The 110,015-nt window shown below is 62.5% G+C and carries 125 protein-coding genes, 2 tRNA genes and 2 riboswitches (2 of these 129 running past the window's edge); of the genes, 74 read left to right on the top strand and 53 right to left on the bottom strand.

Going from position 1 to position 110,015, the window contains the following annotated elements; translation table 11 throughout:
• The 4 genes from ABIB56_RS04550 to ABIB56_RS04535 form a co-directional block, all read right to left on the bottom strand.
• Nucleotides 1-303 carry the 5' end (the start) of a dipeptide ABC transporter ATP-binding protein gene (locus ABIB56_RS04550; protein ID WP_354567786.1) on the bottom strand. 1,422 nt of this gene lie to the left of the window's left edge, so the window shows 303 of its 1,725 coding nt (coding positions 1-303); it begins with the start codon at nt 301-303; the stop codon falls past the left edge of the window.
• Nucleotides 300-1,256, bottom strand: coding sequence for an ABC transporter permease (locus ABIB56_RS04545; protein ID WP_354567785.1), 957 nt, complete (start codon nt 1,254-1,256; stop codon nt 300-302). The genes ABIB56_RS04550 and ABIB56_RS04545 overlap by 4 nt, the downstream gene beginning before the upstream one ends.
• Nucleotides 1,246-2,175 carry an ABC transporter permease gene (locus ABIB56_RS04540; RefSeq protein WP_354567784.1) on the bottom strand — a complete coding sequence of 310 codons (930 nt, stop codon included), beginning with the start codon at nt 2,173-2,175 and terminating at the stop codon, nt 1,246-1,248. The genes ABIB56_RS04545 and ABIB56_RS04540 overlap by 11 nt, the downstream gene beginning before the upstream one ends.
• A gap of 151 nt (nt 2,176-2,326) precedes the next feature.
• Nucleotides 2,327-3,937: a peptide ABC transporter substrate-binding protein gene (locus ABIB56_RS04535; RefSeq protein WP_354567783.1), complete on the bottom strand. Its 1,611-nt coding sequence runs from the start codon at nt 3,935-3,937 to the stop codon at nt 2,327-2,329.
• 379 nt (nt 3,938-4,316) lie between these two features.
• On the opposite strand from ABIB56_RS04535, the gene ABIB56_RS04530 reads away from it, so the two are divergent.
• Nucleotides 4,317-5,123 carry a CPBP family intramembrane glutamic endopeptidase gene (locus tag ABIB56_RS04530; protein ID WP_354567782.1) on the top strand — a complete coding sequence of 269 codons (807 nt, stop codon included), beginning with the start codon at nt 4,317-4,319 and terminating at the stop codon, nt 5,121-5,123.
• A 7-nt stretch (nt 5,124-5,130) separates the two neighbouring features.
• Here the strand turns inward: ABIB56_RS04530 and gcvP are convergent, their stop codons facing one another.
• The 4 genes from gcvP to ABIB56_RS04510 form a co-directional block, all read right to left on the bottom strand.
• Entirely contained in the window at nt 5,131-8,064 is a 2,934-nt protein-coding gene (gene gcvP, locus ABIB56_RS04525; RefSeq protein WP_354567780.1) for an aminomethyl-transferring glycine dehydrogenase, read from the bottom strand.
• The gene (gene gcvH, locus ABIB56_RS04520) at nt 8,064-8,435 is read right to left on the bottom strand and encodes a glycine cleavage system protein GcvH (protein ID WP_354567779.1); all 372 of its coding nucleotides are present in this window, start codon (nt 8,433-8,435) and stop codon (nt 8,064-8,066) included. The genes gcvP and gcvH overlap by 1 nt, the downstream gene beginning before the upstream one ends.
• Nucleotides 8,428-9,564: a glycine cleavage system aminomethyltransferase GcvT gene (gene gcvT / locus ABIB56_RS04515; RefSeq protein WP_354567778.1), complete on the bottom strand. Its 1,137-nt coding sequence runs from the start codon at nt 9,562-9,564 to the stop codon at nt 8,428-8,430. Before gcvT ends, gcvH begins: the two co-directional genes overlap by 8 nt.
• A gap of 36 nt (nt 9,565-9,600) precedes the next feature.
• Nucleotides 9,601-9,696, bottom strand: a riboswitch (glycine riboswitch).
• Between the two features lies 1 nt (nt 9,697).
• Nucleotides 9,698-9,791, bottom strand: a riboswitch (glycine riboswitch).
• A 169-nt stretch (nt 9,792-9,960) separates the two neighbouring features.
• Nucleotides 9,961-10,569 carry an LON peptidase substrate-binding domain-containing protein gene (locus ABIB56_RS04510; RefSeq protein WP_354567777.1) on the bottom strand — a complete coding sequence of 203 codons (609 nt, stop codon included), beginning with the start codon at nt 10,567-10,569 and terminating at the stop codon, nt 9,961-9,963.
• Nucleotides 10,570-10,781: 212 nt separating this feature from the next.
• On the opposite strand from ABIB56_RS04510, the gene ABIB56_RS04505 reads away from it, so the two are divergent.
• On the top strand, nt 10,782-11,123 hold the full coding sequence (locus tag ABIB56_RS04505) for a helix-turn-helix domain-containing protein (protein ID WP_354567775.1): 342 nt from the start codon (nt 10,782-10,784) through the stop codon (nt 11,121-11,123).
• 59 nt (nt 11,124-11,182) lie between these two features.
• Complete coding sequence (locus tag ABIB56_RS04500; protein ID WP_354567774.1) at nt 11,183-11,878, top strand: J domain-containing protein; 696 nt, start codon at nt 11,183-11,185, stop codon at nt 11,876-11,878.
• Between the two features lie 57 nt (nt 11,879-11,935).
• On the opposite strand, the gene ABIB56_RS04495 is transcribed toward ABIB56_RS04500, so the two are convergent.
• The 5 genes from ABIB56_RS04495 to ABIB56_RS04475 all read right to left on the bottom strand — a co-directional run bounded on the left by ABIB56_RS04495 (nt 11,936) and on the right by ABIB56_RS04475 (nt 17,723).
• Entirely contained in the window at nt 11,936-13,858 is a 1,923-nt protein-coding gene (locus tag ABIB56_RS04495) for a potassium transporter Kup (RefSeq protein ID WP_354567772.1), read from the bottom strand.
• A gap of 294 nt (nt 13,859-14,152) precedes the next feature.
• The gene (locus ABIB56_RS04490; protein WP_354567771.1) at nt 14,153-14,743 is read right to left on the bottom strand and encodes a DoxX family protein; all 591 of its coding nucleotides are present in this window, start codon (nt 14,741-14,743) and stop codon (nt 14,153-14,155) included.
• Between the two features lie 66 nt (nt 14,744-14,809).
• Nucleotides 14,810-16,228: an NAD(P)(+) transhydrogenase (Re/Si-specific) subunit beta gene (locus ABIB56_RS04485; protein ID WP_354567770.1), complete on the bottom strand. Its 1,419-nt coding sequence runs from the start codon at nt 16,226-16,228 to the stop codon at nt 14,810-14,812.
• The gene (locus tag ABIB56_RS04480; RefSeq protein WP_354567768.1) at nt 16,225-16,539 is read right to left on the bottom strand and encodes an NAD(P) transhydrogenase subunit alpha part 2; all 315 of its coding nucleotides are present in this window, start codon (nt 16,537-16,539) and stop codon (nt 16,225-16,227) included. The genes ABIB56_RS04485 and ABIB56_RS04480 overlap by 4 nt, the downstream gene beginning before the upstream one ends.
• Nucleotides 16,536-17,723 (bottom strand): NAD(P) transhydrogenase subunit alpha, encoded by a 1,188-nt coding sequence (locus ABIB56_RS04475; protein WP_354567766.1) that lies wholly within the window; start codon nt 17,721-17,723, stop codon nt 16,536-16,538. The genes ABIB56_RS04480 and ABIB56_RS04475 overlap by 4 nt, the downstream gene beginning before the upstream one ends.
• Before the next feature lie 137 nt (nt 17,724-17,860).
• On the opposite strand from ABIB56_RS04475, the gene ABIB56_RS04470 reads away from it, so the two are divergent.
• Entirely contained in the window at nt 17,861-18,370 is a 510-nt protein-coding gene (locus tag ABIB56_RS04470; RefSeq protein WP_354567765.1) for a pyridoxamine 5'-phosphate oxidase family protein, read from the top strand.
• A 62-nt stretch (nt 18,371-18,432) separates the two neighbouring features.
• Nucleotides 18,433-20,841: a phosphoketolase family protein gene (locus ABIB56_RS04465; protein WP_354567837.1), complete on the top strand. Its 2,409-nt coding sequence runs from the start codon at nt 18,433-18,435 to the stop codon at nt 20,839-20,841.
• Nucleotides 20,842-20,962: 121 nt separating this feature from the next.
• Here ABIB56_RS04465 and ABIB56_RS04460 read toward each other — a convergent pair whose 3' ends face one another.
• Complete coding sequence (locus ABIB56_RS04460) at nt 20,963-21,811, bottom strand: universal stress protein (protein ID WP_354567764.1); 849 nt, start codon at nt 21,809-21,811, stop codon at nt 20,963-20,965.
• 164 nt (nt 21,812-21,975) lie between these two features.
• Here ABIB56_RS04460 and ABIB56_RS04455 point away from each other — a divergent pair, with 164 nt between their 5' ends.
• From ABIB56_RS04455 to ABIB56_RS04445, 3 genes are read left to right on the top strand one after another with little or no spacing between them, the layout of a single operon-like run.
• Complete coding sequence (locus ABIB56_RS04455) at nt 21,976-23,688, top strand: GAF domain-containing sensor histidine kinase (RefSeq protein ID WP_354567762.1); 1,713 nt, start codon at nt 21,976-21,978, stop codon at nt 23,686-23,688.
• Nucleotides 23,685-24,326 carry a response regulator gene (locus tag ABIB56_RS04450; RefSeq protein ID WP_354567760.1) on the top strand — a complete coding sequence of 214 codons (642 nt, stop codon included), beginning with the start codon at nt 23,685-23,687 and terminating at the stop codon, nt 24,324-24,326. The genes ABIB56_RS04455 and ABIB56_RS04450 overlap by 4 nt, the downstream gene beginning before the upstream one ends.
• 59 nt (nt 24,327-24,385) lie before the next feature.
• Entirely contained in the window at nt 24,386-24,718 is a 333-nt protein-coding gene (locus ABIB56_RS04445) for a cupin domain-containing protein (RefSeq protein WP_354567759.1), read from the top strand.
• A gap of 9 nt (nt 24,719-24,727) precedes the next feature.
• On the opposite strand, the gene ABIB56_RS04440 is transcribed toward ABIB56_RS04445, so the two are convergent.
• A complete protein-coding gene (locus ABIB56_RS04440) occupies nt 24,728-26,350 on the bottom strand; it encodes a molybdopterin-dependent oxidoreductase (RefSeq protein WP_354567757.1) in 1,623 nt (540 codons plus the stop codon).
• Between the two features lie 243 nt (nt 26,351-26,593).
• On the opposite strand from ABIB56_RS04440, the gene ABIB56_RS04435 reads away from it, so the two are divergent.
• The 4 genes from ABIB56_RS04435 to ABIB56_RS04420 all read left to right on the top strand — a co-directional run bounded on the left by ABIB56_RS04435 (nt 26,594) and on the right by ABIB56_RS04420 (nt 29,874).
• Nucleotides 26,594-27,010: a cytochrome c oxidase subunit 4 gene (locus tag ABIB56_RS04435; RefSeq protein ID WP_354567756.1), complete on the top strand. Its 417-nt coding sequence runs from the start codon at nt 26,594-26,596 to the stop codon at nt 27,008-27,010.
• A 62-nt stretch (nt 27,011-27,072) separates the two neighbouring features.
• Complete coding sequence (locus ABIB56_RS04430; protein WP_354567835.1) at nt 27,073-27,468, top strand: ArsR/SmtB family transcription factor; 396 nt, start codon at nt 27,073-27,075, stop codon at nt 27,466-27,468.
• Nucleotides 27,465-29,117 (top strand): SulP family inorganic anion transporter, encoded by a 1,653-nt coding sequence (locus tag ABIB56_RS04425; RefSeq protein WP_354567755.1) that lies wholly within the window; start codon nt 27,465-27,467, stop codon nt 29,115-29,117. The genes ABIB56_RS04430 and ABIB56_RS04425 overlap by 4 nt, the downstream gene beginning before the upstream one ends.
• Before the next feature lie 343 nt (nt 29,118-29,460).
• Nucleotides 29,461-29,874: a VOC family protein gene (locus ABIB56_RS04420; protein ID WP_354567754.1), complete on the top strand. Its 414-nt coding sequence runs from the start codon at nt 29,461-29,463 to the stop codon at nt 29,872-29,874.
• Between the two features lie 36 nt (nt 29,875-29,910).
• On the opposite strand, the gene ABIB56_RS04415 is transcribed toward ABIB56_RS04420, so the two are convergent.
• The 10 genes from ABIB56_RS04415 to ABIB56_RS04370 form a co-directional block, all read right to left on the bottom strand.
• The gene (locus ABIB56_RS04415) at nt 29,911-30,381 is read right to left on the bottom strand and encodes a pyridoxal-dependent decarboxylase (RefSeq protein ID WP_354567753.1); all 471 of its coding nucleotides are present in this window, start codon (nt 30,379-30,381) and stop codon (nt 29,911-29,913) included.
• An 81-nt stretch (nt 30,382-30,462) separates the two neighbouring features.
• Nucleotides 30,463-30,993 carry a universal stress protein gene (locus tag ABIB56_RS04410; RefSeq protein WP_354567751.1) on the bottom strand — a complete coding sequence of 177 codons (531 nt, stop codon included), beginning with the start codon at nt 30,991-30,993 and terminating at the stop codon, nt 30,463-30,465.
• Nucleotides 30,994-31,185: 192 nt separating this feature from the next.
• Nucleotides 31,186-31,953, bottom strand: coding sequence for an FAD:protein FMN transferase (locus ABIB56_RS04405; protein ID WP_354567749.1), 768 nt, complete (start codon nt 31,951-31,953; stop codon nt 31,186-31,188).
• Nucleotides 31,950-32,468, bottom strand: a complete 519-nt coding sequence (locus ABIB56_RS04400; protein WP_354567748.1) for an FMN-binding protein — start codon at nt 32,466-32,468, stop codon at nt 31,950-31,952. Before ABIB56_RS04400 ends, ABIB56_RS04405 begins: the two co-directional genes overlap by 4 nt.
• Complete coding sequence (locus tag ABIB56_RS04395) at nt 32,465-33,796, bottom strand: ferredoxin reductase family protein (protein WP_354567746.1); 1,332 nt, start codon at nt 33,794-33,796, stop codon at nt 32,465-32,467. Before ABIB56_RS04395 ends, ABIB56_RS04400 begins: the two co-directional genes overlap by 4 nt.
• 185 nt (nt 33,797-33,981) lie before the next feature.
• Nucleotides 33,982-35,334, bottom strand: coding sequence for a sensor histidine kinase (locus tag ABIB56_RS04390; protein ID WP_354567745.1), 1,353 nt, complete (start codon nt 35,332-35,334; stop codon nt 33,982-33,984).
• Nucleotides 35,335-35,337: 3 nt separating this feature from the next.
• The gene (locus tag ABIB56_RS04385) at nt 35,338-36,027 is read right to left on the bottom strand and encodes a response regulator transcription factor (RefSeq protein WP_354567743.1); all 690 of its coding nucleotides are present in this window, start codon (nt 36,025-36,027) and stop codon (nt 35,338-35,340) included.
• A 23-nt stretch (nt 36,028-36,050) separates the two neighbouring features.
• Nucleotides 36,051-37,124: a redox-regulated ATPase YchF gene (gene ychF / locus ABIB56_RS04380; protein ID WP_354567742.1), complete on the bottom strand. Its 1,074-nt coding sequence runs from the start codon at nt 37,122-37,124 to the stop codon at nt 36,051-36,053.
• Nucleotides 37,125-37,130: 6 nt separating this feature from the next.
• Nucleotides 37,131-37,886 (bottom strand): class I SAM-dependent methyltransferase, encoded by a 756-nt coding sequence (locus ABIB56_RS04375; protein ID WP_354567740.1) that lies wholly within the window; start codon nt 37,884-37,886, stop codon nt 37,131-37,133.
• A 27-nt stretch (nt 37,887-37,913) separates the two neighbouring features.
• Nucleotides 37,914-38,297: an SseB family protein gene (locus ABIB56_RS04370; RefSeq protein WP_354567739.1), complete on the bottom strand. Its 384-nt coding sequence runs from the start codon at nt 38,295-38,297 to the stop codon at nt 37,914-37,916.
• Between the two features lie 67 nt (nt 38,298-38,364).
• Here ABIB56_RS04370 and ABIB56_RS04365 point away from each other — a divergent pair, with 67 nt between their 5' ends.
• Nucleotides 38,365-38,979 (top strand): exonuclease domain-containing protein, encoded by a 615-nt coding sequence (locus ABIB56_RS04365; RefSeq protein ID WP_354567737.1) that lies wholly within the window; start codon nt 38,365-38,367, stop codon nt 38,977-38,979.
• A 147-nt stretch (nt 38,980-39,126) separates the two neighbouring features.
• On the opposite strand, the gene ABIB56_RS04360 is transcribed toward ABIB56_RS04365, so the two are convergent.
• Nucleotides 39,127-40,617: a CoA-acylating methylmalonate-semialdehyde dehydrogenase gene (locus ABIB56_RS04360; RefSeq protein ID WP_354567736.1), complete on the bottom strand. Its 1,491-nt coding sequence runs from the start codon at nt 40,615-40,617 to the stop codon at nt 39,127-39,129.
• 138 nt (nt 40,618-40,755) lie between these two features.
• Here ABIB56_RS04360 and ABIB56_RS04355 point away from each other — a divergent pair, with 138 nt between their 5' ends.
• Both ABIB56_RS04355 and ABIB56_RS04350 read left to right on the top strand, forming a co-directional pair.
• Nucleotides 40,756-41,511 carry an MOSC domain-containing protein gene (locus ABIB56_RS04355; RefSeq protein ID WP_354567735.1) on the top strand — a complete coding sequence of 252 codons (756 nt, stop codon included), beginning with the start codon at nt 40,756-40,758 and terminating at the stop codon, nt 41,509-41,511.
• Between the two features lie 48 nt (nt 41,512-41,559).
• Nucleotides 41,560-42,891 (top strand): DNA recombination protein RmuC, encoded by a 1,332-nt coding sequence (locus ABIB56_RS04350; RefSeq protein ID WP_354567733.1) that lies wholly within the window; start codon nt 41,560-41,562, stop codon nt 42,889-42,891.
• Between the two features lie 30 nt (nt 42,892-42,921).
• Here ABIB56_RS04350 and glpX read toward each other — a convergent pair whose 3' ends face one another.
• Nucleotides 42,922-43,854 carry a class II fructose-bisphosphatase gene (gene glpX, locus ABIB56_RS04345; protein ID WP_354567834.1) on the bottom strand — a complete coding sequence of 311 codons (933 nt, stop codon included), beginning with the start codon at nt 43,852-43,854 and terminating at the stop codon, nt 42,922-42,924.
• Between the two features lie 251 nt (nt 43,855-44,105).
• Between glpX and fbaA the strand changes: the two genes are divergently transcribed.
• Nucleotides 44,106-45,131, top strand: coding sequence for a class II fructose-bisphosphate aldolase (gene fbaA / locus ABIB56_RS04340; protein WP_354567731.1), 1,026 nt, complete (start codon nt 44,106-44,108; stop codon nt 45,129-45,131).
• Nucleotides 45,132-45,266: 135 nt separating this feature from the next.
• Here the strand turns inward: fbaA and ABIB56_RS04335 are convergent, their stop codons facing one another.
• The gene (locus tag ABIB56_RS04335; protein WP_354567730.1) at nt 45,267-45,839 is read right to left on the bottom strand and encodes a DUF6264 family protein; all 573 of its coding nucleotides are present in this window, start codon (nt 45,837-45,839) and stop codon (nt 45,267-45,269) included.
• Nucleotides 45,836-46,888, bottom strand: a complete 1,053-nt coding sequence (locus ABIB56_RS04330) for a 4-hydroxy-3-methylbut-2-enyl diphosphate reductase (RefSeq protein ID WP_354567833.1) — start codon at nt 46,886-46,888, stop codon at nt 45,836-45,838. Before ABIB56_RS04330 ends, ABIB56_RS04335 begins: the two co-directional genes overlap by 4 nt.
• Before the next feature lie 86 nt (nt 46,889-46,974).
• Between ABIB56_RS04330 and ABIB56_RS04325 the strand changes: the two genes are divergently transcribed.
• From ABIB56_RS04325 to ABIB56_RS04300, 6 genes are read left to right on the top strand one after another with little or no spacing between them, the layout of a single operon-like run.
• Entirely contained in the window at nt 46,975-47,292 is a 318-nt protein-coding gene (locus ABIB56_RS04325) for a hypothetical protein (RefSeq protein WP_354567729.1), read from the top strand.
• 25 nt (nt 47,293-47,317) lie between these two features.
• Nucleotides 47,318-48,556, top strand: a complete 1,239-nt coding sequence (xseA, locus tag ABIB56_RS04320; protein ID WP_354567728.1) for an exodeoxyribonuclease VII large subunit — start codon at nt 47,318-47,320, stop codon at nt 48,554-48,556.
• Nucleotides 48,557-48,565: 9 nt separating this feature from the next.
• Nucleotides 48,566-48,832: an exodeoxyribonuclease VII small subunit gene (locus ABIB56_RS04315; protein ID WP_354567727.1), complete on the top strand. Its 267-nt coding sequence runs from the start codon at nt 48,566-48,568 to the stop codon at nt 48,830-48,832.
• 5 nt (nt 48,833-48,837) lie between these two features.
• Nucleotides 48,838-49,494 (top strand): DUF4245 domain-containing protein, encoded by a 657-nt coding sequence (locus ABIB56_RS04310; RefSeq protein WP_354567726.1) that lies wholly within the window; start codon nt 48,838-48,840, stop codon nt 49,492-49,494.
• 38 nt (nt 49,495-49,532) lie between these two features.
• Nucleotides 49,533-50,177: a carbonic anhydrase gene (locus tag ABIB56_RS04305; RefSeq protein ID WP_354567832.1), complete on the top strand. Its 645-nt coding sequence runs from the start codon at nt 49,533-49,535 to the stop codon at nt 50,175-50,177.
• On the top strand, nt 50,174-51,592 hold the full coding sequence (locus tag ABIB56_RS04300; protein ID WP_354567725.1) for a class II fumarate hydratase: 1,419 nt from the start codon (nt 50,174-50,176) through the stop codon (nt 51,590-51,592). The genes ABIB56_RS04305 and ABIB56_RS04300 overlap by 4 nt, the downstream gene beginning before the upstream one ends.
• 11 nt (nt 51,593-51,603) lie before the next feature.
• Here the strand turns inward: ABIB56_RS04300 and ABIB56_RS04295 are convergent, their stop codons facing one another.
• The 4 genes from ABIB56_RS04295 to ABIB56_RS04280 form a co-directional block, all read right to left on the bottom strand.
• On the bottom strand, nt 51,604-52,395 hold the full coding sequence (locus ABIB56_RS04295) for a DUF6199 family natural product biosynthesis protein (RefSeq protein ID WP_354567723.1): 792 nt from the start codon (nt 52,393-52,395) through the stop codon (nt 51,604-51,606).
• A 75-nt stretch (nt 52,396-52,470) separates the two neighbouring features.
• Nucleotides 52,471-53,829 carry an RNA 5'-3' helicase PhoH2 gene (phoH2, locus tag ABIB56_RS04290; protein ID WP_502917547.1) on the bottom strand — a complete coding sequence of 453 codons (1,359 nt, stop codon included), beginning with the start codon at nt 53,827-53,829 and terminating at the stop codon, nt 52,471-52,473.
• A 192-nt stretch (nt 53,830-54,021) separates the two neighbouring features.
• The gene (locus ABIB56_RS04285; protein WP_354567722.1) at nt 54,022-55,140 is read right to left on the bottom strand and encodes an aminotransferase class V-fold PLP-dependent enzyme; all 1,119 of its coding nucleotides are present in this window, start codon (nt 55,138-55,140) and stop codon (nt 54,022-54,024) included.
• A gap of 4 nt (nt 55,141-55,144) precedes the next feature.
• Nucleotides 55,145-55,930 carry an isoprenyl transferase gene (locus ABIB56_RS04280; protein WP_354567721.1) on the bottom strand — a complete coding sequence of 262 codons (786 nt, stop codon included), beginning with the start codon at nt 55,928-55,930 and terminating at the stop codon, nt 55,145-55,147.
• A 71-nt stretch (nt 55,931-56,001) separates the two neighbouring features.
• On the opposite strand from ABIB56_RS04280, the gene trhA reads away from it, so the two are divergent.
• A complete protein-coding gene (trhA, locus tag ABIB56_RS04275) occupies nt 56,002-56,742 on the top strand; it encodes a PAQR family membrane homeostasis protein TrhA (protein ID WP_354567719.1) in 741 nt (246 codons plus the stop codon).
• Between the two features lie 15 nt (nt 56,743-56,757).
• On the opposite strand, the gene ABIB56_RS04270 is transcribed toward trhA, so the two are convergent.
• Together ABIB56_RS04270 and mca are read right to left on the bottom strand one after the other, a co-directional pair.
• The gene (locus ABIB56_RS04270) at nt 56,758-57,009 is read right to left on the bottom strand and encodes a hypothetical protein (protein WP_354567717.1); all 252 of its coding nucleotides are present in this window, start codon (nt 57,007-57,009) and stop codon (nt 56,758-56,760) included.
• Nucleotides 57,006-57,884, bottom strand: coding sequence for a mycothiol conjugate amidase Mca (gene mca, locus ABIB56_RS04265; RefSeq protein ID WP_354567716.1), 879 nt, complete (start codon nt 57,882-57,884; stop codon nt 57,006-57,008). Before mca ends, ABIB56_RS04270 begins: the two co-directional genes overlap by 4 nt.
• Nucleotides 57,885-57,944: 60 nt before the next feature.
• On the opposite strand from mca, the gene ABIB56_RS04260 reads away from it, so the two are divergent.
• On the top strand, nt 57,945-58,370 hold the full coding sequence (locus ABIB56_RS04260) for a DUF4307 domain-containing protein (RefSeq protein WP_354567715.1): 426 nt from the start codon (nt 57,945-57,947) through the stop codon (nt 58,368-58,370).
• A 185-nt stretch (nt 58,371-58,555) separates the two neighbouring features.
• On the top strand, nt 58,556-59,050 hold the full coding sequence (greA, locus tag ABIB56_RS04255; RefSeq protein ID WP_354567714.1) for a transcription elongation factor GreA: 495 nt from the start codon (nt 58,556-58,558) through the stop codon (nt 59,048-59,050).
• Nucleotides 59,051-59,053: 3 nt separating this feature from the next.
• Here the strand turns inward: greA and ilvA are convergent, their stop codons facing one another.
• From ilvA to ABIB56_RS04220, 7 genes are all read right to left on the bottom strand, one after another.
• Complete coding sequence (ilvA, locus tag ABIB56_RS04250) at nt 59,054-60,292, bottom strand: threonine ammonia-lyase (protein ID WP_354567712.1); 1,239 nt, start codon at nt 60,290-60,292, stop codon at nt 59,054-59,056.
• The gene (locus tag ABIB56_RS04245; RefSeq protein ID WP_354567711.1) at nt 60,285-61,460 is read right to left on the bottom strand and encodes an AI-2E family transporter; all 1,176 of its coding nucleotides are present in this window, start codon (nt 61,458-61,460) and stop codon (nt 60,285-60,287) included. The genes ilvA and ABIB56_RS04245 overlap by 8 nt, the downstream gene beginning before the upstream one ends.
• A gap of 43 nt (nt 61,461-61,503) precedes the next feature.
• On the bottom strand, nt 61,504-62,583 hold the full coding sequence (locus tag ABIB56_RS04240) for an ABC transporter ATP-binding protein (protein WP_354567710.1): 1,080 nt from the start codon (nt 62,581-62,583) through the stop codon (nt 61,504-61,506).
• Nucleotides 62,580-63,485, bottom strand: a complete 906-nt coding sequence (locus ABIB56_RS04235) for an ABC transporter permease (RefSeq protein WP_354567709.1) — start codon at nt 63,483-63,485, stop codon at nt 62,580-62,582. Before ABIB56_RS04235 ends, ABIB56_RS04240 begins: the two co-directional genes overlap by 4 nt.
• Entirely contained in the window at nt 63,482-64,405 is a 924-nt protein-coding gene (locus tag ABIB56_RS04230) for an ABC transporter permease (protein ID WP_354567708.1), read from the bottom strand. Before ABIB56_RS04230 ends, ABIB56_RS04235 begins: the two co-directional genes overlap by 4 nt.
• Nucleotides 64,406-64,412: 7 nt before the next feature.
• A complete protein-coding gene (locus ABIB56_RS04225; RefSeq protein ID WP_354567707.1) occupies nt 64,413-65,567 on the bottom strand; it encodes an ABC transporter substrate-binding protein in 1,155 nt (384 codons plus the stop codon).
• A gap of 168 nt (nt 65,568-65,735) precedes the next feature.
• On the bottom strand, nt 65,736-66,869 hold the full coding sequence (locus ABIB56_RS04220; RefSeq protein WP_354567706.1) for a TIGR03364 family FAD-dependent oxidoreductase: 1,134 nt from the start codon (nt 66,867-66,869) through the stop codon (nt 65,736-65,738).
• A 146-nt stretch (nt 66,870-67,015) separates the two neighbouring features.
• Between ABIB56_RS04220 and ABIB56_RS04215 the strand changes: the two genes are divergently transcribed.
• Complete coding sequence (locus ABIB56_RS04215) at nt 67,016-67,708, top strand: phosphonatase-like hydrolase (RefSeq protein WP_354567705.1); 693 nt, start codon at nt 67,016-67,018, stop codon at nt 67,706-67,708.
• Nucleotides 67,709-67,763: 55 nt separating this feature from the next.
• On the top strand, nt 67,764-69,011 hold the full coding sequence (locus ABIB56_RS04210; RefSeq protein WP_354567704.1) for a winged helix-turn-helix domain-containing protein: 1,248 nt from the start codon (nt 67,764-67,766) through the stop codon (nt 69,009-69,011).
• A gap of 81 nt (nt 69,012-69,092) precedes the next feature.
• Here the strand turns inward: ABIB56_RS04210 and ABIB56_RS04205 are convergent, their stop codons facing one another.
• Both ABIB56_RS04205 and ABIB56_RS04200 read right to left on the bottom strand, forming a co-directional pair.
• A complete protein-coding gene (locus tag ABIB56_RS04205) occupies nt 69,093-69,986 on the bottom strand; it encodes a M48 family metallopeptidase (protein ID WP_354567703.1) in 894 nt (297 codons plus the stop codon).
• Nucleotides 69,987-70,042: 56 nt separating this feature from the next.
• On the bottom strand, nt 70,043-70,609 hold the full coding sequence (locus tag ABIB56_RS04200; protein WP_354567702.1) for a LemA family protein: 567 nt from the start codon (nt 70,607-70,609) through the stop codon (nt 70,043-70,045).
• Between the two features lie 257 nt (nt 70,610-70,866).
• On the opposite strand from ABIB56_RS04200, the gene ABIB56_RS04195 reads away from it, so the two are divergent.
• Complete coding sequence (locus ABIB56_RS04195; RefSeq protein ID WP_354567700.1) at nt 70,867-71,397, top strand: adenine phosphoribosyltransferase; 531 nt, start codon at nt 70,867-70,869, stop codon at nt 71,395-71,397.
• Nucleotides 71,398-71,416: 19 nt separating this feature from the next.
• Here the strand turns inward: ABIB56_RS04195 and ABIB56_RS04190 are convergent, their stop codons facing one another.
• The 4 genes from ABIB56_RS04190 to ABIB56_RS04175 are packed head-to-tail and all read right to left on the bottom strand — an operon-like array spanning nt 71,417 to nt 75,970.
• A complete protein-coding gene (locus ABIB56_RS04190; RefSeq protein WP_502917550.1) occupies nt 71,417-72,730 on the bottom strand; it encodes a D-arabinono-1,4-lactone oxidase in 1,314 nt (437 codons plus the stop codon).
• Between the two features lie 20 nt (nt 72,731-72,750).
• Complete coding sequence (locus tag ABIB56_RS04185; RefSeq protein ID WP_354567696.1) at nt 72,751-74,028, bottom strand: type III PLP-dependent enzyme domain-containing protein; 1,278 nt, start codon at nt 74,026-74,028, stop codon at nt 72,751-72,753.
• Entirely contained in the window at nt 74,028-75,296 is a 1,269-nt protein-coding gene (locus ABIB56_RS04180; protein WP_354567695.1) for an MFS transporter, read from the bottom strand. Before ABIB56_RS04180 ends, ABIB56_RS04185 begins: the two co-directional genes overlap by 1 nt.
• Nucleotides 75,293-75,970, bottom strand: a complete 678-nt coding sequence (locus ABIB56_RS04175) for a TetR/AcrR family transcriptional regulator (protein WP_354567694.1) — start codon at nt 75,968-75,970, stop codon at nt 75,293-75,295. The genes ABIB56_RS04180 and ABIB56_RS04175 overlap by 4 nt, the downstream gene beginning before the upstream one ends.
• 158 nt (nt 75,971-76,128) lie before the next feature.
• Between ABIB56_RS04175 and ABIB56_RS04170 the strand changes: the two genes are divergently transcribed.
• Both ABIB56_RS04170 and ABIB56_RS04165 read left to right on the top strand, forming a co-directional pair.
• On the top strand, nt 76,129-78,183 hold the full coding sequence (locus ABIB56_RS04170; RefSeq protein ID WP_354567693.1) for a hypothetical protein: 2,055 nt from the start codon (nt 76,129-76,131) through the stop codon (nt 78,181-78,183).
• Between the two features lie 125 nt (nt 78,184-78,308).
• Nucleotides 78,309-78,509 carry a hypothetical protein gene (locus tag ABIB56_RS04165; protein WP_354567692.1) on the top strand — a complete coding sequence of 67 codons (201 nt, stop codon included), beginning with the start codon at nt 78,309-78,311 and terminating at the stop codon, nt 78,507-78,509.
• Between the two features lie 50 nt (nt 78,510-78,559).
• Here the strand turns inward: ABIB56_RS04165 and ABIB56_RS04160 are convergent.
• A tRNA-Leu gene (locus ABIB56_RS04160) sits at nt 78,560-78,629 on the bottom strand.
• 200 nt (nt 78,630-78,829) lie between these two features.
• Here ABIB56_RS04160 and ABIB56_RS04155 point away from each other — a divergent pair.
• Together ABIB56_RS04155 and ABIB56_RS04150 are read left to right on the top strand one after the other, a co-directional pair.
• Nucleotides 78,830-79,099 carry a hypothetical protein gene (locus ABIB56_RS04155; protein ID WP_354567691.1) on the top strand — a complete coding sequence of 90 codons (270 nt, stop codon included), beginning with the start codon at nt 78,830-78,832 and terminating at the stop codon, nt 79,097-79,099.
• Between the two features lie 2 nt (nt 79,100-79,101).
• A complete protein-coding gene (locus ABIB56_RS04150) occupies nt 79,102-80,310 on the top strand; it encodes a tyrosine-type recombinase/integrase (protein WP_354567690.1) in 1,209 nt (402 codons plus the stop codon).
• Here the strand turns inward: ABIB56_RS04150 and ABIB56_RS04145 are convergent.
• Both ABIB56_RS04145 and ABIB56_RS04140 read right to left on the bottom strand, forming a co-directional pair.
• The gene (locus ABIB56_RS04145) at nt 80,258-80,620 is read right to left on the bottom strand and encodes an ImmA/IrrE family metallo-endopeptidase (RefSeq protein WP_354567689.1); all 363 of its coding nucleotides are present in this window, start codon (nt 80,618-80,620) and stop codon (nt 80,258-80,260) included. The genes ABIB56_RS04150 and ABIB56_RS04145 overlap by 53 nt on opposite strands.
• A gap of 20 nt (nt 80,621-80,640) precedes the next feature.
• Nucleotides 80,641-81,009, bottom strand: a complete 369-nt coding sequence (locus ABIB56_RS04140) for a hypothetical protein (protein ID WP_354567687.1) — start codon at nt 81,007-81,009, stop codon at nt 80,641-80,643.
• Nucleotides 81,010-81,102: 93 nt separating this feature from the next.
• Between ABIB56_RS04140 and ABIB56_RS04135 the strand changes: the two genes are divergently transcribed.
• The 24 genes from ABIB56_RS04135 to ABIB56_RS04015 all read left to right on the top strand — a co-directional run bounded on the left by ABIB56_RS04135 (nt 81,103) and on the right by ABIB56_RS04015 (nt 94,993).
• Nucleotides 81,103-81,327, top strand: a complete 225-nt coding sequence (locus tag ABIB56_RS04135; protein ID WP_354567686.1) for a hypothetical protein — start codon at nt 81,103-81,105, stop codon at nt 81,325-81,327.
• Nucleotides 81,324-81,521 (top strand): hypothetical protein, encoded by a 198-nt coding sequence (locus ABIB56_RS04130; RefSeq protein ID WP_354567685.1) that lies wholly within the window; start codon nt 81,324-81,326, stop codon nt 81,519-81,521. Before ABIB56_RS04135 ends, ABIB56_RS04130 begins: the two co-directional genes overlap by 4 nt.
• A gap of 308 nt (nt 81,522-81,829) precedes the next feature.
• Nucleotides 81,830-82,300, top strand: a complete 471-nt coding sequence (locus ABIB56_RS04125) for a hypothetical protein (protein ID WP_354567684.1) — start codon at nt 81,830-81,832, stop codon at nt 82,298-82,300.
• Nucleotides 82,301-82,311: 11 nt separating this feature from the next.
• The gene (locus tag ABIB56_RS04120; protein ID WP_354567683.1) at nt 82,312-82,581 is read left to right on the top strand and encodes a hypothetical protein; all 270 of its coding nucleotides are present in this window, start codon (nt 82,312-82,314) and stop codon (nt 82,579-82,581) included.
• A gap of 376 nt (nt 82,582-82,957) precedes the next feature.
• Nucleotides 82,958-83,470 (top strand): hypothetical protein, encoded by a 513-nt coding sequence (locus tag ABIB56_RS04115; protein ID WP_354567682.1) that lies wholly within the window; start codon nt 82,958-82,960, stop codon nt 83,468-83,470.
• Nucleotides 83,471-83,537: 67 nt separating this feature from the next.
• Nucleotides 83,538-84,011: an HNH endonuclease gene (locus ABIB56_RS04110; protein WP_354567681.1), complete on the top strand. Its 474-nt coding sequence runs from the start codon at nt 83,538-83,540 to the stop codon at nt 84,009-84,011.
• Nucleotides 84,012-84,399: 388 nt separating this feature from the next.
• A complete protein-coding gene (locus ABIB56_RS04105) occupies nt 84,400-84,885 on the top strand; it encodes a hypothetical protein (RefSeq protein ID WP_354567680.1) in 486 nt (161 codons plus the stop codon).
• A 62-nt stretch (nt 84,886-84,947) separates the two neighbouring features.
• Nucleotides 84,948-85,238 carry a hypothetical protein gene (locus tag ABIB56_RS04100; RefSeq protein ID WP_354567679.1) on the top strand — a complete coding sequence of 97 codons (291 nt, stop codon included), beginning with the start codon at nt 84,948-84,950 and terminating at the stop codon, nt 85,236-85,238.
• Entirely contained in the window at nt 85,235-85,570 is a 336-nt protein-coding gene (locus ABIB56_RS04095; protein WP_354567678.1) for a hypothetical protein, read from the top strand. The genes ABIB56_RS04100 and ABIB56_RS04095 overlap by 4 nt, the downstream gene beginning before the upstream one ends.
• A 225-nt stretch (nt 85,571-85,795) precedes the next feature.
• Nucleotides 85,796-86,056, top strand: coding sequence for a hypothetical protein (locus ABIB56_RS04090; protein ID WP_354567677.1), 261 nt, complete (start codon nt 85,796-85,798; stop codon nt 86,054-86,056).
• Nucleotides 86,053-86,850 (top strand): DNA-methyltransferase, encoded by a 798-nt coding sequence (locus tag ABIB56_RS04085; protein WP_354567676.1) that lies wholly within the window; start codon nt 86,053-86,055, stop codon nt 86,848-86,850. The genes ABIB56_RS04090 and ABIB56_RS04085 overlap by 4 nt, the downstream gene beginning before the upstream one ends.
• A complete protein-coding gene (locus ABIB56_RS04080; protein ID WP_354567675.1) occupies nt 86,847-87,170 on the top strand; it encodes a DUF4406 domain-containing protein in 324 nt (107 codons plus the stop codon). The genes ABIB56_RS04085 and ABIB56_RS04080 overlap by 4 nt, the downstream gene beginning before the upstream one ends.
• The gene (locus tag ABIB56_RS04075; protein ID WP_354567674.1) at nt 87,167-87,334 is read left to right on the top strand and encodes a hypothetical protein; all 168 of its coding nucleotides are present in this window, start codon (nt 87,167-87,169) and stop codon (nt 87,332-87,334) included. The genes ABIB56_RS04080 and ABIB56_RS04075 overlap by 4 nt, the downstream gene beginning before the upstream one ends.
• Nucleotides 87,335-87,348: 14 nt before the next feature.
• Entirely contained in the window at nt 87,349-87,648 is a 300-nt protein-coding gene (locus ABIB56_RS04070; protein ID WP_354567673.1) for a hypothetical protein, read from the top strand.
• Nucleotides 87,645-88,070: a RusA family crossover junction endodeoxyribonuclease gene (locus ABIB56_RS04065; RefSeq protein ID WP_354567672.1), complete on the top strand. Its 426-nt coding sequence runs from the start codon at nt 87,645-87,647 to the stop codon at nt 88,068-88,070. Before ABIB56_RS04070 ends, ABIB56_RS04065 begins: the two co-directional genes overlap by 4 nt.
• Nucleotides 88,067-88,933: a PD-(D/E)XK nuclease-like domain-containing protein gene (locus ABIB56_RS04060; protein ID WP_354567671.1), complete on the top strand. Its 867-nt coding sequence runs from the start codon at nt 88,067-88,069 to the stop codon at nt 88,931-88,933. The genes ABIB56_RS04065 and ABIB56_RS04060 overlap by 4 nt, the downstream gene beginning before the upstream one ends.
• Nucleotides 88,926-89,768 (top strand): hypothetical protein, encoded by an 843-nt coding sequence (locus ABIB56_RS04055; protein ID WP_354567670.1) that lies wholly within the window; start codon nt 88,926-88,928, stop codon nt 89,766-89,768. The genes ABIB56_RS04060 and ABIB56_RS04055 overlap by 8 nt, the downstream gene beginning before the upstream one ends.
• Nucleotides 89,765-91,192, top strand: a complete 1,428-nt coding sequence (locus tag ABIB56_RS04050; protein WP_354567669.1) for a DNA cytosine methyltransferase — start codon at nt 89,765-89,767, stop codon at nt 91,190-91,192. The genes ABIB56_RS04055 and ABIB56_RS04050 overlap by 4 nt, the downstream gene beginning before the upstream one ends.
• 1,056 nt (nt 91,193-92,248) lie before the next feature.
• On the top strand, nt 92,249-92,536 hold the full coding sequence (locus ABIB56_RS04045; protein ID WP_354567668.1) for a hypothetical protein: 288 nt from the start codon (nt 92,249-92,251) through the stop codon (nt 92,534-92,536).
• Nucleotides 92,533-92,730, top strand: a complete 198-nt coding sequence (locus tag ABIB56_RS04040) for a hypothetical protein (RefSeq protein WP_354567667.1) — start codon at nt 92,533-92,535, stop codon at nt 92,728-92,730. The genes ABIB56_RS04045 and ABIB56_RS04040 overlap by 4 nt, the downstream gene beginning before the upstream one ends.
• Complete coding sequence (locus ABIB56_RS04035) at nt 92,727-93,161, top strand: hypothetical protein (RefSeq protein WP_354567666.1); 435 nt, start codon at nt 92,727-92,729, stop codon at nt 93,159-93,161. The genes ABIB56_RS04040 and ABIB56_RS04035 overlap by 4 nt, the downstream gene beginning before the upstream one ends.
• A 201-nt stretch (nt 93,162-93,362) precedes the next feature.
• On the top strand, nt 93,363-93,587 hold the full coding sequence (locus ABIB56_RS04030) for a hypothetical protein (protein ID WP_354567665.1): 225 nt from the start codon (nt 93,363-93,365) through the stop codon (nt 93,585-93,587).
• 282 nt (nt 93,588-93,869) lie between these two features.
• Nucleotides 93,870-94,568, top strand: a complete 699-nt coding sequence (locus tag ABIB56_RS04020) for a DUF7341 domain-containing protein (RefSeq protein ID WP_354567662.1) — start codon at nt 93,870-93,872, stop codon at nt 94,566-94,568.
• 354 nt (nt 94,569-94,922) lie between these two features.
• Nucleotides 94,923-94,993, top strand: a tRNA-Trp gene (locus ABIB56_RS04015).
• Between the two features lie 374 nt (nt 94,994-95,367).
• On the opposite strand, the gene ABIB56_RS04010 is transcribed toward ABIB56_RS04015, so the two are convergent.
• Complete coding sequence (locus ABIB56_RS04010) at nt 95,368-95,616, bottom strand: hypothetical protein (protein ID WP_354567661.1); 249 nt, start codon at nt 95,614-95,616, stop codon at nt 95,368-95,370.
• A 60-nt stretch (nt 95,617-95,676) separates the two neighbouring features.
• Between ABIB56_RS04010 and ABIB56_RS04005 the strand changes: the two genes are divergently transcribed.
• From ABIB56_RS04005 to ABIB56_RS03930, 16 genes are all read left to right on the top strand, one after another.
• On the top strand, nt 95,677-95,808 hold the full coding sequence (locus ABIB56_RS04005; RefSeq protein WP_354567660.1) for a hypothetical protein: 132 nt from the start codon (nt 95,677-95,679) through the stop codon (nt 95,806-95,808).
• A gap of 2 nt (nt 95,809-95,810) precedes the next feature.
• Nucleotides 95,811-96,203 carry an HNH endonuclease signature motif containing protein gene (locus ABIB56_RS04000; protein WP_354567659.1) on the top strand — a complete coding sequence of 131 codons (393 nt, stop codon included), beginning with the start codon at nt 95,811-95,813 and terminating at the stop codon, nt 96,201-96,203.
• Nucleotides 96,204-96,314: 111 nt separating this feature from the next.
• Nucleotides 96,315-96,830 (top strand): phage terminase small subunit P27 family, encoded by a 516-nt coding sequence (locus ABIB56_RS03995; RefSeq protein ID WP_354567657.1) that lies wholly within the window; start codon nt 96,315-96,317, stop codon nt 96,828-96,830.
• A gap of 91 nt (nt 96,831-96,921) precedes the next feature.
• Nucleotides 96,922-97,743, top strand: a complete 822-nt coding sequence (locus tag ABIB56_RS03990; RefSeq protein WP_354567656.1) for an HNH endonuclease signature motif containing protein — start codon at nt 96,922-96,924, stop codon at nt 97,741-97,743.
• A 13-nt stretch (nt 97,744-97,756) separates the two neighbouring features.
• Nucleotides 97,757-99,424, top strand: a complete 1,668-nt coding sequence (locus ABIB56_RS03985) for a terminase large subunit (protein ID WP_354567655.1) — start codon at nt 97,757-97,759, stop codon at nt 99,422-99,424.
• Nucleotides 99,425-99,730: 306 nt separating this feature from the next.
• A complete protein-coding gene (locus ABIB56_RS03980) occupies nt 99,731-101,671 on the top strand; it encodes a phage portal protein (RefSeq protein WP_354567830.1) in 1,941 nt (646 codons plus the stop codon).
• A gap of 2 nt (nt 101,672-101,673) precedes the next feature.
• Complete coding sequence (locus tag ABIB56_RS03975) at nt 101,674-102,666, top strand: hypothetical protein (protein WP_354567653.1); 993 nt, start codon at nt 101,674-101,676, stop codon at nt 102,664-102,666.
• A 1-nt stretch (nt 102,667) separates the two neighbouring features.
• Complete coding sequence (locus tag ABIB56_RS03970; protein ID WP_354567652.1) at nt 102,668-103,894, top strand: phage major capsid protein; 1,227 nt, start codon at nt 102,668-102,670, stop codon at nt 103,892-103,894.
• A gap of 63 nt (nt 103,895-103,957) precedes the next feature.
• Entirely contained in the window at nt 103,958-104,254 is a 297-nt protein-coding gene (locus ABIB56_RS03965; protein ID WP_354567651.1) for a hypothetical protein, read from the top strand.
• A gap of 3 nt (nt 104,255-104,257) precedes the next feature.
• Nucleotides 104,258-104,824 (top strand): hypothetical protein, encoded by a 567-nt coding sequence (locus ABIB56_RS03960; RefSeq protein WP_354567650.1) that lies wholly within the window; start codon nt 104,258-104,260, stop codon nt 104,822-104,824.
• Nucleotides 104,825-104,838: 14 nt separating this feature from the next.
• On the top strand, nt 104,839-105,159 hold the full coding sequence (locus tag ABIB56_RS03955) for a hypothetical protein (protein WP_354567648.1): 321 nt from the start codon (nt 104,839-104,841) through the stop codon (nt 105,157-105,159).
• Complete coding sequence (locus ABIB56_RS03950) at nt 105,156-105,467, top strand: hypothetical protein (protein WP_354567647.1); 312 nt, start codon at nt 105,156-105,158, stop codon at nt 105,465-105,467. Before ABIB56_RS03955 ends, ABIB56_RS03950 begins: the two co-directional genes overlap by 4 nt.
• Nucleotides 105,467-105,880 carry a hypothetical protein gene (locus tag ABIB56_RS03945; protein WP_354567646.1) on the top strand — a complete coding sequence of 138 codons (414 nt, stop codon included), beginning with the start codon at nt 105,467-105,469 and terminating at the stop codon, nt 105,878-105,880. The genes ABIB56_RS03950 and ABIB56_RS03945 overlap by 1 nt, the downstream gene beginning before the upstream one ends.
• A 64-nt stretch (nt 105,881-105,944) precedes the next feature.
• Nucleotides 105,945-106,751, top strand: coding sequence for a phage tail tube protein (locus ABIB56_RS03940; RefSeq protein WP_354567645.1), 807 nt, complete (start codon nt 105,945-105,947; stop codon nt 106,749-106,751).
• A complete protein-coding gene (locus tag ABIB56_RS03935; protein WP_354567644.1) occupies nt 106,751-107,059 on the top strand; it encodes a hypothetical protein in 309 nt (102 codons plus the stop codon). The genes ABIB56_RS03940 and ABIB56_RS03935 overlap by 1 nt, the downstream gene beginning before the upstream one ends.
• Nucleotides 107,060-107,097: 38 nt before the next feature.
• On the top strand, nt 107,098-107,433 hold the full coding sequence (locus ABIB56_RS03930; protein ID WP_354567642.1) for a hypothetical protein: 336 nt from the start codon (nt 107,098-107,100) through the stop codon (nt 107,431-107,433).
• Between the two features lies 1 nt (nt 107,434).
• Here the strand turns inward: ABIB56_RS03930 and ABIB56_RS03925 are convergent, their stop codons facing one another.
• Complete coding sequence (locus ABIB56_RS03925; RefSeq protein WP_354567640.1) at nt 107,435-107,773, bottom strand: hypothetical protein; 339 nt, start codon at nt 107,771-107,773, stop codon at nt 107,435-107,437.
• Between the two features lie 77 nt (nt 107,774-107,850).
• Here ABIB56_RS03925 and ABIB56_RS03920 point away from each other — a divergent pair, with 77 nt between their 5' ends.
• On the top strand, nt 107,851-110,007 hold the full coding sequence (locus tag ABIB56_RS03920; protein ID WP_354567639.1) for a phage tail length tape measure family protein: 2,157 nt from the start codon (nt 107,851-107,853) through the stop codon (nt 110,005-110,007).
• Nucleotides 110,004-110,015 carry the 5' end (the start) of a phage distal tail protein gene (locus tag ABIB56_RS03915; RefSeq protein ID WP_354567638.1) on the top strand. 846 nt of this gene lie beyond the right edge of the window, so the window shows 12 of its 858 coding nt (coding positions 1-12); it begins with the start codon at nt 110,004-110,006; the stop codon falls past the right edge of the window. The genes ABIB56_RS03920 and ABIB56_RS03915 overlap by 4 nt, the downstream gene beginning before the upstream one ends.

Here is a 110,015-nt window from a genome sequence, read left to right as displayed (position 1 = left end):
CGACATCGGGTCCTGCGGAACGAAGCCGATCAGGCGCCCACGGATGTCTTCCATCTCGTCGGCAGAGGCCTTGGCGAGGTCCTGGTCGTCGAAGAGAATCTGGCCGCTGCTGATCTTGCCCGTACCGGGCAGCAGGTTGATGATCGCGTGCGCTGTCGTCGACTTGCCGGAACCCGACTCGCCGACGATCGCGAGCGTCTCGCCAGGCATGAGCGTGATGTTGATTCCGCTGACCGCAGAGACGGGACCACGCTGAGTGGTGAAATCGACATGCAGATCTTTGATTTCGAGGAGAGGCTTCAACGCGAGGCCCTCGCTTTCGGGTCGAGTGCGTCGCGCACGACTTCACCCATCATGATGAAGCTGAGCACGGTGATGGAGAGCGCCAGCGAGGGATAGATCAGCACCTGCGGTGCGGTGCGGAGAGTCCTCTGCGCCTGGTTGATGTCGTTACCCCACGACATGAACTGTGTCGGCAACCCCACCCCGAGGAAGGACAGTGTCGCTTCCGCGACGATCGCCGCAGCGAGCGAGATCGTGGTGATGACGATCACCGGCGCGATCGAGTTCGGCAGGATATGCCGTAGCAGGATGCGGAACCGCGAGACGCCGAGTGCCGTCGACGCCATGACGAAGTCGGCGTTCTTGACCCGCAGCACCTCGGCTCTCAGTACGCGGGCTGTAGCAGGCCAGGCGAAGAGCCCGATCGCGAGCGAGATGACCCAGACGTTCCGGTAGGCGGTGAAGACCGACATGATGACCACCGCTGCCAGGATGTAGGGAATCGAGAAGAAGATGTCGCCGATGCGGGACAGTACCGCATCGACCCATCCACCGTAGAAGCCTGCCAGCGCACCGAAAGTGATTCCCAGGATTCCGATGAGCAGCGTCACGATGATGCCCACCGAGAGCGACGTTGAGGTTCCGAAGATGATCCGGGAGTAGACGTCGCAGCCCTGGAAGTTGTATCCGAGAATGTGGCCGCCGGTCGGCGCTCCATTGCTGTGCGACAGATCGCAAGCGCGGGGGTCGACGGAGGAGAACAGCCCAGGGAACAGCGCGACAACCACCACCAGCAGGATCAGCACGGCCGAGATGTAGAACATCGGGCGCTTGCGCAGATCTCTCCAGGCGTCGAGCCAAAGATTGCTCGCCTGGCTGTCGGCGGCCACCGAGTCGACGGCGAGCAGCGTCGTGTCATCGAATGGCGCGACGAAATGGTTCGCCGATCGTGTGGGCGCAGGGTTATTTGACATAGCGGATCCTTGGATCAAGCACGGCATAGAGCAGATCGACGAGGAGATTGACCCCCAGGTAGATCAGCACCATAACCGTGACGAATGACACCACGGTGGGTCCTTCGTTTTTGAGGATGGCCTGATAGAGGGTGCGCCCCACGCCGGGGACATTGAAAATACCCTCCGTCACCGTCGCACCGACGAGTAGTACGCCGAGGTCGGTCGCCAGGTAGGTGACCACCGGGATGAGCGAGTTCCGGAGAATGTGAAACGGGATGACGCGACGACGGCTGAGACCCTTGCTGTACGCAGTGCGCACGAAGTCGAGGCCGGAGGTTTCGATCACCGATGACCGAGTGAGCCTGACGATCTGGGCGAAGCTGATGCTCGCCAGCACGAAGGCAGGAAGAATCAGGTCCTGGAACGGTGCGCCGATCCCGACCGTGGTTCTCGCCCACCCCAGTTGGATTCCGAATATGAGTTGTGCCACGAATGCGATGACGAAGATCGGCAGCGAGATCAGGATGAGGCTCACGACGAGTGCGCTGGCGTCGAAGAGCTTGCCCTTGCGCAGCCCGCTGACCAGCCCGATGAGGATACCGGCGACCATCTCGATGAAGATGGCCATCAGGGCGAGCCGGATTGTTACGGGAAAGGTCTGCACGAGGATCTCGGAGACCGGCTGGCCGGAGAACGAGACACCGAAGTCGCCGTGGAAGATCCCGCCGAGGTAGATCAGGTACTGCACGATGAACGGCTGGTCGAGGTGGTACTGCTCGCGCAGCTGGGCGACGATCGCCGGGTTCGGCGTCTTGTCGCCGAAGAGAGCGATGATCGGGTCCCCGGGAAGTGCGAAGACCATGAAGTAGATCAGCAGGGTGGTACCGAGTAAGACCGGTATTACCTGCAGGATGCGCCGAAGGATGTATCCGAACATCGGCTAGGCATCCCGAAAAGGAGAGAAGAACATGAGAAAACCCATCTAAGAAACTCGGTCGCCATGCGGGTGGACAAACACAGGCAAGCATATTCGCGGGGCGGTAGCTGAGGGCCACCGCCCCACGAATGGCGCATCGACTAGTGCCGAGTTACTTGGTCTTGGTGACCTCGTAGTACAGCGGCACGGAGTTCCAGCCGAACTTCACGTTGCTGACAGATGCGCCCCAGCCACCGATCTCGTTCTGGTACCAGAGCGGAATGACCGGCAGGTCCTTGAACAGGATCTTCTGGGCATCCTGGAAGTCCTTGTTGGCTGCGGCGGGGGTCGCCTCACCGGAACCCTTCTTGAGAAGGGCGTCGAAGCTGGCGCTGCTGTAGTCGCCGTCGTTCGATCCCGCTTTAGTGGCATACAACGGTCCGAGGAAGTTGTACAGACCCGGGTAGTCCGCCTGCCAACCACTGCGGAAGGCGGTCTGGATCGTACGGTTGGTGATCTGGGTACGAATGCCGCCGAAGGTCGGCTGCGGAGCACCGGATGCGTCGATTCCCAGAACGTTCTTCACGCTGTTCATCGCTGCATCGACCCATCCCTGGTGGCCACCATCCGCGTTGTAGGCGATCTGGAAGGCTCCGGACCACGGTGAAATCGCATCGGCCTCGGCCCAGAGCTTCTTCGCCTCGGTCGGGTTGTATTTGAGCACGTTCGAACCCTCGATGTTGGCCGAGTAGCCGTCGATCACCGGCGAGGTGAAGTCCTTCGCCGGTGTGCGCGTGTCGCTGAAGACGACCTTGGTGATCTGCGGACGGTTGATCGCCTCTGAGATCGCCTGACGCCTCAACTGGCCTTCCTTGCCAGCGAAGTGCGGAAGACGCGCCGGGATGGTGAAGGACTGGAAGATCGCGGCCGGCTGGTTCACCGAGCGGTTGCCGAGGTCAGCCTTGTAGGTCGCGAGGTTACCCTCGGCGATGGCGTCGTCGATGTCGAGGTTGCCGCCCTGAAGGTCGGCGTAGACCGCTCCGAGGTCCGCGTAGAAGACGATCGTGAGACCGCCGTTCTTCGGGGTGCGTCCGCCCTTGTAGTCCTTGTTGACCACGAGGTCGATCTTGACGTTGTGCTTCCAGCCGTCCTTGGCGATCTTGTACGGGCCGTTGCCGATCGGATCGGCGCCGAAGGCCGCGATGTCCTTGAAAGCGATCGACGGGAGCGGCATGAATGCCGTGTAGCCGAGACGCAGCGGGAAGTCGGAGAGCTTCGACTTGAGCGCGACGGTGAAGGTGTGGTCGTCAACGACCTTGAGGCCCGTGAGTGGGCTGTCTGCGTCGTAGCTGAAGCCCTGGATGTCTTCGAAGAAGTAGCTGTTGAGCTGCTTGTTGCTGAGCAGCGCACCGTAGTTCCACGCGTCGACGAACGATTTGGCCGTGACAGCCTCGCCGTTGGTGAACTTCTCGCCCGACTTGATGGTGATGGTGTAGTTCTGTGAGTCGTCGGTCTTGATCGACTTGGCCACGTCATTGACCGGGGCACCCTTGGCGTCGTAGTAGACGAGTCCGGCGAAGATGTTGTCGGTGATCTTGCCACCGCCAACCTCGTTGGTGTTGGTGGGGATCAGCGGGTTCTGCGGCTCCGTGCCGTTCGCCGTGATGACCGCGGTGCTGGCCGCCGATGTCGGTGACGTGCTGCCGCCCCCGGTGGAACAGCCCGAAAGCGCCAGGGCGCTTGCCGTTGCCAGGGCGAAAACGCCCAGGCCAATTCGTCTCATTTTCAATTTTCCTCCTGTGCAAGATGCGCTAACGGCAGCACGATTCCTAGCGTCCTGCCGCGCTAGATAGAAAGAACCCTAAGTAGGGTCGGCTCTCCTCGCCAAACTGTAGAGGCAAACGTTACACAGTGGTAACAGACACAATAGATTGTTGTGCCTTCTAAAGAATGGCTGCGTCGAATCTATCAATTTTGCACGAAAGCTGCGTTTCAGCAGGCTCTCAGGGTGTGAACCGCCGCAAATAACCCCGTAGCATCAAGAGGATGCAGGCGGTCAATTTGTCGGAAACCACCAAAGACGCCGTTCTTGTGCGGCGCCCTTGCCCTCTCGCCGCGCTCGCTCCGCGTCGCACTTTCGGCACGAGCCGGTGGCTCCTGCCGTGACGGCGGAAAACAGCCTCCGCTTCGATCACGAGCCGCCACATCCGCCGTCGCGACGCCGGATAATCGCCGAAATACTGATCGTCCTCGGACTGTCGCTCGGGGCATCCGCGATCTATTCGTTTGTATCAATCATCAATAGCGTGACACTGACCAAACCGCTGTCGAGCCAGACCGCGACGCTTAACGGGTCACTCAGCGACCGACAGGTTTTCGACTTCATCTACCAGTTCCTGGCGATCTTCTTCGACCTGGTGCCGGTGGCGTTGGTGGCGTTCCTGCTCTGGCAGGCCGCTCGCCCGCACCTCACTCGCCTCGGGATCGACTTCCAGCGGCCAGGCCGTGACGCGCTACTCGGGCTGGCTCTCGCCCTGGTGATCGGCATCCCCGGCATCGGGGTGTATCTGGGCAGTAAGGCGATCGGCATCGGGGTGACTGTCGTGCCGTCGGCCATCGACACCTACTGGTGGACCATTCCCGTTCTGGTGCTCTCCGCGCTGCGGGCCGGCCTGCAGGAGGAGGTCATCGTGATCGGCTACCTGTTTGCCCGACTGCGCGACCTCGGATGGAAGACCTGGCCGATCATCGTCGTCGCGGCCGCACTGCGGGGCAGCTATCACCTCTACCAGGGCTTCGGCGCCTTCGTGGGCAACTTCGCGATGGGGATGCTGTTCGGCTGGCTCTACTCGCGGTATGGGCGTGTTCTCCCGCTCGTAATCGCACACTTCGTGATCGACACGGCCATCTTCGTGGGGTACCCGTGGGTGGCATCCGCGTTCCCGGGACTGTTCGGGGCACCGCGCTGACAGTGCGTTACTCGAAGGCCTCCGGCGGCGGGCAGGCGCAGACCAGGTTGCGGTCTCCGAAGGCGTTGTCGATGCGACGCACCGGCGGCCAGTACTTGCTGCGGATGAGGCTCCGCACCGGGTACACGGCCTGCTCGCGGCTGTAGGAGTGGGTCCACTCACCCTCGATCACCGACTGCGCGGTGTGTGGGGCGTTGTGGAGCGGGTTGTCGTCGAGGGTCCAGGTTCCGGCCTTCACCGCATCCGCCTCGGCCCTGATGGCGATCATGGCCTCGATGAAACGATCGATCTCGGCGAGATCCTCGCTCTCGGTTGGCTCGACCATGAGGGTGCCGGCGACCGGGAACGACATCGTCGGCGCGTGGAAGCCGTAGTCGATGAGGCGCTTGGCCACGTCATCCACGGTCACGCCTGTCGACTCCGTGAGCGGACGCAGGTCGAGGATGCACTCGTGCGCCACCAGGCCGTTGTCGCCTGAGTAGAGCACCGGGTAGTGCTCGCGTAGGCGCACCGCCACATAGTTGGCGGCCAGCACGGCGGCTCCTGTCGCCTGCTTGAGACCGTCGGCACCCATCATGCGCACATAAGCCCAGCTGATCGGAAGGATGCTCGGGCTGCCATAGGGAGCTGCACTGACGATGTTGCGGTGAGTGGGCGTTGTGACAGGGTCAGAGGCTTCGACAAGCTCAGCGAACGAGGACGCTTCGACCGGACGAAATTCCCGCTGCGCGAGCGGATGCCCTGGCAGGAAGGCCGCGAGGTGCGACTTCGCCGCGACCGGGCCTACACCCGGCCCGCCGCCACCGTGCGGGATGCAGAAGGTCTTGTGCAGGTTGAGGTGCGAGACATCTCCGCCGAAGTCACCGAACCGTGCAAAACCGAGCAGGGCGTTGAGGTTGGCACCATCGACGTAGACCTGGCCGCCTGCATCGTGCACAGCCTTGCAGATCGCGCCGACCTCGTGCTCGTAGACACCGTGCGTCGAGGGATAGGTGATCATGAGCGCGGCCAGCTCATCGGCGTGCAGTTCGATCTTCGCCCGCAGGTCGTCGAGGTCGACGTTGCCGAGTTCGCTGGTCGCGACGACGACGACCCTCATACCGGCGAGTACCGCAGAGGCAGCGTTCGTTCCGTGCGCACTCGACGGGATCAGGCAGACGTTCCGCTGAGTGTCGCCGCGCGACAGGTGGTATCCGCGGATCGCGAGCAGGCCGGCGAGTTCGCCCTGGCTGCCCGCGTTGGGCTGCAGCGAGACCGAGTCGTAGCCGGTGACGTCGGCGAGCCACCTCTGCAGCTGCTCGATCAGTTCGAGGTAGCCCTCAACATCCGCTTCGGGGGCGAAAGGATGGATGTTCGCAAACTCCGGCCAGCTCACGGCCTCCATCTCGGTGGCGGCATTGAGCTTCATGGTGCATGAACCGAGTGGGATCATGCCGCGGTCGAGGGCGTAGTCGTAGTCGGCGAGATGTTTGAGATAGCGCATCATGGCGGTCTCTGAGCGATGCGTATTGAAGACCGGGTGACTGAGATAGTCGCTCTCGCGCAGGAGGCCTGCCGGGATCCACTCGTCGATCTCGACCGGGACGCTCTCGTCGGCGAGATCCTCGCCCAGGATGCGCGCCACGGCGCGGATGTCGTCCATGGTCGTTGTCTCGTCTACCGAGAGCTGTACGTGGTCGTCGTCAGTCAGGTGGAAGAGGTAGCCCGCTCCGTGGGCGCGCTCGACGAGGCGTGCAGCATCCGTCTTGGTATGCAGCGTCAAGGTGTCGAAGTAGTTGGCTGACATTATCGTGTGACCGGCCTCGGTGGCCGCGCGGGCGAGCACCCGTGCGAGGCGTGTGGTGCGGGTCGCGATCTGCCTGAGCCCCTGGGGTCCGTGATAGACGGCGTACATGCTCGCCATGACCGCGAGCAGCACCTGGGCAGTGCAGATGTTGGAAGTGGCCTTGTCGCGGCGGATGTGCTGTTCACGCACCTGGAGCGAGAGGCGGTAGGCGGGGTGACCGGCGGCATCCTGCGAGACGCCGACGAGGCGCCCCGGCAGCTGGCGTTCGAGCCCGGCGCGCACGGACATATACCCAGCGTGCGGTCCGCCGAAACCCATAGGAACACCGAAGCGCTGGCTGGAGCCGACGGCGACGTCGGCCCCGAGTTCGCCGGGCGAGGCGATGAGGGTGAGCGCGAGCAGGTCGGCCGCGACGACGGCGAGCGCGCCCTTCTCCTTAGCCGCGGCGATGATGGAGGCCGGGTTCCAGACGCGTCCGGAGGCGCTCGGGTACTGCACGAAGATCCCGAAGGCCTCCGGCAGGTCGGCGGGGGCGGTCTCGGCCAGCGGCAACTCGACGAGGTGGATGCCGACGGCATCCGCACGGTTCTGCAGCAGCGCGCGCGTCTGCGGGAGGGTGTCGGCGTCGACGATGAAGACGCGCGGGTCGAGCTTGGACGCCCTTCGGGCCAGCATCATGCCCTCAACCACGGCAGTGCCCTCGTCGAGCATCGACGCGTTCGCCGTGTGTAGCCCGGTGAGGTCGGTGATCATCGTCTGGAAGTTGATGAGAGCCTCGAGTCGGCCCTGCGAGATCTCCGGCTGATACGGGGTGTAGGCGGTGTACCAGCTCGGATTCTCGAGCACGTTGCGCTTGATCACGGCCGGGGTAATCGTGTCGTAGTAGCCGAGACCGATCATCGAGCGGTTGACGCTGTTCTTGCGCGCCAGCATCCGCAGTTCTGCCAGTGCCTCACGCTCGGTGGCCGCGGGTGGGAGGGCGGTCTCGGCGGCTGAGCGGAAGCCGTCCACGTGGATGGATGCCGGAACTGCGGCCCCGACCAGGTCGTCGACCGAGTCGTAACCGAGGGCTTCCAGCATCACACTCTGGGCCTCGACGTCGGTACCGATGTGACGCTCGGCAAAACCTCCCGTCGGGAGTAGCTCGTCGGCCATTACTCCCCTACCAGCACGGTGTACTCGTCGCGGGTGAGCAGCGGCGGCAGTTCGGTGAACCGCACCTTCACCAGCCAGCCTTCGCCGAACGGATCGGTGTTGACGAGCTCAGGGTTCTCCACCACGGCCTCGTTGATCTCTGTCACCTCACCGTCGACGGGAGCGAAGAGTTCGCCGACGGACTTGGTCGACTCGATCTCGCCGACCACCTTGCCGGTCGCGACCGTCGAACCGACAGTCGGAAGATCGACGAAGACGACGTCGCCGAGCTTGTCGGCAGCGTACGAGGTGATGCCGACCGTCGCGATATCGCCGTCGACCAGCACCCATTCGTGCTCTGCTGTGTACTGGACGGTCTGTTCGTCAGCCATTATTTCGGCCTCTCTTATAGAAGGGAAGAGCAACTACGGATGCGGGCACGCGAGTGCCGCGAACATCGATGAAAAGTGCGGTGCCGACCTCGCTCAGCGCGGGGTCGACGTAGGCCATGGCAATCGGATAGCCGAGGGTCGGGCTCAGGGCGCCGCTCGTGATGATGCCCACTTCGGTCTCGGCGGCATCGAACACCGGATAGTCGGCGCGACCGGCACGCTTGCCGTCCGCTTGAAGCCCCACGAGCACGCGGGCGCCCTCAGGCGGACCGGCTTCGACGGCCTCCCGACCGACGAAGGGTTCCGGCTTGGTCAGGTTCACGACGCGACCGAGACCTGCCTGAATGGGGAAGGTATCGAGAGACAGTTCGTGTCCGTAGAGCGGCATGCCCGCTTCGAGGCGGAGGGTGTCGCGGCTGGCGAGCCCGGCAGGCACCAGTCCGTGCTCCGCACCCACCGTCATGAGTTCGGTCCAGAGCGGCACAGCCTTCGACGCCTCCACATAGAGCTCGAAGCCGTCCTCGCCGGTGTATCCGGTGCGACCGACCAGGATCTCGCCACCGAGATAGCTGCCGATGGCGCTCCAGTAGTACTTGAGATCGCCCGGTGCGACCGGGATGTGCAGGGCCTCCAGCGCCTCGATGATGGCCAGGGATGCCGGGCCCTGCACCGCGATGAGGGCCAGCTGGTCGCTCTCGTCCACCACGGTTGTATCGAATCCCGCAGCCCTGGCGGAAAGAGCGCCGGCGGCTGCGTAGCGGTTGGACGCGTTCGCCACGACACCGAATCGGTTCTCGTGTGTGCGATACACCACGACATCGTCGACGATCCCCCCGTCTGCCGAGAGCAAAAGGCTGTACTTCGCCTGCCCGATACCGATCGCCGAGATCGTGCCGGCGAGTGCGAAGTCGAGGGCCTTCGCCGCCTCGGGCCCCATGACGATGATCTCCGCCATGTGCGAGAGATCGAAGAGTCCTGCTGCCGCGCGTACCGCATGGTGCTCGGCGAGATCACTGGAATAGCGCACCGGCATCTGCCATCCGGCGAAGTCGGTGAAGCTGGCACCGGCGTCGACATGCACCTGGTGCAGGGGCGACAACTTTTCGGTGGTTGCGGATCGATCGGTCACAGAGTTCTCCAGGCAAGCGCTTTCGGATGCGGGAACTCCCCCTCTGTCATAGGCCTGAGAGCTTCATCGACCGGTGGGGTCGATTTTCACCGTGGGCGAGGAGTCTTCGTCGAGTCCTGCTTTTCAGAGTGGCCTGTTCGATGCGGTACACATACCTGAGAGATTGACGGGGAGTGTTGCTCCTTCGGTGTCCATCCGTGTTCGATGGACTCTCCCGCATCGCGTTGAGCGGCCCGATGTTCGATTGTGCTGCCAGCTTACCAAGCGTCTGTCACCACCGCGTGACGGTCATAGGCGTGGTGCAGGCCGGAGGCGGCAACGCACCGCTCATGCCACCGTCAATCAACCACATCCCGCTGCGTGCCTTTACCTGCTTCAGCTAGACCCGCACAGTCGCTACCAGTCGTTCGTCAGCGATTCCGCCGCCGCCAGCGTGCGATCGATCGTGCCGCCGAGAAGTGCGGCCATGCTCGTTGATCGCAGCAGCGCTATCTGGTCCAGTTCACTGAGCGGGGCGATGGCAGCCAACTGCCAGGCCGAGGCGACGGCATCGTCGGAGAGTTCGGTGTCGGCGGCCCACTGTTGGTCGCTGAATTCGCTGGCGATAGCGAGAGCGCGACGCACGGTCTGTTCAGCACGCTCACGAAGCGGTAGCAGCGCGTCGTCCCACTCCAGCGGCGCGACCTCGCGCACCGTCGCCTGCGGATGCGGATCCTCGTCGAGCCACTCGACGACCTCGATCCGGCGACCGCCCTCAGCGACCAGCCCGACAAAACCCTCAGCGCCCTCGAGTTCGGTGATCTGCGCGACGGTGCCGAGTTCGAAACGGTGTTCGCCGCCGCCCACTTCCTGGCCCCGCTCGATGAGCACGATCCCGAATTCGGATGGCTCCTGCTGCAGTATGCGCGACAGCATTACCAGGTAGCGCTCCTCGAACACCCGCAATTGCACAGGCATGTGCGGGAACAAGACGGATCCGAGCGGGAACATCGGCAAGTCGGTCACCAGTCCAGAGAACCACGACAGCCCCGCTATGCCAAGGGGTAAGGGGCTCGGCGGGACTCGGATCCGTGTCGGGAGTGGCGAGCGCACCGCCAGGCCCATAGGGTCGCAGACCTGGGCGCCCAGTGAATGAAGCGGATGCCGCAACAGCTCTCTCGGTCACCGCGTAACCTGAATGTCATCCACGACTGGCGTGGACCGACCGAACGGATGCCGTGAGCAACGACCAGATGCAGCATTTCGTCGCCGCAGCGAAACAGTTGCACTTCGCGCACGCAGCAAAATCGGTCGGCGTCTCGCGCGCCACACTGGTGTCGTCGGTGAAGAGGCTGGAAGCGGATCTCGGCTATCCGCTCTTCGACTACTCGGCCGACACCACGACGCTCACCGGCGCGGGGGCGGCACTTCTCGCCACCGCGGAAGCGGAAAGGGCCAGGACCGCGGCCAACGTCGCCGCGCGCCCGGCCGGCGGCAAAGCCAAGGCCTCGAAAGGTAAGGGCCGTGCGCCGGCGGTGAAGGGCGCTCCTCGGGTCGGAAAGCGCCGGCAGTCCCGCTAGTCGCACAATTTTCCCGTGTCCCTCTTTTGGGGGACTCAAATGCCCTATGATCAACAGCAATGGAACCCCCGAGCCATTACGAATTGCTGTGTGTGACGCCCGAAGCCACAGCGGATGAAATTCGTACCGCATATCGACGACTGATCCGGATTTACCACCCGGATGTGGCCGGCGCTGCGGGCGCAGCAATGACACTTCGTCTCAACGAAGCGCAGAACGCCCTCCTCGATCCGGTGTTGCGCTCGCAATTCGATGAGCGCATGCGCGCACGTCGACAGCGCCCCAGCCCGGCCGGACGCGCTGCCTACGCCACCTTCCGCAGCGAGTGGCGGCCTGAGCCGCCGAAACCTGCTCCTGCCGCGGCTCGAGCTGCGGCATCCACGACCGAGAGCGGTCTGCCATGGCTTGTCGCTTTCACGGTCGCCGCTGCCCTCATCGTCGCCGCGACGATCGTGGTGTTCGTCTTCTGCTACTCCGGTCCGCTGACGCTGACGACCCCGCGGCTGATCCCGGCACTCGTCATCGGGTTGGCCTGGGTGGTGGGCGGCTTCAACCGTCCGCCGAAGATCTTCATCGCACTCCTCGCCTTCGGGGCACTGCTCTGGCCGCTGTCGACAGCGCAGATCGGCCTATTCTCGACTACGGTCGTCCCTGGCAGCATCTGGGCGCTGCTGACAGTCGTCGCGCTCGCCGTGCTCGTGCTGCGTCTTGCGGCAGCGCGGCTGTCTCGCCCCCGCGTTTCGTCGACGGCCTAGCGGTCAGTTCTCAATCCGGGCGTCAGGCCGCGGCATCGAATCGCTGGCCTCGGTCCTTTAGATATCGACGTCGCTGCCCATCGTCACAGTTCGCCGTGCCGGCAGACCGAATCGTGCGGCGGGGTTGGCCGCGTTTTGGGCGAGTGCGACGAAGAGGGTCTTGCGCCACTTTGCCATGCCCGGAGCGTGCGTCGAACGGATTGCACCGCGCGAAACGAAGAATGATGCCTTTTTCATTTGGTTGGGATTGAGAGTCAGGACGTTTGCGGCGCACGCTTTACGGAGAGCCTTCGGAATGTTGGGCGTGTCAGAGAATCCGAATCGGATTGTCACGTGCTCGATACCGTCGTCGGCGTAGCCGAGGTCATCCCACTCGAAGGAATCCGCTGGAGGGACGTGCGGCACGTTCTCGATGATGGCCGAGACGATGATGACGCGTTTGTGGAGCACGTTGTTGTGTTCCACATTCGCTCGAAGGGCCAGCGGTGTTGTGGTTTTGTTCGGATGGAGGAATATGGCGATCCCAGCGACTCGAGGCACACGCTGAGCACGCACACTTTCGATGAACTCCGCCAAGGAGCCTTCCTTCTTGGTTCGATCCGCAACTACCAGCTCTCGGCCACGTCGCCAGGTGGTCATGACAGTAATCACCGCGGCGGCGATGACGAGAGGCACCCATCCGCCGTGGATGACTTTCGACAGGTTCGCACTCAGGAAGGTGATTTCGAGACCGCCGAACACTAGTGCGGCGACAGTGATCTTGACCCATCCCCAGTTCCAGAGGAGGCGTGCTACGAACAGCAGCAGCAGGGTGTCGACCACGAGGGCGCCTGTCACAGACACTCCGTACGCTGTCGCCAATTGTGCGGATGATTGGAACGCCAGCATCACGGCCATCACACCGATGAACAGCAGAAGATTCACCGCGGGCAGGTAGATCTGGCCGCCATGACGTTCCGATGTCTGGCGCACAGTCAGTGGTGGGAACAAACCGAGCTGTACCGCTTGACGGGTCAGCGAGAACGCCCCGGAGATGACTGCCTGGCTGGCGATAATCGTGGCGGCGGTGGCCAGAACCACAACCGGAAGACGCGCCCAGTCCGGAAACAACAGGAAGAACGGGTTTGAGCGCGCCCCAGGATCGTGCAGGATCAACGCTGCCTGTCCCAGGTAGTTCAGCGCCAATGCGGGGAACACCACCGCGAACCATGCCCGGCGAATCGGCGGGCGACCGAAGTGGCCCATGTCGGCGTAGAGAGCCTCTGCGCCCGTGATCACCAGCACCACCGCCCCCATCGCGACGAACGCGAGCGCCGGGTGGGCGACGATGAAGGTAATCGCATAGGTCGGTGACAGCCCCAGCAGCACCGAGGGTTCACGAACCATCATGGCAACGCCCGCGGCGGCGATCACAACGAACCACAGCATCATCACCGGACCGAAAAGGCGCCCGACCCGTGCGGTGCCATAACGTTGCACCACAAACAGAAGGGTCAGGATTACCGCCGCGATCGGCACGACCAGATGACTCACGCTGGGGACAGCAACCTTCAGTCCCTCGACCGCCGAGAGGACACTGATCGCGGGCGTGATCAGCGAGTCACCATAGAACAGGGAAACCCCAACGATTCCGATAATCAGCAGGGTGCTGGCCCGTCCGGCTTTCGATGCATAAAGGCGCTGCGCGAGCGCAGCCAGGGCCATAACCCCGCCCTCACCGTTGTTGTCCGCACGCATCAGAATCGTGACGTATTTGATCGAGACCACAATCGTCGCGCTCCAAAACATCAACGAGATCACCCCGTAAATGTCACTCGGAGTGGGGCGTACAGCGCCTCCATCAATGCTGAAGACCGTCTGCAGGGCGTAAAGCGGACTGGTACCGATATCACCGAACACGACGCCTAACGCCGCGACCGCCAGACCTACAGCGCGGGACTTCCCCCGGTTGGCGACGGACCCCAGTGGTGGTCGGTTCACCGGGCGGCCATGCGGCTGCTGCGGTCGACTCGACTAAGAGTCCGCGTCATAGGGCGGCCAGGTCTCGTTTCCACGCAATTCACTCCTTGATCGCACCTGAGCACGGCTACTTCACCTTCCAGAGATGCACGACTACAAAACTCGACTCGTTCACCATGCTAAGGCGTGTCTGATGACAAGTATGGGTGGGATGCCTCCGAGAGCCGACCAGAACGCGTTTCTCCTGCCTGGTCACAGCGAACCGTTGGTCGGCGTGTGTTCAGCGGGCGCCGACCAACGGCGTGTGATGCACTACTAGACGAGCCAGCGATGCTTCTCCACGACCGGCAGGCTCTTCCAGATCCTGCCGAGGCCGAAGGTGTCCCCCGCCGAAAAGACCGCAACGACGATCAGGGCGATCGCGTAGATGATGTGGTAGTCGACGATCGGGTTAGTCGATGCCGCGTTGGCGCCGAATGACCACTCCGCCAGATACATGAACACCATGATGACCGTACCGGCTACAGCACTGACGCGGAGTCCCACGCCCAGCATCACGGCGATGCCGATGCCGAGCATGCCTGCCATAAACAGGATGTCAGACGCCGGGCTCGCAATCGCGGCGAAGAAAGGCTTCAGCGGTCCGACAACCGATGGACTGTTGAGGAACCCTTGGCTGGGAGTGCCGCCATTGATCCACGCCCGGGCTGCCGGCGTGGAGTATCCCCAGCCGAATGTCTTGTCGAAGAACGCCCAGAGGAAGATGAATCCGGTTGCCAGTCGAAGCACGGCAAGCGTCCAGCGTCCGGCTCGCGAGCGAACGATGTCGGTCTCTCTCGCGAGGCTGCTGTCACCGATGGGGACCTTCTCACGAATTATTGGTGTGGTGTGCGCTGCAGTTGTCATGATGTTCTGCTTTCTTGTGGCTTGATGTGCATGCTGATGGATCTGGCGTGGAGCGTCGCCCAGGTGTCAGGCGGCGACGTATTCTTTCGTGGCGACGATGATGTCGGCGAGTCCTTTCTTGGCATCGGCGAAGAACATTCCGGTCTTAGCATCCGTGAAAAGGGGGTTGGGTATTCCTGCGTATCCGGTGCTCATCGATCTCTTCAGCACCACGACTGAGGCGGCGCGATCGACATCGAGAATCGGCATTCCCGAGACGGCGTTACCGGGCCGGCGCGCAACCGGGTTGCATACATCGTTGGCTCCGACGACAAGCGCGATATCACAGGTGTCGAAAGCCGCGTTGGCTTCGTCCAGCTGGAGCATCTGCGTGTACGGCACATTGGCTTCTGCGAGAAGCACATTCATGTGACCCGGCATCCGACCCGCAACCGGGTGGATGGCGTATTTAACATCGACACCGTGCGCCGTCAGCAGTGTCGCAAGTTCCGCAACCTCGTGCTGGGCCTGCGCCGCCGCGAGACCGTATCCGGGAACGATGAGCACGTGCCTGGCATAGGCGAGTTGGATTGCGACGTCATCGACACTGACCTGGCGGATGTCCGTGAGGTCATCTGCGATGCCTCTGGATGTCGAGACCGAATCGCCGGTGCCGAAGCCGCCAAGGATGATGCTCACCACCGGCCGGTTCATGGCCTTCGCCATCTGAAGGGTGAGGATCGTCCCGGCCGCTCCGACCAGGGCGCCGGCGATGATCAATGCCTGATTGTCAATCGCGAAGCCCGCCATAGCGACCGCAAGTCCGGTGAGAGCGTTGAGGAGCGAAACGATAACCGGCGCGTCGGCTCCACCGATCGGAAGCACCATCAGCACACCGAACGCGAGTGCCGCAATGAGGACGACCAGCATCAGCACGAGGTTGTGTGTGGAGAGAGTCACCAGCGCCCCAGCAGCAAGAGCGGTGAACACCACAATCACGTTGATGGCTCGTGCCCCTGGGAATCGGATGGGCTTTCCAGGGATGATGCCCTGGAGCTTGCCCGCCGCGATCAGAGAACCCGAAAGCGTCACCGATCCGATTAGAACGTCCAGCACCAGAGGAATGGAGGTGACCGGCGGCAACGTCGATGCACGCAGGTGGAGCACGTAGTCCGCGAGCGCGACCGTGGCGGCGGCTCCACCCCCAACGGCGTTGAAGACACTGACGAGTTGTGGAATCTCGGTCATCGGGACCCTGCGGGCACGGAAGACGCCGAAGAGACCGCCGGCGATGAGGCCGAGCGTGAGGGCGATCCACCCCCACGGATTGTCAGCATCGACGAGGGAGAAGACGGCCGCCGAGACGACGGCAACGCCCATCCCGATCGCGGAGACCCCATTGCCGCGTCGTGCGGTCGACGGGGCGCGCATGAGGTGCAGACCGATCACAAACATTATGGCCGCGACGAGCGAGAGACTTCCGATACTGAACTCGACGCCGGTCATGAGGCGTCCTCCACTGATTCCGTGATCGTTCTCGGTTTCGTGAACATCTTCAGCATCCGATCGGTGACGACGTAGCCGCCCAACACATTGGCCGTCGCGAATGCCGCGGCGACGAACGTCAACGCATAGCCGGCCGGACTGTCAGCCGCGGAAGCCGTGATAATTGCCCCGACAATAACAACGCCGTGGATGGCGTTCGCACCCGACATCATCGGGGTGTGGAGTGTGGTGGGGATCTTGCTGATCACCTCGAAACCGACGAGAAGGCTCAGTACGAAGATCGCAAGGTTGCCGAAAAGTGTTTCGATCATGACGCCGCGACCTCCAGGCCGACTACGGATGCTTCGAGCGATCGCAGCCCGACGGCGGATCGGACTACGGCGTTCGTCAGTTCGCCGTCATGACAGACCACAATGCCGCGATGGACGTCGTCCGACGGGTCGATCGTCACCCGGTCCTGCGGTATCAGCGAGGCGATAGCCGCGACCACATTCCTGCCGTACATCTGCGAGGCGGACGCCGGCAGATCGGAGGCGAGTTCGCCCGCGCCGACGATAGTGACACCATTCGACGTTGTGGTCGTATGTCCCTCGACCGAGCCGGCGATGTTGCCGCCTCGGTCACTCGAGCCGAGGTCGATGCAGACGGAGCCGGATCGCAACGTTGCCAGCGTTTCCTTCGAGACGAGCATCGGTGGGGTCTTGCCCGGAACCTTTGCCGTTGTGATGATGATGTCGAAGGACCGGAGAGCCGCGGCCAGTTCTGCACGCTGGACTCTCTGTTCTTCCACCGACATTGCTCGCGCGTACCCTCCCGCGCCGCTGCCAGTGGTGACCAGCGGCGTCAGAAACGTCGCGCCCAAGGATTCGACTTCGCCTCGGGAGGACTCGCGCACGTCGTATCCCGTGACCACGGCGCCGAGCCTCTTCGCCGTCGCGATGGCCTGAAGTCCGGCGACCCCTGCGCCGATCACGATGACCTTCGCCGGCGTCGCCGTTCCTGAGGCGGTGATCATCATCGGTAGATAACGTCCGAAGGTCGCAGCGGCCACGATCGCTGCGCGGTACCCGGCGGCGCTCGACTGTGAGCTCAGTGCATCCATTGACTGGGCGCGGCTGAGGGTGCGTGGGAGAAGCTCGAATGCCACTGCCGTGATACCGCGATCGGCCAGCTTCTGCATCGATGCGAGATGGGTCAGCGGTTCCAGGAGTCCGATCACCAGTTGGTTGGTATGAAAGTCGTCGATAAGCGCTTCGTCAAGAGCGCGCACTACAGCGATCACATTGCTCGTGGTCAGCACAGCACGGCGGGTCGAGATTGTTGCGCCGGATGCCTCGTAGTCAGCGTCGGCAAAGCTTGCTTCTTTTCCTGCGCCGCTCTGCACGAGAACTGTGCGGCCTGCTGCAACTAACCGCACAACGGCGCTGGGATCAAGGGCGACTCGCCGCTCATCCGCTGCGGTTTCGGTCAGCACACCCACCGTGACACCACTCATGACCACTCCCTGGACTTCATCACGGCTGTTTGCCGCGCGGTGCATCGGGCACCTAGAGCGAGTGTGATTGCGCAAGGGAGCGCGTGTAGGGGCGAAGGTCCCATCGGATTCCTGGGACTTCCGGCTCTATCCGTGGCATGCCGGCAACTGATCTGCTGGAAACAACGGAGAAAGAAGGCATCATGGCGCACGAGAAGAATGAAGACGAGCTGTCGCCGCAAGGACCGGTCACCGAACTTTCCGACATCGAAAGCTGGGAATTGCTCTCGGCATCCACGTTCGGCCATCTCGGTCTGAGCGTCGACAACAGGCCAGAGATCTTCCCTGTCGACTATCGCGCCCAGGATGCGGCAATCGTCTTCCGCACAGCAGAGGGCACCAAACTGCACGACCTCATCAGTAACGACTCGGTCGTCTTCGAAGCCGACGCACGAACAGAATCCGGCGACTGGAGCGTTGTCGTCAAAGGAACTGCGCGGGTGCTGGAGGATGAAACCGAGCTCAGAGGCGCAGATCTCCTGTCATTCTCCGAATGGGTACCCACGAGTCTCTATGTCTACGTGCGCATCGATCCGACACAGATCCGCGGCCGACGTTTCACCGGGCACCTTCAGGCGGAGCGCAAATACGCGGGACCTTCGACCTAGACGAGTGCGCTACCAGATCGCAGGCTGGGCTCAACCAAGAAGGAGCCAGCACTATGACGTCGATGGAAACCCGAATCTCGCACGAGCTCGCGAAAGTGTCCAGTTATCCATTGCACGTTGTCGATGCCTGGTGGCGCGCGGCCAACTACCTCACTGTCGGCCAGATCTATCTGATGGATAACCCTTTGCTCAGGCATCCGCTATCTCCGGAACAGATCAAACCGCGCCTTCTCGGACACTGGGGAACATCGACGGCGCTCAACCTCGTCTATGCCCACCTCAATCGGCTGATCGTGCAGAGGCATCAGAACATCCTCTTCATCGCCGGTCCTGGTCACGGCGGACCGGCGATGGTCGCCAACGCATGGCTCGATGGCACATACTCCGAGTTGTTCCCTCAGATCACGCAGGATGCCGACGGCATGAAGCGACTGTTCAGACAGTTCTCTTTTCCCGGCGGCATCCCGTCGCACGCTTCGCCCGATACGCCCGGTTCGATACATGAGGGGGGAGAACTCGGCTATTCACTTGTGCACGCCTACGGGGCCGCTCTCGACAACCCGTCACTCACTGTCGCCTGCGTGATCGGCGACGGAGAGGCCGAGACGGGAACCCTGGCGGCGAGCTGGCATCTCAACAAATTCCTGAACCCAGAGACTGACGGCGCGGTGCTTCCGATCCTCAACCTCAACGGCTACAAGATTGCGAATCCGTCGATCCTCGCCAGGATCCCTGAGACCGAACTTCTCGAACTGTTCCGTGGTTACGGGTATTCCCCGCGCATCGTCTCCGGAGGATTCGATGGCGAAGACCCGATGGTCGTGCATGAAGCGCTGTCGTCCGCCCTCGAAGTGGCCGTCGATGACATCGCTGACATTCGCCGTGCGGCCAGAGGCGGCCGCGGTAAGGGAAGGCCGACCTGGCCGATGATCATTCTGCGCACACCGAAAGGGTGGACCGGCCCACGATTTGTCGACGGCGTCCCGGTCGAAGGTACCTGGCGGGCGCACCAGGTTCCACTGGCGGAGGTACGCGAGCGCGCCGATCACCGTGCGCTCCTCGAGGAATGGATGCGCAGTTATCGCCCGGAGGAACTCTTCGACCGCGACGGTCGACCGACGGCGGGACTCGAGATGATCACTCCACGTGGCATCGAGCGGATGAGTGCCATCCCCGCATCGAATGGTGGTCTCCTTCTCAAGAACCTCACCCTGCCTCCGATCGAGCGCCGAGCAGTCGACGTCTCTGCCCGACGGGGAGTCGTCGCCGAGTCCACCAGGGTGCTCGGTCACTGGCTCGCGGACGTGATGCGTGCCAACCCCACCAATTTCAGGATCTTCGGACCGGACGAGACCGCATCCAATCGGCTCGACGCTGTCTACGAGGTCACCGCCAAGCAGTGGCAGGGAACGGTTGTCGACACTGACGAGCATCTCGCCGGCGAGGGCAAGGTCATCGAAGTGCTGAGCGAGAACCTCATCGAGGGTCTTCTCGAGGGGTACCTGCTGACCGGCCGCCACGGGTTGATGAACTCCTACGAGGCCTTCATCCACGTCGTGGACTCCATGTTCAACCAGCACGCCAAGTGGCTCGAGTCGAGCGCGCACGTTCCTTGGCGGAGACCCGTCGCCTCGCTGACGTACCTTCTCAGTTCGCACGTCTGGCGCCAGGATCACAACGGCTTCTCACATCAGGACCCCGGGTTCCTCAACCACGTTGTGAATAAAAGCGCTGCGGTCGTGCGTGTCTACCTCCCGCCGGACGCGAACAGCCTGCTCGTCACGGCCGAGCATTGCCTTGCCAGTCGCAACTACGTGAACGTCATTGTGGCCGGAAAACAGCCCGCGCCCACCTTCCTCAGCATCGAGGAAGCCCGTGCGCACGGTGCGCGGGGAATCGGCGTCTGGGACTGGGCCGGCACCGAGCGCGACGGCGAGCAGGCCGATGTCGTCGTCGCCGCCGGCGGCGACGTACCCACCCTCGAGGCGCTCGCGGCTGTGAATCTTCTCGCCGAACACATCCCGCACCTTCGAGTGCGCTTCGTCAACGTTGTGGACCTGATGCGCCTGCAGGAACCGAGCCGGCATCCCCACGGCATGACCAACGCCGACTTCGACTCCGTCTTTACTGTCGACAAGCCGGTCGTCTTCGCGTTCCACGGCTACCCCTCGCTGGTACATCAGCTGGCCTATCGCCGCCGGAATCACGCCAACTTTCATGTCCGCGGATTCAGCGAGCAGGGAACGACAACCACACCGTTCGACATGCTGATGCTCAACGACCTCGACCGCTACAGGCTTGCGATGGATGTCATCCGATATGTTCCCGGCCTGCAGGATCGATACACCGCGTTGGCCCAGCGATTCGATGACGAGCGCAGTCGCCACCGCTCATTCGCCTATGAACACGGTGAAGACAGCCCCGATGTGCGTGGCTGGGATTGGCTGGACGCTCCCGTGGAGGACCGCTGACCAGACCGAGAGGGCCGCAACCAGGGTTACTGCCCGGCGGCCGGTTGACCGACCGACCGCACTGCGAGCCATGGCGCGGGGGGCGACCATGATTGGCTGTCCTTCCCATGCCCGATCGTCTTCACGCGGTCGTCCTGTGGTTGGTGAGTAGCGGGGTCATCTGGGCCGCGAAGTCTCCGTGCACGACCAGAACCGGACCAGCGAGGTTGAGAAGCACGTCATGAGAAACCGGACCGAGTGCCGCGATGTTCATTGCTCGTCGTCGGGAGCTCCCGATCACCAGCAACGCGCACACCGCGGACGCATCAACGAGCGCTTCGGCTGCGGGACGCCTGACAGTTCGTGTGCGAATAGGGTGCGGTGCGCCGTTAGCTTTCGCCAGTTCGAGCGCGTTCGATTCGAGTTCTTGCTGTTCGAAAGGAAGCGCGGCTCTGACGGCGTGCAGCAGAGTGAGCTGTTGCCCCGTCCTGTTCGCTTCAGCCGCGCCGAAGGCAATAGCGGCATGCCCAGCCTCAGAGTCATCGACTCCGACGACGATGCCACGACGCAGACGAGTGGAGGACTCGGGAATCACGGCCACAGGTACTCGAGCCATCGCCGCGAGCTGCAGGCTGCGAGAACCGAAGGCCTGACCATGGATAAAGCCGGTCTTATGGGTACCGAGAACGATCATGGACGTGCCGAGAGACGCTGCCTCCAGTTCGACCATCGGATCGCCATGGAGCAAACGGCCGGTGACGATCATGGTTGGCTCGACGGCCTGCGCGAAATTGATTTCACGCTCGATCAGGTCACGCGCGGAGGGATGCATCTCCTCGATCAACCGGCTTCCGACGGTTCCCCATTCGTCATCGACGACGTGAAGGAGCTCGATGTCGCTGCCGGTGCTGTCGGCTCGTTCGACCGCCCACCTGATGGCGGCTCTGCTCGCTGACGAACCATCGACTCCAACAACGATTGTGTGACTCACTCTGTGCTCCCTGATATTCGGTCTCTCCATTGTTGGCAGATAACCGAGAATCGGGCAGGGCCGAAGGTCCTGCGACAATCCTCCGGTTCAGCACCGGGGAGTAGGCTCGGCGAATCCGGCACCAACCGGCGAACAGTACCAAGCTGAGCGCGCAGGGAGTTGCCATGGCCCAGGAAGATCCACTCTCCTTCGCCGACGATCCGCGGGCGGACCTCGATCGTGCCCTCGACGACCTCGTCGATCGAGCCAAAGACGTACTCACCACCCAGGGCAGGTTGCGCGCGCTGTTGCGGGCCAACCAGGCGGTCACCGAACATTTGGAACTTCCCGTCGTACTTCGCACGATCGTCGAAGCGGCTGTAGAACTCGTGGGCGCCCAATACGGCGCACTCGGGGTCATCGCACCCGACGGCAGTCTGGAACAATTCATCAACGTGGGGATGTCGCCCCACCAGGTCGAGGACATCGGCCAGCTGCCCAGTGGCCACGGGCTCCTCGGCGCCCTCATCGATGACCCCCATGTCATTCGGCTTGAAGAGCTCTCGGACGACCCGCGGTCCGCCGGATTCCCGGCCCACCATCCATCGATGAGCAGTTTTCTCGGTGTTCCGGTGCGCGTGAGAGATGAGGTCTTCGGCAACCTCTATTTGACCAATCATTCGTCGGGAAAATTTTCTCGTGACGACGAACAGCTCGTCGCTTCACTGGCCGCGACGGCCGGGGTCGCGATCGACAATGCGCGGTTGTACGCCCAGACTCAGCGCCGCCACGCGTGGTCAGCGGCATCTGCCGAGATCACCTCCGCAATGCTGTCGGCCGTCGAAAGCGAAGCGGTTGCCATGCTGGCCAGTAGGGTTCTCGACCTGTCGGGCGCAGACCTGGTTACCGTCGTGGTACCCGGCACCGATCCGGACGAGGTCATCGTCACTGTGGCCAGGGGAATTGACGAAGACCAACTGGAGGGGCGCCATTTCCCCGCGAACGAGACCCTCGCGGGCAGCGTGCTCGCGGGCGGCCATCCCCGGCTGGTCCATGACGGAAACGGCAGTGCGACGACGTTGAGCGACGGACGGATGCTCGGCCCGATCATGGCGCTTCCCATCATTTCCGCGACACGAACGGAGGGGGTACTGCTCGTCTGCAAGCTCGCCGACGGGCAACGCTTCACTTCCGACGACCTCGAAATGGCGGCAGATTTCGCCGGCCAGGCAAGCGTCGCGCTTGAACTCGTGAAGGCGCGCGCCGCTCAGCAGCGAGTGCTGATGCTCGAAGATCGCGGGCGCATCGCCAGAGACCTTCACGATCATGTCATCCAACAACTCTTCGGCACAGGGCTCGAACTTCAGAGCATCGCTGGTTCTCTTGGTTCACCGGATGTGGGGCGACGCGTGCTCGACTCAGTGGCGAATCTCGATGCCGCGATCTCCCAGATCCGCACCATTATTTTCGCTCTGACTTCCACCGGCTCCGAGCAGCGGGAGTCGGTTCGTCACCAATTGATCGACCTGGCCAACGACGTGTCGAGCGGCACAACCCGGATTCCGACGGTCGCATTCTCCGGACCCGTCGACCTCGTGGTCACAGGCGATCTGGCCAAAGACATCATCGCCGTCGCACGAGAATCCCTGACGAACGCGACCAAGCATGCCGGAGCAACCAGCACCTCGGTAACCGTGGCCGTCGACGGATCATCGGTCGAAGTCGTCGTCACGGATGACGGTAGCGGCATAGCGAACACCGGACGACGAAGTGGACTGGCCAACCTCGAGCTTCGGGCGACGTCCCGCGGTGGAACCTTCACCATCGATTCGAGTTCGGCTGGCACCACGATCACCTGGACAGTGCCCATCCCCGCCAGCGACGAGGAGACGACATGACAGAGCCCATCCGCGTCTTTCTGGTCGACGACCACGAGATAGTCAGGAAAGGCCTCGCCGGAGTGCTCGATGCCGAGCCCGACATCGAGGTCATCGGCGAAGCCGCGACAGCGGCTCAAGCTCGCGCGCGCATCGCGGCCACTCTGCCCGATGTGGCTCTGCTCGACGTGCGGCTGCCCGACGGGAGCGGGATCGACGTGTGCCGAGACATCCGCTCTCGCTTTCCGCAGATCCACTGCCTCATTCTGACCGCATACGATGACGATGAAGCCATCTCCGCCGCTGTCATCGCCGGGGCCGCCGGCTACGTACTCAAAGACGTGCGGGGCAGCGGACTCATCGAATCGATCCGAAAGATCGCTGCGGGGAAAGTACTGCTCGATCCACGCCTGGCAAAGCGGGTCGTTCAACGACTCGAATCGACGACGTCAAACGATCCTCGACTCGGAGCCCTCAGCGCACGCGAACGGCAGATCCTCGCTCTGATAGCCGACGGGTTGACCAACCGACAGATCGGCGAAAATCTGTCGCTCGCCGAGAAGACCGTCAAGAACTATGTCTCGGGGTTGCTCAGCAAACTGGGACTGCAACGCCGCACCCAGGCCGCAATCCTGCAACTGGGAGCACGACAGCGATGAGTGCAGTTCCTGCGGACTCCTCCATAGACATCATTCACTCGATCAGCTAGGAATTCACCATGCAGAAGATCTCACTGATCGCCCTGGCCCGACACCACCTAGAGCAGGCAGAGCGCGCCTCCAGCGGCCGTAGCGCGGAGACGGTGTTCGGCGGCCACGAGCATCAGCTTCGTCAAACGCTCATCGCGTTGGGCACTGGACAGTCGCTCTCGGAACACCAGAATCCGGGCGAAGCGACTGTGCAGGTCATTGTCGGGCGAGTACTACTGCGGTCGGGCGATGTCAGCTGGAATGGTTCGCCTGGCGATCTGCTGACCATCCCTCCCGGGCTGCACTCACTGGACGCCGTAGAAGACTCGGCGTTCCTCCTTACGGTGGTCAAGGGCGCCTGAGCGCTCGGCTCAAATGGACTGGCTATATCCGAAGAATTCGTGATCGTTGTTGTAGCCGCCGAGGCCGCCACCGACCTCGGAGAAGTGCTCGACGAACTCGATGCCCTTCAGCCATTTCACCATCTTGAATCCCAGTTCGATCTCATTTCTGAGCCTCACGGGCGCGCCATGACCGAAGGAGAGGGCCGAGTCGTTCATGTCGTAGGCCAGCATGGTCAGGTGGTGGCTCATCTGCTCGATCGGCTGCGCGTCGTAGAAGATTCCTCCATCGGGCCCGAGAGCGTGTGAATAGAAGATCACCCATTTCGCCTCCGGCCTCGGCCGCACGAGTTCGAGGATGGTCTGCATCGACACGCCACCCCACTTGGCGACTCCTGACCAGCCCTGGATGCAAAAGTGCTGGGTGATCTGCTCGTGGTGAGCCAGCGCTCTCAGACCGGGCAGATCAAGTTCGACCGGGTTGTCGACCAGCCCGTTGACTCGCAACGAGTAACCACCAAAATCTTCGGCCTGAAGAGCGAGATACTCTTTCGTATCCGGGTACCGGCCGTTGTGCCAGAAGTACGGTGAGATGTCTTTCGCGGTGTACTGGCCGGGCTTCGCGTCGATGTGCTCGAACAGTCGCTGCGCTGGGCCGATAAGTGCGTAGCCGACCCTCTGCACCACCCGCGGATGCCGATAGGTGAGTGGAGTCGCCGCCACCCAGCTCGCGATGACAATGATCATGAACCCGGCGAAGATCCAGAAACCCACCCATGACCCATCGTCACGACCGGCGTACATGTGATTGAGGTTGCGGAGTGCCCCTGTGGTCAGCACGAGGGTGACGTGGACGACGATGAACAGAAGGAACCAGCAGAGCACGAGGAAATGCACAGACCGAGCAAGCTGAATGTTGAACACCGAACTGATCCGGGCAAACCGGGTCGACAGGGCGGGCGACATCCCGAGACCGGTGATCAGGGCGAGGGGAGCCGCGACGAAAACTGTGAGGAAATAAGCGAGAAGTTGCAAGCCGTTGTAGTTTGTCCACCCGGTCTCGAGCGGCCAGTCCAGTGAGCCGTATTGGATGGCAACCGAGATCGCATTCGGGATCACGTCCCAGTGCAGTGGCACGAGTCGGATCCACTGGCCCGTGGTGAAGATCAGCACGTAGAAGACAATTCCGTTGGCAAGCCACAGCGTATCGATGCCGAGATGCCACCAGCGCGCGAGACCGATCGAGTGTCGGCGTCCAGGCAGCCCGACGCCGTTCGGCAACGTGATCGAGTCCTGCTTCGCAGTGTAGAGCGGGTCGGTTGGTACCGGTTTCTGCACCCGAAACCAGTCCCTGCCCGGGTTGGAATGGCGGGTCCAATAGAGCCGCGGATGATCCGACAGGATCGTTGCACCGGACCGGATGATGAAGATCATGAAAAAGATGTTCAGAAAATGCTGCCATCCGAGCCAGGCCGGAAAGCCGACCGGCGCGCCGGCGGGCAATTCCGACACGCCCGGATGCGGCCGTATGAACTCGTGGATGCCAGGGATCTCGCGAAGGCCCTTGGCGACGGCAATGCCCACGATGAGCACCACCAGTCCGATCGGCACCAGCCAGAGCAGGTTAAACCACTTGTTCCGGCCGACACGCACTCGTGGGGCCACACCGATCAGGGCGTTGCGCCCACCACCTGAATTCGCCCCTGTTCCTTTCCGAGACTGAAGGCAAGGGCGATCCTGGTTCGGCTCTCGGCCAGGCGCTCCCGATCCGCCAACACATTTCCGAAGTCACTCTGCCGTGCGATCGAGAGCGCTGGCAGGCCAGAGGTCCCTCACGCTGGCCATAATCATGACATGATGAATTTATAAAGTCGATATACCAAAAAGGGATACTGTGTGAAAATAACTGCACGACTGATGTACCTGCTCGGTGCGTCGTTTCTCGCCGTCGATGCCATCTATCTCGTGTGGAGTCTGCTCGCCGACAATTTCGAACTCATCGGCCTGATGACCATGGGGCTGTCGGGCATCCTGTGCCTCTTCCTGGCCTTCTACTTCGGGCGGGTGGTCAAGGCCGGCGGCGCGGTCCCTTGGGTAGAAGATCGTCTCGATGCGGAGATCGACGATGGCGACCCGGAGGTCGGTTTCTACAGTCCGTGGAGTTGGTGGCCGGTATTGCTGGCCGGGTCTCTCGCGATCATGTTCGTCGGCGTCGCGATCAGTGCGTGGATCGTGATGATCGCGGTGCCCCTGCTCGCCGTCTGCATCGTCGGCTGGGTCTACGAGTACTACCGCGGATACTTTGCTCGATGAGTTTCACAGCGATCGACGCTTCACAAGTTGATGAAATGAAGTATCCATGGAATCGTGACGGAATGGACCAGTATACGGATGCCCACCGCCCGCTCTACGAAGTCAAGGCCAACCTCTTCAAGGGCCTCTCCCACCCGGTACGGGTTCGTGTGCTCGAGGTGCTCGCGGCCTCGCCCACCGTTTCAGTGGCGGACCTCCTGACCGATACCGGGCTCGAGGCATCGCATCTCTCACAGCATCTGTCCGTACTACGGCGACACAATCTCGTGGTCGCGGAAAGGCGCGCGAGTCAGGTCTTCTACCGGCTGGCCTATCCAGAAGTTGCCGGACTGTTGTCTGTTTCGCGAGCACTCCTTGTGAGAATTCTCGAACGCACGCAGGAGCAGCTCGTATCGACGGTTAATCTGCCCGATGTCGTGGCACAGCGAGGCGTGGACGACGGCGAAGTACACCGGTGAGGGCGACTCGATATGCCCGCTCTCTTCTGCCGAGCTGGGCGGACTATCGCTCTGCGCGGCGTACCTGGCGTGCAGATCTGATTGCCGGCGCGACCGTCGGGATCGTGGCACTTCCACTCGCGCTGGCCTTCGGCGTGAGCTCGGGTGCCGGGGCCGAAAGCGGAATCGTGACCGCGATCGTCGCAGGCATTATCGCGGCCGTGTTCGGCGGTTCGAACATTCAGGTATCGGGGCCGACCGGCGCGATGGTGGTGGTTCTCGGCCCCATCGTCGCGATACACGGACCGGGCGTGGTAGCCGTGGTGAGCCTGATGGCCGGCGTTGTGGTCCTCGTCGGCGGCATTCTGAAACTCGGGCGAGTTGTCTCCTATATTCCCTGGCCGGTCATCGAAGGCTTCACCCTCGGTATCGCGGTGATCATCTTCCTTCAGCAGGTGCCGGCGGCGTTCGGAACAAAACCGGGGTCGAACAGCAACACGGCTGTTGCGGAGATCGAATCCTTCGCCGCGATCGACTGGACGCTGGTGGTGTGGCCGATGGCGGCTGTCGTGGTTGTGGTGCTTGTCATGGTGCTGGCCCCGCGCATCCACCCGCGGCTTCCCGGATCGATCATCGCCATCATTGTCGTCTCAGTGGTCGCCAACGTCGCGAATCTTCCGCTGGCGCGTATCGGCGCACTGCCCGGGTCGCTCCCCGCGCCGTCTGTCCCATTATTCGACCCATCGGTCCTCGGGTCACTCGTGGGGCCTGCGCTGACCGTCGCCGCGCTCGCGGCGATCGAGTCCCTGCTGTCAGCACGGGTCGCCGCTTCCCTCTCGGACACAGGGCCGTACGACGCGGATCGCGAACTCGTCGGTCAAGGGCTGGCATCGATCGCCTCCGGATTCTTCGGTGGAATGCCCGCGACCGGAGCGATAGCCCGCACTGCAGTCAATGTTCGATCGGGCGGGCGGTCACGGATCGCCGCAATCGTTCACGCCGTCGTGCTTATCGGAGTGGTCTACCTTGCCACAGGCATTGTGTCCGAGGTGCCGCTCGCGGCTCTCGCCGGCGTACTGATGGTGACTGCGATCCGGATGATCTCGGTGGCAACCGTGCGAAGCGTGCTTGGATCGACTCGTTCCGACACCGTTGTCTTCATCATCACGGCACTCATCACGGTGTCCTTCGATCTCATCGTCGCGGTCGGCATCGGGATCGCCGTCGCCGCTTTCTTCGCGCTGAGAACCCTGTCGCAATCGGGCAGCGTCCATCGCGAAGAGCTACCCGGCATCGCCGTTGCGGGTGATGAACACATCGCATTGTTCCGACTGGATGGCGCTCTCTTCTTCGGCGCAGCCGACCGGATGCTCGCGCGGGTGAGCCAGATCAGCGAAGTCTCCGTTGTCATCATCCGCATGTCCCAACTGCAGGTGTTGGATGCAACTGGGGCCCGCGTGATCACGGAAATGATCTCCCGGCTCGAGCGTCGTGGCGTCACGGTGCTCGTGAAGGGCATCCAGCCGCGGCACATGAGGCTTGCTACCGCGGTCGGCGTGATGAGCTCGCTGAGGCATCAGAACCACCTGTTCGGCGACCTTGATGCCGCGATCAATCATGCGCGCAGCCACGTACAGCGCAGACCCCAGCCCCTACCACGGTCCCGATGAAGGCTGCACCGCGAGCGCCCCTGGGACCTTGGACTCTAGGACTGCCTCTCCGGGCACGTTTGACTTGGAGACACCGACAAGCAGATTCGCTTGCCGCAATTTCCCGCGACAGGCAGGACGCCCACAATGCTTCTCTTGACAAATCCCGGCCCAGGCCCGATACCCAGCGGCGCGGTGATGGGTGAGACGCACCGGGCGTCTCGGGCGAGAGTTGACCCGACAAATATCGATCTTGCCCTTGCTGGGAACATGATCATGATCGCGACATTCGAGTCATCGATTCGGTTGGCTGACCGTGATGTCCGATAGGGCGCCGAGTCTCGACAGCTCGAAGGAGCCAAGCATGAGCTATCGCGCGACCGTCACGTCCTCGGTTCTCTTTGTGACCGAGTTGAAACCCTCAGTCGATTTTTATACCCGGGTACTGGGATGCCGAGCGACCGTTCAGGAGGCCGATTCTGCGCTGCTGCTCGCTCCCGGCGGCTTCCAGATCTACGTCATTGCCCGAGGCCGGCGTGCGAGTCATCCGCTCGGCGCGATCGGCAACCAGGGTCTGATGTGGGCGACCGAGACCGCGGACGAACTGGCCCTTTTCGCCACCGCGTTGAAGAACGAAGGATGTTACCGTGACACCCGCGTCGTGGACGGAATCACCTTCGTCGAGGGACGTGATCCGGACGACCTCCGCGTCGTGGTAGCGAATCCGAGCCCGATTCAGGCACCCCGATCGGTTGTGGCCGCGCAATTCTTCACCTGATTCGACGGATCGCGTGCGGCGAACGAGCCACGCCCATCAGCTCGACACAGGCCCGACTCTCGGAAGACGGAAATCCCAGTTCAGGGATGGCGCACAAAACGGCGCGACAAAACCTCCGCTTGCGGCATCCAGATGAATCGGAATATCAAGGCCGGTGCGCGCCTGAAGGTCGTCAAGAGCGAGGCTGATCGCCTCGACGTCTTCGAACTTGCCAGTGAAGGTCTGGCCGAAAGTGACGACTACGGCGATAGTGTTTTCATCGCACTGAGCAATGGCCGCTTCACTTGACCCGGTGGTCGAGGTGCCGACAGTTGTCATCGAGCTGGGCGCGTTGAAGAGATCGGCGAGCATGTGCACGCAGCGCGCCTCCAACTCTGCCGTCTGTGGGTACTCGTCTTTGTCGGCGATGTTCTTGTCGATCGAATCGGCCATGAACTGGCGCACTTCTGGCTCCACCCAGGTGGTGCAGAAAGTGGCGAGGTTCATTCGAGCCACTCCATCGAGCATCAGCTAGTCGGTGACCAACTGATAGATCTCTCGCGGCTCCTGCTCGACAAGCGGCAACATGTTCGTCGGTGCGCGGAATATTCAGTGGATGATCAGCACGGGGCAGGTGGCGTGCTCTGCGCAGACAGCGCTCACGGAGCCGAGCAGGAGGCCCGCGACGCCACCGTGGCCACGACTGCCGACGATGAGCATTTCGGCGCCACGGCTCTCGTCGACCAGCACCTGAGCCGCATTTCCTTCGCGAGAAACACTGGTGAACCAGTCCGGCACCCCGTCTGTGAAAACGGTGCTGATCGCGTCGGATCGGATGGATTCCGCATCGTTGTACGGCGAGTACTCCATCCCGCCGTCGGCGTAACCTGAGGGATACCGCCACGATGTCACTGTCTCCAGCGTCGTGTTCAGTGCGCTCGCGATGCGGATGCCGCGGTGCAGCGCCGCGATGGAGGAGTCGGAGCCATCCAATCCGACAACAACTCGACCGGTTCGAGGCGCAAGCGAAGGTGCGATGGTGGGTGAGGTTGTGGCGACCGAGAACGGCTCATAGCGCACCCCCTCGGGATCGCTCACAAGATGGGTGGGGATCGCAGCTTGCTCTGTTGTCTGATTCATGACCTCAGTCCACCTCTGGTAGCGGCTGGGGAGCAGGACTTTCGACCCTGAATGTTTCGGGCCGCCAGGGCGCCTCGCTGCCGTGCGCGCCGCACTTCGGGTGCAGGAGTCGCTGCGGGCGCGATGAGGAATCGTCTCAGCAGACGATGACGATTTTCTGGCAACCGATGTCGCCTGCTGCCAGGTTGTCTGTCAACCGCCCGGAACCGGTGCGGCCTCGGCCACGAGTGAGTCATGCAGACCGGGGGTCATCGCTATCGAACCGTCGCGGCCGATAGCACAGACATCGATCGACCAGCGTTGGGTCGCTTCGGCGAGGAAGGAGCTGCCGCCGGCCAGGATTGCGGTCGCGAGCACGTCCGCGCTGACGATGTCGTCCGCTACGACGGATGCCTGGACGAGGTCGCTCACGACATCGGACCGTCGCCAGATATGCTCGCCGCGCTCACTCGTTCCCGATGTTGCGAGCGCGCGACGCGCCCCGCGCAATTCGACGGCACACAGCAGGGTGGTCCTGTCGTCGGGATCCACGATGCCCATGATCCAGGGCATGCCGTCAGCTGGTGACCCTGAGACGAGGATGTCTCCGCCGACGTTGAGGCTCCACGAACGCAAACCGTGCTCGTGAAGAAGCCGCCCCGCTCGCTCGATGGCGAGAGCTTTGACGATTCCGTCGAGGTCGACGACCCCGTCGGGCCGGTGCGGGGTGAACGCGCCGTCAGTGAGTCGGCGCCAGTCGAGCGCGGCCGCGTAGGTCGAACGGAGCTCGCTGCTCGACTCGGTGAGAGCGAGTGAGCCAGTTGCAATTCGGCTGAGTTCGGTCTCTGGTCGGTACAGCGAGAATCGCCCCTCGAGGTCGGAGAAAACGTCGTGCAGGCCCTGGATGTCGTCCGGTCGCAGATCGGCTCCGCGCACATCGAGCGATGCGACGGTCCCCATGGTCGGGAAGACGTGGTTCACAGACCGGCCTTGTCGATTGCCGATTGGACCGAGCTGAGGTACCCGTCCGTCGTGTAGGTCGCTCCGCTCACGCCGTTGATCTGTACTGACTGGGCTGCCAGCACCTGTGAGCGAAGGATCGGCGCCGCCTGGTTGCTTATGTAGACGGATCGCCCGCCCTGGTCGGTGAGGTGGAGGGCCTTCACGTTGGTGATTTTTCCTGAGTTGACGACGATCTCGACCTGCACGTCTCCGTACATCGTCGACTGGACAGCACCGACATAGGTGCCGCTGGCCGCGCTCGTCGCAGGGGCAGACGCAGAAGGGCTCGCTGAGGGCGACGGGGATGCCGAACCGGTCGACGAACCGCTCGTGGTCGACGGCGACGGTGTAGGCGAACTACTCGTTCCTGTCGACGAGGTCGCTGTCGCATCGGCCGCCGTGAAGCTTGCAGCCGATGCGGCCCCGAGCTGCCACCCGATGCCGAGGATCGCGACGGAGGCGAAGATGCCGCCGAGCGCTGGTCGGATTCTCACCAGTCGAACCTTTCCGTATGAAGCTGATGTTTCGGGATGCCGAAGGACGTAGCCTCCGCCTCGACGAGGTCGAGCCAGGCGGTCGGGCCGCAGATATACACGTCGGAGTCGGCAAGATGGGGAAAGATGCTGTCGATTGTGACCCCGCGTCGGGCGTCTTCTTCGGTCATCCATCCACTCCCGGTCGTGGCGCGCCTGCCGACCATCGTGTACAGCCGCGCCCCTTTGGACCGTGCGAGTGCCATGACCTCGCCCCAGAGGTAGGTTTCGTCCAAGCTGGAGGCGCGGAGCAGGATGGTGGCTTCGCCCCGTCGAAGGTTCGAGTCCTCCAGGAACGCGCGCACCGGGGTGATGCCGATTCCCGCAACGATGACGGCCAGGCGCGGAGCGGTGCGACCGGCATCCGTGAAGACCCCATACGGGCCCTCGAACCACACCCGAGTGCCAACAGGTACGCGCGTGATCGAATCGCTTCCTGAACCGAGGTTGCGCACGGTGATCCTCGCGGCGCCGTCGGTAGGCAACGCCGAGAGGGAGATCGGGTGCGAGTGCCACCAGGTTCGTCCGGTCCAGAAGCGCCAGATGAAGAACTGGCCTCCGGCGGACCGCAGCGACTGGAGTTGTCGTCCGGAAAGGGTGATCGAGACCACGCCGGGCGCGACCTGCTCGATCGACGACACCCGGATCCGATGGTGGATGCTCGATAGGAACGGTTCAGCGAAGCGGAAAGTGGCGATCGAGCCGAAAGCGAGGATGTACAGAGCGACCCAGTAGACACGCTCGAAGGTGCCGGAGGCGAGGAGTCCGCCCACACTCAACTGATGAGGCACCGCCACGAGAACGGCCACGTAGCTGAGCAGGTGTATCAGGTGCCACCCCTCGTAGCTGAACTTTCTGCGGACCGCGACCAGCGAGGTGATCACCACGACGATCAGGAGGCCGAGGCCGACGAATGCGAGCGGCATGTCCGGTATCGCGAGCATCGGTCCAATCTCGGCAAAAGGATTAATGCCGGAGCTGAGGCCGTATCCGATGAGCAGGAGCGCTCCATGGGCGAGCAGGAGGTAGAGGGCTGGCTTACCCAGCGAGCGATGCACGGCGATCGCCCGGTCGTGGCCGACGGTGCGGTCGACAATCGGAATCCGCGCCGCGAGCACCAGCATCACGAGGATGAAGTCGGTGCCGATCAGGCCGGCCACGATACCGAGACTGGTCATGGCATCGGCCATCGTGCCGAACTTTCCCGTGCCGCCGTAGGCGAGAAACAGGGCGACCGCAGCGGCCGCGGAGGCCCAGAGGGTGGCGACCATCGCATCCGATCGACGCATGCGCCGACGGTAGTCGGCACGGCGGTCCGGAAACCGCCGAACTGCTCCAGGCGTCGGCGTCGGTCTCTTCATTACAGTAGTCACGGGTCTTCCCTACAGGTTCAGCAAACGTTCACGATGTGATAAGAATCGCCGAGCACTCTATGCGGATGCCGTGAGCTTGGGCCCCGCGGGGAAGAGAGTTCTCACATGTTGGGCAGTCGCACCTCGACCTCGAGTCCCGGGTGAGTGTTGGTGATGGCGACGGTTCCGCCGGCGGCGTCGCAGAGCGCGTGAACAAGGGCAAGGCCGAGGCCGGAACCGCCGGTCTCTCCCGTGCGCGAGCTGTCGGCGCGGGAGAAATGATCGAAGGCGCGGCCAACGAAGTCATCCGGCATCCCCGAACCGTCGTCTCCGACCACGAGGTCGAGTCCGTTGTCATCGATCCGTAGTGCGACGGTGATGTTCCCCCCGGGCGGGACTGCGACGATAGCGTTCGCGGTGAGATTGTCGACGACCCGCGAGAATCCTGTGGGAGACAGCGCAAAGCTGTTCGTCGGTGTGCGCACGTCGAGAGTGAACGAGACGTCGATGTCCTTCGCGAGTGCGATGAGCCGCGCGCGGTCAACGCTGTCCATCAGCTCCGATGCGAGTTCATCGGCAGAGGCCGAGCCGTGCACCTCCTCCCCTGCCTCCAGCCGTGAGAGGGCGAGAAGGTTGTCCGCCAGCGACGAGAGGCGGTCCACCGACCGCTCAGCGGAGCCGATCTGCTCGGCAAGGATCGTGGGATCGTGGAGGTGCCCGTGAGTGAGTTCGAGTTGCGTGCGCAGGGCCGCGAGGGGTGTGCGCAGCTCGTGGGCGGCATCCGAGACCACCTGCTTCTCCCGGGCGGATGCGGCGCGCACCCGACTGAGGAAAGCATTCAGCGTGACAGCGAGTGCGGAGATCTCGTCCCGGGCAGGACCGAGCGGGAGCCCCGCCGCTCCCTCGGCGGCGCTCAGGTTCTCTGCCTGACGCCGCATTCGAGTCACCGGACGAAGCGCGGCGGTGCCGAGCAACCAGGACGCGGCGCCGAACAAGATGACAAGCACAAGACCGCCGATGACGAAAAGTCGGTCGAACGAATCCATCGCAAGATCGCTTGATGCCGTACTGCGTGCCGCCCACAACCCCCAGGTGCCGTCAGCGGTCACGACCTTTCGACCGACAACGATGAATCCGGAGTCATCGGGTCCGGCGATGAACTCTTCGTCGGCCGGCGCCCGGCGCTGAAGCCGGGAACGGATCTCTTCGGGCATCGAGTCGAGCTGTACATCACCGTCGGGTGCACTGACATAGACCAGGCTCCCCTTGCCCGAATCATCGACCGGACTGTGTGGTTTTCGTCCGATCTCCGACACGAGCGGCACGAGATCGGCCGAGGCGAGAGTACGGTCCGACGTGCTCAGGACGGCGCTCGCATTGATCCGCACGACGACGACCGCCGCCCCGAAGAACACCACCGCGATCAGGATGCTGCCGACCGTGAGACGAGCGCGCAGAGAGAGTCGATTCAACATTCGTCAGTCCGTTTCACGCAACTCGTACCCGGTGCCGCGAATGGTTCGGATTTCGAGGCCGGAGTCGACGCTCTCAAGTTTGCGTCGCAGATATTTCACGTATTGGTCGACGATCGTGTGGTCGATGTTTCGCAGGGTCCCCCACACGTCCTCGAGGATTTCCGATCGGCTGACCGCTCGTCCGGCGTGATTCGCAAGAAACCGCAGCAGAAGGAACTCCTTGGAACTCAGGGGAAAGCTCACTCTGTCGACAGTCGCGCGCATGGTGGACGTATCCATCAGGATGTTGCCGGCCCGGGCCGTCAGTTTCGGGACGGCGGCGTCACGTCGAACGAGAGCCCGTACCCGTGCCGCGAACTCGGCGAAGGCGAATGGCTTGGTGAGGTAGTCATCCGCGCCGGAGTCAAGTCCGAGTACGCGGTCCTCGACCGCGTCCCTGGCCGTCACGAGCAGCACTGGGAGGGTGTTGCCGTGGTTGCGCAGGTGCCGGCAGATCTCGAATCCCGTCATCTCGGGCATCATCACGTCGATGGTCGCGGCCGAGTACTGACCGGTTGCGGCCGCAATCAGTGCATCCATGCCGTTGGAGACCACGGTCACCCGGTATCCCTCATCGATCAGACCCTGCTCGACGAGCGCGCTCATCTCTGCGTCATCTTCGACGACGAGTATGCGCGGTGCGGTTGTGCTCATCGCTGCATGCTAATCCCGCCCGGCTAATTGTTGAAACGGAACTCCACCACGTCGCCGTCCTGCATCACGTAGTCCTTGCCCTCGATGCGGGCCTTGCCTTTGGCTCGCGCTTCGGCGATCGAGCCGGTCTCGACCAGGTCGTCGAAGCCGATCACCTCGGCCTTGATGAAGCCCTTCTCGAAGTCGGTGTGGATGACGCCCGCAGCCTGCGGCGCCTTCGCACCCTTCGGAATCGTCCATGCACGCGACTCCTTGGGGCCGGCGGTGAGATAGGTCTGCAGCCCGAGGGTGTCGAATCCGATTCGGGCGAGCTGGTCGAGGCCGCTCTCCTCCTGGCCGGTCGAGGCGAGAAGTTCGGCGGCGTCCTCCGGGGAGAGGTCGATCAGTTCTGACTCGAGCTTGGCGTCGAGGAAGATCGCTGTGGCCGGGGCGACAAGGGCGGCGAGCGATGCGAGAGCCGCGGCATCCCCCAGCACCTGCTCATCGATGTTGAACACGTAAATGAACGGCTTTGAGGTGAGCAGACCCAGTTCGTGGATGGGTGCGACGTCGAGGGTCGAGCTGGAGAGCGGCTTGCCGTCGTCGAGGATCTTCTGCGCGGCGAGCGCCGTCTCGAGCACGACCGGTTCCGTGCGCTTCGTCTTCACCTCTTTCTGGTAGCGCTCGATCGCTTTCTCGAGCGTCTGCAGGTCGGCGAGGATCAGCTCGGTGTTGATGGTCTCCAGGTCGGATGCCGCATCGACTTTGCCGTCGACGTGCACCACATCCGGGTCGGAGAAACCGCGAACCACCTGCGCGATCGCATCGGCCTCACGGATGTTGGCGAGGAATTTGTTGCCGAGCCCCTCCCCCACAGATGCGCCCTTGACGATGCCGGCGATATCGACGAAAGAGACGGGGGCCGCAAGGATGCGCTCGCTGTTGAAGATCCTGGCGAGGGCGTCGAGCCGGGCATCCGGCAGGTTCACCACACCCACGTTCGGCTCGATCGTGGCGAAGGGATAGTTCGCCGCGAGCACCTGGTTTTTGGTCAGCGCGTTGAAGAGGGTGGACTTGCCAACATTGGGCAGACCGACGATCGCAATAGTGAGAGCCACGAGGCTCTACTGTATCCGGCTCTCCAGGAGCCGGGCGCGGAAGCAGAAGGTACGGTAGGGCAGCTCGAACTCGTGCCTGCCGGCGACCGCCGGGTCGCTGGAGATCAGTTCTCGCACGCCGTCGAAGACCTCTGCGCGCTTCTTGTCGCCAGCCGTGATGATGTAGCTGCGGGATGCCACCAGCGCGAGCAACTCGTCGAGGTTTGTCATCCTGGTCCAGCCGACCTCGAAAGTCTCGGTCGGGCCGAAGGGCGCCCCGATGGTGATGGACTGCTGCATCGCAACCTCGGCCGCACTGTCGCCCATGATCTCGCCGAGGCGTTTGACCCACGGCACGCTCTCGTTCCTGATGTTCCAGACGAGGGCGAGCGAACCTCCCGGCTTGAGCACGCGAGCGGCTTCGGGAAGCGCGAGGTTCTCGTCGACCCAGTGCCAGGCCTGCGCCGCGGTGATCACATCCACGCTGGCATCCGGCACTGGAATGTTCTCGGCCGTGCCTTTCAGAGTTTGCACCGACGGGAGGGCGTCGGCCAGGGCGGCACGCATCTCGTCATCCGGCTCGACGGCCGTGACCTCGAGCCCGCGGGCAACCAGGGAGCGGGTGAACTTGCCGGTTCCGGCCCCGAGGTCGAGAACAGATCGCGTACCGGCGGGGATCAGCCAGTCGACAGCATCCTGAGGGTAGGTCGGGCGAGCCCGCTCGTACTCGTCGACAGCGTTGCCGAAGGAGGTCGCCTGCTCTTTTCTCAGTTCATCATCCATGCCATTCACGCTACTCGGACTGCCACGCTACTCGCCGATGTCGGCGATGAAGGCCGCGATTCCCTCCGGCGGCATCTCGAAACCGATGGAGCGGCTCGGGTTGACCACGAGGCCGGCGGTCGACGGCATCGAGACGAGCAGGGAGCGGCCGAGAACCGAGAGTGCGAATGACGCGAGAGTGCCGAAGTCGGCGATCTGGTCGAGATGGGTGAAGACGGCGAGCATCATCACACCGTCGTTGTCGAAGAGCTGCGGCTGCAGCTGGCTGAGGTTGTCGGTGACGGGGGTTCCGCTCGGCACTACCACCTGCGCGCCCGCGAAGATCTCGAGCACCTCGAGCGTGGAGGCTCTGCCCTCCTGGGCGAGCACGATCGTGCGCTCCAGCTTGGTGGGCGCTCGCAACTCGGTCATCAACCAATCCTAGGTTTCGGCGGCGCGCTCACCGCGCTCGGTCGGATGTGCGTGAGACGATGCGGTGATGGCACTGAACTTCACCGCGATCGACTTCGAAACCGCCAATTCTTCCAGCGCATCCGCGTGTTCGGTGGGACTCGTCAAGGTGCGCGACGGTGATGTTATCGACAAAGTGAGCTGGTTCATCAGACCGCCGATCGGGCACGACCACTTCAACGAGTGGAACACGCGCATCCACGGGATTATGGCTCCGGATGTGGCGGATGCCATGCTCTGGAGCGAGCAGCTGCCCGATCTCGTCGCCTTCGCCGACGGTGACCACCTCGTCGCCCACAACGCCGGATTCGACATGGGCGTCATCGCGGGCGCCTGTCATGCCAGTTTCATCGACGTGCCGTCGTTCAGCTACCTCTGCAGCCTCCAGGTTGCCCGCAAGACCTACAACCTCGAGTCCTACCGCCTGCCCGTCGCGGCGATGGCAGCCGGTTTCGAGGACTTCGCCCACCACGACGCTCTCGCCGATTCCGAGGCCTGCGCCGCGATCGTCGTGCACGCTGCCCGCCGCCACGACGCCGACTCGATCGAGCAGTTGGCCACGGCGACGAGCGTGCGCATCGGCGCGATCGGCACCGTGTCCAGCGCGCCTGCGGTGCAACCTGCGCCGCTGGCCTTCGGCTGACTCAGTGGTCCTCGTGCGAACCGTAATCCGGGCCAATGCGGCCAAAGTGGGTCTCTGTGTTGGCCCGCTCTGGCCGCATTGACCCGTCGTGCGGAATAGGTCAGCTCGTCACAGCTGCGAGTCTGCGGGCGCGACGCCAACCCGTGGCTAGCGGTTCTCGGGAAATCCGAGGTTGATGCCGCCGTGCGACGGATCGAGCCAGCGCCGGGTCACCGCCTTCTGGCGGGTGAAGAAGTGCACACCGTCGGGACCGTAGGCCTTGGTGTCGCCGAACAGTGAGTCTTTCCAGCCACCGAAGGAGTAATACGCGACGGGTACCGGAATCGGCACATTGATGCCGATCATGCCGACCTGCACCTCACGCTGGAAGCGGCGGGCCGCTCCCCCGTCGTTGGTGAAGATCGCCGTGCCGTTGCCGTACCTGCTCGCGTTGATGATCGTCACGCCTTCCTCATAGGAGGCGACGCGGAGAACCGAGAGCACCGGTCCGAAGATCTCGTCGGTGTAGACGGTCGAGGTGGTCGGCACCCTGTCGATGAGGGTCGGGCCGAGCCAGAAACCGTCGGACTCGCCATCCACCTGGATGCCGCGGCCGTCCACGACGACGGTCGCCCCGTCGGTCGCGGCGACGTCGATGTACCCCGAGACCTTGTCGCGATGCTCACGGGTGATCAGCGGGCCCATGTCGCAGTTGCGGCGGCCGTCGCCGACCTTGAGCCCGGACATCCGCTCCGCGATCTTGTCGATGAGATCGTCGGCGACAGGCTCGACCGCGATCAGCACGCTGATGGACATGCACCGTTCGCCCGCCGAGCCGAAGCCGGCGTTGACCGCAGCGTCGGCGGCGAGGTCGAGGTCGGCATCCGGCAGTACGAGCATGTGGTTCTTTGCGCCGCCGAGCGCCTGCACCCGCTTGCCGTTCCTGCTGCCGTTCTCGTAGATGTATTTCGCGATCGGGGTCGAGCCGACGAAGGAGATCGAAGCGACATCGGCATGCTCGAGCAGCGCGTCGACAGCGACCTTGTCACCGTGCACGACGTTGAGCACGCCGTCCGGAAGGCCCGCTTCCGTGAATAGTTCGGCCATCCACACGGATGCCGACGGGTCTTTCTCCGACGGCTTCAGCACCACGGTGTTCCCGGCCGCGATCGCGATCGGGAAGAACCAGAGCGGAACCATCGCCGGAAAGTTGAACGGGCTGATCACCCCGACGACGCCGAGTGGCTCGCGAGTGGAGTAGACGTCGACGCCGGCGGAGACGTTCTCGCTGTAATCGCCCTTCATGAGGTGCGGCATGCCGGTGGCGAACTCGACAACTTCGAGGCCGCGGGCGATCTCGCCGAGAGCATCGGAGATCACCTTGCCGTGCTCGGCGGTGAGAATCTCCGCCAGCTCCTGCTTGCGCGCGTTCAACAACTCGCGAAAGCTGAAGATCACCGCCTGGCGCTTGGCCAGGGAGGTCTCGGCCCAGTCAGGGAACGCGGCTGCCGCCGAGGCGACTGCGGCGTCGACATCCGTGACGGAAGCGAGCCTCACCTCACGGGCGACACTGCCGAGAGCCGGGTTGTAAACGGGTGCCGTTCGCGTCGATTCGCCTTCGAATGTCGCACCGGTAACCCAGTGATTAACGATGTCCATGCGGCCATGCTAACCGCGCGGGACGGCCCGATTCCGCACGTTCCAGCAGACCGTATTGTTCTCGAAATGTTTGCACCTCTGACTGCAGTTTCGGCCCATCCGCGAATCGTCATGCCGCGAGCGTGGCATCGTGGTCGGATGCACATCGAGCGCATCGGCTTCACGCCGATCAAGGGCGGACGACACGTCGAACATCCCTCTGTGGGGCTCGCGCTCGATGGCCCGCTCGGCGACCGGTTGTTCTGTCTGGTGGATCTCCAGCGAGGTCGGGTGCTGCGAACCGTCGACAATCCCGCATTGCTGGCGACGACCGCCCGGTGGCAGCACGGACAGCTCAGGGTGGAGATCGACGGCCGGGTCGTTACAGCCGAACCGCGCTCCACCGGAAAGAAATTGACGCTGGAGTATTGGGGTCGTCCGGCGGAGGTCGAGGTCGTCGACGGTCCATGGGCCGACGCCTATTCCGCGTATCTCGGCCGGGATGTCGCGTTTACGCGAGCGGTTCGCTCCGGCGAACTCGTTTACGGCGCCTCAGTAACCCTCATCACGACCGGGGCACTGCGTTTGCTCGAGGAGAAGCTCGGTCACGGGGTGGACAGCTCCCGGTTCCGCGCGAACCTCGTGATCGATAGCGACGATCTCGAGCCGCACGTCGAGGATTCGTGGACCGGCGGTGAGCTGCACATCGGCTCCGCGCGCCTCAGGGTGATGGATGCCGTTGACCGCTGTGCCGTGATCGACTTCGATCCCGCTACCGGGGCATCCGGTTCCCACCTGCTCACGACGCTCGCCGGCTACCGGCTACGCAGTGGCACCATCGACTTCGGAATGTACGCCGAGGTGACCTCGCCCGGCCTGGTCGAGCGCGGCCAGACCGTCATGTTCTCCCCCTAGCCGACAGGCCTGCCGGGCATTGTCGCCGCCCGCTGTCACACTGGGTTCATGGATCCCCTCACCCTCATCATCGGTCTCATCATTGGAGTTGCGCTGGGTGCGGTCATCGGCCTGCTGCTCGCGCGCAGCCGTCGCCCCGCCTCCGATCCACAGCTCGATCCGGCCCTGCTCGCCGCTCGGCACGAGACGGCGCTCGCCCGGGTGAGGTCAGAGGAGGCAACAGTGCAGTCGCGACTCGCGGCCGACCTGGCATCCATCCAGGCCACGGCCTCCGCTCTCAAGGAGCAGGTGATGGCCCAGCAGGACCAGTACCGTGACCTCATCGAACGCCAGCGTGCGGAGCAGCTCGCGGAGACCGAACGCCAGCAGAGGGAGAGCAAAGTACTGCAGGCGCTCACACCGGTACAGGAATCACTGCGAACCATGCAACTCAAGGTGACAGAGCTGGAAACCCAGCGCAGCCAGCAGCACGGTGAACTGAGCCAGCAACTACGTAACGCAACCGAGTCCGAGGAGCGCCTGCGCAGCACCGCCGAGTCGCTCGCCTCCGCACTGCGCAACAACGCCACCCGTGGGGTCTGGGGCGAGACCCAGCTGCGCAACGTCGTGCAGGCCGCCGGTCTCATCGAGCGCGTCGACTTCGACGTGCAGTCGAGCATCTTGTCCGATGCGGGCGCGGGCCGCCCCGACATGGTCATCCACCTGCCGGGCGGCAAAAACATCGCCGTCGACGCAAAAGTGCCGTTCAACGCCTACCTCGAGGCCAGCCAGATCGCGGTGACCGCGACCGGCGAGGAGGGTGCGCGGCGTGAGCAGTTCATCCGCCAGCACGTCAAAGCCGTGCGCGCCCACATCGACACCCTCGGCAGCAAGGCCTACTGGGCGGGGCTCGATGCGTCACCGGAGCTGGTGATCGCATTCATCCCGAGCGAGTCGCTCGTGGCATCGGCGATGGAGGCCGACCCGGGAATCATGGACTACGCCTTCTCCAAACGCGTGGCCCTCTCCTCCCCCGTGACCCTGTGGTCGGTGCTCAAAACCGTTGCATTCAGCTGGCAGCAGGATGTCGTGACGCAGGAGGCGAAGATGCTCTTCGACCTGAGCCGGGAACTCTACGGTCGTCTCGCTACGCTGGCGAACCACGTCGAGAAGCTCGGTCGGTCGATCGAGGGCACGGTGAAGAACTACAACAACTTCGTCGGCTCTTTGGAGCGCCAGGTGCTGCCCTCGGCACGCAAACTCAGCGTTCTCGACGAGTCGAAGGTGCTCGGAACACACGATCCGATCGAGGAGTCGCCGCGCGAGCTCACCGCCTACGAACTGGTGGCAGAACTCGACATCGTTGAGCCGCTCGAAGCCGAATCCGAGCGCCGCGGCTAGGGCCACTTCGACGTCAGAGCCACTTCGACGTCAGAGCCACTTCTCGGCGAGGTGGTCCGCGATCACGCGACGGATGGTGCCCGAGCGGCCGCGGAGCACGATGCTCTCGGTGCGGACGATCGGCCCCTTCTTGCGCACGCCGCCGACCAGCTGGCCGTCGGTGACGCCGGTCGCCACGAAGTAGGTGTTGTCGCTGGTGACCAGGTCGTCGATCTCCAGGATGCGGTCGAGGTCGTGTCCCGCGTCGATAGCTTTCTGTCGCTCATCGTCGTCGCGCGGCGCCAGTTTGGCCTGGATGAAGCCGCCGAGCCCCTTGAGCGCGCACGCTGTGATGATGCCCTCCGGGGTGCCACCACGCCCGACGCACATGTCGATGCGGGCGTCGTAGCGCGCCGCGTTGATGCCGCCCGCGACGTCGCCGTCCAGCAGGAGCCGGGTGCCTGCGCCCGCGGCACGGATGTCCTCGATCAGCTGGGCATGCCGTGGACGATCGAGCACGGCGACGACGAGGTCTGCGACATCCTTCCCTTTGGCTTTTGCCAGCGCGTGGATGTTCTCGGCGATCGGCTTGCGGATGTCGACCGCCCCATGGCCCTCCGGCCCCGTGACGATCTTGTCCATGTAGAACACCGCTGAGGGGTCGTACATGCTGCCGCGGTCGGCGACCGCGATCATCGACAGCGCGTTCTGCCGCCCGGCGGCGGTGAGCGAGGTGCCGTCGATCGGATCGACAGCGATATCGCAGGCTGGCCCGCGCCCGTTACCCACGTTCTCGCCGTTGAACAGCATCGGCGCGTGATCTTTCTCGCCCTCGCCGATCACGATCACGCCGTCGAAGTTCACCGTTCCGAGGAATTTGCGCATCGCATCGACGGCTGCGCCGTCCGCCGCATTCTTGTCACCACGACCGATGAATGGAACGGCCCGGATGGCGGCGGCCTCTGTCGCCCGCACCAACTCCATCCCGAGGTTTCGGTCGGGGTGCAGGAAGAGGGATCCGGTGTCAGTGTTCACATGTCAACCCTAATTAGTGGGGAAAGCGGCGCACCGGGAACGAGTGCAGAAAGATTGGCTGTTCTTGAACGGACATTGGGTCACAACCGGTTCGAGCTGCCACTGCGCTGCCGCTGCCGGAAGCGTCGTTGGCATCGGGCCAATAGACTCGAAGCGACGACCTGCCAGCGCCGGAAACCGGCCTTCGAAGGAGAACTGCAATGCCCATCGCGACCCCCGACCAGTACGCGGAAATGCTCGACAAGGCGAAGGCTGGCGGCTTCGCGTATCCGGCATTCAACGTGTCGTCGTCGCAGACCATCAACTCCGTTCTGCAGGGACTGACCGAGGCCGGCTCGGACGGCATCATCCAGGTCACCACCGGTGGCGCCGACTACTTCGCCGGCCAGACCGTCAAGAACCGCGCATCCGGAGCCCTCGCCTTCGCAGCCTTCGCCCACGAGGTCGCCAAGAACTACCCCATCACGGTGGCCCTGCACACGGATCACTGCCCGAAGGACGCGCTCGACGGCTTCGTCTTCCCGCTGATCGAGGCCTCCGAGGCCGAGGTCAAGGCCGGGCGCAACCCGATCTTCCAGTCGCACATGTGGGACGGCTCGGCCGTGCCGCTCGCTGAGAACCTCGAGATCGCGAAGACGATCCTCCCCCGCATGCGTGCGATCAACGCCATCCTCGAGGTGGAGATCGGCGTCGTCGGCGGCGAGGAGGACGGCGTGAGCCACGACATCAACGAGCACCTCTACACGACACTGGATGACGTGATCGAGACCGTCGAAGCGCTCGGTCTCGGGGACCAGGGCCGCTACATCGCCGCCCTCACCTTCGGCAACGTGCACGGCGTCTACAAGCCAGGCAACGTGAAGCTCAAGCCTGAGCTGCTCGGCGAGATTCAGGCCGGAATCGCTGCACGGTATGGCACGGGCGCCAAGCCGCTCGACCTGGTCTTCCACGGCGGATCGGGCTCGACAGACGAGGAGATCGCCACCGCTGTCGCCAACGGCGTCGTCAAGATGAACATCGACACCGACACCCAGTACGCGTTCAGTCGCTCGATCGCCGACACCGTGCTCAAGAACTACGACGGCTTCCTCAAAATCGACGGCGAGGTCGGCAACAAGAAGATCTACGACCCCCGCGCCTGGGGCAAGATCGCCGAGACCGCGATGTCCAAGCGCGTCATCCAGGCCACGGAGCAACTCGGTTCCGCCGGACACTCCGGCAAGTAACTGTGAAACCGCGGCAATGCGCGAGGGACAGGTCGCCATCGGTTTCCTGGCCGCAATCGTCTTCTGGGTGTTCCTCTACGGATCTGTCGCGCACGACCCGCATCTCTTCAGCTGAGCGTTATTGCGCCTGAGCCGTTAGTGCCCGTTGACGTAGGCGGAGAAGGCCGGGTCGGAGAACAGCAGCACCATCATGCAGGTGGCCGCGACAATCGACGCGACGGCGCCTGCCACAAGCGGCACATAGAAGGCGATCTTGCGGCGCCGCAGCAGCCGGACGGTGAGCAGCATCCCCACCAGCCAGAGCACCACGTTCGTCACGTTGATGACGACGCCGAAGGTCCCGGACAGACTCGTGGAGGTGAAGTCACCAACGCCCTGGGTCGAATAGACATCGTTGATCAGTCGGCCCATGTCGGAGAACTGGAAGAACCCGGAGATCACGTTGATGAGACCGTAGGCCAGGAGCCCGCTGCTGAGGATGAGATCCCAGCGGAGCGGCGCTGTCTTGCCCGAAGCCGTCCCCTTGGCCGAGGTCGAAGCTCCGTGAGGCTGCGCATTCGTCGGATGGTTCACCACCGGCGCGTAGTGCGTGAGGGGCGGCAGGGATGCCCCCATGGCCTTCGCCTGTTCCTGCGGAGACGCGTACTCGCCGTACTGCGGTGGCGGCCGGTGCTCGCCGTACTGCGGACGAGGTCTGTCGTCGGTCATCGTGATTGCCAATCGAGCTGTCGGGTGCGGCCGCCGAGACCACGCTCGTCGGCCTGGCCGTTGGTGTCTTTACGGAGCTCCTTGGGCAGCGAGAACATCAGGTCTTCCTCTGCGGTGACGATCTGCTTGACGTCGGCATAGCCGGCATCCGCGAGGTCATCCAGCACCTCCTGCACCAACACCTCGGGAACGGATGCCCCGGAGGTCACACCGACAGTCGCGATGCCGTCGAGCCACTCCTGCTGGATCTCGCTCGCGTAGTCGACGCGATAGGCAGCCTTGGCGCCGTTCTCGAGAGCCACATCCACCAGGCGAACGGTGTTCGAACTGTTGGCGGAGCCGACCACGATCACCAACTCTGCATCTTCCGCGACCTTCTTGATGGCGACCTGGCGGTTCTGGGTGGCGTAGCAGATGTCGTCGCTCGGCGGGTTGTGCAGGTTCGGAAAGCGCTCGCGCAGCAGTCGCACGGTCTCCATCGTCTCGTCGACGCTCAGTGTGGTCTGGGAGAGCCAGACGAGGTTGTCTGGATTCTTCACCTGGAGACCCGCGACATCCGCCGGGCTGTTGACCAGCGTCGTGCGTTCCGGCGCATGGCCCATGGTGCCCTCGACCTCTTCATGGCCAGCATGCCCGATGAGCAGGATCTCGAAGTCGTCCCGCGCGAAACGCACGGCCTCGCGATGCACCTTGGTCACCAGAGGGCAGGTCGCGTCGATGGCTTCGAGGTTGCGATCCGCAGCGCCCTGAACAACGGCCGGTGAAACCCCGTGGGCGGAGAAGACAATGTGCGAACCCTCCGGCACCTCGTCGACCTCGTCGACGAAGATCGCACCCTTCTTTTCGAGGGTGGAGACGACATGAATGTTGTGCACGATCTGTTTGCGCACGTAGACCGGTGAGCCGTAATGCTCGAGGGCTTTTTCAACAGCGATCACCGCCCGGTCCACTCCTGCACAGTAGCCACGTGGAGCCGCGAGCAGTACCCGCTTGGTTCCGTTGACGGGGTTGTCCCGTAGCCTGTTACGTACCGCGGGAATCCGTGGCATGTCGAGGCTGGCGGCCGCGCCGTTGGTTATCGTGCTCACGAATGGATTCTACTTCGCGGGCGTTCAGACAGGCTGGGAGGCCACCAATGGCAAGTGACGCGACCCGCGAGGCCTACGAGGCTCTCGAGTTCTCTCTCCGTGACGAAAACGGCGTGACGATCGACGAGAGCGGGCTGGTCGTGCACGGCAGGTTATTCGCCTTCCTCGAGCAGAACGACCTCGTCGTCGAGCTCCCGGAGTCGCGCTCGAACGACCTGGTCACCCGCGGTGTCGCGGAGCAGTTCAGCTCGGAGGGCCACCCGAGTCGCAAGTGGGTACGCGTGAGCGACGTCCAGCTCTGGGACGAACTGGCCCGCGAAGCGCACGAGTTCGTGGGTGAGCAGCCCGTCGGCGGCGAGTCATAGTGAGTAGCAATCCGGTCGGGCTGCCATGACCATCGTCGACGGACCACCGACCGCCGACGCCCCGTGGCCGGTCGCGCTGCTCTCCAACAAGATCAAGGGCTGGATCGACAGGCTCGGCACTGCGTGGGTGGAGGGCGAGATCACCCAGTGGGGTGCATCCGGCGGCAACGTCTATGGCAAGCTCAAAGACCTTGAGGTCGATGCCACCATCGGGTTCACGGTGTGGTCGTCAGTGCGCGCAAAACTCCCCGACGACCTCAAGCAGGGCGACCGTGTCATCGCTCTGGTCAAACCCAACTACTGGGTCAAGGGCGGCACCCTCACGATGCAGGTCTTCGAGATGCGTCACGTGGGCCTCGGAGACCTGCTCGAGCGCCTCGAACGCCTGCGCCAGATGCTCAAGGCCGAGGGACTCTTCGACCACGGCCGCAAAAAACGGTTGCCATTCCTTCCCGGCTGCGTCGGCCTGATCACCGGCAAGGACTCGGATGCCGAAAAAGACGTACTGCGCAACGCACAGCTGCGCTGGCCGGCCGTGGAGTTCCGGGTCGTGCACACCGCCGTGCAGGGCGACCGTGCGTCCGGCGAAGTGACGGCCGCGCTGAAAAAGCTCGACGCCGATCCCGAGGTCGATGTCATCATCGTCGCCAGGGGCGGTGGCGACTTCCAGAATCTCCTGGTCTTCAGCGACGAGACACTCGTACGCACAGCCGCCGCCTGCACCACACCGATTGTCAGCGCGATCGGGCATGAGGCCGACCGGCCGCTGCTCGACGAGGTGGCCGACCTGCGCGCCTCCACACCAACGGATGCGGCAAAACGGGTGGTCCCCGACGTCGCCGATGAGCTCAACCGCGTGCAGCAGGCTCGCGCGAGGATCGGCAGCCGGATGACGGGACTCGTCTCCGCTGAGATCGACAGGCTCGAGCAGCTGAGGTCCCGTCCCGTGCTGGCGAGTTCCGCCTGGCTCGTCGACTCCCGGGCAGAAGAACTCGGGCGCTACGTCTCCCGCAGCGCAGACCTCATCGAACTCATGATCGAGCGTTCGCACACCCGGGTCATCGAACTGCGCTCCCAGCTGCGCGCACTGTCGCCGCAGCGCACGCTCGACCGCGGTTACGCGATCGCCCAACTCCCGAGTGGCGCGGTGTTGCGCAGCGAGAAAGATGCCGTCGTCGGCACTCCGCTCCTCCTCACCCTGGCTGACGGAACGGCTACCACCACGGTCACCACGGGGCCGACGAGCCGCGGCAAGGCTGGGTAGAGTTAAGCCGTGGCAACAACCCTCTCCGCTGGCGATTCCTCCGCTGGCGATTCCTCCGCTGGCGATTCCTCCTCCGGCGATGTCGCCGAGTTGAGCTACGAGCAGGCTCGCGACGAGTTGGTGCGCGTCGTGAACGAGCTCGAGCAGGGTTCATCGACCCTTGAGGAGTCCCTCGCCCTCTGGGAGCGCGGTGAAGCGCTCGCGCGACGTTGCGAGGAGTGGTTGATCGGGGCCAGGGCCAGATTGGATGCGGCACGCGCCGCATCCACCGACTGAGAGCCGTGTCCACCCCAGAGGGCCGTCCTCCGCGCGTCGTCGCGGAACTCGGGCGACCGGAGACGCCCGAGGAGACGGCGGCGCGCAAGGCGGAAAGTTCGCGTCGGCATCGTTCCAACCAGACCCTCCGCAATCTGGTACTCGCCCTGCTCGCCTCGCTCGCCATCGTGCTCTTCCTCGTGCTCGTCGTCGTACGACCGACCCAGCCCGACCGCACGCCAGTGGCCTACGACACTGTTGCCTCCGAGGCCCAGCCGCAGGTGAAGAACACCCTCGTCGCCCCCGACCTGCCTGACTCATGGACTGCGAATGCCGCAGGCCTCAACACCGGTGCCGACGATGTCGCGGCCTGGTCGATCGGTTTCATCACTCCGGCGAACCAGTTCATCAGTTTCACCCAGGGCATCGACGCGAACGTGACCTGGGTCTCCAACCAGCTCGAGAAGGCGCGATCTACGGGCAGCGCCGCTGTCGGCGGCTTGGACTGGAAGGTCTATGACCGGCGTGACAAAGAAGACACCGGCAACTTCGCCTACTCGATGACCACGACCGTCGGAACGAACAGTGTGGTGCTGCACGGCACGGCAGCAACAAAAGAATTCAGGGTGCTCGCGCAAGCCGTGGCGAGCCAGCTCCGTAACACGGATGGGAGCGGCAAGTGATCGAAGAACAACGCACACCGGCACACGCCTGGCACGAGATGACGCGCGGAAACGAGCGCTTCGTGGCCGGCACTCCCAGCCATCCACGACAGGACGTCGAACATCGCGAGCAGCTGGCCAGCTACCAGGCACCGCACGCCGCACTCTTCGGATGCAGTGACTCCCGACTGGCCGCGGAGATCATCTTCGACAAAGGGCTCGGCGACCTCTTCGTCGTACGGAACGCCGGGCAGGTCATCTCCGATTCGGTGCTCGGCTCGCTGGAATATGCCGTCGCCGTGCTGCACGTCCCTCTCATCGTCGTACTCGGTCATGACTCGTGCGGTGCCGTCGCCGCCGCGATCGAATCGCAGGAAGCGGATGCCGTGCCGCTCCCGCCGCACATCTTCGGCCTGATCACAAAGATCATCCCCGCGGTACGACGGGTGCGATCGGGTCGTCCCGACCGTGAGCCCGATCCTGCGGACGTCGGGCGTGAGCACCTGCGCGACACCGTCGCAGAGTTGTTGGAGAGTTCGGAGCTGATCAGTGACGCCATCGCCGCGGGTACGCTGGCTATCGTCGGCGCGAACTACCGGCTACTCGAAGGCACCGCCGTTCCCGACATCGTCGTCGGCACGGTTGAGAGCTCGACCACCGGCCCACGAGGCCACAGAACAGAAGAGGAAGACACAGCGCCGTGAGCAGTTCGCCGCAGGAGTCCGAAGGCCAGTACCGCATCGAGCACGACACGATGGGCGAGGTGAGGGTTCCGGCATCCGCTCTCTACAGCGCGCAGACGCAGCGCGCCGTCGAGAACTTCCCGATCTCGGGCTCAGGGCTCGAGCCGGCCCAGATCGTGGCTCTTGCCAGGATCAAACGCTCGGCCGCTGTGGTGAACAAGGAGCTCGGCATCCTGGACGCTGCTGTCGCCGACGCCATCGTGCTCGCCGCAGACGAACTGATCGCCGGTCGCCATCACGACCAGTTCCCCGTCGACACCTACCAGACCGGCAGCGGTACTTCCTCGAACATGAACATGAACGAGGTGCTCGCGACCCTCGCGACAGGATTCGCCGGCTCGCCTGTCCACCCCAACGATCACGTGAACGCGTCCCAGTCGTCGAACGACGTGTTCCCCACCTCCGTGCACGTCGCCGTCACCGGCGCGCTGCTCGGCAACCTGGTTCCCGCACTCGACCATCTCGCGCAGTCGCTGGAGACCAAGGCGGAACTGTGGAAGGGCGTCGTCAAGTCCGGACGAACTCACCTCATGGATGCCACGCCGGTCACCCTCGGCCAGGAGTTCGCCGGATACTCCGCCCAGATCCGTCATGGGATCGAACGTGTGCAGTCGACGATCCTGCGCGTTGCCGAGGTGCCACTCGGTGGCACCGCTGTCGGAACGGGCATCAACACTCCGGCAGGTTTCTCGCAGAAGGTCATCGCCGCCCTCGCCGCCGACTCCGGCCTGCCACTCACCGAAGCACGCGACCACTTCGAGGCGCAGGGTGCCCGCGACGGCCTGGTGGAGGCGTCCGGTGCCCTCCGCGTGATCGCCGTCAGTCTCACCAAGATCTGCAATGACCTGCGCTGGATGGGTTCCGGCCCCAACACCGGGCTCGGCGAACTGCACATCCCCGACCTGCAGCCAGGCTCCTCGATCATGCCGGGCAAGGTCAACCCGGTCATCCCGGAGGCTGTGCTCATGGTGGCCGCGCGCGTGATCGGCAACGATGCCACGATCGCCTGGGCCGGGGCATCCGGAGCCTTCGAACTCAACGTCGCCATCCCGGTCATGGGAACGGCCCTGCTCGAATCGATCCGCCTGCTCTCCAACTCGACAGTGGCTCTCGCCGACAAGACCGTCGACGGACTCCGGGCCAATGTCGAGCGCGCACGCGCCCTCGCCGAGTCTTCGCCGGCCATCGTCACTCCGCTCAACCGGGTGATCGGCTACGAGGCCGCCGCGAAGGTCGCCAAGAACGCGGGGAGCAAAGCGATCACCATCCGCGAATCCGTTATCGACCTCGGCTTCGTCGAGCGTGGCGAGCTCAGCCTCGAGCAGCTCGACACGGCCCTCGACGTACTGTCGATGACGAAGCCGCCGCAGGCCTAAACGGAGTCGAGCTATTTCGTGGCCGGCTTCTTGGCGGCTGCGCCGACCTGCGTGATTGGCGAGCCGTCGAAATTGACGACGGCACGGTTGAGGACGCCGTCGGAGAGGTTGATCGGCACGAGCACCGATGTGGAATCGGCTTCTGCGCCATCAGTCGCACACTCGGTGATGTGCGCGATATTGGCGTGATCCTTCGTGTCGGGCTGGCCGTAGTAGACGCCGACGGTGATGGTGCTCTCCGTCTCGATCACAGCGACCTGGTAGGGAATGCAGCGCTTGTCCCCCCGCACCTGCACGACGATGTCGGCCATGTCGAGAGCGCTCAGCCCCGCCGACGGGTCGGTGCCGATATAACCGCCGCCGTTGGCGGTGCCGGAATGTGCGAAGCTCTTGAGGTCGAAGAGATAGGACGGGTCGCGTTTGCTGCCGTCGACAGCCTCGTAGGCGAGGACCGGCTGCACAACGAGCCCGCCCGGTTGTGCATCGAGCGGAGCGAAAACGCGATTGACCACCGCGGGTTCCGGAAGCCCCCACGCCAGTTCCTTGACCGGCGCGCGGATCTCGGGGTTGGCCAGGCTGCGCTGGGGCGCCGTGTACAGCGATATACCCACCGCGACGACGCCGACCAGCGCGACGGCCGCCACCAGGCGGTGGATACCGAGAACCACCGCTCCAGGCTCGCTGACGTAGGGATCGCGACGGCTCCAGCCGGTGAGAACCCGCCACTGGCCCCTCGGTGAGATGAACCCCCACAGGGTCAGGATGAGCAGCGCGACGAGCACTGCAATCACGATGGGGTTCACCCTAAGAGCCTAAGCTGTCTACCCCTGTGACGGAGTCGTCACGATCCCGCGTCAGCGCATTATCAGTTTCGGTCGTCAGGCCAGCTCGTTGGACTCCAGCATCTCGGTGACGAGAGCCGCGATCGCGGACCTCTCGGAGCGAGTGAGTGTGATGTGGCCGAACAGCGAGTGCCCCTTGAGCGTCTCGATCACCGAGGCGACCCCGTCGTGTCGACCGACCCTGAGATTGTCGCGCTGCGCGACGTCGTGGGTGAGCACTACCCTCGAGTTCTGGCCGATACGGCTGAGTACTGTCAGCAGCACGTTCCGTTCAAGCGACTGTGCCTCGTCGACGATCACGAAGGCGTCATGCAGTGAGCGCCCGCGGATGTGAGTGAGCGGCAGCACCTCCAACATCCCACGCTCGATCACCTCGTCGAGCACGTTCTGCGAAACCACCGAACCCAGGGTGTCGAACACGGCCTGAGCCCAGGGATTCATCTTCTCGGCGGCGTCGCCTGGCAGGAATCCGAGCTCCTGTCCGCCGACCGCATACAGCGGACGAAACACCATGATCTTCTTGTGCTGCTGCTTCTCGAGCACGGCCTCGAGGCCAGCGCAGAGCGCAAGAGCGGACTTTCCGGTACCGGCACGCCCACCGAGGGAAACGATGCCGATTTCGGGGTCGAGCAGCATGTCGATGGCGAGGCGCTGCTCCGCTGAGCGGCCGTGCAGTCCGAAGATGTCGCGATCGCCCCGCACCAGGCGCAGCTGACCGGGAGCGGTAACTCGCCCGAGTGCCGAACCGCGGTCGGAATGGATGACGAGCCCGGTGTTGATGGGCGCGTCACCGAGCAGCGTCGAATCCAGCTGTTCGTTGTCGTAGAGCTGCGCCATCTGCTCGGAACCGAGAGTGATGTCGGCCATTCCGGTCCAGCCGGAGTCGACGGCCAACTCTGCGCGGTACTCCTCTGCAGCCAGGCCAATCGAAGCGGCTTTAACCCTCAGCGGCAGGTCTTTGGAGACGACAGTCACATCCAGCCCGTCGTTGGACAGGTTGAATGCCACTGCGAGGATGCGGGAGTCGTTGTCGTTCAGCTGCAGCCCTGAGGGGAGCACCGACATATTGGAGTGGTTGAGCTCGACGCGGAGCGAACCCCCCAGACCGACGGCAATCGGGAAATCGAGTCGCTCGTGCTGCACACGCAACTCGTCGAGATTGCGAAGCGCCTGGCGGGCGAAGTAGCCGATCTCCGGGTCGTTGCGTTTCGACTCGAGTTCGGTGATCACGATCACCGGAAGCACAACGGGGTGTTCGGCGAAGCGGAAGATGGCCTTCGGGTCAGACAGCAGAACCGACGTGTCGAGCACATAGGTGCGCTCGGTCGTTATGGTCTGCGAGTCTGACTGGGGAGTTTGGCTTGTCTTCTGCTTGGTGTATTCGGGCAGGGCCACGTTTGCTCCATCCCCGAGCGCTTCGCGCTCGGATCCAGTCCCGTGACGGCCGACGTGCATCCCGAAACGAACTTACGTGGCCGTCTCGATCAGGCGCCATACCTGATGTGACTGACGCTACGTCCACGTTCTGGAGACACACTGAGCGACACGCCCGGCGCGGGGTTACGGGAGGGTTAATTCACCTGCCGGTCAGACGGTGATGGCCGAGGCGTAACTGGTGAACGAGGCACGCAGCATGTCGAAGGTCTCATCATCCGTAGAGACGTGGGGACTCACCCTCACCGCGCCTCCCCTGGTCGTCACCGAGACCCCGTGGTTGAACAGCGATGCCGTCAGCACGGTGAGCTGGTCAGCCGCCGGTGCGAGCACCACGATGCCCGCACGTTCGTTCTCGGCCCGTGACGACGACACCGGCACGGCGAACTCGTCAGCAAGTTCGATCAGGCGCGAGACCTTCTCCGTCACTCGCGCTCCGATCGCGGCCACCCCGACGTCTGCGATCCCCTCCAGGGCCGCCGCAAAGCGCGCCTGGGCGACGGCGCTCGGCGGGCTGATCGCGAAGGCGCCTGCCCCGTGCGTCGGCAGCAGCATCCCCTCGAGCGCATCGCCGTCGGCCGCGCCGTAACCGGAGAATACCGGAGTGAGGCGTTCCGCCGCCCTGTCGCTGAGAGCCAGGAAACCGGTGCCCCAGCCGGCACGCACCCATTTCTGGCCACCGGATGCCACCACATCAGCGACCTGGTATGGCGCGTCAACCACCCCGAAACCCTGCATGGCGTCGACGATCAGCAGACGGTCGCCGATCACCTGGCGGACGCCCTCGATGTCGGTGAGGTATCCGGTGCGATAGTCGACCAGGCTGACCGCTACGGCCACGGTGCTCGGTGTGAGCTGGTCGCGCACGATACCCGGCGTGATGGGGCCGCCTGCGGTGTCCAGATGGATCGGCGCCAGCACGCCGAGGGCGGCCGCGGCACGCGCTGCGGCATAGGTGATGCTCGGGAATTCTGATGGCGAGAACAGCACCCCGCCGGTCAGACCGAACATCGCGTGCATGAGCCCGCTGCTGGTGTTCGGCTGGAAGACGACCTGGTCGGATCGGAAGCCGGTGACCGCGCCCACGGCATCGCGCATCCGCTCGTCCTGCTGGTCGAGGCTGTTCAGACTGCCGAAGCGTGCCCGCCGCAGTAGCTCGAGCTGCCCGTTGCTCTCCTCGATCACGGAGGGGGCAAGTGGGCCGATATGGGCGAAGTCGAGAAAGCCGGGTTCTTCGCCGAAACTCGCGGCGTAGGCATCGATGGTGGTCATGAGCTCAGCTTCCGTAGCGTCGTTGACGGCGGGCATAGTCGCGCAGGGCACGCAGGAAGTCGACCTCGCGAAGGTCGGGGCCGAGAGCCTCCACGAAATAGAACTCGCTGTGCGCGCTCTGCCAGAGCATGAAGTCGCTGAGTCGCTGCTCCCCTGAGGTGCGGATGACGAGGTCGGGATCCGGCTGCCCTACGGTGTACAGGTGGTCGCCGATGAGTTCCGGGGTGAGGATCTCGGCGAGCGCGTCGAGGGTGCCCCCCTCTTTGCCGTGCTGTTCCACGATGCTGCGCATCGCATCCGCGATCTCCCGCCGACCGCCGTAGCCGACGGCGAGATTGATGTGCAGGCCCGTGTTGTCTTTCGTGCGCTTCTCCGCGGCCTGCAGTGCGGCGACCAGGTAGTCCGGCAGGCCGTCATAGGAGCCGACGTGCTGCACCCGCCAATCGCGCACGTGGGCCAGATCGTCGGCCAGCTGCGCGATGATCTGGAACAACTCAGTGAGTTCATCGGTCGAACGCCCGCTGAGATTGTCGGTGGAGAGCAGGTAGAGCGTGGCTACGTCGATGTCGAGATCGTCGCACCAGGTGAGGAACTCGAGCATCTTCGCCGCCCCCGCGCGATGCCCGTGGGCGGCGGTCTCGAGCAGGCGCTGGCGAGCCCAGCGTCGATTGCCGTCGATCATCATGGCCACGTGCCTTGGGAGATCCTGCGTGGTCAGCCAACGGCGGATGCGATTCTGGTAGACACCGTAAAGGATGCCTCGTCCCAGAGGAATTTCCCGTTTTGCCACGTCACTACGCTAGTCCACACCGGCCGAACTGTTCCCAGCCACTGCGGCGTCCGCGGGCCTATGCTGACGCCATGAGCGAGGACAGGCACCAGCCCGACGTGCCGGATGACGGCGGTGCTGCGCTGCCCAACATCCCGCTCCTCGAGGATGCCATGACGACCCCGGCCGTCGAGAAGAAACCGACCTGGCGCGGCTGGATCCACGCTGGAACCTTCCCGGTGGCCATCGCCCTCGGCATCATCCTCATCACCCTCGCGGATGGTGTCGCGGCCAAGCTGAGTTCCGCCGTCTTCGTGCTCGCATCGCTACTGCTCTTCGGCATCTCAGCGCTCTACCATCGATTCGACTGGCGCGAGAAGACCAAGCGCCTGCTCAAGCGCCTCGACCACTCCAACATCTTCCTGCTGATCGCTGGCTCCTACACGCCGATCACAGTGCTCGCCCTCCCCCACGACAAAGCGGTACTGCTCATCTGCCTGGTCTGGGGCGGCGCGCTCCTCGGCATCGGGTTCCGTATCTTCTGGATCGGCGCGCCGCGGTGGCTCTACGTGCCGCTCTACCTGCTGCTCGGCTACGCGTCGCTCGCCTTCATCATCGACTTCTTCCAGGCCAATGCCGTGATGATGACGCTCATCCTGGTCGGCGGGCTGCTGTATACGATCGGAGCCGTGGTCTACGGTTTCAAGAAGCCGAACCCGATTCCCGGGGTCTTCGGATTCCACGAGATCTTTCACTCGCTGACGTTGCTGGCGTTCCTCTGCCACTGGACGGGCATCTTCCTGGTGGCGATCAACCCGCCTGTCTTCACCTGACGCGGCGCCCAGAAGCTAATCGTGGGGCTTCGAGGCTCCCCCGCGTTCTGCTGTGGCACGCTCGGCCTCGAGTTGCTCGCGGATCTCACCGCGGTAGCGCACCCGCCTCACGCGACGCACCAGGTCGATGCAGAGCAACACCACAATCGCGGCCACACCGAAGGTGATCGCGAATCCCACCCAGCCCGGCGTGACAGAGGTCTCGTCGAAGTTCGGCTGTGGGGTGCCGGTCGCCGTCTGGATGATGGCGAACACGATCGCGTTCATGCTGTTCCTTGGGAATCGTTGGCGATACCGGCGAAGAGGTCGGTCTCGGGAAGGCTTGTCTCGACGAGGGATTTCGCCAGCTGGAAGTCTTCGAATGGCCACGCCGCACGCTGCAGGGCGTTCGGCCAGAAGAAGAAGGAACTGTCCGGAGCCACCTGGCTGGCGTGAGAGCGGAGAGCGTCGTCGCGCACCTCGAGAAACTCTCCCACCGGAACCTGAGAGGTCGCGAGACTCGGGCGGTCCTGCATCCACCCTCGGACGTCGGCCAACTGTTCGAGCAACGGTGATTCCGGTTCGGCCGCGAGGAGAGACTGGTACATCGCATCGATGCGCGGGAAGTTGAAGATGCGGTCGTAGTAGACCTTGGAGATCTGCCACGGCTCGCCAGCATCCGGGTACCGTGTCGCATCCGCCGCGGCGTCGAAGGCGTACACGGAGATCTCGTGGGTGCGGATATGGTCCGGATGCGGGTACCCGCCGGTCTCGTCGTAGGTCACGAGCACCTGCGGCCGATACTCACGGATAATCTTCACCAGCGGCTCAGCCGAGATTTCGAGCGGGATGAGGGCGAAGCTGTTCACCGGCACCGTCTCGTCATTCTGAGGGAGACCAGAATCCTGGTAGCCGAGCCAGCGATGCTCGAAGCCGACGAGCGTCTGGGCCCTCGCCATCTCGATGCGGCGAAGGCCCGCCATGTCGCGGTCGGCCATCGCTGTGGCTTCGAGCGCCGGGTTCTGGATGTCGCCCCGCTCGCCACCCGTACAGCTGACGACCATGACCTCATCACCGCGTGAACGGTAGTAAGCATAGGTACCTGCACCCTTGCTCGACTCGTCGTCGGGATGGGCATGCACGGCAAGCAGGCGCAGTGTCACCGAACTCCTTGGTTGTAGCGGATAACCTTGCCTTCAAGACTAATCGCCAAGGATGTTGTCATGACCGCCACCGACCGGGTCGATCGACCGGATGCCGCCGCTCTCAACGCGCGCTATGGTCGCACCCCGGAGAAGAAGCGACGCGATCGCCTGATCTACCTGGTGGCGGGAATCGCCTGCGGGATCGTGATCGTGGCCTGGGTGATCTGGGCCGGCCTCGACCAGGCCGGAAGCTCCATCGACGCCGAAGACAAAGGCAACAGAATCATCGACGACCGCACGGTCAGCGTGAGCTACCAGGTGTCGATGCCGGTGGGCAGCACGGCCAGCTGCGCCCTGCAGGTACAGAACGACGCTCACGCCATCGTGGGCTGGCGTGTGGTCAAGGTTGCGGCATCCACCAGGTATACGACATCGCACACCCAGACCGTTCGTAGCTCGGAACTCGGCGTAACCGGGTTGATCTACCGCTGCTGGCTGACCTAAACTGTCATTTCGATACAGAGACCGGCCGAGCGGCCGGTCTCATTTCTTTATCCCGGTCGCGCTGCTCAGTTCTAAGAAAACTCAGTTCTAAGAAAACTCAGTTCTAAGAAAACTCAGTTCTAAGAAAACTCAGTTCTAAGAAACCTGCAGCCATGCGCCGGATCGTCCACCCCTAGGAGCGCAACGTGTCCAACGAGACAACCGATACCTGGCTGACCCAGGAAGCGTTCGACCGCCGCAGTGCAGAACTCGAGCAGCTGTCGAACGAAGGCAGAACCGAGATCGCGAAGAGGATCGAGTCCGCCCGCGAAGAAGGCGACCTGAAGGAGAACGGCGGCTACCACGCCGCCAAGGAGGAGCAGGGCAAGATCGAGGCCCGCATCCGCGTTCTCACCGAGCTGCTGCGTCACGCGAAGGTCGGCGATGCCCCGGCCAACACCGGAATCGTGCAGTCGGGAACCGTCGTCACCGCGAAGATCCTTGGCGAGCGCAGCGTCTTCCTGCTCGGCAGCCGCGAGATCGTGGGAGAAGAGAGCAGCGACCTCGACGTCTATAGCGAGGGCAGCCCTCTCGGCACCGCGATCCTCGGCCATCGGGTCGGCGAGACCACGAGCTACATCGCGCCGAACGGCAAGGAGATCAGCGTCGAGATCGAAAAGGTCGATACCTACGCTCCGTAACGGCTAGAAGTCCACCCGGGGGTCATAGCCGGCCTCGATGAGATGCCCGAGAACCCGTTCGACGTGTTCCGGTCCCCGTGTCTCCACGCTCAGTTCGATCTCGACATCGCTGATCAGCGCGTTGCGGCCATGGCGAGTGTGCAGCACCTCGACTACGTTGGCGTTCGCTTCGGAGATAAGTTCGGCGATCCGCGCCAGCTGGCCCGGACGGTCGGGCAGCAGCAGCCGCAGTTTCAGATAGCGGTCGGATGCCGCGAGCCCGCGGGAGATCACGCGTTCCATCACGAGCGGGTCGATGTTGCCTCCGCTGAGGATGGCCACCGTGGTGCCGGCGTTCAGTACCTGCCCGGTCATGATGGCCGCCACCGACACTGCTCCGGCAGGCTCGACCACGAGCTTCGCGCGCTCGAGCAGCACGAGCATCGCCCTGGCGATGTCGTCGTCGGTCACGGTGATCACTTCGTCCACCGCGTCTTTGATGATGTCGAAGTTGAGCATGCCCGGTTTGCTCACGGCGATACCGTCGGCGATGGTCGGCGTGATGGTGATCTCAGTCGAGACTCCGTTGCGCAGCGAGACCGGGTAGGCGGCCGCATTCTCGGCCTGCACGCCGATGATGCGCACCGTGCGACCCTTCAGCGCGAAACGCTGCTTGAGGGCACTGGCGACCCCGGCGATGAGTCCACCGCCGCCGATCGGAACGATGACGGTGTCGAGATCGGGCACCTGGTCGAGAATCTCGAGACCCAGCGTTCCCTGGCCTGCCACGACATCCCTGTGGTCGAAGGGCGGGATGAGCACCGCACCGGTGGATGCCGCGAATTCGGCGGCAGCACGCAGCGGCTCTTCGACGGTGTGACCGCGCAACACGACATCGGCGCCATAGTTGCGGGTAGCCTGCAACTTCGGCAGCGCGACACCGATGGGCATGAAGATCGTGGCAGCGATGCCGAGCTCACGGGCGGCGAAGGCGACCCCCTGGGCGTGATTCCCGGCGGATGCTGCGACCACCCCCCTGGCCTTCTCCTCGTCGCTGAGCTGCGCGAGACGGTTGTAGGCCCCACGAATTTTGTATGACCCCGTGCGCTGCAGATTCTCGCACTTGAGATGTACCGGGGAGCCGAGCAACTCGGCGAGGTAGTGCGAACTCTCCATCGGCGTGACCTCGGCGACGCGGGAGACGACGCCCCTTGCACGTTCGAAGTCGGCCAGAGTTGGACCGGCCAGTGTGGTCTCAGGCATCGCGCAGGGCATCCTTCAGCGTCGGGTCAGGGTTCGTGCGCCACTCCCCGCGGGCAACGTAGTTGGTCATCACGTTGACTGTCGCGACCACGGGAACCGCGAAGAGCGCGCCGGGAATGCCTGCGAGGAATCCGCCCGCCGCGACCGCGAAGACCACGGCGAGTGGATGAACCTTCACAGCGTTTCCCATGATGAAGGGCTGGAGAATGTGGCCTTCGATCTGCTGCACCAGGATGACGACGGCGAGCATGAGGAGGGCGGCGAACGGATTGAGGTAGATCAGCGCCACGAAGACGGCGAGCACTCCGGTGAGCACGGCGCCGACCACGGGGATGAAGGAGCCGAGGAAGACCGCCACCGCGATCGGAATGACCAGCGGAAACCCGCCGAAGAAGAGCCCGAGGATGTAGGCGCCAAGACCGATGCCGACGGCGTCGACGAAGGCGACGAAGATCTGCACCCGCACGAAGTTGGTGAGGGTGACCCAGCCCACCCGGCCCGAGCTGTCGAAGGCTGCACGCGCTTTGCGCGGGAAGAGCCGCACGAACCAGCGCCAGATGCCTTTGCCATCGATGAGCATGAACAGGGTGGCGAACAGTGTCAGCAGCAGGCCGGCGAGGAAATGGCCGGCGGAGGATCCGACGGAGACGGCGCCGGAGATGAGAGCCTGGCTGTCTTTCTGAATCGCGGCCAGCGCCTGGCCGAGATAGTTGTTGATGTCGGCGTTGGTGAGGTGCAGCGGCGAATCGAGCAGGGATTGTTTGAGGTCGGCATAGGCCTGCACCGTCTGCTTCTGCAGGTCGGGGAAGCCGCTGCGAACCTGCAGCACGACCAACACCACGAGGCCGGAGACGATGGCGATGAGACTGATCTCGGCCACCGCGACAGCCAGCCATTTCGGCCAGCGGTGGCGCTGCAGGAACTGCACGAACGGCACGAGCAGCGCGGCCAACAGTATCGCCACCATGAACGGCACCACGATCTCGCGCAGTTGGCTGACCAGGAAGATGAACACCGCGACGACGGCCAGAATCGCAAGAATGCGCCATGACCAGGCGCCCGCTATCCGCATGCCGACCGGCACGGAGGCGTCAGCCCGTTTCTTCGCTGTCTCGACTTCGTCAGGAACGAGCCGAGCAGATGCTGTCTTTCGCCGTCCGAACGTCACCCGGTCAGTCTACGTCTGCGTGTATACGCCGAGCGGTATGGATTCAGGCCTCTCGCGCGCTCACGGCGACCGGCTGTCCGGTGAGTTCGAGGTGCACGATCTCCCCCGTGATCGGGCGGGTGCGCACGTCATGCTGCACAAACAGCAGGGTGCCGTCGTCCAGCCGGACCTGGGTGCGTCGCAGCGATCCGAGAAAGCTCGACACGACGACCGTCGCGGGGATGCCCGCGGTGGAGAGTGCGATGTCTTCAGGGCGGATGAAAGCCGTGACCGGCCCGTTCTTCGGACCGGTTCCGAGGAGCGGAAGCGTCCGGCCGAACACCGAGACCGCATCGCCCACCAGCTCGCCCTCGACGGCGTTGCTGAGCCCGACGAAGGTCGCCACGAAGGAGGTCGCGGGCTGCGTGTAGAGGTCCTCCGGTGAACCGACCTGCTCGATGTTGCCGTCGCGCATGACGGCGACCCGGTCGGCGACGGCGAGCGCCTCCTCCTGGTCGTGGGTGACGAAGAGTGTCGTGATGCCGAGATCCGTCTGGATGCGGCGGATCTCGTCACGGAGCTGCACGCGCACCTTGGCGTCGAGCGCCGACAGCGGTTCATCCAGCAGAAGCACGCGCGGGCGGGTGACGAGGGCCCTCGCCAGGGCGACCCGCTGCTGTTGTCCACCGGAGAGCTGGTGGGCGTAGCGCGCGCCGAGGTGGCCGAGACCGACCATCTCCAGGGCTTCTGCCGCCCGGGTTCGCCGGCTGGCGGCATCCACTTTGCGCATCTGCAGGCCGAATTCGACGTTCTGCGTCACTGTCATGTGCGGGAAGAGCGAGTAGGCCTGGAAGACCATGCCGATGTCGCGCTTGTTGACAGGTGTGTGGGCGACGTCCACGCCATCGATGAGGATGCGGCCTTCGGAGATGCTCTCGAGTCCCGAGAGCGCCCGCAGCACCGTCGTCTTGCCGCAGCCGGAGGGGCCGAGCAGCGCGATGAACTCGCCTGGCGCCATCGAGAGGTTCACACCGGTGAGGGCGCGATGGCCCGCGTAATCCTTGATCACGTTGCGCAGTTCGACTGTTGCACCCTCTCGGGTGGCGAGGCTGGACTGGGCGGTTCCCGCTGTGGTGACTGTCATGCTGACCTCCGTTTGCGCCTGAATCCGCCGGGGGAAGCGGAGCCGATGCGGCCGATGATGAGGAGAAGAACGAAGGCGAGAATCAACGCCAACAGCGCGAAGATCACGGCGACGTAGGGATCGGTGTGCTGCACGAGGATGAGCGCGGTCTGGAAGGTGTTCTGGCTGAGGAACGACGCGATCGTGTACTCGCCGAGCACCACCGCGATGGTGATGAAGCAGGAGGAGAGGATGCCGCGCCGTAGGTTCGGCAGGATGACGCGCCACAGCACGCTCCCCCAACCGGCGCCGAGCGAACGGCTTGCCTCGCTGAGGATGATCACCTCGACAGCGGCGAGGTTGGCCGCGATCGGCCGGTAGGCGTAGGGCAGCACGATGATGCCGACGGCGAAAGCCATCGTCCACGGATAGCTGCCGAAGATCGAGGCGACGACGGAGTAGACCGGAACAAAACCGACGACCAGCACGATCGACGGGATCGTGACCGGGATGATGCAGACGAACTCGAGCAGCGCGCGGAGCTTCGGATACTTGAGCTCCACAAGGATCATCGTCGGCAGAAGCAGCACCAGCACGATCGCGACCGTCAGCAGACAGATGCCGAGCGAGTTGGTGATGCCCTGGAAGAGGTTCTCGTACCCTGCGGAGTTCGCGGGATCGAAGACGGCCGTGTAGTGGGAAAAGGTGTACTTCTGCACCCCGTCGATGCGCTGGCCGAGACGGAGGGAGAACTCGATCATCGCGAGAATCGGGATCAGGAAGACGATTCCCACCACGCCGAGAATGATCCATCGGGTGACCTTGCCCGGTTCCGCTGCGAACCCGCGAGATCCGACTCCGCGAGGCCGACGGTTGACCACCGGTTCGCTCGTGATGGTCTGGACAGCTGCCGCGGCGGTCATCGCTGCCACCTCGATGCCCTGCGCTGAAGGGCGGAGTAGGCGGTCATCAGCACGATCATGACGACCACCATGCCGAGGGCGAGCACGCCGGCCACATTCGCGACACCGACGACGGTCTCGCTAGTGAGCTGCTGCCGGATGGCGAGCGGGATGATGCCACCCTGCGAGATGAGCGCTGCAGCGGTCGCATAGGAGGAGAAGGAATTGGCGAAGAGCAGGATGAGGCTGCCGAAGAACGCCGGGGCCAGGATCGGCATGCCGATGCGGGTCCAGTAGGTGAACCGCGAGCCGCCGAGCGTGGCGCTGGCCTCGGCCCAGGTGGTCTTGAGTCCCTGCATGGCCGGCATGAAGGTGAGCACCATGAGCGGAACCTGGAAGTACAGGTAAGGAATGACGAGCCCCGACACCTGGTAGATCCAGGTGCCCTTGTTGTCAAAACTGTTGAAGATGTTGTCGGCGAGACCGAGATGGACCAGAGACGTCGTGATGAAACCCTGCGTGCCGATCGTCGCGGTGAAGGCGAAGGCGAGCATCACCCCGCCGAACTGGGCGAGCACACTGCTGGCCGAGTCCACGATGGTACGCAGGAAGCCATCCGGCCTGGTGCCGAGGAGAGCGAAGCAGACGAGAGCCCCGATAACCGCACCGAGTAAGGCGGTGAGGGCCGAGATCCAGATCGAACTGACGAAGCTCTGCAGGATGTTGGGATTGGCGAAGGCCGCGAGGTTGGCGAAGGTGAAGGCGCCGGCATTGTCGAAGAATCCGCTTCCGACCGCGAGGATCGCGGGGATGGCCAGGAAGAGCACCACGTAGGCGGCGAACGGCACCAGACCCAGCCACACCACGCTGCGACGCCGGGGGTTCGCCCCGGCGCCGCTCGCGGTGTCAGCTGGCGCAAGCGGAGTTGCGACAGTCGTCATGCGTGGATCAGCCGATCGCCGCAGCCCACTTGGAGGTGAGCAGGGTCGCGGCCTTGGTGGCCTGGTCCGCGGTCAGCTGGGCGAAGTCCTTGGGTGCCGCCCCCACGGACTCCAGAACCTTCGTGTCAACCTTCTTGTTGTCCTGCATCGCCGTGAGGGTGGCCGGGTAGGCTCCTGAGGCGAGGTAGAGGTTCTGCACCTCTGGACTGTAGATCCACTCTTCCCAGAGGCGCGCGGCTGCGGGGTGCGGAGCGTCGACGTTGATGGCCTGGTTGTAGTAGCTGCCGAGAGCCGTTCCGGGGAAGACGACCGTCGTGAAGTTCGCGTTGCCCGATGCGCCGCCCGCCTTGCCCCAGGCGAGGTTGTTGTAGCTCCACTGGATCACGACCGGGGTCTCGCCCGAGGCCACAGTCGCCTGGGTCGGAGTCACGGCCTGGAAGTTACCGGCGCCCTTGAGCTTGCCGAAGAAGTCGATGCCCTGCTGGATGTCTTCGGCCGAGCCACCGCTCTGCAGCGCCGCCATGTAGACCGCGCTCGCAGCTTCGTTGGCCTGGGTCGGGTCGCCCTTGATGGAGACCTTGCCCTTATAAGCCGAGCCGAGGAGGTCGTCGATCTTCTTCGGCGCCGTCTTGATCACCGAGGAGTCGTAGCCGACCGACATGAGGCCGGTGTAGTCGTAGTACCACTTGCCGTCAGCATCCTTGAAATCGGTGGGGATGTCCGCCCAGTTGGCCACCTTGTAGGGAGCGACCAGGTCGAGATTCTGCTGCAACACCGCGGTGCCGATGTCGAAGACGTCCGGAGCCGTCGTCTGGCCCTTCTGGGCCTTCGCAGCGGCGACCTCGTCGGCGCTCGAACCGTCGGGGTTCGCGGAGTTGATCGTGATCTTCGGGTACTTCTTCTCGAAGCCGGCGATGATCTTGCCGTAGTTGGCCCACGACGGCGGGAGGGTGATGACGTTGAGCTGACCCTCTGCGTTGGCGGCCTTGACCAGGGCGTCCATTCCGCCGACATCCTTCGCACTCGTCGCGGTCTTCGCGGTCTTCGCGTTCACCGAACTCGTGCTCCCGGCAGTTCCGCTGTTGCTGCCTGCACACGCGGTGAGTGAGACTGCGACGGCGGCAGCGATCGCGACGCCGGCAAAGTAACGCTTGCTAATCAAGGAATCCTCCAGAAGGTCACCTCGGTCGTTCGCGCTGTGGAGCGAACAGTCGGATACCGAAAGCTGACCTCGTCGAATATTTCTCCCGCGCGATGACACCGCGGCAGCGGTTAGGTGAACGGCAGGACAACAGGCGTCGTCCATCGATGCGCCCAGCCCAGGCCGCACTCAGCCCAGGCCGTCGAAGACCGCTTTCGCCAGACCGAAGGAGATGGTCATCCCGACACCGGAGGTGACCGAGACGACGGAGACCCCCGACAGCGGCTCTTCGACGAGATACGGATGCTGCGGGCTGGAGGCGTAGACGCCCTGCCAGCGTTCCACCACCCGCAGCGAATCCACGCCGAGCAGCTGGGCGATGCGATCCAACAGGAGTTCTGAGGTCGCCTCCCGCTGGAACGAATCCATCGTCAGGTCGTAACGGTGGCTGTCACCGACCAGGAGGGAGCCATCCGGCCGCTGGGTGAACATGACGTTGGCGTCGATGTCGATGAGCCCCGGATCGTCGGCGCCGATCTTCGCGCGCAGGGCTGGCGAAGCGCCGGTCTCGGTGAAGGCCGGATAGCGCAGCATCGACGTCCCGGTGAGCACTGCGGGAGCGATCCGGATGCCACGCGGGGCCTCCACGCGCGCCATCTGCAGCCCGCAGCGACGCACCTCATGCTGTTCTGCCAGTTCGGGGAACAGGTAGTCGAGGTCGTGCCCGACGCACACGATGGTCCTGGTGGCACGGACAGTGCCGCGCGATGTGATCGCACTGTCTCCATCGCCGCCGAGGTAGGAGGTCCGCCAGAAGAACCGCACGCCCGGTTGTTGCTGAAGCCACGCCGCCAGTGCACCGACGGCCTCCCGCGGATCGACCCGCAGGTCGTCGCGAAGCAGAGCGCCGCCCACCACCGATCCGGTATCGCCCGATAGTCGCTCCTCGACCTCAGATGCCGCGAGCAACTGAACCTGGCCGCTTTCGCGCTGCCCGGCCAGCTCGTCGAGCACCGCGAGTTCTTCAGCGCTGCGGGCCACCGCGAGCGCCCCAGCCGACACCGAGAAGAAGCCGGCGAGTTCGCTGTAGTGCAACCACCGCTCCCGGGCGACGAGGGCGAAGTCGAGCAGCTCACCGGACTGCGCCGTCACGCAGCAGTGCCCGAAGTTGCGCACCGAGGCGCCAACCGCCCGGCTGTCCCTGTCGATCACCGTCACAGTGAGGCCGTGCCGCAGTGCCTCGGCCGCGTGCGCGAGGCCGACGATGCCTGCACCCACGATCAGTACGTCGCTTTCGGCCAGCATCCGGTCGTGAGAAGTCATGACTATCGACACTGGGGATGATCGGGCGACCGGTCAACTGTCTCGAGCGGGAATTCGCCACACGTTCTCCCTGCGTCCCTCGCCGTTCACTGGCGGTTTACCGTGCACTGCTTGGTTGTGGGGAACGACCGGAATTGGGGTGCACGATGATCGAACTCGTCGCGTTCGACATGGCAGGAACCACCATCGACGATCACGGACTCGTCTATATCGCCCTTGAACAGAGCGTGACGGAGACCGGTGCGACGGTCACAGCGACCGATTTGCAACAGTGGATGGGCACGGAGAAGTCCGCCGCCATCACCGCTCTCATGACGCTCGGCGGGGTGCCGCCGACATCGGAAATTGTGGATGCCGCCTTCCGGTGCTTCCTTGAGATCCTGGCCCTGTCCTACCGGCAGACCCCGCCGGTGGGCCTCCCCGGCGTGGAAGACGCACTGCGCGAGTTGAGCGCGCGCGGAATAGCGGTCGCCCTGACGACAGGGTTCTCCGACGAGGTCGCAGTGCCTCTACTCGACTCGCTGGGCTGGACTGCCGGCCCGGGCAGCGAGCACCTGCTGGATGCGGTGGTCACCGCCTCTGAGGTGGCGGCCGGGCGGCCTGCGCCCTACCTGATCCAGCACGCCATGGAGAAGACGGGGGTCACCGACGTGCGGGCTGTCCTCGCCGCGGGCGACACGATCGTGGACCTGCTGGCGGCGCGTAACGCTGGCGTGGTCGGCGTGGGTGTGCTGACCGGTGCCGTAGGGCGAGACGAGTTGGCGAAGCATCCGCACGACCACATCCTCGACAGCGTGGTGGACGTGCTGTCACTGGCCGAGTTGCAGCCCTCGCACTGACCGGCAGACTGACGCACTGATCGACTGACGGTGGCGGCCAGTAGGGTCGTGAGCGATGGTTCAGACAGTTTTGCGTGCTCCTGAGACCCCGCGTCTTCCCAAGATCTCAGCTGCACAGGCTCGCCGTATCGCCCTCGCCGCGCAGGGTTTCGGTCGACCCCGCTCCGAAGCGGTGGGCACCCGGCAGCTCAACCTGGCGATCGACAGGCTGGGGCTGCTGCAGCTCGACTCGGTCAATGTCTTCGAGCGCAGCCACTACCTGCCGATGTTCTCCCGCCTCGGCGCCTACGACAAAGCAGACCTCGACAGGCTCACCTTCGCCAGGAAGGGGCGCTACATCGAGTACTGGGCCCACGAGGCAGCGATCATCCCGGTCGAGACCTGGCCGCTGTTCCGCTGGCGGATGGATGACAACCGGGCGAAATACGGCAGCAAAGCCGGCGGCTGGGTTGAATCCAACGGCGAGATGCTCGAGTGGCTCAAGCGGGAACTCGCAGCGAAGGGGCCACTCGCCGCCAGTCAGATCGAGCACGACGCGAACAAGGGCAGCGGATCGTGGTGGGGTTGGTCGGATGTGAAGGCTGGCCTCGAGTACCTGTTCCGCTTCGGCGACGTGGTGACCGCAGGCCGAACCCGGTTCGAGCGCACCTATGCCCTCGCCGAATCGGTGCTTCCCCAGAGCGTGCTCGACACCGAGGTGCCGCGTGAGGACGCCATCCGTCGACTGATGAGGATCTCCGCCCGTGCCCACGGCATCGGCACTCTCAGCGACCTGGCCGACTATTTCCGCCTCAAGCAGGCTCCGGCGAAGGCCGCCGTCGACGACCTGGTGGATGCCGGAGAGCTCCTGCCGATCACCGTCGACGGCTGGAATCGGCCGGCCTGGCTGCATCGGGATGCCCGCATTCCGCGACGCATCGAAACGGCTGCGCTGCTCTCACCATTCGACCCGGTGGTGTGGGATCGCGATCGTACGGAACGGATGTTCGGCTTCCGCTACCGCATCGAGATCTACACGCCGGCCCCCAAGCGCATCTTCGGCTACTACACACTCCCCCTCTTGATCGATGACAGGCTGGCAGGCCGGGTCGACCTCAAGAGCGACAGGCAGAACCGTGTGCTGCGCGTGCAGTCGGCCTGGACCGAGGTGGATGCCGCGCCGGAAACCGCTTCGCGCGTTGCTCCTGTACTGCGCGAGATAGCCACCTGGCAGGGACTCAACGACATCGAGGTGATGGGCCGCGGAGATCTGGCGGGCGCAGTGGCTGCGGAGCTTGGCGTGAGAGTCATACCGGTCGGCTGAATCCCACGAAAGTCGCCATATTGCCCCGACGACCGACGCTCAAGGGCCACTTGGCGACTTTCGTCACCGAAACCGGCGAACCTAGAACTCGCCGCCGATCTTGTGCAGGCGCGCGACGCGCTCCGGGATCGGCGGGTGGGTGCTGAACAGGCGGCTCATCATGCCTGGCCTGTTCGGGTCGGAGATCCACAGGTGAGACATCGAGCTATTCTGCCGCTGCATCGGGCGGCCGTACTGCGCGAGCTTCTCCAGGGCGCTGGCCAGGGCATCCGGGTTCCTGGTGGTCATGGCGCTCGTGGCGTCGGCCAGGTACTCGCGCTGCCGGGAGATGGCGGCCTGCACCCCGGCAGCCACCAGCGGGGCAATGATCATGGCGACCAGGCCGAAGACCAGCACGATCGGGTTTCCGCCGCCACCGCCGTTGTTGCGGTCGTTGCCGCGCCCGCCGAAGAATGCGAAGCGCAGGAAGAGGTCGGCGATGAATCCGATCGCCACGACCAGCCCGAAGACGATCATGGAGACCCGAGTGTCGTAGTTCTGCACGTGTCCCATCTCGTGCGCCATCACGCCCTCGAGTTCCGCGTCGTCCATGATGTCGAGGAGCCCCGTGGTGGCCGCGACGAAGGCATGCTGCGGGTCACGTCCGGTCGCGAAGGCGTTGGGCGCCGGATCGTTGACGATGTAGACCTTCGGCATCGGCAGGCCGTCGGTGATCGAGAGGTTCTCCACGATCCGATAGAGGCGTGGGTTGTCGGCCTTCTGAATCTCTCGTCCGCCAGAGATGGTGACGGCGAGCCTGCTCGCCGCGAAGTACTGGATCAGCGCGTAGCCGGTGGCGACCACCAGCACGGTGATCGAGATCGACCAGCTGTGGTAGATGTAGCCGGCAAGAACTCCGAGCGCACCGATGATGATCAGGAACAGCAGGATGATGAAAACGGTGTTGCGCTTATTCTTTGCTATCGCGCGATACATGGGCCGCTACTTATTCGGGTAGGGATGTCGACAGGCTCGACCAACGAACTGACGGCTTAGAACTGCACGCGCGGCGGTTCGGCGATGGCCGCCGAATCGGTCACCTCGAAGAATTCGCGCTCCTTGAAGCCCAGGCCACGCACGAACAGGGTGTTGGGGAAGGTCTTGACCTTCGTGTTCATCTCGCGCACGCCACCGTTGTAGAAGCGACGTGATGCCTGGATTTTGTCCTCGGTGTCGACGAGCTCACCCTGCAGCTGGAGGTAGTTCTGGCTGGCCTGCAGCTGGGGATAGGCTTCCGCGACGGCGAAGATGCTCTTCAGCGCGGACTGCATGTGGTTCTCGGCGGCGGCAGCATCCACGGGGGTGTTCGCACTGAGGGACTCGGCCCGAGCCTTGGTGACAGCCTCGAAGACGCCCTTCTCGTGGGCGGCATAGCCTTTCACCGATTCGATGAGGTTGGGGATTAGGTCGGCTCGGCGTTTGAGCTGCACCGTAATGTCGCTCCACGCCTCATCCACGCGCACATTCAGTCGCACCAGCCCGTTGTAGGTCGACCACAGGTAGATACCGATGATCACAATCAGCAGGACGATGATGCCTACGACGATGAGAAGTTCCATTGCCACTCTCTTTAGGTGCTCTGCCTTTGGGTGCTTTGCCTTGGGGTGCTCTGCCTCATTGGTGCTGCGTGGTCGCGGTGGGGAGGCGCGACACGTGCTGACAACTATAACCAACGCGTCCAGTGCGCTGGCTGGGTTCGCGGCAAGCTCCGAGCGAACTCGGAGGCCCCATCCGGCGCATTCTGGCGTGCCGCTCGTGGTGCGACAATGGGCAGCGCGGCGCACTGCACGACGGCCGCCTATCGGGAGGACGACGGATGCCGCCAGAGGCAGCACGCGAGGCGATCGAGAGACTGAGCAGAGTCATCCCGGACTTTCCGAAGCCGGGTATCACCTTCCGCGACCTGACGCCGGTCTTCGCCGACGGTCCGGCCCTCAGGACCGTGACAGATGCGCTGCTTGAGCCGTTCACCGGCGCCTTCGACGCGATCGCTGGTGTCGAAGCCAGGGGCTTCGTACTGGCCGCCGCGGCGGCCTACGCCTGCGAGCACGGCGTCGTCATGATCCGGAAGCCAGGGAAGCTTCCCCGCGCCGTTCTCTCCGAGGATTACGACCTCGAGTACGGGAGTACGACGCTTCAGCTGCATCCCGACGAGCTGCTGCCCGGTTCGCGGGTGCTGCTGCTCGATGACGTTCTTGCCACCGGTGGAACTCTCGCAGCGAGCTGCTCGCTCATCGAGCGCGCGGGCTGGTCGGTCGCCGGGATCGCCGTGGCGCTGGAGATCGCCGAGCTCCACGGACGGACCAGGCTGCCAGGCAGGACGCTGCACTCACTGCTCACCATCTGACCTGAACCGAGCAACCAGGTCAGGCGCCGAGTACCCGATCCAGGTAGGGGTTGGTGAAGCGCCGCTCGGGGTCGAGCCGGTTGCGCGCCGCGACGAAATCCCCGTGATGCGGGTAGAGCTCGGCGAGCGAAGCGGCGTCCTGGTAGTGGATTTTGCCCCAGTGCGGCCGTCCACGATAGGCGCGCAGCACCTGCTCCACCCCGCGGAAATACTCGTCGTGGTCGTCACGGAAGTACCGGTGCACGGCGATGTACCCGGTCTCCCGCCCCTGCGCGGTCGACAGCCAGTTGTCGTCGGCGGCGGCGACACGCACCTCGACGGGGAAGGAGATCCGCCAGCCTCTGGCGTCGATGAGCCTGCGGATGTCACGCAGAGCATCCGGTACCGACTGGCGCGGGATCGCGTACTCCATCTCGCGAAAACGGGTGGTGCGCGGGCTCGCGAAGACCTCGTGCGAGTGGTCGCGATAGGACCGGTTGCCGTAGACACGGGTGGCGAAGCGATTGATCGCGGGGGTCGTCGCTGGCGCGATACGGCCGATGTTGCAGATCATGGCCAGCACCGTGTTGCTCACCACACGATCTTCAAACCAGCCGGAAAGGGCGCCGATCGGCCGGCGCTCGGCGTCGCCGGGCAGCCGCGAATTGCTCTTCGTCATGACGCCGTCGGTGTGCGGCCACCAGTAGAACTCGAAGTGGTCGACGGATGTCGCGCGCTCGTCGAAACCGTCGAGCACTTCCTCGAGCCCTGCCGGGCGCTCCACCGCGTCGAGCAGGAAGGCAGGCACACACTGCAGGGTCAGGTCCACCAGCACCCCGAGAGCGCCGAGGCCGAGGCGTGCCGCCGGGAGGAGCTCAGCATTCTCGGTCTCGCTGATCTGCAGCACCGCGGCATCCGCGGTCACCAGCGTGATGGCCACGATCTGGGTGGCAAGCCCCCTGAAACGCGCACCCGTGCCATGGGTGCCGGTTGAGGTCGCACCGGCAATCGTCTGGCGGTCGATGTCGCCCATGTTCTCGAGCGCGAGTCCGAGCGGACCGAGGATGGCGGGCAGTTGGTGGAGGTTAGTGCCGGCGCCGAGCGTGACCCGGCCCCGGGCGGCATCGACGTCGAGGAGGCCATCGAGGGCGGACACATCCAACTGGATGCCGGGTGCCGCAGCGATCGCCGTGAAGCTGTGCCCAGCCCCCACCGTCTTGACCATCAGTCCCCGCGCGCGGGCGAAACGCACGATCTCCACGACCTCGCCGACGCTGGACGGTCGTGCGTTAAACACCGGACGCACACTCTCGATGCGGCTCCAGTTCTTCCAGGTGGTACCGGGGTGCAGCACAGCCGGAACGGTGTCGATCGTCACAGAAACACCTGGCCCTCACCCCGGTAGGTGGGCAGCATGCCGGTCACCCGGTCACCGTCCACGATGGCGAATTCGTTGAGGTGCTCGCTGAGTTCGCCGGCCTTGGTGTGTCGCAGCCAGACCCGATCGCCGACGCGAAGGCGCGCGGCTTCGGCTCCGGTGAGCGGAGTCTGCACTTCGCCCGCCATCTCGCGCCCGACCATCGACATGCCCTCCGGCCAGGCGACCAGCGGCAGCCGGTCGGCGGCGGGTGGTCCGGAAGCCACCCAACCTCCGCCGAGCAAGGTCGCCATGTCGGGCTTTGGCTTGCGGACCACCGAGAGCGCGAAGGCGGCAGCCGGGGCTGGGCTGAAGTGCCGGTAGTGATCGAACAGGTGTGGGCCGAAGAGGCCGCTGCCGGCGGCGATCTCGGTGACCGCGTCTTCCGAGCTTGTACTCTCCAACGAACCGGTGCCGCCGCCGTTGACGAATTGCAGGTCGGCCACCTGTCGGACGGCGGCGACCGCCGCGCCACGACGGGCGGCGAGTTCGCTCGCCGACTGCTTCTGGATCCAGCGCACCGCCATGCCGCGGGCCGCGTTACCCGGCTGATTCACGAGACCGGCGATCTGCCCCTCGTAGGCCATCATGCCGACGAGGGCGAAGCCCGGGCGCACGACGATCTTCTCGGCGAGCGCTCTCGCCTCGTCGACGGTGAAGACCGGCGAACGCCAGGTCCCCAGATGGCCCAGTCCTAGATGGCCCAGTCCTAAATGGCCGAGCACCTTCGGATTCCACGACGCGTCGAGTTCGAGGCACACCCGGATGGTCTCGCGACTCCCCGGCGGCAGCACGGCGTCGATGAGGTCGAGGTGCTCGACGGAGTCCACCATGAGGGTGACCCGGGAGGCGAGCAGCGGGTCGGTGGCGAGGCGGCGGATCGCGGCGCGGTCGACGCTCGGATAGCCGGCCACGACATCCGCGATTCCTGGGTGGTCCGAATCACCGGCCGCGAGCCAGAGCGCCTCCGGCAGGGTGTAGGCGAGCACCCCGGCATAACCGGGGAGGGCCAGCACCGCATCCATCACGCCGCGCACCCGCACCGACTTGCTGGCGACACGGATGGTGGTGCCGTTGGCACGACGCAGCATCTCGAAGGCGTTGTGGGCGAGGGCCTGCGCGGAGATGACGCCGTAGGGCGGGTCAAGCTCGGCGGTCGCCGCGGTGAGCGCCGGCCAATAACGGGATGGCGTCGTCCACGGTGTTGCAGTCTGGGGAGTGAGGGAGAGAGTCATCAGCGCACCGACTTGATCGGCAGTACGGCGAGCGCGCCGAGGAGGGCGGTGAGGGCCGACAGCACGAAGAGCCCCTGGAATCCGGCGAGCGCCGCGACCACGAAAGCTCCGATGAGAGGGGCCATGGCCTGCGGAAACGCGGTGGCGATGTTCATGATGCCGAGATCCTTTCCCCTGGTGTGGGCATCGGGCAGCACCTGCGTCGCCAGCGCCTGGTCGACGGAGAGGAAGCAGCCATAGCCGAGGCCGAGAATCCCCGCCGCGACCATGGCAAGGGTGAACTCTGGCACGAAGGCGAGCATGAGGGCGGCGATGGCCTGCAGGGCCGATGCGACGAACACGAAGGCCTTGCGGCGCCCGAGGCGATCGGAGAGCCGCCCGGAGATGATGGAGGCGATGATCACGAAGACCAGGTAGATCGCCACGAGGATCAGCAGGTCACCCTCGGCATCCGTGCGATGCAGTCCGTACTGCAGGAACTGCAAGAGCAGTGCCACCCCGAACGCGTTGCCGAAATTGACCAGGATGCGACTGAGGAGCGTCCAGCCGAAGTCAGGGTAGGCGCGTGGGCTGATCCAGAATCCCGAGATGAGCCGTCGGAAAGTCAGCGGCTCGCGATCGGATCGCGGGAGTACGGCATCCGGCACCCGCAGAAGGAAAGGAATGACGAGAATGACCAGGAGCACGCCGACCAGCGTGTAGCCGCTCGAGATGCTGAGCCCGAGTACGACCACCAGCGCGAGGCCCACCATCGTGCCGATCGCCTGCGGTGCCGAGATGAACCCGGAGACGAACCCTCGTTGGTTGACCGGTACCTGGTCGGAGATCATGGCAGTGAGGGCGGCGGAGACCACGCAGAAACCGATGAGCGACACCGACCAAAAGACGCCGATGCCGATAATCGTGGTCTGCGCACCGAGCAGGATCAGTCCAACGGCGAACAGGAGCGCTCCTGCGGCAATCCATGGTCGGCGGCGCCCGAACCGCGAGGTCGTGCGGTCGGAGAGAGCACCGGTGAGGGGGAAGGCCACCAGGGCGAAGATCCCCGCGATGCCGGAGACCACCCCGAACGCCACCACGTTGTCCACCCAGTAGGTGGGTTTCAGCCGATCTTCGATCTGTTGCGGCAGCAGCAGCTGGATCGGCGTGAGCTGCGCCATCCAGATGCCCAGCCAGGCTGCGGCGAAGAAAGTGATCCAGCTCGCCTTCACCCGCTTCTGGGGTTCGGCAAAGGGCGCGGGGGCGTCGGCGATCTCGGAAGTCGTCATCGTTGGTGCTCCTTGGTTCGGACGGCTGCAGTTCGGGCGGATAGGCCTCGGGTCGGTTTGGTGAGGGCGGGCACGGCGAGGGCGGGTACGGCGAGGCCTGCGATCGTCTCGGCAGCGAAATCCATCAGGAGGCCGGCGGCTTCGTCGTCCCGGTCGGCGAGCCAGGCGAGGGTGAGACCATCCGTGAGAGCAATGAGAACCCGCGCGAGCTCGTCGATCGGGAGGCTCCAGCTGATGCCCGCCGCCCGTGCGCCACTCTCCAGCAGCACGCGGCCGGCCTTGAAATAACTGGCGTACTGCACCCTGGGTAGCTCGCCGAGATCCGGTCTACGCAGCGAATAGTGCATGAGCTCGAACAGGGCCTGCTCGCGGGTGGGGTTCGAGACGAGGAGGTCGAAGAAGGCCTGGAGGCCGGCCCTGACGACGGTGTGGATGTCGGCATCCGGGCGGACCGCAGCCAGCGAAACCTGCTGCTCGTTCTCCACCACGAAGGCGATGAGTTCGCTGATCATCTCGTCGCGAGATCGGAACGCGTAGTGGAAGCTGGCCAGCGACATCCCAGCCTCGGCGACGATCGCCCTGGTGGTCGCACCGTGCACACCGTCGCGGTCGATCACGCGCAGGGCGGCCTGGATGAGTGCGGCCCGACGCTCGTCGGAGGAGAGTCGCGTCATCCGCTCGCCTCCGATTCGGGCCCGACTGGGTCACATGTCCCAGTCACTTGACTATGAAGCATGGCGTTCATCGAACACCGCGTCAATGGCCTACACCCGTTCATTTCTCCTGGCTACGAATTGACTCTGCCGAGAATGCCTAGCTAAATGGAGGTACGGTGCAGCCCTCACACGCGAACGTCCCTCGACGTTCGTTTCGCGATCGCGGAACGAGCGCTCTCGGTCGAGTCGCCGTTTTCGGGCTGGTGATCATGGCTCTGGCGCTGGCTGCACCGATGGTCGCGGCGGCGGATCCTGGCGACAATCAGTTGGTCGCCGCATTTGCGATCACCGGACCCAACTTCTCTCCCACTAACGCTTTCACCCTCAAGGGAACCAAGGATGCCGGCGCCAGCGTGACCGTTAGCAGTGGCACTACAGGCCTTTGCACCATTCCCGTCGACCAGGCGACCAGCTGGGAGTGCCCGACCTCGCTGCCCAACGGCAACGACATCCCGCTCACTGCGAAACAAAATCTCAACGGCGTGCCGAGCCAAGCGACCGCGACCATCGACGTGCTCGGTGCGCCCACCATCGAAGGGGCGCCCGGATTCATCACCACCGGCCTCATCTCAGGCACCGCATTCAGCGGAACCACGGTGAAGGCCACGGTCAACGGCGCGTCCGGATGCACGACCGTGGCGACATCCAGCGGCTACTGGTCGTGCCCGCTGAATGTGCCGAACGGCCGCTATACGGTGCAGGCTTCGCAGTCCCGTGCTGATATGGGCAACGGCGCTTCCTCCGCCGCCTCGGGAACCCTGGACATCGTGGTCGACAAGGAGGCTCCGGCAAGTCCGACCATCACCGCGCCGGCGGCGGGGTCGCGCGTACTCGACGCCACCGTCGTGTTCCGCGGCAACGGCGAGAGCGGCGGAACGGTCGACGTCTACGTCGACAACTCGCCCGTCTGCTCCTCCTCCGTTTCCGGCGGAGCATGGACCTGCAGCTACACCGGGCCGCCGAACGGCACGCACACCATGCTTGCGGTGCAACGTGACGCGGCCGGCAACTTCAGTGCGCCAAGTGCGCCGTCGCCAATCTATTTCGGCCCGAAAGGTGGCGCCACGGCACCGCCGAAGCCGACAGCTCCGCCCTCGTCGCAACCCCCGGCGCAGCCGCCGTCGGCGACGCCCACACCGTCGTCACCCACCGTCCCCGCGCCGACCCTGCCAGGCTCCCCACCACCGGCAGGCGGCTCAGGTCCGTTCAGCACCTGGGGAACTCCCACCAGGCTCGGGGCCAGCCTGCCCTCGGTCATTGACACGGTCGCCCGCGGCAACTGGCCTATGGCTCCCCTGCTCGCCCTCGGGTTCATCCTGCTGGTGGCGCTGCCCCTTCGACTGATGGCCAATGCGCTGCGCGGTCGCATCCGCAAGCCGAGTATTCGCTTCATGGGCCGCAACCAACAGGCCGCGCCGCAACCGGATGACGCGCCGACAGTCAACCCGTGGCTCGCCGGTGCGGTGCCGCTCGCCGTCGCAGCCGGAGTCATCCTCTTTACCGGCGGCATCAACGACCAGGTGCGCTACCTGCGTCTCGCGGCCGCGGTTGTACTCGGCCTCGCGATCCTCAACGTGGTCGGTGTTGCGATCTCCACCCGTCTGGCCTCGGGTTGGCAACGGGTGAGCGGTCGACTGAGATTCCTGCCGATCATGCTGCTCGCGGCCCTCCTGGCAGCTCTCCTCTCCCGCTGGACCGGCATCGAGCCGCCGGTGGTCGCGGGTGCACTGCTCGGTGTGGGCTTTGCCGCGGACATTCCGGCGAAGCCACGCGCCGTGGTGAACCTGGTCGAGATCGGATCGGTGACTCTGCTGGCGATCCTCGCCTGGTTCGGGCGTAGCTGGCTCGGGCCGGTAGAAGGCTTCTGGGCCTCGTTCCTGGCCGAGACCCTGGCGACCATAGCCCTCGCCGGATTCGGTTCCGCAGTCATCCTGCTGATACCGATCGCCGGATTGCCGGGGCGCGCCATCCTGGAATGGTCGTTCTCGATCTGGCTGGGTGCGATCGTCATCGCGAGTGTGATCGCCGCGGGCGTAATTCTCGGCGGCAGGAACGCTACTTTTCCGATCGCCGGCTCCCTGGCCGTCGCTGGCGCCTTCGCGGCAATCAGTCTCGCCGTGTGGGCCTGGTTCCGGTTCGTCGAACCAAGCCCGACACCCAGCAATCCCTGAGGTCGCAACCCGGTCACGCGGATGCCCGTTCACCTGATCGTCGCCGAGCCGTCACCGTTTCGCCATAGCGACCGCGCCGAGGTGATGCCTAACGTGTTGCTGTCGACGAAAGGGGACATGCAGACATGGCAACCATTGGAGAGATGTTTTATGTGGTGGACGCCGGTGAAGGTCGCTGGGTGGTCAAGCACCAGGTGACCGGCGAGCTCGCCGGAAGCCTGCTGCGGACGCCGAGCGGACTGCTGCTGAAAGACTCCGAGTCGAGGTCGGTGGGGCAGTTCAGCGACTTCGATGAAGCACTGCGCGGGCTGTACGCTACGGCTTAGCTCACAGGCAACGGGCCCGCTCGCCAGCACGACTATCGGCGTCCAATATTTGGTACCCCCGGTGGGGTTCGAACCCACACTGGGACGATTTTAAGTCGTCCTATTCGTCCCTGATATGGCTTGTATTCTGGCTATTCTGACGTGTAGAGTGTCCGTATGGGCACGCACGAGTGTGCCTGAGAATGTACCGATGGCTACAGTATCGGCTACACCTAGGGGCCGGACAGGGAGAACGCAGTGATCAGCACCGAAAGAAGAACCGCAGGGGTCAACGGCGACCCCGCCAACGGCACCGAAAACACCATCGAAACGAGGACAGCATGAGCAGCGGACCGGTGATTATCCAGCGGGTAGATAAGCGCGCATTCGAGAAGGCGTTCAAAAACGGCGAACGAGTCGCGATTGTCAAAGACCCGCACTACTGGAAATTCCCATGGAATAACGAGATTGGGTCAACCCACCAGGTGCCCGGCCCTGTCGGATTCACGAACAAGAATCTGAGCCTCGAAGACATCTACTCAGACGGTCCGTCACGCCGGGGTGAGGCATTTCGATATTGGCTCGTGACGACCGCCGAGGATCCGGAATAGCCATGCGAGGCAAGGGTGAAGGCGCGGTCTTCCGTGTACCGGCGGACAAAACGCAGAAGCTCCAATACTGGACGGGCACGATAGAGCTCCCCTCCCCGGACGGGAAACGACGCCGGGTCACGATCAGGCGGAAGAACAAAGCCGACCTGCTCACCGAACTGGATGCGAAACGACGAGAGTTGAAAACCCGCGGCGACCTGCCCACGAAGAACCAAACGGTGGAGCAGTGGTTCACCTACTGGTACGAAGCGATCGTGTCGAAGAAGGTTCGCCCGAACACGCTCGCCGGTTACAAGTCCGTCGTGTTCCAGCACATCATCCCCGCGATCGGAACAGTGAAGCTGGACAAGCTCACCGCCGCGCACATCCGCCGAGTCCACGACCGCATCACCAACGACCAGGGACTCTCCTCCACCTACGCTCTGCTCGCGCACCGGACCATGGCTGTGTCGCTGAAAGTGGCTGTGCAAGAGGGACGCATCGGGAGGAACCCTGCCGACCTCACCGACGCACCCCGGAAGTCATCAGCGCCCCGTGAAGCGTTCAACATCATCGAAGCTCTCGCCGTGCTCGAGTATGTGTCCCGCGACCCGGATATGGGCGCACGGTGGGCCACCGCCCTCCTTACGGGTGCGCGGCAGGGGGAAGTGCTCGGCATTGAGATCAACCGTGTGACAGATGTCATCGACCTTGCCTGGCAAACGCAGCGTCTCCCCCTCACTGATCACACTGGTGTGCCGGCCGTCCCTGTCGACTTCGAGCACCGGCACCTCACGGGTGGGCTGTACCTCACACGGCCGAAAACGAAACCGCGGATCATCCCACTCGTGGATCCACTGAAAACAATCCTCGAACGACACATGGTCGCCCGACCTCCGAACCCGTGGGGGTTGCTGTTCACCCTCAACGGGAAGCCGATCGACCCGGCGAAAGATTGGGAGAACTGGCGCGCCATCCTCAAAGCATTGAAAATTGAGAAGAACGTCACCGTCCACGACCTCCGACACACCGCCGTCGACCTGCTCTACGCATCCGGCGTCCCCGAAGACCTCATCTCCCTGATCGTCGGTCACTCCAACGTGACCATGACCCGCGCCTATAGGACCAAAGGCGACCTGGTGCGACTACGCGCGGCGATGGAGCAGTTCTCGGAGCAGTTCAGCTCGCTATCTGGTGGACGTTCAACCACACTCGCAGCAGTCGAGTCGTAACTCCGAGCTCATGCGCGAGCCGGGCACTGTCCGGCGCCCACCGCCGTACCTCGTGTAGTTCCGACACGTCGATGAGGTTCTCTGCCGCGTACCGGTCGGCCATCACTTCATGCTTCGGCCTGTCATCACAATGACCTAACGCGGCATGCGCGATCTCGTGTGCCAACGTCGAACGATCCCACACGGCTTTCATTCCTTCGCGGATGACGATCATGTTGTGCTCCGGGAACCACAACCCGTTCGCTGTCCGGATGCGACGGTGCACCACCTCAATGCCGAGTGTCTCCGCATGGTCGTATGGGTCGTACATCAATCACCCCCGCGATTGGTTTACCAGTCTGACGCGTCCGCTTCTTCATTGAATGGACTCGCGGCACGTTTCTCCTGGTATTGGTCTATCTCCTCAGCGGTCTTTGGCTTCGGGAATGGGACCACCGTCGCATCACCCTGCGACATTCGCTCAGCATGCTGCAGTACCTCTGCCAGCAGCTCGGCGGGGTCTCGCTTACATGCAATCGCGATCGCGACGAACTGCGGCACCTTCATGCTGAGAGTCGTCTGCTTGAAAAGCCTTTGAACGGTTGTGATGGAGATACCCGTTATCGCGGCAATTTTCTCTTGATTCAACTCGGCAGTTTTGACCGCGCCAGCCAGCACGAGCGCGGTTGCTTTGTTGACGATGTCTGTTTCGTAGTTCACGGCACCATTTTAGACGCATGAAAACCCATATTTGCCAGAAAATAGTTCCGCACAAGCTTGCACACGTCACTAGTGACATGTAGTCTTTCACTTATGCAAGCAAGAAGAACCTCCCAGACCGTCGCCGCGAACATCCGCGAAGCGATGACAACCACCGGCACCACCCCCGAAATAGTTTCAGAAGCCACCCACATCGACCTGCCCGACCTCACAGAACGACTCAACGGAACCGAGTCCTTCGACATGGCCGAACTAGTCGCTGTGGGTGGCTTTTTGCGTATCCGCCCCGAGACGCTCATGAAAGGGGTTGCGGCATGACCGCAGAACTCGACAAGCTCGCCTACTCAATTCCTAACCTGGCGATCGCCGTAGACCTGTCCATCGACACGGTGCGGAAACACATAGCCGAGGGCAATCTCGTCCCGTCGTACCCGAACTCGAAACCGATCATCACCCGCACTGAAGCGCAGCGGTGGTTGAGCTCTCTGCCAGCCGAACGGAAAAGCGCATGATCCCGTCTCCGCCTCCTGGTACCCCTACCGCCGTGTCTCTCGTCTACCGGAATCTGACTTGTGTTGGTCGGATCTCGTGGACGCAACCGATGAAGCAGTAACCGTCTCTCGCTCCTGATCGAAGTTCGCCCGAACCGCTTCGATCTCCTATCGCTGTACCCGCTTCCCCTGCCCTCACAGTCCGGCACGGCAAGCACTCGAACCATCGCACCTTGATAACTCCACAGTGGGCAGTAGCCGAAGCCGTGACGCCTTACAAGCGAGGTCGGTGGTAGGTGCACTCGGTAACGGGGCTGTCGAAGAAACGGATGGCCTTTACGGAACGTGTAGGCGGGATGAGTGCGGTCCCCAGCGTTGACGAGTGCCTGTTGTCAGGCCGCGAGATACGCGGTGCAGCAACAACCAGCCAGTGCGTGCGCTCACAGATCGGCGTGCTGGCCCTCACCCAACAAGAGAGAAGGAAACGCATGGCAATCAAAACAATCAGCATTGATGGTGTCGATTATGTTCGCGCCGATCAGGTCACCATCGATGCAAGCGAAACGCAGATCGTTGTTGGTCAGCGTGGCTGGATTTTCGTCGGCGCAGTGCATGAAGACGGTGACGATTTGGTGATCACCGATGCGCGCAACATCCGCATTTGGGGTACCACGAAGGGTCTCGGCGAACTGGCTTCCGGTCCGACTGACAAAACGAAGTCAGACCTGTACGGGACTGTCCGAATCCCGAAGCTCACTGTGGTTGCTCGCATCAATGTCACTGCGGGTGCGTGGGCGTAGTGATCGCGGACGTGGAGTCCGTAACAGCCACCTACGGCGACGGCACCGGCAACGGCAACGGCGACGGCTACGGCAACGGCTACGGCGACGGCGACGGCTACGGCTACGGCGACGGCAACGGCTACGGCTACGGCAACGGCTACGGCTACGGCGACGGCAACGGCAACGGCAACGGCAACGGCTACGGCTACGGCGACGGCAACGGCGACGGCTACGGCTACGGCGACGGCAACGGCAACGGCTACGGCTACGGCGACGGCAACGGCAACGGCTACGGCTAACGAAAAGCGGCGAGGCAATCAGGGCTGTTCCGGGTTCGATCCCCGGCGTCGCACATACCCCCTCAACCCATCTAACGGAAGGCACTCAATGAAGCACAAAACGTTGGTTTGCGCGTCGATCGCGTTGGCTCTCACTATCGGCGGGGCTGTACCCGCATTCGCAGACGACCTTTCAGGAGGCACACCATCGCCAGACATCTCGACACCAATCGCCTCAACGCCGTCGATCGCACCATCATCCCCCAATTCTGGGGAAGTCTCGAAGTCAGTGACCCCGAATGCCGGGACGGGTACACCCTCACCGGCGTTGCCCGCCGCGTCGGTCCCGACCACCGTAGCACCGGTTACTTCTCCCCCGGTGACCTCCCAGACTTCAATGACCTCATCACCGGTCGAGGGTTGGTGGACGCTCCCGAACGGGGGAACCGCTGACAATGTGACGTGGCCGCAACCGGCGATCACCGAAGCAACTCAGGTGTGCGGCACCGTGTCGCAGGTCGACACGTACCCGAGTCAGGCAGCCCTCGACGCACTAAGGGCTGACGGATTCCTGACGCTGGTCGACGGGCACCCAGAAGATTCGGGAGTCGTCATCTCCTGGCGATTCGTCACAGCCCCGGAATGCGGGATTCCCCCGGTAGATCCCCCGGTCGTTGTGACACCTCCGGTAGTGACCCCGCCTGCGATCGTCCTCCCCGTCGTGACACCACCGACCGCGGCGGCTGTCATCACCCCTAACCTCGTGGCCGCAAAAACGGCACCGACCGTCAAGGCTCTCGCCTCCACCGGCACACCAGAAACAACCGTGTACTGGCTGGCCGGCGGACTTGCACTGCTACTCCTCGGCGCAACCGTCTTCACCATCGCCCGCATTCGGGAAGAGAAGTAACAACCCGGCTCGGGCGTGCGCTCACAGATCGGCGCTCGAGCACTCACCCACAAAAGTAAGGAACCTAATGAACATCATCACCGAGAACGAACGGTGGGCGAGGTTCGTCACTCCGGGCGATCCGGACGAATGCTGGGAATGGCAGGGCTGGCGCTCACCCCAAGGCTACGGACGATTCAACATCGGAGGGAAACAGATCCCCGCCAACCGAGCAGCCGCAATCCGCGAAGGCATGGATGTTCGACCTGGGCTGGACGTATGTCATACCTGCGATAACCCGCCCTGCGTCAACCCGGCGCACATCTACGTAGGCACCCGAAGCCAGAACATTCAGGATTGTGCGGATCGCGGCCGTCACCCGAAACAGGGGCTTGGAGAACGTGATTGGTCCGCCAAGTACTCGGATGCCGAAGTGGCCGACTGGAAGACGCGCCATGCGGCGGGCGAATCGTTTCATTCAATAGCACGACTTTACAACGCGCATATGTCAACTATCAGCCGCACTGTTCGCGGCATTCAAAGGAGAACCCAAAATGTTTGATGACGACGCAATCCTGCACCCGCTGACGCTCGCCCGAGGTTCTCACGAAAAGGGTTCCGGCAAGGGCTGCGCTATGAATTTGATCAGTTGGGAGAACGGTGACACGACGATCACCGATTACCCGTCCTGTTCAGACACGGTGTTGTCCAAAATTGTGCAGGATATCAATGATGACCTAGCTGATTCGGACGGGTTTCTATCTCCCAAAAATTCGATTGTTGCCCTCGATTTGGGTCATGCAACGGTGGGGACCACGAACCATACGTTGACAGATCTGCAACTCCGACAGGTGTACACGCGTATCGCTGTGTTGGCTGCTCGGAAAGTTGTTCATCTGGACCGTACCGGAACTGCGTTGCCTGCGATCGTTGCGGCTGAACGGTGGGCATTGAACCCAACTGAGGAGAATGCGGCCTCCGCGGCCTCCGCGGCCTCCGCGGCCTCCGCGGCCTCCGCGGCCTACGCGGCCTCCGCGGCCTCCGCGGCCTACGCGGCCTACGCGGCCTACGCGACCTCCGCGGCCTACGCGGCCTACGCGACCTACGCGACCTACGCGACCTCCGCGACCAACGCGACCTCCGCGGCCAACGCGACCTACGCGACCTCCGCGACCTCCGCGACCTCCGCGGCCTCCGCGGCCAACGCGACCAACGCGGCCTACGCGACCTACGCGGCCTCCGCGGCCTCCGCGGCCAACGCGGCCTCCGTGGCCTACGTGGCCTCCGCGGCCAACGCGGCCAACGCGGCCAAGTTCAAGATCGACCTCGCCTGGGAAATCATCGCCCTGTTCAAGGAACTGACCGGCACTACTTCGACAACCCCGGATCCGGAAACAGTGTCGTGCGCGATCAGCAACATGCTCGCGACCGTCTAACCACACCCACAAAAAGGAAAGCCTCGGAGGTCGGCTCCGAGGCATTAGCGGAAGGCACTCACATGACAACCACTGGAAGCAATTATAAAGCACCCCCTGCGATCCCGGAAGCGGAGATCGCGGCAGGGTTCAGAGCCCTCGCGGATTTCATAGAGTCCCCCGCAGCCCCGGTGGAGAAGTATCCGCACTTGGAACGAGAATTCATTGTCAGTACCGCTTCCGAACTTGACCTTCGATCCTTCGCTGCCATCAACGCTGTACCAGTGCAGGAGCATCGCGGCCATCTGAGCGCCGATGTTCTGTTCAACGGCGTGGTGAAGTTGCATGTCTACTTCATTGGCGACGCATCATGACCGGCCAGCAGATTGCTATGGCTGGCGACACTGCCCGCACGGGCAGGGATGATCCTTGGTCGTCGCATCTGGCCGGTGACCGATCACAGGCGACGATCAGGGCGGTACGTGACGCGGTCCTCATTCTGGTGCGTCAGGAGTTGATTGTGACCGGGTCGGAGTTGAACGACCTGTACCGGGTACGCGCCGAACAGAACGGCTGGCCTGCCGTCCACTATGAATCACCCCGCAAAAGAGCGGGAGAACTCGCCAAAGACGGTCTGCTGTCCGTCCTGAACGCGGAAGTTCCTCGCGGTACCCAGCACGAATACACAATCGCGGTGACCTGGTGACCTACGACACGATCCCCGCCCATATTGCTCTCCCTGCTTCGTTTCTCCTGACGGGGTTATGGGTGTGGATGGCTTCTGAACCATGGAGGAAAAAGAAATGACCCACCGCACTTCGTATAGGCGTGACACTCACGCAATCGTCCAGTGGTGGTGTATGCGCCTCACTGCTGCCCTCCTGTTGGTTGCTGCGGGCCTGCTGGTCGGGCACCTGATCGAAGGCGTCCGATGAGCACCGATCCTGACCCGATGCCAACAATCATGAGCATGTTCGCTGAGCATGCCGCCCTGACCGCCATGACCCTTGGGCAGGAACATGTCACCCTGTGGCGCATTCTCAGCCGTGACCCTGATGAGGAAGCCGAATACACGGGGACTCTGATCCGCGAAACGGCCCAAATCTTCGAAGTCATTGTGGATGGCGACACGGAGGCGACCACGTTCCCGAAAGGAACCAACCGGGGCATCACCTTATGGAGGAGAGCATGACTGCACCGTATTACTCCGACGAACTGGTGACGCTGTACCTGGGCGATGCGCTGGATCTGCTCCCTACTATCGAGCATGTTGATCACTTCATTGCCGATCCTCCCTATTCTGAGCATGTTCACGGTGCTGCTCGTTCGCGAGTGATGCGCGACAACGATCGCGGTGGAAAATATGGTGCAGACTTTCGCCGCAATGTGGATCTCGGATTCACCCATCTAACCGATGAATTCCGGGCGTTCCTGGCGGCTGAGGCAGCACGAGTTACCTCGCGGTGGGTAATCGTTTTCAGTGACACGGAGGGTGCGCACCTCTGGGCTGAAGCGCTAGAAGACAATGGGCTGGATTATGTGCGTACCGGCGCATGGATAAAGAGAGGTTCAACCCCGCAGTTCTCTGGCGATCGTCCAGCGACCGGGTTTGAATCGCTAACTATCTGCCACCCCACAGGACGCAAGCGTTGGAATGGTGGCGGGGCGCACGCCGTCTGGGACGTTCCAATAGTCCTAAATCGTGCGCGCGCCGACAAGTCTGAGCGAGTGCATCCAACACAGAAGCCACTCGCCCTCATGGGCTCGCTCATCAACCAATTCACCGATTTTGGAGAGACGATCCTTGATCCCGTCGCAGGCTCCGGGACAACAGGAGTTGCGGCTAAAAGGCTGGGCCGCAAAGCGATCCTGATAGAGCGCGACGAGAAGCATTGTGAAGCTGCCGCTCATCGCCTCGAGTCTGAGCAGACACAGCTGGTTCCAGTGACAGCGCAGGAGCGATTCGACTTCGGGGCGCTCGCATGAAGGTCTACATAGCCGGACCAATGACAGGTCTTCCAGACTTCAACTACCCCGCATTCCGGGACGCCGAAACCCACCTCACCGCTCGAGGCCTGACCGCCTTATGCCCAGCCGATTCGGAACAGCACAACACGACCGGTGCACCTCAACCCTGGGACTGGTACATGCGCCACGCCCTCCGAATGGTCATTGACAGTGACGCTGTGTGCCTCCTCCCGGGCTGGCAAACCTCCAATGGCGCAAACCTCGAGGTAACCGTCGCAGAAGCGTTAGGGCTCGATATTCGACCCCTCGATGAATGGATGAAGGTGAAGGCCTCATGACCGAGAAGGCGCATGGCCTCGAACTGGTCCTCTTCTGGGTGGCAGCAATCATCATCCCCACCGTGATCTGTTACGGGGCGGTAGCGCTCCTCGTATGGATTTTTCTGACCGTCAATGCTGCCCTCCACCCCGAAATCAGCAACCACCAACTCCCAACAATCTGAAAGGCAACATCCCCATGAGCACTATCTACATTCCCGAAACCGGCACCGTACACGTACCGGAGATCGTCAAAGAACGCACCATCTCGGGCGTCCTGAACCGCCCAGCGACAGGGACACACATTCGGGCGACCCTCGGAGAAACCGTCATCGTCGGACGGGTTTCGAAAGAGAAGAGCCCCTATGCCTTGATCGTCATCGAGGCCGACCAGCTGCCCACGTCGCCCAGCTGGGTCAGCCACCTCACCCGATACAGCCTGTGGGTCGATTCCGGGTGGACGTTCGAGATCCTCGATGACGCACCGGTGACCGAATGATGTACCAATATTTTGTTCCCGGCGATCCTGCCCCGAAAGGGTCTAAACGGTTTGTGGGACTCACCAGAACCGGCAGAGGAATTCTGATCGAGTCCTCGAAACGGGTTGCCCCATGGACTGCCGCGGTGATGGTTGCAACAGAATCTGCTGTCGATTTCCCGGCCCGGTTTGATGCGATCGACACTGCTGTGACGGTCACCACCCGGTTCCTGATTGTGAAACCGAAACACAACCACGACGACTACCCAACCTCACTGCGAGTGGGGGACCTCGATAAGTTGCTCCGCTCCACGCTTGACGGGATCGTCCAGGGTGGCCTGTTGAAAGACGACAAATTTGTTACCACCGTCGAGACCAGCAAACGGTGGACACAACCCGGTCAGCAAGCCGGATGTCACATCACCATCGAGGTACTGGCATGAGCGGCGACATGACCGGGATCATCCCCGAAATGGATGAGGCAACCTACCATTCCCGTCCCGAGCTTTCATCCACCGAAGCACGGTTGATCCTCGACTCCCCCGCGAAATACCGGTGGAAGAAAGACCACCCGCCGCTCGTCGCCCCATCGAAAAAGTTCGACGTGGGGACAGCTGTGCACTCGAAGGTCCTCGGTACCGGTTATGAGGCTGTCGTCATCCCTGCGGAGATTCTGGCGAGCAACGGTGCCGCGTCCACGACGGCGGCGAAAGCGTTCATTGCGGAAGCTCGTGCAGAGGGGAAGGTTCCCCTCAAGTTGGAGGAGTTCGAACCGATCGACTCGCAAGCAGAATCAGTTCTCGCGCACCCTTCCGCCCGGGCGCTATTCGATCAGCCCGGGACCGCGGAATCTTCTGTGTTTGCCACGATCGAAGGTGTTGAGGTTCGTGCGAGGTTCGATTACCTCCCCGATCAAGGCGAACGACGTCGTGTCGCGGTGGACCTGAAAACAGCTCGGGATGCTTCCCCTCGCGGGTTCACCCGTTCTATCGCGGATTACGGGTACGACGTGCAACGTCAGTGGTACCTCGACGCCCTCAACACGGTCACCGGGCCGATGCCGTACGGGATGGAACCAGAGATGGTATTCGTCGCCGTCGAGAAAGAACCTCCATACCTCGTAGGCGTCTATCAGTTGCCGACGATCTGGACTGCGATGGGTGCCACAAAATCAGCCCACGCCCGAAAGGCTTACGCCGAATGCATTACCTCCGGTGTGTGGCCCGGCTACGCCACCGATGTGCAACTCCTATCACCACCTACCTGGCTCATTTTCCAGCACGAAGAGGACTACCCCAATGAATGACATCGCACTCCCCAACGATCGCACCGCTTCACAAGCAACCGCCGTGGAACAGGCCCGCGCTGTTGCCGAAGTAGCCGCAGCCGTCCGGGTCGCACAGGACTTCCCCCGCGATATGTCTCGCGCTGTGGAGCAGATGCGCATGTCCTGCTCGCAGGTGTCGCTCGCGCAACGCGCCTTCTACTCCGTTCCCCGCGCTGGCGGACGCGTCGAAGGGTCAACGGTGCATCTGGCTAAAGAACTGGCCCGCTGCTTCGGGAATGTCGAGTACGGCATGCGGGAGACACGCCGTGACGATGAGGCGGGGATCTCTGAAGTTCTTGCGTGGGCGTGGGATCAGGAAAACAATGTGCGCCAGTCACGTGGGTTCGTGGTGCCTCACCAGATTATGAAGGCTGGCGGTCGCAAGAACCTTACTGACCTGTCAGATATTGCGAACAACAACAACTCCGTCGCTGCCCGTGCCCTCCGTGAATGCATCCTGACTCTCCTGCCTGTGTGGTTCCGTGATGAGGCCGAACTCATCGCATCGCGCACCCTGGCCGGGGATGGCACTACTCAACCCATGCCGAAACGGATTGCGGATGCGCTCGCCTATTTTGCGCGTGAGTTCAACGTCACACCGGAACAGATCGAAGCCCGTCTCGCTCGACCTCGGGCAAAGTGGACCTCTGGTGATCTTGCCACCCTGAATGTCATCGGCTCCGAGATTGGGCGTGGTGAGAAAACGGTCCAGGGAGAGTTCCCCGAGCAGCCCGTCGATGTGAAAGACCTCACCGCAATCGCCCCACCTCTTGATCCTTCCGATCCTGACTTCGTTGCTCCGGTCGGATCATGAGCGTGCTGCGAATCGGTTCACTGTTTTCTGGCTACGCCGGCCTCGATTTAGCTGTCGAACAATTCTTCGATGCTGACACTGCATGGTTTTGCGAGTACGACGCTGCCCCTTCCGCGATCTTGGCTCACCACTTCCCGGGTATCCCCAACTTGGGAGACATAACAAAGGTTGATTGGTCACAGGTTGAACCAGTCGACATCATCTGCGGTGGTTCACCCTGCCAAGACGTGTCCGGTGCCGGGAAACGTAAGGGCATGACGGAGGGCACCCGCTCGAATTTGTGGGTGCAGATGCGTGAAGCGATCGCCATCATCAAACCATCAATCGTGATTTGGGAGAACGTACAAGGTGCCTATTCAGCAAGAGCCGATAGCGATGTGGAATCCGAACCGCGACTGTTGGGAAATTCCGGGAACGGAGAACCTTTTCTCCGAGCACTTGGACGTGTTCTCGGGGATCTTTCCGAACTCGGTTTCGATGCGGAAGTCGTCCCTGTTCGTGCGTCCGATGTTGGTGCCCCTCATGCCAGATTCCGGGTCTTCGTTGTTGCGCACGCCCGACGCTTACTCGGCGGAAATGGGTGGGACACAGCACCCGGACAAACGGCAGGAGGGCGGGCACCAGCCGACGTTAGCGGATCAGGTGGAGCACACGCTGCCCCGACCCTGAGGTTGATGCCGACCCCAACTACGCAAGACGGAAGCAACACGGGCGGGCCGTCACAGTACGAGCGGAACACTCTGCCGCTGAACACCGAAGTGACGTTGCTGCCGACACCTACCGCTACCTATGGTGGCGGCACGGCAGAGGCTCATCTGGCCAGGAAGAACAAAAACGGAGGCAACCGAACTTCTGTTACTGGCCTGAACTTCATAGCCGAGGAAGACCTGCCGAAGCTCGATGCTGTAGCGGAATACGTGACGCTGCTGCCCACACCTCGCGCGTCTCGTGGTGCGTCGAACACGGAGACCCTGTATGCCCTCGGTGCGCTACGTGATAACGATGGTGATGAGCAAGGGAATGTCCTTCTTGAGCCAGCCTTCGAAACGCACAGCGCGGGCGAGTACCGCGAGTTATGGGATTCGCTCGAGGACCAGTCGCCGTATTGGCTAACCGTAAAGGGTGACGACTATTGGCCTGCGATCTCACGGTGGGCTGCTGTGCTCGGTCGACCTGCCCCATCACCAACCGTCCCGGATGGCAAGAACGGGCGACACCGACTCAATGCCCGCTTCACCGAATGGCTGATGGGTTGCGCTGACGGATGGATCACCGACCCCGCCATCTATGCGGATCTTGGTTGGTCGGAATCGAAGGTTCGGAATGCGGGGCTCAAGGCTGGCGGGAACGGTGTCGTCACACTCCAAGCATTCGCGGCGCTGACCATCGCATGGGAACGGATAAGAAAGGAATTGGTCGCATGATCCGCCCGAAGCAACCGAAACCATCCGAACGCGAGCAGAGGGAAGCGTACGACCTAGCGACCTTGCGCGATTTCGATGTTTGCGTTCGGTGCCGCCGCGACTGTGGTCCAACAGCACGCGACCACCGTATCAACCGTTCCCAGGGCGGCCTAACCGTTGTGAGCAACCTACAAGTGATGGGCCTCGAGTGTCACAAGTGGGCGACTGAACATCCAGCTGAGGCGATCCGTGAGGGGTGGGCTGCCCCGTCCTACGCAACAGCATCAGAGTGGCCGGCGCGGCGTTGGTTTCGTGGCGAGTACGGGGTGATGACCCTCGGTTGGGTTCTCTTGGACGATGCCGGGAATGTGTTGGAAATCACTTCTGATGAGGCCGAACTACGGATGAAAGGAGGCAACTGATGGCGCAGGACAGAATGCTTCGAGCGTCGATGCGATCCTCCGAGAAGGTCAACAGTTGGCCCATCCCGCTGCGGTACTTCTGGACCCAATTATGGGGGTATTGCGATGACCATGGGCGTGGTCGGTATGACCCTCGGTTGATCGTTGCTGACACGTTCCCGATGGATGACGAAGTTGATACTAATACGGTTTCTCGGTGGATGCAGGCCCTCACAATGGCCGGTGTTATCGCGTCGTATGAGGTCGATGGGAAGAAGTATTTCGAGTGCGTGAATTGGTCTGAACATCAGGAACCACCGTATCTGAAGAGGACGGAAATCCCGGATAGATCAGGAGTTGTCCCGATCCCTGGAAAGCGTTCTGGAAAAGTTCAGAAAGATTCAGAAAAGTCTCGCCCAATAGAAGGGGAAGTAGAAGTAGAAGAGAAGGGGAAAGGGAAAGCGCCCAACCCCTCCCCCTTCTGCGAAAAACACCCTCAAGGGACAGATGCCCCCTGCCGTCGATGTGGTGATGCTCGGAAGCAATTCGAAGCGAACGCCACGGCGGCGAAAAACAGGCCCACCGTTCCCGGCATCGTCACGGCCGCCGACTGCGATAGACATCCTGGGCGTCCTGCTCGTGGTTGTGACCGGTGTGCGGAAGAGGCGGTGGCGTCATGAGGGAGCTTGATCCTCCGGTGGTGCAGTTCATGTCAGCCGATTATGACTTGTCGATGTTCCTGTTCCGGTGCGAAACGTGGCGGGTTGAGTTGGATCGGTTCGCCCTCCCAACCGCTGTCGTCATGGAGCGGGCTTACGACGTCGAGTCGGACAAATTGTTGGGCATTATTCGTAGCAATGGGACGGCCCGAATTGTGGTGTCCCGTCCGGCGAAGAATTACACGTTCACGGAGCGGCAACTACAGATCGCCGAAATGGCGTTGAAGAAAGCGAGTGCAGCATGACCCAGGATTTGACCCCGCTGGAGGCGTTGCTGGTTGACGCGTTCGGAATTTATGACGGCGAGATGGTTGCCGTATCACCTATCACCAACACGGAAGGCCAGAAGGATACTCAGACGCACTGGGCAAACGGAAATCTCCGTCTGCTGACGCCTGAAGCGTACAAACGACTCAATGGCAGAAAGGAAACCCCGTGACCGACACCGACCTCACCGCGATACGAGCACGACGAGCAGGGATAACCCGCCCTCCGTGGACCTATGGTGACATCGAATCTATTGCAGGAGGCACAGTTTATGACTCCATCGTCACCGTCGCTTCTATCTTCTGTGACAACTACCCGACAGCCCCGATTCGCCCGATGGTCACAGAATTTGAAGCCGACCGGAATGGCGAGTTTATTGGCCACGCTCCCGACGACATCGACTATCTCTTAGCTCTGGTCGCTGACCTCACGAAACAGGTAGCGGACGCCTGGTACGAAGGATGGAGCGCCGCCGACATCAATCGCCCAACAAGTCGCAAGGGCCACTGGGACTACGAGACGCGTAAAGGATTCCGCACATGGATACCCGACCCGCTGCCAGTCAACCCGTACCGGGCTGCTCGTGGGGAGGCGAAGGACTGATGGCTATACCTGAAGCTTCTCCAGAAGCGCGAACCAGATACCCGTACCCCGGGACGGACGGGTACACGTTGGAACATGTGCGGTCACTCCGAACCCTGTTTGATGACTCCACACGCATGAGGATCGACGGAGAGAGCACAGAAACAGTTTCAGCACCGCATACCCGTTCGAACGTTACAGAGCCGCAGGAAGGCGCACACAGTGACTAAAGATATGAACCTAGAGCAATTCTTACAAGCTGTGACAGATCGGAAAGCTTTAGGCGACAATGATCCCGAGCGTGGGCACGCCGAGATTGATTACCTCATTGCATATGCGCTGCGAGCCGTTGTAGGGGGAAAGCCAGATGCGCAACAGATGGCTATCGCCGCAGTGATGCTACTCGATACCGAAGAAACAAACGGATGGGTGCGGTGGTACTCATGAATAACAGCGAACTAATAGCCGAACTTCGCAAAGGGGCTGAGCGTGCCCGACAGAGCCACCATGTGAAGTATTGGGGGCACACCGAATCGTCAGTGTTCTGCGATTCGGTAGCCGACGCTCTCGAAACTGCTGAGGCCACCATCGCCCGGTTGCGGAAAGGACTGAGCGCATGAACCGGTTTATCTGCCGACTCTTCGGCCACCGATGGGACCACCGTGTAACTTTCGCATTCGGCACCCAACTCGAACAATGTGGCCGCTGCCACGAGATAAGAGACAGCGCATGAAGAGCACAGATCGAAAATTCACGTCAACCGAGCGGATGCTGAATGCACTCGACGCCCTATCGAAGCCACAACACATCGCAGAGTGGCAAGGCGAAGGTAACAGCAAGCACATATTCCGTCGCACCGACCCGCCACTGCTCGACTGGCTGCGTGAAGCGATCGTGTCAAACATGGGAGGCTCAGGCGGTGGCCGTCAGGCACGAGAAAGAACTCCCATGGCAGTGGGCGCATTCACCCTCTACGAAGACATCGACGGACGCATCCGCTCCTGGATGATGGAGGCGGGCGGCACACCCATCAAGGCCATCACCCCAACACAGATAATCCGCTCCTGGTATGCCCTCTGGCAGACATCCAACCCGACCGACCATAGACGCGACGCATACTCGGGCATCATGGAAGGCTGGGCCGATGCGATACGCGACAACCTCGACCCGCCGAAGAAGATCGAGATTACCGCTCCATGCCCGATCTGTGGCCAGGAGTGGATCAACATCGGCCTGAAGTTACTGGACGGTCAAGACGACCCCGACGACGTTGAACGTGTCCGCACCTTGATAGCCGTAGAGCGGGACAACATCAATGAGTCTTACGCGATATGCAAGGCATGCGACAAAGTGTGGAAGGGCGTAGGTCAGATGCGATGGCTCAGGATCGCAATTGATGATGCTGACGCGACAAAAGCCACTGCATAATCGGACGCGACACACCGACAACAATCGAATGACAACCATGTAATTCACGACATATACTGATGACGCGCTGGTTCACCATGTCAACTGACAGGGAACCGGTGCTTCGTCATTTAAATACTTGTCAGCGACCGCCGATCACACATCACCCACTTGGGTTCCACGGCGCGATCGACTGGCAACCCCTGTCCTCGAGTTGCGACCCCAAGGGACCGCCCCGAGTTGACTGCGCCCTATCAGGGTGCACCTGGTCGCGTCCACATTTGGGTTGTGGACGCGACCAGCACACTTCCACCCCGACCGGTGGCAGACACAACCGAATAGAACAGTGTTCGCCGTGCTGGCATAACGGCCCATTCCGAGTAAGTGTTACGGCAGCACAGAGGATTCCAAACCCTCTGGCGGTGGTTCGACTCCACCACTCGGGGCGCCCATGCAGGTCTGCTGGTCTCGGCCTGGCTCTCAATAGGCACGCCCATGGCAACCACGAGCCGGACAATACGTGGCGAGAAAAAAGACCAGCACCACGACGGCCAGCGCATATAGCGGCGCTGAACGTTGACCGTGAGAGCGGATCTGGTGGAGAGGGTAAGCCCCTCACATCGACCAGTCCCCCAGCCCCGCTTCTCTGCACGTCAGGATTGTCTTTCAGGATCGCTTGACGTATCTTTCGAGAAACCTGCGAATCTCTTTATTGAGATCTGAACCCTTCGATTCAGCTCTTGCCATCGCCGCGCGGTAAAGATCTTCAGGGATGCGGAATGACTTGAGCGGCGTTCTCGGAGCATTTGGCGACATGGAACTAGCGCTCGTCATACTCATGGTCAGGCAGGTCACCTGCCGCAAGACGCCCAGCCACCGTCAATACGAGCGTTCCAGCCGACTGTCCTGTGTAGATCCGATCAACCCACCCGCGGCGCTCGAGCGCCGAAGCCGTGCGAATGCTGATCTCATTGAATGCGCGGCTTGGCGAACGCCTAACCGTCACTTTCCCGGCCAGGGTAAGTAAGTTCAGCGCAGATTCCATCCCATAACTTAGTTGTTTTGTCATAACACCAATCATATACCTTGTCATAACACCCCGCAATTCCTTGTTTGCATGGGAGCCCCAATGGACGCTCACGAGCCCACCGACGAACAGCAACGAGTCGATGCCGTCATGGCCGGCTACTTCCGCCGAGAAACCGAGATGAGCGCGTACACGTCCGAACAAATACGTGAACTCGGACGGAACGTCATCTGACCATGCCCACCTCGCCCCTATCACTCTGCGTAGTCACCGGCTGCCCCGTCCTCGTAACCAGCGGACGCTGTGCCGAACACGAAGCAGAAGCACGACGCGACACAGACAGACGCAGACCCAACGGATACCAACGAGGCTGGTCCGCAGAGTGGTCACGCTTCAGCAAGAAGTACCTAGCCGAACACCCACAATGCGAGTCCACCAAGTGTGCAGCACTACCCGCATGGGCACGCCCTAGCAGCACAGACGTAGACCATGTAGACGGCAGCGGACGCACCGGTGCACGCGCATACGACCTGAACAACCTACAGGCGCTGTGCCACAGCTGTCATGCATCAAAGACTGCAAGACAAGACGGAGGCTTCGGCCACCCCCAGGGGTCAACAAATCTCTGACACTTCGCGACCGAAGCCCATGTCGGCAATGAAACGTGTTGTGTCTCGAAACTGGGACCCCCCTTCCGAAATGCTGGCCCTCGGTTCATCGACTACCTCTAGGAGGCTGCAATGCCTGGTGGTCGTCCTGCGAAAGCGCCGGCTCTTCGTCTGATCGAGGGGCGCGGTCATGGTACGGATTCTGGTGGTCGGAAGATTGCGAAGACTCCGCAGTTCAAGCGTCTCCCTCCTGAGGCTCCCGAGTGGTTGCCGGATGAGGCGCGTGCTGAGTGGGAGCGTGTGGTCCCTGAGCTCGCCCGTCTCGAGTTACTCAAGCCTGTTGATCGGGCGTCGCTCACCGCATATGTGTTGACGTGGCAGCGGATGGTGGATGCGCAGAAGCTCGCGGACAAATATCACAACGTCATCCAGTCGACCATCGACGGGGACCAATCTGTGCAAGAGGGCTACGGCCTGCTTGCTGCCAATTCTCAGGGTGTCGTGCGTGCCCCGTGGATCGCGATCATGGAGGCGGCGTCGAAGGAGTTGCGGGCGTGGGCTGGTGAGTTTGGTTTCACCCCGAGTGCGGAGAACAAGCTAGCGGTCAAGGAGTCGGGCGATGACGACGAAAGTGATCCCTTCGCCTGAGCACGTCTAGCAACTCTGCGCGATAGAATAAGTAGAAGCCCCCGCACCTGTTGGCACAGGCCGGGGATTGACCGACTGGATTGGAGTCGATATGAACAAGAGTATTACATGCTCGATAGACGGATGCGATAAACGCTCGTTCTGCCGAACATGGTGCTCAGGCCACTATCACCGCTGGCAGAGATACGGATCTCCGTTCCCGCCTGAACCTAAACCCTGCTTGCAATGTCGAGAGGTGTTCACGCCTAAGCGGGTGGACACCCGCTACTGCTCGGGTCGCTGCATGGATCGGGCAAAGGTGGCTGCTAACGTCGTTCAATATGCAGAAACGAAGCGAGATTACTACCTAGCGCATAGTGATGAGCAGGCCGAGGCTTCAGCCCAGCGTTATCAGGAGAATCGGGAAGTGATCTTAGAGTCGAACCGAAGCTATTACAGGGCGAACCGAGAAAAGCTGATCGAGTACCAAACTCGCTACCGACTGGCAAACGCTGACCGAATCGCTGCGACCAGCAAAGCTTGGTACCTCTTGAATGGTGATCGCGTTCGTGCTTATCGAGAGTCGAACCGGGGGCAGATTGCGCTCTCAGTGGCTACCTGGGCACGTCTCAATCCGGAGAAACGTCGTGCCAACGAGGCAACGCGTCGGGCGCGGCGAGCTGGCAATGGGACGTTCAAGATAGCTAACAAGGATGCCCGTCGATTGGCTAATGCCCATGAATGCTCGTCCTGCGGGGCTCTCTTCACCGAAGCCAACCCGAAGCACATCGATCACGTAGTCCCATTGGCTCGCGGGGGCGTCCACGGGATCGGCAACCTCCGAGCCCTGTGCTCTCGTTGCAATACTTCGAAGAAGGATGCGTTCAATAGTGTCTGGAGATATAAGCAAGCGGCTAAACGCTCCAAGCCCTGAGGTTATCGCGTACATGGAGTCGCGCGGAATACCATTTTCCGACTGCCCCCCTAGGATCAAGACCCCTGAGCCTCGAAACGTAAAGGGTGCCAAATTCTCATTTGAGCGTGTAGACAAAGTTCTTGCAGCGTTCCGTGCGCTCAAACACGTCAGCGGGCAATGGAGTGGTCAGCCACTTATCCCCGATCCTTGGCAGGTAGAGATCCTTGCCCCAGTTTTTGGCTGGGTTATCTGGGATGACGACGCCGACATGTATGTGCGGATCATCCGCAAACTGTACGTGGATGTGCCTCGGAAGAATGGCAAGTCGACGTTGCTTGGTGGTCTAGCGATCTACATGCTCGCGGCTGATGGTGAGCCTGGTGCGCAGATTGTGACGGCGGCTACGTCGGAACGTCAGGCGGGGTTCGTTTTCAATCCGATCAAGACTCTGGCCGACAAATCTCCCGCGCTGAAGAAGCATGTGAGGACGGTTGGCAAGAAGGTGTTGCACCCAAAGTCGGGTAGCTACATCGAGGTTGTTTCGTCGGTTGCGGATGCGCAGCATGGTGCGAACTTGCATTTCGTTTGCGTCGATGAGCTGCATGTGCATAAGACCCCGGATCTTGTGGAGACGCTTGAGACCGGTACGGGTTCACGCCGGCAACCGCTGATCGGCATTATCACTACGGCGGATAGCGGTAAGCAGAATACGATTTATGCCCGGAAGCGTGAGTACATCGAGCAGTTGGCTCGGGGTGCGATCAAGGACCCATCCTCGTATGGTGTTGTGTGGGCGGCTGAGGCTGGCTCTGACCCGTTTGTGGAGGCTACTTGGAAGTCTGCTAACCCGGGCTATGGGATTTCGCCTACGCGGGCGTATATGAAGTCTGCTGCTGCGGAGGCTCAACAGTCCCCAGCGGATTTGGCGAAGTTTCAGCGCTTGCATTTGGGGTTGAGGACGAAGCAGGAGACCAAGTATCTGGATCTCGAGGTGTGGGACCGGAATGGTTCGATGGTTGACGAGTCGAAGCTGGCTGGGAAGCAAGCCTATGGCGGGCTCGACTTGGCTTCCACATCGGACTTGTGTGCGCTCGCGTGGACTTTCCCTGATGGCGATGGTGGCTTTGATGCCCTGTGGCGGCTGTGGACCCCGGAGGCGAACCTTGCGGCGTTGGATAAGCGCACTGCGGGTATGGCTACCGTGTGGGTTCGTGAAGGTTTTCTGACGTTGACACCGGGGAACGTGGCCGACTATGACTACATCCAGATGCAGATCAACAAGGATCGGGAGTCGTTCGACGTGCGCGGGATTGCTTATGACCCGTGGAACTCGTCGCAGTTGGTGAATGATCTTGTCGCGGATGGCGCGCCGATGGTGAAGACCCGGCAGGGTTTGGTCACGTTGTCAGCACCGACGAAAGAGTTGCAGCGCATTCTGCTTCTGGGTACGAATGAGAAGCCGATGTTTCGGCATGGCGGGAATCCTGCTGTGCGGTGGCAGGCTGACAATTTCACGGTGGCTATGGATGCGGCCGGAAACGTGAAGCCAGATAAGGGCAGCGCGCCGGAGAAGATCGACGCGATCGCTGCGACGGTCAACTCCATGTCTCTCGTTCTCGGCATGGAGCCAAATAAGCGCAGCAAGTACGAAGACGACAATCTGCTCGTCATAGGAGGCTATTCCAGTGGCGCGTCGTGACCGACTAATTCGAGATGCCGAGCGTGAACGGTTCCTCGTGACCCTGGTCGATGGGGAGGCCTTTGACGGCATCCTCGTCGACTGGGACGAAGGACATTTTGTTTTAGCCGACGCGGACTCTATTAGCGCGAATGGCGACCGCCTACGGATCGACAATTCTCTCTGGCTTCCACGTTCACGAATCAAGTATATGCAGAGGGGGTAGTCGTGTTCCTCTCCAACGGAGCGATTGTTTCGGTTGATGCCGATACCCTTGCAGATCGCACTCCAATCTTCGCCGATGCCTCTTATTACGGGTCATCATCGATGGCACTGTTGACGACCTTCGCTGCGTACTCGGCAATCTATAAGGCCCAGTTGTGGGTTGGAACGGTTATCCGCAAGCTCGCAATGGCGACCGCGCGGATGCCATTCGATGTCAAGATCAAGCTGAATGACACTGATTCCAGAATGGAGAACGGACCCCTAGCGGGGCTTCTGGAGCGCCCCAACCAGCGGATGTCAGGATTCAAGCTCTGGGAATGGACATCCTCCACTCGTGACATCTACGGTGAGGCATTCTGGTTGAAGCTCCGCGACAACAAGGGCATTGTCCGTGAGCTGCACCCAATGCACCCGACGAACGTAATAGTGCGCCGGAACGCAGCTGGGGAGATCGAATACTTCTATGCTGCTGGCACCCGTAACGTGTCGATGCTGCCTCCGATTCCAGCCGACGATGTTGTCGCGTTCGTCTCATATAACCCGGACACACCTCACCGCGGGTTGTCCATCCTTGAGAGTCTGCGTATGACGCTGCTCAACGAGGATGCTTCCCGGCGAGCTACCGCGTCGATGTGGGCAAAGGGTGCTCGGCCTGCAGTAATTCTCAGTACCGAAGCGTCTTTGAGCCAAGGTGCACAGGACCGCCTCCGGGCTCAGTTCGACGCTTCACACGCGGGGGTCGATAACACTGGAGCGACCGCGGTTTTCGAGGAGGGCATCAAGCCGACGATTATCCAGCTCAACGCGGAAGAGATGCAGTACATCGAGTCGCGGAAACTGAACCGGGAAGAGGTCTGCGCAGCGTATGACGTGCCCCCACCTGTGGTGCACATTCTCGATCACGCCACATTCTCGAACATCACTGAGCAGCTGCGGTCACAGTACCGCGACACGATGGCTCCGCGCTTTGTTGGGTTCGAGTCGGTCATCAATCACCAGCTTGTGCCGGACTTCTATCCGCGCGGAGATGTCTATACCCGGTTCAACATGGATGAAGTTCTCCGCGGTGACTTCGAGTCGCGTGCCACGGCTGCAGTTGCGCTGCGCAACGCGGGCTTGATTACAGGCAATCAGGGCGTCGCGCTATTTGGCTATCCGCGAAGCGAAAAGCCACAAATGGATGACTACTTCGCGAATGCGGCCCTTGTTCCGCTTGGTACTCCTGCAACCCGTCTGACGATAGCGGAGGCTGCTACACCGTCCCCTGCGGCTGATGCGGAGGCGGCACAGGCTATCGCGGATGCGGGCGGCACTCCTGCCCCTGTCGGTGATGCTGCGAAGGCGGTTCGGTTCCGTGATGTGATGGGAAAAGCTGGGCGGGTCAAGGGCTCTAAGTCTGCGATCCGCGCAACTTTGGTCACCGAACATCAGAAAGCGTTGGGCGCACTATTCGATGAGCAGCGCGCATCGGTGAAGTCGGGTGCATCGTCTAAGGCTGCTGGGTCGTTCGATCCTGCGGCATGGGACGGTGACCTCGCTTCGATCCTCCACACGCTGTCTAAAGCCACGGCGCTCGCGATCGGCACGAAGGTTGCGGCCGATTTGGGCGGGCAGTATTCGTCCGATGACATAGCCGCTTACCTCGAGTCGAACTCGACGGCGACGGCGAAGAAGGTCAACCAGGCCACGGCGGACGAGATTGCGAAAGCGTTTGAGAACGCAGCTGCTGATGCTGAGGTCGGCGACACAGTTGATTCTGTGTTCGATGGTGAAGTCAACGCGCGTGCTGGGCAGATTTCGTTGAGCCGTGTCGCGATGGTCGCGGGGCTAGCTTCGCTAGTCGCTGCTCGTCTATCTGATGCGAAGACGAAGACGTGGGTTACCGGTGGCAACCCGCGCGGATCTCATGCGGCCATGTCGGGCGAAACGGTGCCGCTCGGTGAGACCTTCTCTAACGGGATGTCAGGACCAGGGGATTATTCAGGCGGCGCGGAAGAGGTTGCTAACTGCAACTGTGATTTGGATTTCTCTACGGAAGGTTGATCATGCAGATCGAAAAGAAGGATGCGGCGATCGTTCCCACGGGAAACGATGAGGACTTCCCCGGCACGTTCGATGTGGTTCTCTCCGCACCGACCCTGGACCGTGATGGGGACACTCTCACCCCGGATGGGTGGAAGACTCCCCTGCCGGAACACATCACATTCGACACTGATCACGGCATGTCCGTTGCGTCAACGGTCGGCTCTGGCGTGCCGACGATCGATGAGAAGACCGGCAACCTCGTAGTTCACGGCACCTACTCATCGCTGCCTCGTGCGCAGGAGACCCGAACGCTGGTGAATGAGGGGCACATCCGCACCACCTCTGTGGCGTTCATGTCGGACAAGTCGCAAAAGGATGGTGTGAAGGTGACGAAACGGGAACTTCTCAACGGCGCTTTTGTCGCCATACCAAGTAATCGAGAAGCTCTAGTGCTGTCTTCCAAGACCGTCAAGGCTGGCGCACGTAATAGCACTGGTGATGCGGCGAAGATTCAGCAGATCCATGACCTCGCGCTATCGCTCGGTGCCGCTGCTGACGGCGGTGTACCCGACGACAAGAAATCGCTACAAGTCAAGAGCATCACCGGAAGCCTCGAAGCCGCCCAGGAGCGCGCCCAGGATGCTCTCAACGATGCGTACGGGGCAGATGCGTGGGTGTGGCTCCGTGGCACACTCTCCGACTCTCTCATTTTCCAGATCAGCGTTGAGGGTTCGTCTGACACTGAGACGTACCAGCAAAGCTACACAGACGACGGCAGCGTGGTCACTCTCACGGGTGAACGTACTGCCGTGGACTTGACCGAAATTGTCAAGCCCGACCCAGATGAAGATGCCGCCGATTCCGGCGCAGACAATGTGACCACCGCCGCCGCGAAAGCCGCCGCCGCCGTTACTAAGACTGCCCCCGTTGAGGATGCTGATTCGGACGCAACTAACAGACGAGTCGCGCATCTTCGCGCACTCTCTATCATCAACGCACCGAAAGGTAAGTGAAATGCCATCCAAACTGATGGAAGCAAAGACCAAGGTTCACGAGCTGTCCACCAAGGCGCTTGAAACTGTCGAAGACCCGAAGCTCACCACCGCCGATATCAAGAAAGCGCTCGACCTCCTCGAGCCCGAGATTAAGACGTGGACCGAAGAAGTCCAGTCCCTCGAATCGATCGAGGATAAGCGCAAGCAATTCATGGCTGGCGCTGGTAATCCGCTCGATGACGCAGCCGGAGCTGTCGAAGGGTTCAAGTCGATCGGCCAGCAGTTCGTCGATTCGGCGAACTACAAGGGTATGGTCGCCAAGGGCATTAAGGGCAACTTCACCTCTGGTGAAGTCGAGGTCAAGACAACCCTAACCGAGGGTACCGCAGGCACTCCAGGCGGTGGATACTCGCCGGTCGCCGCCGTCCCGACGCTCGTCCCCGGAATCGTAGATATCAAGTTCCGTCCGCTGACGATCTCGGACCTGTTCCCTGGCGGTGTTACCTCGACACCGCTCATCCGCTACCTTGTGGAGACCTCGGTTACTAACGCGGCTGCGGCAGTTGCTGAGACAAACCTGAAGCCCGAGTCGGCCATCGCGTTCAGCAAGGTTGACGAGGTGCTGCACAAGCTCGCCACGTTCCTTCCAATCTCGGATGAAATGCTTGAGGACTGGGCGCAGGCGCAGTCGTACATCGACGCGCGTCTCATCCTGTTCATCAAGCTGGCAGAAGAAGCGCAGCTCCTCTCCGGTGACGGAACAGGCGCGAACCTCGTCGGCATCCTGAACCGCCCCGGACTCGCTGCACCTGTCGTCAAGGGCACCGCGCCCTCGGTTGTGGCAGACAACGACATGGATGCCATCTACCGGCAGATCACAGCAATTCGCACGACTCAGTTCCTTGAGCCGGACGCTATCGTGATCGACCCGCTGGCGTGGCAGACGGTCCTGCTATCGAAGAACTCGCAGGGGGCGTACTACGCCAACGGCCCGTTCGCCGACGCGCAGAACCCGTCGCTGTGGAGTAAGAAAGTTGCCATCACCCCCGCGATCGCTGCCAACACGGCCCTCGTCGGAGCGTTCGCCCAAGGTGGTCAGGTCTTCCGCAAGGGAGGAATCACCGTCGAGGCATCGAACTCGCACGCCGATTACTTCCAGCGCAACTTGACGGCAATTCGGGCCGAGGAGCGTCTAGCCCTCGCCATTTACCGCCCTGGCGCGTTCGGGGTTGTCAGCGGTCTCTGATTGACCTACCTAGGTGCGCCTCAGCCACTTGCGGAGGCGCACCCCTGAACTGAAGGAGTTGTCATGGCAGTCAAAGTAAAGCCCGAAATTGAAACCCAGCAGAGCACCGGTGCAGTGGAGTTCCGCGGTTACGCCGTGACCTCTGAGCAGTCGGCAGATGCGGCCTCCACTGGCGCAGTAGAGCACGTTGCGCCAGGCACTACGGAGGTTGCCCATTACACAGAAGATGTTGTTGTGAACTATGAGACGCCTGGGCCGGTCACTGTTACCGCTTCTTGGCTGAGCGACGCCCAAAATAAGGTAATCGGCGCACCCAAGAAGACATCTATCGAGCCTGATGCAGTTGCCGAGGTCAAGTAACCCATGATCCTTGAGCCTCTCGCCACAGTTGAGCAACTGGGGGCGTTCCTTCAGTTGCCGCTTGATGCGAGCGACTCTTCCGCTTCTCTGATGCTTGATATTGCGTCCGGTATGGTGCGCGATTTTCTGCAACAGGACATCTCGTTAGTCACTGATGATGTTGTCGAGTTGGACCCGTTGCCGTCTGGGTTTGCGATGCTCAATGAGTTCCCGATTGTCGATGTTTCGTTGGTCGAATCGTTCGACGGCACCGTGTGGTCGACGGCGGTTCTCCCTGCCTATTCGGTGTCGAAGCGCACTGGTGTTATCCGGTCGATCATCGGGCAGGGTGTGACGTGGCCGTACGGTGCTGCGACTTGGCGGGTTACTTACACGCATGGTTTTGAGACTGTCCCAGATTCGATCATCGGTGTCGTGCTGGGTGTCGCGGCTCGCGCGTATTCGTCGCCGGCAAGTATTGAGTCGGAGCGGATCGGTGGCTATCAGGTCAAGTATTCGATGCAGGCTGATGGGTTCTCGCCTATCGAGAAGGCATCCTTGAGCCGGTACATGGTTGCGAGGGTCGCGTGAGTTTGGCGCGGCTGATGTCGCAGCCACTTCTGGTTCAGGCTATGGGTGGTGCTGGCACGGATGAGTACGGCAACACGGTACCGGGTGCGCTTGGTCTCCCTGCCACGGAGACTGGTTTCCTTGAGCAGAAGGACACGGTTGAATATCAGACCGATCGTGAAACGGTTGTGTCGAAGTGGACTGCGTACCTGCCGGCCGATTCGATTGTGACGGCGTTGGCGCAGATCACTTTCAACGGGCAAGTCTTCCAAGTCGATGGCGCGCCTTGGCCTGTTTTCAATCCGCGCACTCAGAAGGTGTCGCACATTGAGTGCAAGTTAACGGTGGTCGCGTGAGTGACATCGAGATTGACCTTGATGGTGACATTGACGACAAGGTGCGGAAGATGCCGGAGGTCAAGTCGGCGTCGCAGGAGGCGGTTGACAAGATAGCTGCCATCGCGCGGGACAATGCGCCCGTGTTGGATGGTGATTACCGCGATGGGATTGTGACGCAGGAAACCAAGTCGGGTTGGCGTGTGCTCGCATCGGATCAGAAGTCGGCATGGATCGAGTTCGGTATTCCGTCACGCAACCAACCACCTCAGTTCAATTTGCGGCGTGCGGTTGAGGCTGCTGGGTTCAAGTTTAAGAAGGGCCGCTGATGTCGTATCCGATAACGCCGCTGCCTGATGATGAGTTGGCGTTGCTCCAATACTTGCGGGGCATCCCCGAAGTGACGACGTTGATCCCTGCCGCCCGTCTAACGACCGAATTGCCGCCGACGCCCGTTTACCCAGTCGTCCTGATTTCGTTGGCTGGTGGTACCGCGCTGGTCCCTAGGGCCATAGGTGAGCCTGCCTTCCAAGTAGATGTTGTTGGTGGGACGAAAGCGCAGTGCAAAAAGCTGACCCTCACTATTGCTGCTGCGATTCTCGCGATTGCTAATGATGTTGTCCCCGAAGCTGTGTTGGTTTCTGCGACAGAAGAGGTTGGGCCGTCTTGGCTGCCCGATACGGTACCGGTCCCACCGATACCGCGCTACACCGCAAGATATCGCGTACTGCTCCACAAGTAACATCCACCCCCATCTGGCCGTCCTTCGTGGCGGTCCTTTTGCACGCCCTTGAAAGGAACAAATCATGCCAAGTGCATACAACAGCGGCCAGATTCGTGTCGCAGGCACCGGAAATATCTATCGTGCCCCGCTCGGAACGGCTGTCCCGACCGACTCGACCACGGCGCTCTCTGCCGCTTACGTGAACGTTGGTTATGCAACCAACGGGTTCGAGGTTGCTCAGGACCGGAAGACGAAAGAGGTCACGGTGTGGCAGTCGCTCGAAGCGGCACGCCTCATCCCAACTGGTCTCACTCGCAAGTTCAAGTTCGAGTTGCAGCAGTCGAACAAGACGACCCTCGCTCTCGCTTGGGGCGGTGTCATCGTGCCGGTTACGGGGACTGCAACTGGTGGTGCTATCACCATCGGCACTGGTGGCGTTCTGACGACTGCAACCGCGCATGGGCTCGCGGTCGGCGCTCCGGTCAGTCTCGCTACCGTGGTGACCTCTACAGGCATCGTGGCGCTCACTACCTACTACGTGATCACAGTCGGTTCGACCACATCACTCACGCTGTCGGCAACTCCGGGCGGGACCGCGCTGACGACCACAGCCGGTACCGGCACCGGGCTGACCTCACCTTCTGGCGCCTACCAGCTCGACCTGCTCGACGCGAACACCATCGCAGATAGCATCTATGTTCTCGAGTGGTTCGATGGTGGAACGTCGCAGCGGATCATCATCCAGCAGGGTTCGATCCTCACCATGCCGGGTATCAAATATGTGCGCGACGATTCCGTTGGGTACGCGTTCGAGGTTCAGGCAATCAAACCGCAGGATGGCTCGGACTCCGTGCTCATCTTCGGTGTCGACGTGGCGGCGGTCGCCTGATGGCGATTCTGGAGAAGGCGCCGGAGGGCGCACAGGTTCTTGACCTCGGCGCTGCTCGTGCAGCCCGCGCGGAAGCTCGAGTCGGACAGCCGCGTTCCGTCATTCGGTTGTCAGTCGGTTTCGTGGAGCTCAAGGCCGAACTGGATGTGCTCTGCGCGGAGGACTTCGCTGCATCACGGATCAGCGATGGCCTGCGCCGTGTAGTCGCCGACCCTGCCGACCTGGCCGAACTGGTCAAGGGTGGGCTGACTGCCGAAGATCTGCAAGCCATTGTCGAGTTCGTGACGGGTAACAGCCTGGGGGAATAATCGGCCTCACCCGCGCTCTCGATTCTGAGTGGGGGGCTTTGGAGGCCGACTTCACCCGTTTCTACGGGCAGGATTTGCGGGGCCTGTGTTGGGGTGAGAACCGGTGGGGTGTGCGACGGCTCCTGTCGCACATCAAGGGGTTACCTCGCGATTCTGCTTTCGTCCGTGCCCTGTCTGGGGTTTCGGCGTATTGGGATGAGAACGCGGAACTACTTGCCCAGATTTTCGATGCGATGGAGCGGCAGACGTATTACCTGTTGAAGGTCAATGGGAACGATCCATCGGAGCCTGTGCCGCTGCAACGTCCCGGTCAGAAGATAGTGGAACCGGAAACGGTTTCTCTCGCCGAGTTCAGCGGTTTCCTGAACGGGTAGGTCAGAGCTTCGCCACCTGATTGATGATCCCGGCGAACTGTCGGGCCTGCTTCTCTTTGGATGCGGGTCCTTCGATGATGACCTGTTCGCCGCTGGCAAGTTCTACCGTGACGAACACTTTCGTTTTGTCTTTCTTAGCGGCCAGCGCTAGGACGCCTAACGCGACAACACGACCGGCTGTGACGCCTTTGTGTTGCGCTCCGACATCGACGGTGGCTGTAGCGCCTGTCAAATCCCAGTGCTCAAGACCTGAGCGCAGGACCTTGTTATTGACCGAATACAGCTGAAAAAGCCCAATGATCTTGGACTCCCTGCCGAGCATTTCACCAAGCGGTTTCATGCCTCTGAATGTACATGCCACGGTCGCCCTTCGTCTAGCAATTTACAACCTTGCTATCGCCCCCATTGGAGGGACAGATGACATTATCTGCCGGTCAGGTTTCCCTCACAGTAAAGAGTGACACCAAAGGTTTCGGGAAGAAGCTCGCGGACGACATCAACAAAGAGGCTAAATCGTCTGGTCTTTCCGGCATCGGTAAAGCGATCGGTGGGACTATCGTCGCTGGTCTTGCGGTCGGTCTCGCGGGTATCAGTGCAATCGTCGGTACCGGCATCAAGGAAACTCTGGACGCTTCCGCTGGTACGGCGCAGTTGGCGGCTGGTATCAAGTCCACTGGGAACGCTGCGAATGTGTCCGTGAAGGGCATGAACGACCTCGCTTCCTCAATTCAGAACATGTCTGGTCAGACGGACGATTCCATCGTGAAGGCTCAGGGGCTGCTGCTCACGTTCACGAGCATCAAAAACCAGGGCCCCGACAAGATTTTCGATCAGGCAACCCAGGCTGCCGCGGATATGGCCGCGAAGTTCGGCGGAGACGCATCCAGCCAGGCAATCCTGCTCGGTAAAGCACTCAACGACCCGGTGAAAGGCATCACCGCTCTGACGCGAGTTGGCGTGTCGTTCACGCAGGGCCAAAAAGACACCATTGCCGCGATGGTGAAGACCGGCGACACGGTCGGCGCCCAGAAGGTGATCCTCAAGGAACTGAATACTGAATTCGGCGGTGCAGCGAAAGCGGCCGGCGAATCTCTCCCCGGTCAGCTCGCTCGAGGGCAGCGCGCTTTCGAGGACATGTCGCAGTCGGTGGTTGAGACGTTCTTGCCGCTGGTCATTCCGGCGATAACGAAAGTTGCGGGGGTTTTGCGGGACCTAACACCTGTAATCCAGTCTGCAGCTAATTGGGTGCGCGATCATCTTGCCGCAGGGTTCAAAGAGATCCAACCGCAATTGACAGCATTCTGGTCCGTGGTAACTACCAACATTTTGCCCGCTCTAAAAGACTTCGGCGATTGGGTTGTCAAGAACGGTAGATGGTTGCTTGAAGTTACCACCGTCGTTGTCGCTGCAATCGTCGCATACCGCACTATTGCGGCGGTAGTAGGAATTGTCAAAATTGCGATGATCACATACAACGCCGTGATCGCAGTAAGTAAAGCCGTACTGATTGGCGCAACTGCAGCATCTTACGGTGCGGAGGGTGCAACCTACGCAGTTGGCGCGGCGCAGAAGACCGGTTACATAATCACAGCTATTTTCAACGGCACCTTGTGGAAGCAAATTGCGGCACTGATCGCGTCGAAGGTTGAGACGGCTGCCCTTGTAGCGATGTATGCGGGCGACTTCTTTGTTGCAGTTGGTAAAAACATTGCGGGGACGGTCGCTTCCACAGCGGCATGGGTGGCAAATGCGGCTGCCCAGATTGGTGCCAAGGCTGTGATCATCGGCGGCGCAATCGCAATGGGTGTTGCTACTGCTGCCCAGTGGCTGTGGAACGCGGCAATGGATGCTAACCCGATCGGCATCATTATTGTCGCCATTGGCGCGCTAGTCGCTGGGATCATCTGGGTTGCCACTCAAACGACGTTCTTCCAGGACACATGGAAGGGCATGACGATCCTTGTCGGTATCGCCTGGAACTGGTTGTGGACGAACATCATCCAGCCTGTGGTGAATTTCATCGTCGGCTACGTTCACATGCTCGGTGGGGTGTTCTCGTGGTTGTGGGCGAATGTCATCAAACCGGTGGCTGATTGGATCGGTGCGGCAATCGGCATTGTTGGTTCCGTCATCGGGACTGTGTTCGGGACTATTGGGGATGTGATCAGGGGCGGGTTCAACGGGGTTGTGTCTTTCGTGAAGGGCATTTTCAACACCATCATCGGACTTGTCAACGGCATCATCGACGGGATCAACAGCGCAACGTCTGTGGCCGCGGTTATTGGGATCAAGATTGGCGCGATCCCCCATCTGCCAAAACTGGCGGCATCGGGAACGGTTCTTCCAACTCCGGGCGGAACGCTGGCCGTTATTGCTGAGGGCGGTAAAGCGGAATCGGTGGTTGACACGGGGAAGCTAAACAACCTTATGGATGCTGCCTCTGCTGGTGGCGGTCAGGGGAAGGGTGGCGGCAACGTGTACATCGACAAGGTTGTTGCACCTGATCAGAATCCGCAAGCGTCCGGTCGCATCATGGGTCGGGAGTTCATTCGAGTGCTGGCGGGTGCAGTATGACAACGACT

Source organism: Glaciihabitans sp. UYNi722, from assembly GCF_040549465.1.
In the GTDB taxonomy this organism is placed as follows: domain Bacteria; phylum Actinomycetota; class Actinomycetes; order Actinomycetales; family Microbacteriaceae; genus Lacisediminihabitans.
Note: the sequence above shows the minus strand (reverse complement) of the source record. Positions and strands in the feature narration are given on the sequence as shown.

What these genes read in the sequence shown, in the direction of transcription:
- ABIB56_RS04545 (WP_354567785.1), bottom strand. Translation starts at nt 1,256, where the DNA reads ATGTCAAATAACCCTGCGCCCACACGATCGGCGAACCATTTCGTCGCG.
- ABIB56_RS04540 (WP_354567784.1), bottom strand. Translation starts at nt 2,175, where the DNA reads ATGTTCGGATACATCCTTCGGCGCATCCTGCAGGTAATACCGGTCTTA.
- ABIB56_RS04535 (WP_354567783.1), bottom strand. Translation starts at nt 3,937, where the DNA reads ATGAGACGAATTGGCCTGGGCGTTTTCGCCCTGGCAACGGCAAGCGCC.
- gcvP (WP_354567780.1), bottom strand. Translation starts at nt 8,064, where the DNA reads ATGGCCGACGAGCTACTCCCGACGGGAGGTTTTGCCGAGCGTCACATC.
- gcvH (WP_354567779.1), bottom strand. Translation starts at nt 8,435, where the DNA reads ATGGCTGACGAACAGACCGTCCAGTACACAGCAGAGCACGAATGGGTG.
- ABIB56_RS04500 (WP_354567774.1), top strand. Translation starts at nt 11,183, where the DNA reads ATGGAACCCCCGAGCCATTACGAATTGCTGTGTGTGACGCCCGAAGCC.
- ABIB56_RS04490 (WP_354567771.1), bottom strand. Translation starts at nt 14,743, where the DNA reads ATGACAACTGCAGCGCACACCACACCAATAATTCGTGAGAAGGTCCCC.
- ABIB56_RS04485 (WP_354567770.1), bottom strand. Translation starts at nt 16,228, where the DNA reads ATGACCGGCGTCGAGTTCAGTATCGGAAGTCTCTCGCTCGTCGCGGCC.
- ABIB56_RS04480 (WP_354567768.1), bottom strand. Translation starts at nt 16,539, where the DNA reads ATGATCGAAACACTTTTCGGCAACCTTGCGATCTTCGTACTGAGCCTT.
- ABIB56_RS04475 (WP_354567766.1), bottom strand. Translation starts at nt 17,723, where the DNA reads ATGAGTGGTGTCACGGTGGGTGTGCTGACCGAAACCGCAGCGGATGAG.
- ABIB56_RS04470 (WP_354567765.1), top strand. Translation starts at nt 17,861, where the DNA reads ATGCCGGCAACTGATCTGCTGGAAACAACGGAGAAAGAAGGCATCATG.
- ABIB56_RS04465 (WP_354567837.1), top strand. Translation starts at nt 18,433, where the DNA reads ATGGAAACCCGAATCTCGCACGAGCTCGCGAAAGTGTCCAGTTATCCA.
- ABIB56_RS04455 (WP_354567762.1), top strand. Translation starts at nt 21,976, where the DNA reads ATGGCCCAGGAAGATCCACTCTCCTTCGCCGACGATCCGCGGGCGGAC.
- ABIB56_RS04450 (WP_354567760.1), top strand. Translation starts at nt 23,685, where the DNA reads ATGACAGAGCCCATCCGCGTCTTTCTGGTCGACGACCACGAGATAGTC.
- ABIB56_RS04445 (WP_354567759.1), top strand. Translation starts at nt 24,386, where the DNA reads ATGCAGAAGATCTCACTGATCGCCCTGGCCCGACACCACCTAGAGCAG.
- ABIB56_RS04430 (WP_354567835.1), top strand. Translation starts at nt 27,073, where the DNA reads ATGGACCAGTATACGGATGCCCACCGCCCGCTCTACGAAGTCAAGGCC.
- ABIB56_RS04420 (WP_354567754.1), top strand. Translation starts at nt 29,461, where the DNA reads ATGAGCTATCGCGCGACCGTCACGTCCTCGGTTCTCTTTGTGACCGAG.
- ABIB56_RS04415 (WP_354567753.1), bottom strand. Translation starts at nt 30,381, where the DNA reads ATGCTCGATGGAGTGGCTCGAATGAACCTCGCCACTTTCTGCACCACC.
- ABIB56_RS04410 (WP_354567751.1), bottom strand. Translation starts at nt 30,993, where the DNA reads ATGAATCAGACAACAGAGCAAGCTGCGATCCCCACCCATCTTGTGAGC.
- ABIB56_RS04395 (WP_354567746.1), bottom strand. Translation starts at nt 33,796, where the DNA reads ATGCGTCGATCGGATGCGATGGTCGCCACCCTCTGGGCCTCCGCGGCC.
- ABIB56_RS04390 (WP_354567745.1), bottom strand. Translation starts at nt 35,334, where the DNA reads ATGTTGAATCGACTCTCTCTGCGCGCTCGTCTCACGGTCGGCAGCATC.
- ABIB56_RS04385 (WP_354567743.1), bottom strand. Translation starts at nt 36,027, where the DNA reads ATGAGCACAACCGCACCGCGCATACTCGTCGTCGAAGATGACGCAGAG.
- ABIB56_RS04375 (WP_354567740.1), bottom strand. Translation starts at nt 37,886, where the DNA reads ATGGATGATGAACTGAGAAAAGAGCAGGCGACCTCCTTCGGCAACGCT.
- ABIB56_RS04370 (WP_354567739.1), bottom strand. Translation starts at nt 38,297, where the DNA reads ATGACCGAGTTGCGAGCGCCCACCAAGCTGGAGCGCACGATCGTGCTC.
- ABIB56_RS04365 (WP_354567737.1), top strand. Translation starts at nt 38,365, where the DNA reads ATGGCACTGAACTTCACCGCGATCGACTTCGAAACCGCCAATTCTTCC.
- ABIB56_RS04360 (WP_354567736.1), bottom strand. Translation starts at nt 40,617, where the DNA reads ATGGACATCGTTAATCACTGGGTTACCGGTGCGACATTCGAAGGCGAA.
- ABIB56_RS04355 (WP_354567735.1), top strand. Translation starts at nt 40,756, where the DNA reads ATGCACATCGAGCGCATCGGCTTCACGCCGATCAAGGGCGGACGACAC.
- ABIB56_RS04350 (WP_354567733.1), top strand. Translation starts at nt 41,560, where the DNA reads ATGGATCCCCTCACCCTCATCATCGGTCTCATCATTGGAGTTGCGCTG.
- glpX (WP_354567834.1), bottom strand. Translation starts at nt 43,854, where the DNA reads ATGGAGTTGGTGCGGGCGACAGAGGCCGCCGCCATCCGGGCCGTTCCA.
- fbaA (WP_354567731.1), top strand. Translation starts at nt 44,106, where the DNA reads ATGCCCATCGCGACCCCCGACCAGTACGCGGAAATGCTCGACAAGGCG.
- ABIB56_RS04335 (WP_354567730.1), bottom strand. Translation starts at nt 45,839, where the DNA reads ATGACCGACGACAGACCTCGTCCGCAGTACGGCGAGCACCGGCCGCCA.
- ABIB56_RS04330 (WP_354567833.1), bottom strand. Translation starts at nt 46,888, where the DNA reads ATGCCACGGATTCCCGCGGTACGTAACAGGCTACGGGACAACCCCGTC.
- ABIB56_RS04325 (WP_354567729.1), top strand. Translation starts at nt 46,975, where the DNA reads ATGGCAAGTGACGCGACCCGCGAGGCCTACGAGGCTCTCGAGTTCTCT.
- xseA (WP_354567728.1), top strand. Translation starts at nt 47,318, where the DNA reads ATGACCATCGTCGACGGACCACCGACCGCCGACGCCCCGTGGCCGGTC.
- ABIB56_RS04305 (WP_354567832.1), top strand. Translation starts at nt 49,533, where the DNA reads ATGACGCGCGGAAACGAGCGCTTCGTGGCCGGCACTCCCAGCCATCCA.
- ABIB56_RS04285 (WP_354567722.1), bottom strand. Translation starts at nt 55,140, where the DNA reads ATGACCACCATCGATGCCTACGCCGCGAGTTTCGGCGAAGAACCCGGC.
- trhA (WP_354567719.1), top strand. Translation starts at nt 56,002, where the DNA reads ATGAGCGAGGACAGGCACCAGCCCGACGTGCCGGATGACGGCGGTGCT.
- ABIB56_RS04270 (WP_354567717.1), bottom strand. Translation starts at nt 57,009, where the DNA reads ATGAACGCGATCGTGTTCGCCATCATCCAGACGGCGACCGGCACCCCA.
- ABIB56_RS04260 (WP_354567715.1), top strand. Translation starts at nt 57,945, where the DNA reads ATGACCGCCACCGACCGGGTCGATCGACCGGATGCCGCCGCTCTCAAC.
- ilvA (WP_354567712.1), bottom strand. Translation starts at nt 60,292, where the DNA reads ATGCCTGAGACCACACTGGCCGGTCCAACTCTGGCCGACTTCGAACGT.
- ABIB56_RS04240 (WP_354567710.1), bottom strand. Translation starts at nt 62,583, where the DNA reads ATGACAGTCACCACAGCGGGAACCGCCCAGTCCAGCCTCGCCACCCGA.
- ABIB56_RS04235 (WP_354567709.1), bottom strand. Translation starts at nt 63,485, where the DNA reads ATGACCGCCGCGGCAGCTGTCCAGACCATCACGAGCGAACCGGTGGTC.
- ABIB56_RS04230 (WP_354567708.1), bottom strand. Translation starts at nt 64,405, where the DNA reads ATGACGACTGTCGCAACTCCGCTTGCGCCAGCTGACACCGCGAGCGGC.
- ABIB56_RS04220 (WP_354567706.1), bottom strand. Translation starts at nt 66,869, where the DNA reads ATGACTTCTCACGACCGGATGCTGGCCGAAAGCGACGTACTGATCGTG.
- ABIB56_RS04215 (WP_354567705.1), top strand. Translation starts at nt 67,016, where the DNA reads ATGATCGAACTCGTCGCGTTCGACATGGCAGGAACCACCATCGACGAT.
- ABIB56_RS04210 (WP_354567704.1), top strand. Translation starts at nt 67,764, where the DNA reads ATGGTTCAGACAGTTTTGCGTGCTCCTGAGACCCCGCGTCTTCCCAAG.
- ABIB56_RS04205 (WP_354567703.1), bottom strand. Translation starts at nt 69,986, where the DNA reads ATGTATCGCGCGATAGCAAAGAATAAGCGCAACACCGTTTTCATCATC.
- ABIB56_RS04200 (WP_354567702.1), bottom strand. Translation starts at nt 70,609, where the DNA reads ATGGAACTTCTCATCGTCGTAGGCATCATCGTCCTGCTGATTGTGATC.
- ABIB56_RS04195 (WP_354567700.1), top strand. Translation starts at nt 70,867, where the DNA reads ATGCCGCCAGAGGCAGCACGCGAGGCGATCGAGAGACTGAGCAGAGTC.
- ABIB56_RS04185 (WP_354567696.1), bottom strand. Translation starts at nt 74,028, where the DNA reads ATGACTCTCTCCCTCACTCCCCAGACTGCAACACCGTGGACGACGCCA.
- ABIB56_RS04180 (WP_354567695.1), bottom strand. Translation starts at nt 75,296, where the DNA reads ATGACGACTTCCGAGATCGCCGACGCCCCCGCGCCCTTTGCCGAACCC.
- ABIB56_RS04175 (WP_354567694.1), bottom strand. Translation starts at nt 75,970, where the DNA reads ATGACGCGACTCTCCTCCGACGAGCGTCGGGCCGCACTCATCCAGGCC.
- ABIB56_RS04165 (WP_354567692.1), top strand. Translation starts at nt 78,309, where the DNA reads ATGGCAACCATTGGAGAGATGTTTTATGTGGTGGACGCCGGTGAAGGT.
- ABIB56_RS04155 (WP_354567691.1), top strand. Translation starts at nt 78,830, where the DNA reads ATGAGCAGCGGACCGGTGATTATCCAGCGGGTAGATAAGCGCGCATTC.
- ABIB56_RS04150 (WP_354567690.1), top strand. Translation starts at nt 79,102, where the DNA reads ATGCGAGGCAAGGGTGAAGGCGCGGTCTTCCGTGTACCGGCGGACAAA.
- ABIB56_RS04145 (WP_354567689.1), bottom strand. Translation starts at nt 80,620, where the DNA reads ATGTACGACCCATACGACCATGCGGAGACACTCGGCATTGAGGTGGTG.
- ABIB56_RS04135 (WP_354567686.1), top strand. Translation starts at nt 81,103, where the DNA reads ATGCAAGCAAGAAGAACCTCCCAGACCGTCGCCGCGAACATCCGCGAA.
- ABIB56_RS04130 (WP_354567685.1), top strand. Translation starts at nt 81,324, where the DNA reads ATGACCGCAGAACTCGACAAGCTCGCCTACTCAATTCCTAACCTGGCG.
- ABIB56_RS04125 (WP_354567684.1), top strand. Translation starts at nt 81,830, where the DNA reads ATGGCCTTTACGGAACGTGTAGGCGGGATGAGTGCGGTCCCCAGCGTT.
- ABIB56_RS04115 (WP_354567682.1), top strand. Translation starts at nt 82,958, where the DNA reads ATGACCTCATCACCGGTCGAGGGTTGGTGGACGCTCCCGAACGGGGGA.
- ABIB56_RS04110 (WP_354567681.1), top strand. Translation starts at nt 83,538, where the DNA reads ATGAACATCATCACCGAGAACGAACGGTGGGCGAGGTTCGTCACTCCG.
- ABIB56_RS04100 (WP_354567679.1), top strand. Translation starts at nt 84,948, where the DNA reads ATGACAACCACTGGAAGCAATTATAAAGCACCCCCTGCGATCCCGGAA.
- ABIB56_RS04095 (WP_354567678.1), top strand. Translation starts at nt 85,235, where the DNA reads ATGACCGGCCAGCAGATTGCTATGGCTGGCGACACTGCCCGCACGGGC.
- ABIB56_RS04090 (WP_354567677.1), top strand. Translation starts at nt 85,796, where the DNA reads ATGAGCACCGATCCTGACCCGATGCCAACAATCATGAGCATGTTCGCT.
- ABIB56_RS04085 (WP_354567676.1), top strand. Translation starts at nt 86,053, where the DNA reads ATGACTGCACCGTATTACTCCGACGAACTGGTGACGCTGTACCTGGGC.
- ABIB56_RS04080 (WP_354567675.1), top strand. Translation starts at nt 86,847, where the DNA reads ATGAAGGTCTACATAGCCGGACCAATGACAGGTCTTCCAGACTTCAAC.
- ABIB56_RS04075 (WP_354567674.1), top strand. Translation starts at nt 87,167, where the DNA reads ATGACCGAGAAGGCGCATGGCCTCGAACTGGTCCTCTTCTGGGTGGCA.
- ABIB56_RS04070 (WP_354567673.1), top strand. Translation starts at nt 87,349, where the DNA reads ATGAGCACTATCTACATTCCCGAAACCGGCACCGTACACGTACCGGAG.
- ABIB56_RS04065 (WP_354567672.1), top strand. Translation starts at nt 87,645, where the DNA reads ATGATGTACCAATATTTTGTTCCCGGCGATCCTGCCCCGAAAGGGTCT.
- ABIB56_RS04060 (WP_354567671.1), top strand. Translation starts at nt 88,067, where the DNA reads ATGAGCGGCGACATGACCGGGATCATCCCCGAAATGGATGAGGCAACC.
- ABIB56_RS04055 (WP_354567670.1), top strand. Translation starts at nt 88,926, where the DNA reads ATGAATGACATCGCACTCCCCAACGATCGCACCGCTTCACAAGCAACC.
- ABIB56_RS04050 (WP_354567669.1), top strand. Translation starts at nt 89,765, where the DNA reads ATGAGCGTGCTGCGAATCGGTTCACTGTTTTCTGGCTACGCCGGCCTC.
- ABIB56_RS04045 (WP_354567668.1), top strand. Translation starts at nt 92,249, where the DNA reads ATGAGGGAGCTTGATCCTCCGGTGGTGCAGTTCATGTCAGCCGATTAT.
- ABIB56_RS04040 (WP_354567667.1), top strand. Translation starts at nt 92,533, where the DNA reads ATGACCCAGGATTTGACCCCGCTGGAGGCGTTGCTGGTTGACGCGTTC.
- ABIB56_RS04020 (WP_354567662.1), top strand. Translation starts at nt 93,870, where the DNA reads ATGAAGAGCACAGATCGAAAATTCACGTCAACCGAGCGGATGCTGAAT.
- ABIB56_RS04010 (WP_354567661.1), bottom strand. Translation starts at nt 95,616, where the DNA reads ATGACAAAACAACTAAGTTATGGGATGGAATCTGCGCTGAACTTACTT.
- ABIB56_RS04005 (WP_354567660.1), top strand. Translation starts at nt 95,677, where the DNA reads ATGGACGCTCACGAGCCCACCGACGAACAGCAACGAGTCGATGCCGTC.
- ABIB56_RS04000 (WP_354567659.1), top strand. Translation starts at nt 95,811, where the DNA reads ATGCCCACCTCGCCCCTATCACTCTGCGTAGTCACCGGCTGCCCCGTC.
- ABIB56_RS03995 (WP_354567657.1), top strand. Translation starts at nt 96,315, where the DNA reads ATGCCTGGTGGTCGTCCTGCGAAAGCGCCGGCTCTTCGTCTGATCGAG.
- ABIB56_RS03990 (WP_354567656.1), top strand. Translation starts at nt 96,922, where the DNA reads ATGAACAAGAGTATTACATGCTCGATAGACGGATGCGATAAACGCTCG.
- ABIB56_RS03985 (WP_354567655.1), top strand. Translation starts at nt 97,757, where the DNA reads ATGGAGTCGCGCGGAATACCATTTTCCGACTGCCCCCCTAGGATCAAG.
- ABIB56_RS03980 (WP_354567830.1), top strand. Translation starts at nt 99,731, where the DNA reads ATGGCACTGTTGACGACCTTCGCTGCGTACTCGGCAATCTATAAGGCC.
- ABIB56_RS03975 (WP_354567653.1), top strand. Translation starts at nt 101,674, where the DNA reads ATGCAGATCGAAAAGAAGGATGCGGCGATCGTTCCCACGGGAAACGAT.
- ABIB56_RS03970 (WP_354567652.1), top strand. Translation starts at nt 102,668, where the DNA reads ATGCCATCCAAACTGATGGAAGCAAAGACCAAGGTTCACGAGCTGTCC.
- ABIB56_RS03965 (WP_354567651.1), top strand. Translation starts at nt 103,958, where the DNA reads ATGGCAGTCAAAGTAAAGCCCGAAATTGAAACCCAGCAGAGCACCGGT.
- ABIB56_RS03960 (WP_354567650.1), top strand. Translation starts at nt 104,258, where the DNA reads ATGATCCTTGAGCCTCTCGCCACAGTTGAGCAACTGGGGGCGTTCCTT.
- ABIB56_RS03955 (WP_354567648.1), top strand. Translation starts at nt 104,839, where the DNA reads ATGTCGCAGCCACTTCTGGTTCAGGCTATGGGTGGTGCTGGCACGGAT.
- ABIB56_RS03945 (WP_354567646.1), top strand. Translation starts at nt 105,467, where the DNA reads ATGTCGTATCCGATAACGCCGCTGCCTGATGATGAGTTGGCGTTGCTC.
- ABIB56_RS03940 (WP_354567645.1), top strand. Translation starts at nt 105,945, where the DNA reads ATGCCAAGTGCATACAACAGCGGCCAGATTCGTGTCGCAGGCACCGGA.
- ABIB56_RS03935 (WP_354567644.1), top strand. Translation starts at nt 106,751, where the DNA reads ATGGCGATTCTGGAGAAGGCGCCGGAGGGCGCACAGGTTCTTGACCTC.
- ABIB56_RS03925 (WP_354567640.1), bottom strand. Translation starts at nt 107,773, where the DNA reads ATGAAACCGCTTGGTGAAATGCTCGGCAGGGAGTCCAAGATCATTGGG.
- ABIB56_RS03920 (WP_354567639.1), top strand. Translation starts at nt 107,851, where the DNA reads ATGACATTATCTGCCGGTCAGGTTTCCCTCACAGTAAAGAGTGACACC.